General features: G+C 54.5%; 93 protein-coding genes, 1 tRNA gene, 3 rRNA genes and 1 riboswitch (2 of these 98 running past the window's edge). Of the genes, 32 read left to right on the top strand and 65 right to left on the bottom strand.

Translation table 11 applies throughout. The features are described from left to right. Both AC6I8L_RS01775 and AC6I8L_RS01770 read right to left on the bottom strand, forming a co-directional pair. A protein-coding gene (locus AC6I8L_RS01775) for an ATP-grasp fold amidoligase family protein (protein ID WP_034826903.1) crosses the window boundary here: on the bottom strand, window positions 1-783 show its 5' portion. The gene continues 168 nt to the left of window position 1, outside the view; 783 of the gene's 951 nt are visible here — the first part of the coding sequence; its start codon is at window positions 781-783; its stop codon lies beyond the left edge, outside the window. An 8-nt stretch (window positions 784-791) separates the two neighbouring features. After that, window positions 792-2,048, bottom strand: coding sequence for an oligosaccharide flippase family protein (locus AC6I8L_RS01770; protein ID WP_058960083.1), 1,257 nt, complete (start codon window positions 2,046-2,048; stop codon window positions 792-794). 527 nt (window positions 2,049-2,575) lie between these two features. On the opposite strand from AC6I8L_RS01770, the gene AC6I8L_RS01765 reads away from it, so the two are divergent. Next, window positions 2,576-2,971: a transposase gene (locus AC6I8L_RS01765; protein WP_034826907.1), complete on the top strand. Its 396-nt coding sequence runs from the start codon at window positions 2,576-2,578 to the stop codon at window positions 2,969-2,971. A gap of 903 nt (window positions 2,972-3,874) precedes the next feature. Here the strand turns inward: AC6I8L_RS01765 and AC6I8L_RS01760 are convergent. Beyond that, complete coding sequence (locus AC6I8L_RS01760) at window positions 3,875-4,828, bottom strand: DMT family transporter (RefSeq protein WP_058960082.1); 954 nt, start codon at window positions 4,826-4,828, stop codon at window positions 3,875-3,877. A gap of 72 nt (window positions 4,829-4,900) precedes the next feature. Beyond that, complete coding sequence (locus AC6I8L_RS01755) at window positions 4,901-5,731, bottom strand: AraC family transcriptional regulator (protein ID WP_058960081.1); 831 nt, start codon at window positions 5,729-5,731, stop codon at window positions 4,901-4,903. Window positions 5,732-5,855: 124 nt separating this feature from the next. Between AC6I8L_RS01755 and AC6I8L_RS01750 the strand changes: the two genes are divergently transcribed. Beyond that, the gene (locus tag AC6I8L_RS01750; protein WP_034826913.1) at window positions 5,856-6,383 is read left to right on the top strand and encodes an isochorismatase family protein; all 528 of its coding nucleotides are present in this window, start codon (window positions 5,856-5,858) and stop codon (window positions 6,381-6,383) included. A 55-nt stretch (window positions 6,384-6,438) separates the two neighbouring features. Here the strand turns inward: AC6I8L_RS01750 and AC6I8L_RS01745 are convergent, their stop codons facing one another. The 3 genes from AC6I8L_RS01745 to ssb1 form a co-directional block, all read right to left on the bottom strand. Beyond that, window positions 6,439-7,668 carry a DNA-processing protein DprA gene (locus AC6I8L_RS01745; RefSeq protein ID WP_058960080.1) on the bottom strand — a complete coding sequence of 410 codons (1,230 nt, stop codon included), beginning with the start codon at window positions 7,666-7,668 and terminating at the stop codon, window positions 6,439-6,441. After that, window positions 7,668-9,764: a RecQ family ATP-dependent DNA helicase gene (locus AC6I8L_RS01740; RefSeq protein WP_058960079.1), complete on the bottom strand. Its 2,097-nt coding sequence runs from the start codon at window positions 9,762-9,764 to the stop codon at window positions 7,668-7,670. Before AC6I8L_RS01740 ends, AC6I8L_RS01745 begins: the two co-directional genes overlap by 1 nt. Window positions 9,765-9,878: 114 nt before the next feature. Continuing rightward, a complete protein-coding gene (gene ssb1, locus AC6I8L_RS01735) occupies window positions 9,879-10,430 on the bottom strand; it encodes a single-stranded DNA-binding protein SSB1 (RefSeq protein ID WP_034826920.1) in 552 nt (183 codons plus the stop codon). Window positions 10,431-10,652: 222 nt separating this feature from the next. Here ssb1 and uvrA point away from each other — a divergent pair, with 222 nt between their 5' ends. Beyond that, window positions 10,653-13,484 carry an excinuclease ABC subunit UvrA gene (gene uvrA / locus AC6I8L_RS01730; RefSeq protein ID WP_034826922.1) on the top strand — a complete coding sequence of 944 codons (2,832 nt, stop codon included), beginning with the start codon at window positions 10,653-10,655 and terminating at the stop codon, window positions 13,482-13,484. Window positions 13,485-13,774: 290 nt separating this feature from the next. Beyond that, window positions 13,775-14,839 (top strand): NAD(P)-dependent alcohol dehydrogenase, encoded by a 1,065-nt coding sequence (locus AC6I8L_RS01725; protein WP_034826924.1) that lies wholly within the window; start codon window positions 13,775-13,777, stop codon window positions 14,837-14,839. On the opposite strand, the gene AC6I8L_RS01720 is transcribed toward AC6I8L_RS01725, so the two are convergent. The 5 genes from AC6I8L_RS01720 to dnaB form a co-directional block, all read right to left on the bottom strand. Further along, window positions 14,840-15,196: an MmcQ/YjbR family DNA-binding protein gene (locus tag AC6I8L_RS01720; RefSeq protein ID WP_058960078.1), complete on the bottom strand. Its 357-nt coding sequence runs from the start codon at window positions 15,194-15,196 to the stop codon at window positions 14,840-14,842. A 189-nt stretch (window positions 15,197-15,385) separates the two neighbouring features. Further along, complete coding sequence (locus AC6I8L_RS01715) at window positions 15,386-16,579, bottom strand: amino acid aminotransferase (protein ID WP_153012282.1); 1,194 nt, start codon at window positions 16,577-16,579, stop codon at window positions 15,386-15,388. Between the two features lie 48 nt (window positions 16,580-16,627). Then, window positions 16,628-17,242: a YitT family protein gene (locus AC6I8L_RS01710; RefSeq protein ID WP_034826930.1), complete on the bottom strand. Its 615-nt coding sequence runs from the start codon at window positions 17,240-17,242 to the stop codon at window positions 16,628-16,630. Window positions 17,243-17,472: 230 nt separating this feature from the next. Beyond that, entirely contained in the window at window positions 17,473-17,964 is a 492-nt protein-coding gene (locus tag AC6I8L_RS01705) for an Lrp/AsnC family transcriptional regulator (RefSeq protein ID WP_034826932.1), read from the bottom strand. Window positions 17,965-18,092: 128 nt separating this feature from the next. Continuing rightward, the gene (gene dnaB, locus AC6I8L_RS01700; protein ID WP_034826934.1) at window positions 18,093-19,499 is read right to left on the bottom strand and encodes a replicative DNA helicase; all 1,407 of its coding nucleotides are present in this window, start codon (window positions 19,497-19,499) and stop codon (window positions 18,093-18,095) included. Window positions 19,500-19,572: 73 nt separating this feature from the next. Between dnaB and AC6I8L_RS01695 the strand changes: the two genes are divergently transcribed. Then, complete coding sequence (locus AC6I8L_RS01695; RefSeq protein ID WP_058960076.1) at window positions 19,573-20,556, top strand: quinone oxidoreductase; 984 nt, start codon at window positions 19,573-19,575, stop codon at window positions 20,554-20,556. 185 nt (window positions 20,557-20,741) lie between these two features. Here AC6I8L_RS01695 and pspG read toward each other — a convergent pair whose 3' ends face one another. The 6 genes from pspG to AC6I8L_RS01665 all read right to left on the bottom strand — a co-directional run bounded on the left by pspG (window position 20,742) and on the right by AC6I8L_RS01665 (window position 26,592). Then, window positions 20,742-21,008, bottom strand: coding sequence for an envelope stress response protein PspG (pspG, locus tag AC6I8L_RS01690; protein WP_034826939.1), 267 nt, complete (start codon window positions 21,006-21,008; stop codon window positions 20,742-20,744). A gap of 383 nt (window positions 21,009-21,391) precedes the next feature. Beyond that, complete coding sequence (gene dusA / locus AC6I8L_RS01685) at window positions 21,392-22,387, bottom strand: tRNA dihydrouridine(20/20a) synthase DusA (protein ID WP_058960075.1); 996 nt, start codon at window positions 22,385-22,387, stop codon at window positions 21,392-21,394. A gap of 91 nt (window positions 22,388-22,478) precedes the next feature. Further along, window positions 22,479-23,804 (bottom strand): MFS transporter, encoded by a 1,326-nt coding sequence (locus AC6I8L_RS01680; RefSeq protein WP_058960074.1) that lies wholly within the window; start codon window positions 23,802-23,804, stop codon window positions 22,479-22,481. 48 nt (window positions 23,805-23,852) lie between these two features. Further along, window positions 23,853-24,710: an NAD(P)-dependent oxidoreductase gene (locus AC6I8L_RS01675; RefSeq protein WP_058960073.1), complete on the bottom strand. Its 858-nt coding sequence runs from the start codon at window positions 24,708-24,710 to the stop codon at window positions 23,853-23,855. A gap of 20 nt (window positions 24,711-24,730) precedes the next feature. Further along, window positions 24,731-25,735, bottom strand: a complete 1,005-nt coding sequence (locus AC6I8L_RS01670; RefSeq protein ID WP_058960072.1) for a transketolase family protein — start codon at window positions 25,733-25,735, stop codon at window positions 24,731-24,733. Further along, window positions 25,732-26,592: a transketolase gene (locus AC6I8L_RS01665; RefSeq protein WP_058960071.1), complete on the bottom strand. Its 861-nt coding sequence runs from the start codon at window positions 26,590-26,592 to the stop codon at window positions 25,732-25,734. Before AC6I8L_RS01665 ends, AC6I8L_RS01670 begins: the two co-directional genes overlap by 4 nt. A gap of 183 nt (window positions 26,593-26,775) precedes the next feature. Between AC6I8L_RS01665 and AC6I8L_RS01660 the strand changes: the two genes are divergently transcribed. Next, window positions 26,776-27,669: a LysR substrate-binding domain-containing protein gene (locus AC6I8L_RS01660; protein WP_058960070.1), complete on the top strand. Its 894-nt coding sequence runs from the start codon at window positions 26,776-26,778 to the stop codon at window positions 27,667-27,669. A gap of 119 nt (window positions 27,670-27,788) precedes the next feature. Here the strand turns inward: AC6I8L_RS01660 and AC6I8L_RS01655 are convergent, their stop codons facing one another. After that, window positions 27,789-29,039, bottom strand: coding sequence for a conjugal transfer protein TraF (locus tag AC6I8L_RS01655; RefSeq protein ID WP_058960069.1), 1,251 nt, complete (start codon window positions 29,037-29,039; stop codon window positions 27,789-27,791). A gap of 452 nt (window positions 29,040-29,491) precedes the next feature. Here AC6I8L_RS01655 and zur point away from each other — a divergent pair, with 452 nt between their 5' ends. Beyond that, window positions 29,492-30,013, top strand: coding sequence for a zinc uptake transcriptional repressor Zur (gene zur, locus AC6I8L_RS01650; RefSeq protein WP_034826958.1), 522 nt, complete (start codon window positions 29,492-29,494; stop codon window positions 30,011-30,013). A gap of 65 nt (window positions 30,014-30,078) precedes the next feature. Here zur and AC6I8L_RS01645 read toward each other — a convergent pair whose 3' ends face one another. The 4 genes from AC6I8L_RS01645 to AC6I8L_RS01630 form a co-directional block, all read right to left on the bottom strand. Beyond that, window positions 30,079-30,291, bottom strand: coding sequence for a CsbD family protein (locus AC6I8L_RS01645; RefSeq protein WP_034826959.1), 213 nt, complete (start codon window positions 30,289-30,291; stop codon window positions 30,079-30,081). Between the two features lie 164 nt (window positions 30,292-30,455). After that, window positions 30,456-31,778, bottom strand: a complete 1,323-nt coding sequence (gene dinF / locus AC6I8L_RS01640; RefSeq protein ID WP_058960068.1) for an MATE family efflux transporter DinF — start codon at window positions 31,776-31,778, stop codon at window positions 30,456-30,458. A 126-nt stretch (window positions 31,779-31,904) separates the two neighbouring features. Further along, on the bottom strand, window positions 31,905-32,519 hold the full coding sequence (lexA, locus tag AC6I8L_RS01635; protein WP_034826962.1) for a transcriptional repressor LexA: 615 nt from the start codon (window positions 32,517-32,519) through the stop codon (window positions 31,905-31,907). A 105-nt stretch (window positions 32,520-32,624) separates the two neighbouring features. Next, a complete protein-coding gene (locus AC6I8L_RS01630) occupies window positions 32,625-32,993 on the bottom strand; it encodes a diacylglycerol kinase (protein WP_034826963.1) in 369 nt (122 codons plus the stop codon). Window positions 32,994-33,120: 127 nt separating this feature from the next. On the opposite strand from AC6I8L_RS01630, the gene plsB reads away from it, so the two are divergent. Next, window positions 33,121-35,544, top strand: a complete 2,424-nt coding sequence (gene plsB / locus AC6I8L_RS01625; protein ID WP_058960067.1) for a glycerol-3-phosphate 1-O-acyltransferase PlsB — start codon at window positions 33,121-33,123, stop codon at window positions 35,542-35,544. 63 nt (window positions 35,545-35,607) lie between these two features. Here plsB and ubiA read toward each other — a convergent pair whose 3' ends face one another. From ubiA to AC6I8L_RS01605, 4 genes are all read right to left on the bottom strand, one after another. Beyond that, window positions 35,608-36,474 (bottom strand): 4-hydroxybenzoate octaprenyltransferase, encoded by an 867-nt coding sequence (gene ubiA, locus AC6I8L_RS01620; RefSeq protein ID WP_200538060.1) that lies wholly within the window; start codon window positions 36,472-36,474, stop codon window positions 35,608-35,610. Window positions 36,475-36,498: 24 nt separating this feature from the next. Next, window positions 36,499-37,017: a chorismate lyase gene (gene ubiC / locus AC6I8L_RS01615; RefSeq protein WP_160868411.1), complete on the bottom strand. Its 519-nt coding sequence runs from the start codon at window positions 37,015-37,017 to the stop codon at window positions 36,499-36,501. A gap of 90 nt (window positions 37,018-37,107) precedes the next feature. Then, on the bottom strand, window positions 37,108-37,518 hold the full coding sequence (psiE, locus tag AC6I8L_RS01610) for a phosphate-starvation-inducible protein PsiE (protein ID WP_058960065.1): 411 nt from the start codon (window positions 37,516-37,518) through the stop codon (window positions 37,108-37,110). A gap of 70 nt (window positions 37,519-37,588) precedes the next feature. Further along, window positions 37,589-38,287, bottom strand: a complete 699-nt coding sequence (locus AC6I8L_RS01605; RefSeq protein ID WP_058960064.1) for a UTRA domain-containing protein — start codon at window positions 38,285-38,287, stop codon at window positions 37,589-37,591. A gap of 223 nt (window positions 38,288-38,510) precedes the next feature. On the opposite strand from AC6I8L_RS01605, the gene AC6I8L_RS01600 reads away from it, so the two are divergent. The 6 genes from AC6I8L_RS01600 (at window position 38,511) to AC6I8L_RS01575 (ending at window position 44,918) form a co-directional block, all read left to right on the top strand. After that, window positions 38,511-39,572 (top strand): ABC transporter substrate-binding protein, encoded by a 1,062-nt coding sequence (locus AC6I8L_RS01600; protein ID WP_058960063.1) that lies wholly within the window; start codon window positions 38,511-38,513, stop codon window positions 39,570-39,572. Window positions 39,573-39,670: 98 nt separating this feature from the next. Beyond that, a complete protein-coding gene (locus AC6I8L_RS01595) occupies window positions 39,671-40,480 on the top strand; it encodes an alkaline phosphatase family protein (protein WP_058960062.1) in 810 nt (269 codons plus the stop codon). Continuing rightward, entirely contained in the window at window positions 40,480-41,328 is an 849-nt protein-coding gene (locus AC6I8L_RS01590; protein ID WP_058960061.1) for an ABC transporter permease, read from the top strand. The genes AC6I8L_RS01595 and AC6I8L_RS01590 overlap by 1 nt, the downstream gene beginning before the upstream one ends. A 3-nt stretch (window positions 41,329-41,331) precedes the next feature. Next, window positions 41,332-42,117, top strand: coding sequence for an ABC transporter permease (locus AC6I8L_RS01585; RefSeq protein WP_034826980.1), 786 nt, complete (start codon window positions 41,332-41,334; stop codon window positions 42,115-42,117). A gap of 2 nt (window positions 42,118-42,119) precedes the next feature. Continuing rightward, on the top strand, window positions 42,120-43,112 hold the full coding sequence (locus tag AC6I8L_RS01580) for an ABC transporter ATP-binding protein (RefSeq protein ID WP_058960059.1): 993 nt from the start codon (window positions 42,120-42,122) through the stop codon (window positions 43,110-43,112). Window positions 43,113-43,292: 180 nt separating this feature from the next. Next, on the top strand, window positions 43,293-44,918 hold the full coding sequence (locus tag AC6I8L_RS01575) for a Na/Pi cotransporter family protein (protein ID WP_058960058.1): 1,626 nt from the start codon (window positions 43,293-43,295) through the stop codon (window positions 44,916-44,918). 168 nt (window positions 44,919-45,086) lie between these two features. Here the strand turns inward: AC6I8L_RS01575 and gntU are convergent, their stop codons facing one another. From gntU to AC6I8L_RS01555, 4 genes are all read right to left on the bottom strand, one after another. Next, window positions 45,087-46,427, bottom strand: coding sequence for a gluconate transporter (gene gntU / locus AC6I8L_RS01570; protein WP_034826986.1), 1,341 nt, complete (start codon window positions 46,425-46,427; stop codon window positions 45,087-45,089). A 2-nt stretch (window positions 46,428-46,429) separates the two neighbouring features. Continuing rightward, window positions 46,430-46,966, bottom strand: coding sequence for a gluconokinase (gene gntK / locus AC6I8L_RS01565; RefSeq protein WP_034826988.1), 537 nt, complete (start codon window positions 46,964-46,966; stop codon window positions 46,430-46,432). 140 nt (window positions 46,967-47,106) lie between these two features. Continuing rightward, complete coding sequence (gene gntR, locus AC6I8L_RS01560; protein WP_479397949.1) at window positions 47,107-48,102, bottom strand: gluconate operon transcriptional repressor GntR; 996 nt, start codon at window positions 48,100-48,102, stop codon at window positions 47,107-47,109. A 181-nt stretch (window positions 48,103-48,283) separates the two neighbouring features. Further along, a complete protein-coding gene (locus AC6I8L_RS01555; RefSeq protein WP_058960056.1) occupies window positions 48,284-48,979 on the bottom strand; it encodes a pirin family protein in 696 nt (231 codons plus the stop codon). 362 nt (window positions 48,980-49,341) lie between these two features. Between AC6I8L_RS01555 and AC6I8L_RS01550 the strand changes: the two genes are divergently transcribed. After that, window positions 49,342-49,833 (top strand): GNAT family N-acetyltransferase, encoded by a 492-nt coding sequence (locus tag AC6I8L_RS01550; protein WP_058960055.1) that lies wholly within the window; start codon window positions 49,342-49,344, stop codon window positions 49,831-49,833. A gap of 67 nt (window positions 49,834-49,900) precedes the next feature. On the opposite strand, the gene ggt is transcribed toward AC6I8L_RS01550, so the two are convergent. Next, the gene (ggt, locus tag AC6I8L_RS01545) at window positions 49,901-51,652 is read right to left on the bottom strand and encodes a gamma-glutamyltransferase (RefSeq protein ID WP_058960054.1); all 1,752 of its coding nucleotides are present in this window, start codon (window positions 51,650-51,652) and stop codon (window positions 49,901-49,903) included. 202 nt (window positions 51,653-51,854) lie between these two features. Between ggt and AC6I8L_RS01540 the strand changes: the two genes are divergently transcribed. Then, window positions 51,855-52,133 carry a DUF2756 domain-containing protein gene (locus AC6I8L_RS01540; RefSeq protein WP_058960053.1) on the top strand — a complete coding sequence of 93 codons (279 nt, stop codon included), beginning with the start codon at window positions 51,855-51,857 and terminating at the stop codon, window positions 52,131-52,133. Here AC6I8L_RS01540 and ugpQ read toward each other — a convergent pair. The 10 genes from ugpQ to AC6I8L_RS01490 form a co-directional block, all read right to left on the bottom strand. After that, window positions 52,130-52,873 carry a glycerophosphodiester phosphodiesterase gene (ugpQ, locus tag AC6I8L_RS01535; protein WP_058960052.1) on the bottom strand — a complete coding sequence of 248 codons (744 nt, stop codon included), beginning with the start codon at window positions 52,871-52,873 and terminating at the stop codon, window positions 52,130-52,132. The genes AC6I8L_RS01540 and ugpQ overlap by 4 nt on opposite strands. After that, a complete protein-coding gene (locus AC6I8L_RS01530; protein WP_058960051.1) occupies window positions 52,870-53,943 on the bottom strand; it encodes a sn-glycerol-3-phosphate import ATP-binding protein UgpC in 1,074 nt (357 codons plus the stop codon). The genes ugpQ and AC6I8L_RS01530 overlap by 4 nt, the downstream gene beginning before the upstream one ends. Then, window positions 53,944-54,789 (bottom strand): sn-glycerol-3-phosphate ABC transporter permease UgpE, encoded by an 846-nt coding sequence (gene ugpE / locus AC6I8L_RS01525; protein ID WP_034827014.1) that lies wholly within the window; start codon window positions 54,787-54,789, stop codon window positions 53,944-53,946. After that, a complete protein-coding gene (gene ugpA, locus AC6I8L_RS01520) occupies window positions 54,786-55,673 on the bottom strand; it encodes a sn-glycerol-3-phosphate ABC transporter permease UgpA (RefSeq protein ID WP_058960050.1) in 888 nt (295 codons plus the stop codon). Before ugpA ends, ugpE begins: the two co-directional genes overlap by 4 nt. A gap of 61 nt (window positions 55,674-55,734) precedes the next feature. After that, on the bottom strand, window positions 55,735-57,051 hold the full coding sequence (gene ugpB, locus AC6I8L_RS01515) for a sn-glycerol-3-phosphate ABC transporter substrate-binding protein UgpB (RefSeq protein WP_058960049.1): 1,317 nt from the start codon (window positions 57,049-57,051) through the stop codon (window positions 55,735-55,737). Window positions 57,052-57,379: 328 nt separating this feature from the next. Then, window positions 57,380-58,093: a high-affinity branched-chain amino acid ABC transporter ATP-binding protein LivF gene (gene livF / locus AC6I8L_RS01510; RefSeq protein ID WP_034827030.1), complete on the bottom strand. Its 714-nt coding sequence runs from the start codon at window positions 58,091-58,093 to the stop codon at window positions 57,380-57,382. A 1-nt stretch (window position 58,094) separates the two neighbouring features. After that, complete coding sequence (gene livG / locus AC6I8L_RS01505) at window positions 58,095-58,862, bottom strand: high-affinity branched-chain amino acid ABC transporter ATP-binding protein LivG (RefSeq protein WP_034827032.1); 768 nt, start codon at window positions 58,860-58,862, stop codon at window positions 58,095-58,097. Further along, window positions 58,859-60,130, bottom strand: coding sequence for a high-affinity branched-chain amino acid ABC transporter permease LivM (locus AC6I8L_RS01500; RefSeq protein WP_058960048.1), 1,272 nt, complete (start codon window positions 60,128-60,130; stop codon window positions 58,859-58,861). Before AC6I8L_RS01500 ends, livG begins: the two co-directional genes overlap by 4 nt. Next, complete coding sequence (gene livH, locus AC6I8L_RS01495) at window positions 60,127-61,053, bottom strand: high-affinity branched-chain amino acid ABC transporter permease LivH (protein WP_034827036.1); 927 nt, start codon at window positions 61,051-61,053, stop codon at window positions 60,127-60,129. Before livH ends, AC6I8L_RS01500 begins: the two co-directional genes overlap by 4 nt. Window positions 61,054-61,210: 157 nt before the next feature. Continuing rightward, a complete protein-coding gene (locus AC6I8L_RS01490) occupies window positions 61,211-62,338 on the bottom strand; it encodes a branched-chain amino acid ABC transporter substrate-binding protein (RefSeq protein ID WP_058960047.1) in 1,128 nt (375 codons plus the stop codon). 404 nt (window positions 62,339-62,742) lie between these two features. Here AC6I8L_RS01490 and panM point away from each other — a divergent pair, with 404 nt between their 5' ends. Next, window positions 62,743-63,129, top strand: coding sequence for an aspartate 1-decarboxylase autocleavage activator PanM (panM, locus tag AC6I8L_RS01485; RefSeq protein WP_058960046.1), 387 nt, complete (start codon window positions 62,743-62,745; stop codon window positions 63,127-63,129). Between the two features lie 147 nt (window positions 63,130-63,276). On the opposite strand, the gene rpoH is transcribed toward panM, so the two are convergent. The 4 genes from rpoH to ftsY all read right to left on the bottom strand — a co-directional run bounded on the left by rpoH (window position 63,277) and on the right by ftsY (window position 67,664). Further along, window positions 63,277-64,134 (bottom strand): RNA polymerase sigma factor RpoH, encoded by an 858-nt coding sequence (gene rpoH, locus AC6I8L_RS01480; protein WP_058960045.1) that lies wholly within the window; start codon window positions 64,132-64,134, stop codon window positions 63,277-63,279. 239 nt (window positions 64,135-64,373) lie between these two features. Then, entirely contained in the window at window positions 64,374-65,360 is a 987-nt protein-coding gene (gene ftsX, locus AC6I8L_RS01475) for a permease-like cell division protein FtsX (RefSeq protein WP_058960044.1), read from the bottom strand. Next, the gene (gene ftsE, locus AC6I8L_RS01470) at window positions 65,350-66,018 is read right to left on the bottom strand and encodes a cell division ATP-binding protein FtsE (RefSeq protein WP_034827061.1); all 669 of its coding nucleotides are present in this window, start codon (window positions 66,016-66,018) and stop codon (window positions 65,350-65,352) included. The genes ftsX and ftsE overlap by 11 nt, the downstream gene beginning before the upstream one ends. A gap of 5 nt (window positions 66,019-66,023) precedes the next feature. Continuing rightward, the gene (gene ftsY, locus AC6I8L_RS01465; RefSeq protein ID WP_058960043.1) at window positions 66,024-67,664 is read right to left on the bottom strand and encodes a signal recognition particle-docking protein FtsY; all 1,641 of its coding nucleotides are present in this window, start codon (window positions 67,662-67,664) and stop codon (window positions 66,024-66,026) included. Window positions 67,665-67,894: 230 nt separating this feature from the next. On the opposite strand from ftsY, the gene rsmD reads away from it, so the two are divergent. Beyond that, a complete protein-coding gene (gene rsmD, locus AC6I8L_RS01460; protein WP_058960042.1) occupies window positions 67,895-68,494 on the top strand; it encodes a 16S rRNA (guanine(966)-N(2))-methyltransferase in 600 nt (199 codons plus the stop codon). Continuing rightward, window positions 68,484-68,753 (top strand): DUF1145 family protein, encoded by a 270-nt coding sequence (locus AC6I8L_RS01455; RefSeq protein ID WP_034827067.1) that lies wholly within the window; start codon window positions 68,484-68,486, stop codon window positions 68,751-68,753. The genes rsmD and AC6I8L_RS01455 overlap by 11 nt, the downstream gene beginning before the upstream one ends. A 27-nt stretch (window positions 68,754-68,780) precedes the next feature. On the opposite strand, the gene AC6I8L_RS01450 is transcribed toward AC6I8L_RS01455, so the two are convergent. Then, the gene (locus tag AC6I8L_RS01450) at window positions 68,781-69,137 is read right to left on the bottom strand and encodes a DUF2500 domain-containing protein (protein ID WP_058960041.1); all 357 of its coding nucleotides are present in this window, start codon (window positions 69,135-69,137) and stop codon (window positions 68,781-68,783) included. A gap of 163 nt (window positions 69,138-69,300) precedes the next feature. Between AC6I8L_RS01450 and AC6I8L_RS01445 the strand changes: the two genes are divergently transcribed. Together AC6I8L_RS01445 and AC6I8L_RS01440 are read left to right on the top strand one after the other, a co-directional pair. Beyond that, window positions 69,301-69,930 (top strand): lysoplasmalogenase, encoded by a 630-nt coding sequence (locus AC6I8L_RS01445; RefSeq protein WP_058960040.1) that lies wholly within the window; start codon window positions 69,301-69,303, stop codon window positions 69,928-69,930. A gap of 92 nt (window positions 69,931-70,022) precedes the next feature. Next, window positions 70,023-72,299: a zinc/cadmium/mercury/lead-transporting ATPase gene (locus tag AC6I8L_RS01440; RefSeq protein ID WP_058960039.1), complete on the top strand. Its 2,277-nt coding sequence runs from the start codon at window positions 70,023-70,025 to the stop codon at window positions 72,297-72,299. Here AC6I8L_RS01440 and tusA read toward each other — a convergent pair. Then, complete coding sequence (gene tusA / locus AC6I8L_RS01435; RefSeq protein ID WP_034827082.1) at window positions 72,296-72,544, bottom strand: sulfurtransferase TusA; 249 nt, start codon at window positions 72,542-72,544, stop codon at window positions 72,296-72,298. The two genes, AC6I8L_RS01440 and tusA, sit on opposite strands and share 4 nt — an antisense overlap. Window positions 72,545-72,853: 309 nt before the next feature. Between tusA and AC6I8L_RS01430 the strand changes: the two genes are divergently transcribed. After that, window positions 72,854-73,519: a 7-cyano-7-deazaguanine/7-aminomethyl-7-deazaguanine transporter gene (locus AC6I8L_RS01430; protein ID WP_034827083.1), complete on the top strand. Its 666-nt coding sequence runs from the start codon at window positions 72,854-72,856 to the stop codon at window positions 73,517-73,519. Window positions 73,520-73,644: 125 nt separating this feature from the next. Then, entirely contained in the window at window positions 73,645-74,202 is a 558-nt protein-coding gene (locus AC6I8L_RS01425) for a DcrB family lipoprotein (protein WP_034827084.1), read from the top strand. A 275-nt stretch (window positions 74,203-74,477) separates the two neighbouring features. Here AC6I8L_RS01425 and glgP read toward each other — a convergent pair whose 3' ends face one another. The 6 genes from glgP to asd form a co-directional block, all read right to left on the bottom strand. Then, window positions 74,478-76,925, bottom strand: coding sequence for a glycogen phosphorylase (gene glgP, locus AC6I8L_RS01420; protein WP_058960038.1), 2,448 nt, complete (start codon window positions 76,923-76,925; stop codon window positions 74,478-74,480). A 21-nt stretch (window positions 76,926-76,946) separates the two neighbouring features. Beyond that, the gene (gene glgA, locus AC6I8L_RS01415) at window positions 76,947-78,380 is read right to left on the bottom strand and encodes a glycogen synthase GlgA (protein ID WP_034827086.1); all 1,434 of its coding nucleotides are present in this window, start codon (window positions 78,378-78,380) and stop codon (window positions 76,947-76,949) included. Window positions 78,381-78,449: 69 nt separating this feature from the next. Then, window positions 78,450-79,733 (bottom strand): glucose-1-phosphate adenylyltransferase, encoded by a 1,284-nt coding sequence (gene glgC, locus AC6I8L_RS01410; RefSeq protein ID WP_058960037.1) that lies wholly within the window; start codon window positions 79,731-79,733, stop codon window positions 78,450-78,452. A 10-nt stretch (window positions 79,734-79,743) separates the two neighbouring features. After that, a complete protein-coding gene (gene glgX, locus AC6I8L_RS01405) occupies window positions 79,744-81,723 on the bottom strand; it encodes a glycogen debranching protein GlgX (RefSeq protein WP_058960036.1) in 1,980 nt (659 codons plus the stop codon). Next, window positions 81,723-83,909 carry a 1,4-alpha-glucan branching enzyme gene (gene glgB / locus AC6I8L_RS01400; RefSeq protein WP_058960035.1) on the bottom strand — a complete coding sequence of 729 codons (2,187 nt, stop codon included), beginning with the start codon at window positions 83,907-83,909 and terminating at the stop codon, window positions 81,723-81,725. Before glgB ends, glgX begins: the two co-directional genes overlap by 1 nt. 359 nt (window positions 83,910-84,268) lie before the next feature. Next, window positions 84,269-85,378 (bottom strand): aspartate-semialdehyde dehydrogenase, encoded by a 1,110-nt coding sequence (gene asd / locus AC6I8L_RS01395; RefSeq protein WP_058960034.1) that lies wholly within the window; start codon window positions 85,376-85,378, stop codon window positions 84,269-84,271. 322 nt (window positions 85,379-85,700) lie between these two features. Between asd and AC6I8L_RS01390 the strand changes: the two genes are divergently transcribed. Then, window positions 85,701-86,294: a YhgN family NAAT transporter gene (locus AC6I8L_RS01390; RefSeq protein ID WP_034827091.1), complete on the top strand. Its 594-nt coding sequence runs from the start codon at window positions 85,701-85,703 to the stop codon at window positions 86,292-86,294. Window positions 86,295-86,336: 42 nt separating this feature from the next. Here AC6I8L_RS01390 and panS read toward each other — a convergent pair whose 3' ends face one another. Continuing rightward, entirely contained in the window at window positions 86,337-87,260 is a 924-nt protein-coding gene (gene panS, locus AC6I8L_RS01385; RefSeq protein WP_038643713.1) for a ketopantoate/pantoate/pantothenate transporter PanS, read from the bottom strand. Window positions 87,261-87,543: 283 nt separating this feature from the next. Then, window positions 87,544-88,899, bottom strand: coding sequence for a lysine-sensitive aspartokinase 3 (gene lysC, locus AC6I8L_RS01380; protein WP_034827106.1), 1,356 nt, complete (start codon window positions 88,897-88,899; stop codon window positions 87,544-87,546). A 109-nt stretch (window positions 88,900-89,008) separates the two neighbouring features. Continuing rightward, window positions 89,009-89,203, bottom strand: a riboswitch (Lysine riboswitch). Window positions 89,204-89,597: 394 nt separating this feature from the next. On the opposite strand from lysC, the gene pgi reads away from it, so the two are divergent. From pgi to AC6I8L_RS01355, 5 genes are all read left to right on the top strand, one after another. Next, window positions 89,598-91,244 (top strand): glucose-6-phosphate isomerase, encoded by a 1,647-nt coding sequence (gene pgi / locus AC6I8L_RS01375; RefSeq protein WP_058960100.1) that lies wholly within the window; start codon window positions 89,598-89,600, stop codon window positions 91,242-91,244. A 523-nt stretch (window positions 91,245-91,767) separates the two neighbouring features. After that, entirely contained in the window at window positions 91,768-92,016 is a 249-nt protein-coding gene (gene yjbE, locus AC6I8L_RS01370; protein ID WP_034827112.1) for an exopolysaccharide production protein YjbE, read from the top strand. 77 nt (window positions 92,017-92,093) lie between these two features. After that, complete coding sequence (locus tag AC6I8L_RS01365) at window positions 92,094-92,741, top strand: YjbF family lipoprotein (protein ID WP_058960033.1); 648 nt, start codon at window positions 92,094-92,096, stop codon at window positions 92,739-92,741. Then, on the top strand, window positions 92,738-93,475 hold the full coding sequence (locus AC6I8L_RS01360) for a capsule biosynthesis GfcC family protein (protein ID WP_058960032.1): 738 nt from the start codon (window positions 92,738-92,740) through the stop codon (window positions 93,473-93,475). The genes AC6I8L_RS01365 and AC6I8L_RS01360 overlap by 4 nt, the downstream gene beginning before the upstream one ends. Continuing rightward, complete coding sequence (locus AC6I8L_RS01355; RefSeq protein ID WP_058960031.1) at window positions 93,475-95,565, top strand: YjbH domain-containing protein; 2,091 nt, start codon at window positions 93,475-93,477, stop codon at window positions 95,563-95,565. Before AC6I8L_RS01360 ends, AC6I8L_RS01355 begins: the two co-directional genes overlap by 1 nt. A 119-nt stretch (window positions 95,566-95,684) precedes the next feature. Here the strand turns inward: AC6I8L_RS01355 and metH are convergent, their stop codons facing one another. Then, the gene (metH, locus tag AC6I8L_RS01350) at window positions 95,685-99,368 is read right to left on the bottom strand and encodes a methionine synthase (RefSeq protein ID WP_058960099.1); all 3,684 of its coding nucleotides are present in this window, start codon (window positions 99,366-99,368) and stop codon (window positions 95,685-95,687) included. A 198-nt stretch (window positions 99,369-99,566) separates the two neighbouring features. On the opposite strand from metH, the gene iclR reads away from it, so the two are divergent. Continuing rightward, window positions 99,567-100,397 carry a glyoxylate bypass operon transcriptional repressor IclR gene (gene iclR, locus AC6I8L_RS01345; protein ID WP_097118907.1) on the top strand — a complete coding sequence of 277 codons (831 nt, stop codon included), beginning with the start codon at window positions 99,567-99,569 and terminating at the stop codon, window positions 100,395-100,397. Here the strand turns inward: iclR and aceK are convergent. The 8 genes from aceK to AC6I8L_RS01305 form a co-directional block, all read right to left on the bottom strand. Then, the gene (gene aceK, locus AC6I8L_RS01340; RefSeq protein ID WP_479397938.1) at window positions 100,394-102,127 is read right to left on the bottom strand and encodes a bifunctional isocitrate dehydrogenase kinase/phosphatase; all 1,734 of its coding nucleotides are present in this window, start codon (window positions 102,125-102,127) and stop codon (window positions 100,394-100,396) included. The genes iclR and aceK overlap by 4 nt on opposite strands. Window positions 102,128-102,260: 133 nt before the next feature. Further along, a complete protein-coding gene (gene aceA / locus AC6I8L_RS01335; RefSeq protein WP_058960030.1) occupies window positions 102,261-103,562 on the bottom strand; it encodes an isocitrate lyase in 1,302 nt (433 codons plus the stop codon). Window positions 103,563-103,578: 16 nt separating this feature from the next. Next, a complete protein-coding gene (gene aceB, locus AC6I8L_RS01330) occupies window positions 103,579-105,177 on the bottom strand; it encodes a malate synthase A (RefSeq protein ID WP_058960029.1) in 1,599 nt (532 codons plus the stop codon). 271 nt (window positions 105,178-105,448) lie between these two features. Further along, window positions 105,449-106,378 (bottom strand): homoserine O-acetyltransferase MetA, encoded by a 930-nt coding sequence (gene metA, locus AC6I8L_RS01325; RefSeq protein ID WP_034827128.1) that lies wholly within the window; start codon window positions 106,376-106,378, stop codon window positions 105,449-105,451. A gap of 384 nt (window positions 106,379-106,762) precedes the next feature. Then, window positions 106,763-106,878: ribosomal RNA gene (rrf, locus tag AC6I8L_RS01320) — 5S ribosomal RNA — on the bottom strand. Between the two features lie 225 nt (window positions 106,879-107,103). Beyond that, a 23S ribosomal RNA gene (locus AC6I8L_RS01315) occupies window positions 107,104-110,008 on the bottom strand. A gap of 216 nt (window positions 110,009-110,224) precedes the next feature. Then, window positions 110,225-110,299 (bottom strand) — tRNA-Glu (locus AC6I8L_RS01310). A gap of 89 nt (window positions 110,300-110,388) precedes the next feature. Beyond that, a 16S ribosomal RNA gene (locus tag AC6I8L_RS01305) occupies window positions 110,389-111,928 on the bottom strand. The 16S, 23S and 5S rRNA genes sit together here with 1 tRNA gene alongside, the layout of an rRNA operon. 629 nt (window positions 111,929-112,557) lie before the next feature. Here AC6I8L_RS01305 and purH point away from each other — a divergent pair. After that, window positions 112,558-114,147, top strand: coding sequence for a bifunctional phosphoribosylaminoimidazolecarboxamide formyltransferase/IMP cyclohydrolase (gene purH / locus AC6I8L_RS01300; protein ID WP_058962180.1), 1,590 nt, complete (start codon window positions 112,558-112,560; stop codon window positions 114,145-114,147). An 18-nt stretch (window positions 114,148-114,165) separates the two neighbouring features. After that, window positions 114,166-115,343: the 5' portion of a phosphoribosylamine--glycine ligase gene (purD, locus tag AC6I8L_RS01295; RefSeq protein WP_058962181.1), read on the top strand. It continues 103 nt past the right edge of the window; the window shows 1,178 of its 1,281 coding nt (coding positions 1-1,178); the start codon lies at window positions 114,166-114,168; its stop codon lies off the right edge, out of view.

The raw sequence follows: 115,343 nt of genomic DNA, 5'->3' as shown, positions 1-115,343 counted from the left end.
AATCCGATCACCATCGATATACCAGTCCACACGCACATAATCAAAATCGCTCGCCAGGGTTTTACTCAGCGCTAATGCGTGCTGTAACTGCGCCATTTGTGGATTCACATCCAGCCCGGTATCGCGAATTTTGTGGTACGCCTCATTGAGGTTGTTCACATAAAAATTCATCGACAGTAACGGGTTACATCGGTTGTAAATCACCTGCAGCACATATTCAAAGCTGCCGTCACGCTTATTGAACATGTGAAACTTGTAATCAATCGGCGCAGTTTTGCCATCACCAATGTACTGCTCCACCAGGATACGCGGCTTGATGTAGCGATAGTGAATCTCACGCGCTTCATTGGCAAAGTCGGTCTTCAACCAGCGATGGCAGTCACTGATAATTTTCTGCTTCTTCAGCGCATCCGGCTCTTCCAGCAGGATTTCCACCATATTGGAGCCGTGATTGGGCTTAATTACCGTGTTCTTCCAACTCGGCAGCGTATGCAGCGAGTGCGGGTCGCTGGTCTCATACACCAGTGGGATCAGGTATTCGCTGCCCACTTTCTCGGCGATGTATTCGCGCACCGAATATTTATCCGACAGGCGGCCATAGATTTGGTAATCGCCAAAAACGAATTTCCGGTACAGCACCTTCTCATTAAACACTTTCGGTTGACGCAAATTGGGCAGTTTGCGGAATTTATGAAAGTAATAGATGCGGTCCTGGTAAGCCCAGGGCATCTTCTTGATGAAGTACTGGACACTTCTTCTGAGTTCATCTTTCAACTTGAGCATATCGGACCTCATTTGTAGGTTTTGTAGTTGAGTGAGGAAACTTGAATCTTCTGAATGACGCCGTTATTGAAGAAGTAATTCATTACGGTGAGGGACAGAAGTTCAGAGATGAAGACGCTCCAGGCGGCACCCATGATGCCGTAGCCCTGGATCAGCCACCACGACAGCGGCAGACTGATCACCATCAGGCAGATGATCTTCTTCAGCAGATAGTTAAATCCGCCCTCTTTCACCATGTAGCGATACGCTACGGTCCCCATTGCCGAAAAGCAGGTTGCTAACGACAGTAACGTAATGAGACTCCCTGACTGTGTGTACTCGTGACCATACAAAGCGATGATGATTTGCTCGCCATACAGCGCAATCACCGCTAACAACAACAATGAAACACCCATGACATAGCCGTTCAGCCGCGCAGTGAGCTTGATGGCGGCTGCTCCGCGCTCCCGGAATATCTCCGAGAAGCAGGAAGTGATGATGGCAACCGGAATGAATATCCAGGACGCCGAAATGGTATTGGCGGCAGCAAACAGGCCGAGGTCGCGAGCGGAGGCAATGCCCGCCAAAAACATCTGGGCCGCCTTAACCTGCACAGAAATGAAGATGCTGGAAATCGCCAACGGTAAACCTGCGTACAGCAGATAACGCAGGTAGGTATTGCGCTTCTCCTGTGGCGGCGCCATGTCCTGGTTTTCGCGATAAAAATTAGACCGTTTGATGACGTACGGCACCAGCGTGACCATGACAATCGACAGCGTCAGCCACAAGGGATTGAGATGCAGCCAGGCAATGGCGAAACTCAGGGTAAAGCCCAACAGCAGGCCGACCGAGTTGGCCACCGTGTTGAGTCGGGAAGCCAGACGCGCATTGTTGTAAACGCTGAACGTATCCTGCGTCACAAAAACGGAGGAGATAAACGAGGCCAGGGCAAATGCGAGGAAATTTTCCTGCATGTTGTACCACACCCAAATCAACACCGGGATAGAGGTCAGCAACAACAAGACCAACCGCATGGTGCGGGCCACCGCCATCAGCCGCAGGCCTTTCGGCGCGCTTTTGCTGATGCGTTTGAACAGGATGGTTTCGGTACCGAAAATCGCTACGGTCTGTACCATCGAGAACAACGAGGTTGAAAACGCCATCTGACCGAATATGGTAGGGCCAAATGACTTCGCCACGTAGGAGGTCACAAATATGACGCCGAACACCGAGACGATCTTCTCAGACATCATCCAGGCGGCATTAGACATTACGCTCAATTTCATCGACTGATCCTTAGTATTACTTACAGCAACTGCCTTTCGGTACAACGTCCTTGAAATGAATTAACAAGCGCTCAGTGGGCCTGACTTAAATTAATAACTTCAAACCAAACTGGTCCGAAAAATGAGACTCCCGTCAGGATTCTTTGAATGAATTCAGGAAAATTCCGATTAAACCTGGTGCGAAACTCTGCGGATGTAAACGATTTCAGCCTGAATTCGAAGCAAAGGTTTACTGGCACACCCTGTGATTTTCACAAACAGGTTATGCCGTATTTCCAATGATTGTAGTATTTTTCTGCATTTGGGATGAAATGAATCTATATCAAAAACCCAAAGCCAGGAAGGCGTTCAATGGCATTCAGAATAAAATAAGATTTATCCCATGATGATATTTATTCCAAATAACTTAATTTAAACCTCGCAATTCAAATCGCGCACTTTAATACTGCATTAATACTCTTTTTGCAGTACCAGATATTAATACAGTAATTCTCATCCACTAATTGATAAGAAAGGTAAGAGCATTTATGAGAAAGTCACGATATAGCGAAGAGCAAATCACAAATGCCATTAAAGCTTCTGAAACGGGAGTGAAAGTCAGGGAGATTTGTGAAGAGCTTGGCATTTCCGAGGCCACCTTCTACAGCTGGAAGAAAAAGTTTTCTGGGCTTTCTTCAGAAGAAGGGAGAAAAATCAAAGATTTGGAGGATAAACTACAAAACCTTACCCGTGAGCTACAGTCACTGAGTTCCGACAAAGAGATGCTGCAAAGCGTGCTGAAAAACTTCTTCACCACAAATGAGAAGCGGCAAGCTGTTAACTTCCTGCAAACCACCTTCGACATTGGAACGCGTCGCAGCTGCCGCTTGCTGGATATTAGCCGCAGTGTTTACCACTATCCTTCAGGCTCCGATAATCGTTAACACCATTAAGACCGTTGTTATTTGACTTAATGCTGAGATTTGTTCTTACCAGAAGAGATGAAGATCATTTAATTCGGCGTTCGTAACATAACAATTCGCACCATTTTTTCCTGATGAATATCATCGCGGATTTGCTTCCTTTTTTGCGGTAAAATTGATTCACATCAGCAAAAGTCTCGCTATTCAAGCCTTTTAGACGCAGCCCAGTCTCATTACGGTGAGATTGGTGCTTCGTTTTATTACTTAACTGATATTAATGATCAGGACTGAATACAGATAAATCTGTTAAGCAGTCATGAACAACGGCATGTAATCGCTCACACAATGACTCTTATTTTTATTGGACCTGTCACTTTAGGTGACGATCACGAATCGTCATCTAGCTAGGGCGATGCTCTGATAACAGCACCAGGATTATTCCGGATTAAAAACGTTATCACACCTAAACAATAACAGTAAAAAATGGCGACTTTTGGAAAATATCGCCCGGTAATTCATCTCTGTGTTTAATCATTTTTTCATGCAAATTCAGCGGATGTTTCTCAACACCTGAGCGGCATCTTGAGAAAATCGTGGCTCAAAGCGGTGATTTTCAGTGCCAAATCGCAATAAAAATGCAGATAGAACACCTTTTTAACCCTGCCGGCGCCGGCTTTTTTACCCTTCCCCGCGGGTTATCACCTCGTTTCCACCCGCTGGAGTGACCGGATTGCCCCCCTGAATGCAACATGGGTTATGACAAAGTGGGGTAAAAACAGGCAAGGATAAGCGAGGGAAAGTTATATCGCGGTGGTGACTGAGGATATAAATGGCGAAGAGGAGCGCAAAACAGAGGGGGCAAATTCCTAAAAACACTGAAGAAAGGGCTGCTGAGCCCCTCTACTCAGCAGCCAGAAATTCATGTTAAAGCGCGCTGACTTTCGGCTGCGGTTTAATACGCATGGCATAGATTACGCCAACGATGAGACAGCCAATACCGATGCCAGTGAGCAGCGGCGGCCAGCTCTGTCGCCAGAGGAAGGTCCACAGCAGACCCGCCAGCGTTTCGAACACAATCAGCGGCCCCATGATGACCGTTGGCACACGCTGGCTGGCCGCATTCCAGCATAGCGTGCCTAACCATGAACATATCAGCCCAATTGCCAGCATGATGAGGAGAAAACGCGTGGGCTGTGGGCCAAATGGCAGAGCGAACTCAGGCTGCTGCCAGTAAAGCTGACCGCACACGAATAAATAGAACACCAGCGCCAGCGGTAAGGTCACCAACCCTTGTGCCGTTGCCCAGCTACCGGCTTTATGCTGTGGATGCGCGCGCAGCCAGATGCCATTGCGCAGCGGATACCAGGTCCAGCAGGCGACCGCTAAAATCGCCAGTAACAGCCCTGTCAGGTAGCGCGACCAGTCAAATTCCGGTCCCTGCATTTGCATCTCAGCGGCATTCACGCAGCCCAGGCCAGCAGCAATAATCAGTAGCGCCGGAAAGAGTTTACGCCAGGAAAGTCGCCCTTCAAGATGGCCGTAGCAAAGGTTGGCCGTCACGGTGATGACCACCGGCAAGGTGCCAATTATCATGGTCGAGATAGGCGCACCGGTGCGCTGGATAGCACTGGCGAGACAGGCGTAATAGAGCAGATTACCGACCAGCGACAATTTCAGCGCTTCCAGCCAATCTTTACGTGCCAGCTGTTTCAGACGGCGGCGATCCAGCCATGCCAGCGGTAATACCACCAACCCAAAAGCCACGTAGCGTCCGGCCGATTGTAAGGTACCCGGATAGTCAGGTATCAGCAGCGGTCCAACAAAAATGAGCCCCCACATTAATCCTGCGGCAAGTGCAAACACGATTCCTGCAAACATTCTCTTTTCCTTTATCACTTTTCCGTCGCAGTGTGGCGTAACCGGATAATAAAGGCTTGTAGCAGATTGCGGTTAACGTGAGGGGAAAACTTGCTTTTGATAACGCCCTGGCGTGATGCCATAACGGTGAGCAAACGCGCGCGTGAGGTGTGCCTGATCGGTCAATCCAACAGCCGCCGCTACCGAAGCCGCACTTTCTCCCATTCCTAAACGTTGCTTGGCTTCGAACAGGCGAAAGGCCATCAGCATCTGATGTGGCGTAACATGGAAGTGGTGTTTAAAACTGCGGAGAAAATGCCACGGCGACAAAGACGCCAGGGCGGCCAGCTCATCAAGACGAACCGGCTCCGCCAGGTTTTCACGCAGATAGGTTTTTACCGCATCAAAGCGATGGGCGCCCTCTTCGGGTCGGGATTTTCCCTGATGTGCCAGCGGGCGTAATAGCTCGAGTAGTTCCAGCAACAGACTCTCGCGTTCTAACGCGCTGGTGGCTTGCCACATCTGCGCCAGTCGCTGGGAAAACGGCTGTGCCAGACGGGCGTCTGTACGCAGCGCTTCACTAAACCACCAGTGACGGTCGCCGGTAAGCCGCTCCATCTCCTGCGGATCAATATAGATCATGCGATAACGCCAGCCCTCATCACAGGCCGATTCCCCGGTGTGCAATTCATCAGGGTTCATCATTACCAGTGAATGCTGCGGTGCCGTATAGTGCGTGCCGCGGTAGCGAAAACGCTGTGCACCCGATTCAATGGTGCCGATACCGAAGGCTTCATGGGTATGCGGCTCAAAAGCGTAACGCGAGATGTGCGCCTGATATAGCTCGATACCCGGCAGTTCAGCAAAATGCTGGAACTGTGCCTGATCGCACTTATCAGGAAAGATTTCCGGAACCACCTTCACGTCACACCTCCTAAAAACAGGTTAATTAGCATGCGCGGCGGCGAGATGAAATGCAAAACAGATTTGCTTTACCTGCATGCATAACAATCGCGATACTGTCATCCTCTATATAAAGGAGGCAGTGATGGCTAATCGGGTTGTCGTGGTAGTGGATATGCAAAACGGCGTGCTGGCTTCGCCACGTTTTGATCGTGACGGACGTTGTCAGCGCATCAATCAACTGACGGCAGCGGCCGATCAGGTGATTTTTATTCAGCACGTTGAGCCAGGCCTCGAAGTAAACAGCGAAGGTTGGCAGATCGTGCCGGAATTGGATCAGCCAGCCAACGCGATCTACGTTAACAAGACCGCCTGTGACAGTTTTTGGCAAACCGACCTGGCGGCTCAGCTTGATCAACATGGCATTGAGAGCTTTGTGATTTGCGGCTGCGCGACCGATTACTGCGTGGATACCACCATCAAAGTGGGTGCCAGCCTGGGTTATCACATCACCGTTGCCGCCGATGCGCATACCACAGCTGACCGGACTTACGTTTCCGCACAACAGCAAATCAATCAGCACAATGAAATCTGGGCGGATTTGATTCTGCCGGGCAACCCGGTGTTAGTGCGTGATACTGAGGTATTGCTGCGGGAGTGGCGACCGCATTAGCAGTCACTTTGCCGGGCAGAATTGTCCGGCTTACATTATGGGCGGCATTCAGCAGCTAGATTTTACGCTTCCATTGATAACGGTTTGATCCTGCCAGCTGTTCAATCAGCCCCTCATGCTCCGCACGCTGCAACCATTCAGTCAGCTGAATCTGATGCAGACCGGTTCGCAAGCCCAGATCTTCAATCGTGACCGGATAGGCGGCCAGTGCAGGCAATTGCGCCTGAAAAATCAGGTAAAAATCGGATGGATGCCAGATTCCTTCTGGTTCCTGAGCCACATTAGCATCCGCGATCTTGTCGGGCATCGTGTGCCATGCGCCGCTCAATAGATCATCCTGCTGATAAGGCTGATGACGGTGAGTCGTCATCCATTGCGCAACATCAATGTCATCGGGGTGAGCAGCGCACCATTGCCCACCCTGTGTGACCAGCTGGGCGTTGCTGGCCTGTACATCGTCGGTCGGCTTAACCCACAACGGTACCCATTTCTTGCGCAGATTCTCTTCCGCACCAGCCAGCGTACCGCCCTTGTGACCCGCGTGTACGACCAACGCACTCTTCGCCAGGCAATAAACATATCGATTGCGCGCCATCGCGTGACCCACAGTAAAGCCTGCTTCCGGATAGAAAGGCGAAAGCAGCAATAACTTTCCTGCCATGAGACCTTTACGCCATTTGGCGCTGGTCGCAGCGGTGAGCAGACTATCACTGAGGACACCAATGACGGCTCCGTTATGTTGCAAAGCGCCCAGCATCGCGGCTTCATCAATGCCTCTTGCACCACCCGAAATCAGATTTATATTCGCAGAGACAATTCTTACCGCAACCTGACGACTGAACGTTAAATCCCGCTCGCTGGCATTTCTTGACCCAACCACCGCAAGGCCTGGGTGATTTAACAGAGTGATATCACCACAGCCGAACAGCACCGGCGGCGCGTCAGTGCGCAGCTGTTGCTTTAGCAGCCTTGGATATTCAGCGTCAGAACGTGTTAACACCCACAACCCCGCACGCTGCCAGCGTTCAATCGCTAACGCCAGGCTATGTCCACGGCTCAGTAGCGCTTCAATACGCTCGCGCGTGATATGAGAATCAACCCAGCTGGCTAGCATGACATCAGCACCAGAGCCGAGCAGATCGGCGGGTGTTGCAGATTGTTGTTTCAGCCACAGGGCGAATCGTCCCCATTCAGCATTACCTAGCGGCTTCACCTCATCCTCACTCTGGCGCGAGAAGTCGCTGGTTAACAAAAGCGTTGCCTGTGCAACAGGAGATAAATTCATCACTCTTTCACCGTTGAGGTTGCCAGCGCCAATGGATAGACAATGCCGCTTCCCGCTTGCTGAAGCAGGGCTGCAGTCACTGCCATCGTCCAGCCTGAATCGACAATATCGTCTACCAGTAACACGGCAGTGGCTGGCAGATTAGCGCTGGTGGCAAATGCGCCATCCAGATTACGACATTGATGGAAGCGATTATTTTGCAGACGCTGCCGAGGGTTATCTTTCACTTTCTGCAGTGCATCGACAAAGGGTATGCCGAGTCGCTGTGCCAATCGGCGGGCAAAATCCGCTACCAATTGAGGCTGACGCAACGACGGTACGCAGCAAACCCACCGTGGAGCAGGTGCTGGCTGCCAGCGCTGTTCAATCATTTCCACTATGGCAGCAACCAGTTCATCACTGAAATGACCGGCTGCTTTCTCGGCCACTACGCGAGATCCCCATCCGGCATCTCCCCAGCGCGAAAGCACCCGACCTTCCTGCGCACGCAGAGCGGCAGGTAAATTGCCGCGAAAACCGTACTCTTCAAATGCCTGAGCAGCCACCTGAATTTTGGGCAAAATCACCGTTTCGGCGCGCTGTAGAAAGGTCGCTGCCTGATGAGCCAGTGTCGCATCCACCTGCGGGTCAATCAAAGGTCGACCGAGGCAGCTGGCACATTTGCCACAGGATACGGGGTCTGTGTCATCCAGTGATAATCGCAGAAATGTCATCAGGCAATCGCGCTGTGAGATATAACGCTGCACCTCCTGCCACTCTTGCTCGCGCTGTTGCGTCAGGTGCACGATACGTTCGCGATCCAGCAGATAAGCGACCGGCGTTCTCCGCCATTGGGATTTGACCTTAATCACCGGAGCAGGATTCTCAACGCTGAGCAATTTCAGCACTTTTTCAATTTGCCCCTGGCGCAGATTGGTCTGCTGTTCGATATCACGAATCGACAACCCATCACTCTCCTCCAGCACCTGCAAAATATCATATACCTGAGTTTCTGCTGGAAAAGCAGACTGCCGGAAAAACTGGTGAATATCGCGATCTTCACCGCCTGACATCAGCACGCCAACCGCATGGTCGATGCCACGTCCCGCACGCCCTACCTGTTGGTAGTAAGCAACAATGGAAGCGGGTGCCTGATAGTGCAGCACGAAGCTTAAATCAGGTTTGTCATATCCCATTCCCAGTGCGGTGGTCGCCACCAAAACTTTCAATTGGTTAGTTAGCAGCAAGGTCTCAAGGTGTTGACGATAGTCGTTGCTGCTGTCGAAACCAGCGGCCTCAACGCTGCCATGATAGGCGCGCGCATCAATGTGCTGCGTGCGTAACCAGGCCGCAACCTGCTCGGCATCCCGCACGGTGAGCGTATAGACGATACCGGTTCCCGGAAGAGAGGGAATGACCTGCGCCAGCCAGGCAAGGCGAGAGGCCTGATTCGGCAAAATGAGCGTTTGCAGCGCCAGACTTTTACGAATCAGCTCACCGCGCTGAATCACGATGTCGCCCATCTGTTGCTGTATATCTGCAACGACACGATTATTGGCGGTAGCGGTGGTGCCGAGCACTGGCGTATTCGCCGGTAGTTGCCGCAAGATGCTGACAATGCGCCGATAGTCAGGACGGAAATCGTGCCCCCAATCGGAGATACAGTGCGCCTCGTCAATCACCATGAGCGCGATACGGTTGGCAATCGGCTGCAGTACGGTTTCGATGAATTGATCATTGGCGAGACGTTCTGGAGAGATGAGTAAACAATCGACCTGATTGTCCAGCACCCGTTGTGTCACTGAAGACCAGTCACTGCTGTTCGAAGAATTGAGGGTTTCAGCAACAATACCCAGTCGACGAGCCGACTCAATTTGGTTACGCATCAGCGCCAGTAGCGGTGAAACAATGATGGTCGGACCCATACCGCGATCGCGAAAAATTTTGGCGCTGATAAAATAGACGGAGCTTTTACCCCAACCAGTGCGCTGCACCACCAATAATTTCTGTCGATGATTGACCAAAGCATCAATCGCTTCCCACTGCCCACGACGAAACTGAGCCTGCTCATCCGCCAGTGCGGTTTTTAATAACACTTCTGCCTGATGCTGTTTCATTATCACTCCTTGATGGGAAATGCGTCCCTTCTTTTGATTGAGAAACCTGAGAGCCAGATACAAAAAAGCCCCGTAAAACGAGGCCTTAGCGAGTAGTTATGCGTGAGCGTTGACTCAGAACGGGATGTCGTCGTCAAAGTCCATTGGCGGTTCGTTGTTCGCCGGTGCGCTCTGCTGCTGCGGACGCTGTTGTGCGCCGCCGCTGAACTGGTTGCCGCCCTGAGGCTGCTGCTGAGGTTGCTGTGGCTGGCCCCAACCGTTGTTATTGCCGCCGCCCTGGCCGCCCATCGGTGCGCCGCCTGCGTTCGCGCCCTGCTGACGTCCACCCAGCATCTGCATGGTGCCGCCAACGTTAACAACCACTTCGGTGGTGTATTTTTCCTGACCGCTCTGATCCTGCCATTTACGGGTACGCAGCTGGCCTTCGATGTAAACCTGAGAGCCTTTACGCAGGTATTCACCCGCCACTTCAGCCAGTTTGCCGAACAGCACAACGCGGTGCCATTCAGTGATCTCTTTGTTTTCACCGGTTTGCTTGTCGCGCCAGCTTTCCGACGTGGCCAGCGTAATGTTGGCTACCGCGCCACCATTTGGCATGTAGCGCACTTCCGGATCCTGACCCAGATTCCCGACAAGAATCACTTTGTTTACGCCACGACTGGCCATGTTGCTGTCTCCCGATGAGTTGATGCTAAAAGTCTAAGCCAAAAATTGTATCACGTCACAATGACGGTGCCCACTTCAGAGCAGGCTCGCAATTTTTATTTGGCACACAGAATAGCAAAAACACTGGATATTTATTCAGTTTATTTTTTGTGCCATACTAACGCGTTTCTGCTGGTCATGCTGGCAAGGCATGGCGAGTGTTGTTCAATCCGGGAAAGGTGAATGGATAAGATCGAAGTCCGCGGTGCTCGCACCCATAATTTGAAGAATATCAACCTGATCATCCCTCGCGATAAGCTGATTGTGGTCACCGGTCTGTCGGGTTCCGGTAAGTCTTCGCTGGCGTTTGATACGTTGTATGCCGAAGGTCAGCGTCGCTATGTTGAATCGCTCTCGGCCTATGCGCGCCAGTTTCTTTCATTAATGGAGAAACCGGACGTCGACCATATTGAAGGTCTCTCGCCCGCTATCTCTATTGAGCAGAAATCTACATCGCACAACCCGCGTTCTACAGTCGGGACCATTACCGAAATCCATGACTATCTGCGTCTGCTGTTTGCCCGTGTGGGTGAGCCGCGCTGCCCGGATCACGATGTTCCGCTGGCAGCACAGACCGTCAGCCAGATGGTGGATCAGGTGATGGCGCAGGAAGAAGGCCGTCGTCTGATGCTACTGGCACCCGTGGTGAAAGATCGCAAAGGCGAACACACCAAAACGCTGGAAAACCTCGCGGCGCAAGGCTACATCCGCGCCCGTATCGATGGCGAAGTCTGTGATCTCTCCGATCCGCCAAAGCTGGAACTGCAGAAAAAACACACCATCGAAGTCGTGGTGGACCGCTTCCGCGTGCGCGATGACCTGGCAACGCGCTTAGCCGAATCCTTTGAAACCACGTTGGCACTGAGTGGTGGCACCGCCATCGTCGCCGACATGGATGACAGCGATGCCGAAGAGCTGCTGTTCTCGGCTAACTTTGCCTGCCCTATTTGTGGCTACAGCATGAGTGAACTGGAACCGCGCCTGTTCTCGTTCAACAACCCAGCCGGCGCTTGCCCAACGTGTGATGGGCTCGGCGTGCAGCAGTATTTCGATCCCGATCGCGTGGTGCAGAACCCTGAACTGTCACTGGCTGGCGGTGCAATTCGTGGCTGGGATCGCCGCAACTTCTATTACTTCCAGATGCTGCGCTCGCTGGCAGAACATCTGGATTTCGATGTCGAAGCGCCGTTTAACAGCCTGAGCGACAAAGCGCGTGAAGTGATTCTGTACGGTTCCGGCAAAGAGAGTATCGAATTTAAATACATCAACGATCGGGGCGACACTTCGGTACGTCGTCATCCGTTTGAAGGTGTGCTGCACAACATGGAACGCCGTTATAAAGAGACGGAATCCAATGCGGTGCGTGAAGAGTTGGCGAAATTCATCAGCAACCGCTCCTGCACCAGCTGTGAAGGCACACGCCTGCGCCGTGAAGCACGCCATGTATTTGTTGAGAATACCAACCTGCCGACCATCTCTGAGATGAGTATTGGCCATGCCACCGACTTCTTCCGCAATCTGAAACTGAGCGGGCAGCGTGCGCAGATCGCCGAAAAAATCCTGAAAGAGATCGGCGATCGCCTGAGCTTCCTCGTTAATGTCGGTTTGAATTATCTGTCGATGTCGCGTTCCGCAGAAACCCTCTCTGGCGGCGAAGCGCAGCGTATTCGTCTGGCAAGTCAAATCGGTGCGGGTTTGGTGGGCGTGATGTATGTGCTGGATGAGCCCTCAATTGGTCTGCATCAGCGCGATAACGAACGTCTGCTTGGTACGCTGATTCACCTGCGCGATCTCGGCAACACCGTGATTGTGGTCGAGCACGATGAAGATGCGATTCGCGCCGCTGACCACGTGATTGATATCGGTCCTGGCGCGGGTGTGCACGGCGGTCAGGTGGTGGCTGAGGGTGACGTGAATGCCATTATGGCTAACGAAGCTTCGCTGACCGGTCAGTATCTGAGTGGCAAGCGCGAAATCGCCATTCCGCAACAGCGCGTGAAAGGCGATCCGGCAAAAGTGCTGAAACTTACCGGTGCGCGCGGCAACAACCTGAAAGACGTCACGCTGACGATCCCGGTGGGTCTGTTTACCTGTATCACCGGTGTATCCGGTTCCGGTAAATCCACGCTGATTAACGATACGTTGTTCCCCATTGCGCAGCGTCAGCTGAACGGCGCGACCACCACGGAAGTGGCGCCATATCGCGAGATCGCCGGTCTTGAGCATTTCGATAAAGTCATCGACATTGACCAGAGCCCTATTGGCCGTACGCCGCGCTCGAACCCTGCTACTTACACCGGCATTTTCACTCCGGTGCGTGAGCTGTTTGCCGGTGTGCCGGAAGCGCGTTCCCGTGGCTACAATCCAGGACGCTTCAGCTTTAACGTGCGCGGTGGACGTTGCGAAGCCTGCCAGGGCGATGGCGTGATCAAGGTCGAAATGCACTTCCTGCCGGATGTGTATGTGCCGTGCGATCAGTGCAAAGGCAAACGCTATAACCGCGAAACGCTGGAGATTAAATACAAAGGCAAAGGCATTCACGAAGTGCTGGATATGACTATCGAAGAAGCGCGTGAGTTCTTTGATGCTGTCCCTGCGCTGGCGCGTAAACTGCAAACGCTGATCGACGTGGGCTTGTCCTACATTCGCCTCGGTCAGTCTGCAACCACGCTGTCAGGCGGTGAAGCGCAGCGTGTGAAACTGGCACGTGAGCTATCGAAACGCGGTACCGGGCAGACGCTCTATATCCTTGATGAGCCAACCACGGGTCTGCACTTTGCTGATATTCAGCAGTTGCTGGAAGTGCTGCATCAGCTGCGCGATCAGGGCAATACCATTGTGGTGATTGAACACAACCTCGACGTGATCAAAACCGCTGACTGGATTGTCGATCTCGGCCCAGAAGGCGGTAGCGGCGGCGGCGAAATCCTGATTTCAGGCACGCCAGAAACCGTGGCGGAGTGTGAAAAATCCCACACCGCACGCTTCCTTAAGCCAATGCTGAAGAAGAAGTAAAATTGAAGGCCCGCAGTGCGGGCCTTCTTATTTCTTTCAATCCACAGACGCCGCACTCTCTAGTTTACTCGCTGAATATTGCAGTTAGTCGGGCCTGATACCCCGCTGTCAGATTCCGCAGCAAAATGCAGAAACAGGCAAGAATCAGACAACTTCAGGCATATACGCATCTCATCCTGCTGACTATCCTTACACAGTTCCTTTTTGGCGTAGCTCGTTACGCCTTTGTCCCTTCAGCTCGCTGAGCGGGATCCCGCAAAACACTCACGACACACCCGATTGGAGACACCATGAATATTACGCATGCCTATGCCGCACAGGACGCGAAAACTAAACTCGCCCCGTTCGACTATAAGCCGCGCGAGCTGCGCGCTCATGATGTGCAGATTGAAGTGTTGTACTGTGGCGTTTGCCACTCTGACCTGCATCAGGCGCGCAACGAATGGAAAAACACCATCTTCCCGGTGGTGCCAGGCCATGAGATCGTTGGGCGCGTTACCGCCGTTGGCGGCCACACTCACAAATACAAAGTGGGCGATCTGGTCGGTGTCGGCTGTATGGTTGACTCCTGCCGCAGCTGTCCAAGCTGCCAGGAAGGACTGGAGCAGTATTGCGAAAACGGTTTTGTTGGCACCTATAACGGTGAAGATCGCGAAACCGGCGCCATCACCTACGGCGGTTACTCCACCAGCATGGTGGTTGATGAAAGCTTTGTGCTGCGCGTGCCGGAAAACCTTGAGCTGGCAGGCGTTGCCCCGCTGCTGTGTGCCGGTATCACCACCTACTCACCGCTGCGTCACTGGAACGTCGGTCCAGGTAAGAAAGTGGGCATCGTCGGTCTGGGCGGCCTCGGCCATATGGGCGTGAAAATCGCGCATGCGATGGGCGCGCATGTGGTGCTGTTCACCACCTCACCATCGAAGATTGAAGACGGTAAGCGCCTGGGTGCTGATGAAGTGGTGATTTCGAAAGATGCTGATCAAATGGCGCAGCACAACAACAGCTTCGATTTCATCCTCAACACCGTGGCTGCTCAGCACGATCTCAACCCGTTTATTGCCCTGCTGAAACGCGATGGCAACATGACGCTGGTGGGCGCGCCAGAGCACGATCATCCGGCTCCACAGGTCTTTAATCTGATCTTCAAACGTCGCAGCATCGCCGGTTCACTGATCGGTGGTATCGCTGAGACACAGGAGATGCTGGATTTCTGCGGCAAGCACGGTATTACTTCAGATATCGAGCTGATCGCCATGAACCAGATTAACGAAGCCTACGAACGTATGCTGAAAAGCGACGTGAAATACCGCTTCGTGATTGATATCAATACCCTGCGTGAAGAGTCAGCGGCTTAATTAGCGCGCGTCTTCATCATGGCTGACGCCCGCCGCGCGCGTGGCGTCAGCCTGTTGCCAGGAAGCCTCCACCAGATAATAAATCTGCGAATCCTTTAGGGATCCATCCAGCCACAGCGTGCTCCAGTGCGACTTATTTAGATGCTCGCTCGGGAATACATCATTGTGCTCTTCGCGCAATAAATCAGCCAGCGCAGGCGAGGTTTTCAACGACAGCGCCGGACGCCCTTTCACCTCATGCACCATGGCAAACAGTACGCCTTCGCTTTTTACCTGTGTGGCATCCCATTCATTTTTATAGCTCTGCTCCGCACCCGATTTGCTCATGCAGTAGGTGAGGAGATCCGAAATGTTCATGCGGTATTCTCCTGGGTAGAGGCCGATGTGAGGCCCGATGACGTCTGCCATCGGCTGCAATACAGACGTCATGACACCGTTTAAGTGTGCAGCAAGTCAGCCAAAGGTAAAGGCGGTGGCACCAGATAACGCGCATAAAAAAACCGCCAGCCCGAAGGCATGACGGTTTTTCTCCTGCTGCGTAGTGCGTTACATCACGGCAGCAAAGGCTTCAGCCACCTGGTTAACGTTACGGCTGTTGAGGCCAGCCACGCACATACGGCCGCTGGCAATCAGATACACGCCGAACTCATCACGCAGACGGTCAACCTGCTGCGCACTTAAACCGGTGTAGCTAAACATACCGCGCTGCTTCAGCAGGTAATCAAAGTTTTTGCCCGGCAGTTTGGTGCTCAATACGTTGACCAGCGTCTGGCGCATTTCGATGATGCGCAGGCGCATGGCTTCCACCTCGGCCAGCCAGTTTTTCAACAGTGCTTCATCGTTCAGTACGCAAGAAACCACCTGCGCACCAAAGTTTGGTGGGCTGGAGTAGTTGCGACGCACGGTGGCTTTCAGCTGACCCAGCACGCGTGCAGATTCTTCTGCGCTCTCGCACACGATGGACAGGCCGCCAACGCGCTCGCCGTACAGCGAGAAGATTTTCGAGAATGAGTTGCTGACCAGTGCTGGCAAGCCCGCAGCCGCAATCGCGCGAATCGCGTAAGCATCCTGCTCCATACCGGCACCAAAGCCCTGATAAGCGATATCGAGGAACGGAATCAGTTCCTGCGCTTTCAATACTTCGGTGGTTTCATCCCACTGTGCGTTGGTCAGATCCGCACCCGTCGGGTTGTGACAGCATGGATGCAGCAGCACGATAGATTGCTTCGGCAACGTTTTCAGCTTGGCAATAAACGCATCAAACTTAACGCCATTGGTTTCTTCGTCGTACCACGGATAAGTCTGTGCGTCGAAACCGGCACCGTTGAAAATCGCGATGTGGTTTTCCCAGGTTGGATCGCTCACCCAAACATTTGAGTTCGGGAAGTAACGCTTGAGGAAATCCGCACCCACTTTCAGTGCGCCAGAGCCACCCAGTGTCTGGATAGAAGCAATGCGACCCGCTTTCAGCATCGGGTGTTCTTTGCCAAACAACAGCGGTGCAATCGCGTTACGGTATGGGCCCAGGCCTTCCATCGGCAGGTAAAGTGACGCCTGATGCGGCTGCGCCTGCAGGCGTTCCTCTGCGGCAGCCACGGCTTGCAACTGAGGAATGATGCCCGCCTCGTTGTAATAGAGACCAATGCTCAGATTCACTTTATTGTCGCGTGGGTCCTGTTTGAAGGTTTCCATCAGCGACAGAATTGGATCGCCAGCATAAGCATCAACGTTTTGAAACACGGTGCAGATCTCCATGATTGGTCATAAATAGTCGGTAAAGAGGCGTCATTAAACCATGTAGCGGCCGGGACGATGATTCATAGCGATGATGAGATTGAGGATCACCGCGCCCGCAATTGAGGCCAAAAGTATCGGCAGCGACACCACGAAAAGCGAAGCGAGTACCACGCAGGTATCTACCGCCATTTGCAGTTTGCCGGCGCGCAGACCGATGCGGTCCTGCAGCCAGAGTGCCAAAATATTGATACCGCCGAGACTGGCTTTGTGACGAAACAACACTATAAACCCAATCCCCATCACCACGTTACCGAACAATGTCGCATAAAACGGATTTAGCGCAGAAAAATGGATGAACATCGGATGCAAGTGTGTGAACAGTGAAACCAGCCCCACTGCGCAGAACGTTTTAATCGTGAATTCCCAGCCCATGCGGCGCACTGCCAGCCAGTAAAACGGCAGATTGATCAGGAAGAATGCGCTACCAAAGGAGAGGTGCGTCAGATAGCTAATCAGGAAGGCGATACCCGCGGTGCTTCCGGTGAGCGCGCCCGCTTGTTTCAGCATCATCACGCCAAAGGAAACCATTAACGTGCCGAGCACTATCGCCAGCGCATCTTCAATACGTGAATGAGGAATTTTAGTGGGTTGAACAACGTTATCCATGGAGTAATCTCAGTGCAAATGATGCGGTTCAAATGCAAAAAACGCACCACATAGGCAGCGCTAAGTCGCCACCTATGGGGTGCCAGCGATTATCCAATTGATATCAAAGGCGCTTTTATTGCAGGTTTTTGTGCATCAAACCAAAATTCAACCGTTGATTCATGCACAAATCTGTTTTCTGGTGCGCGTTATTTGCATTCAATGTGCGTTAATTGCACCAGATTAGCACATCATGCACTTTTTTGGCGCGTTTTGTGCTCGGGGATAATCATCAAGCCGTTCTCTTTTAAACGGCTCAACACCACGGAGGTTTTCACATGGGCCACACTCTGATGGCCGGCCACCAGCTGACTGATCAACGCACTCAGCGAGGCTAAATCAGCCACGGCCACTTTCAGCAGATAATCAGCATCACCGGTGGTTTTGAAGGCATCAACAATCGCATCCTCCTCTGCCACCATGCGATGAAAACTCTCTTCATAATCTGGCGTGTGATTCTTTAAACGCACTTCAATCAAGCCCACCATGCCAAGACCCACCGCGTCCGGCGAGAGCCGTGCGTGATAGCCGAGGATGAGGTTTGCCTGTTCGAGATTGATGCGGCGGCGTGAACATTGAGACGCCGAAAGACCGACTAAATCACTGAGTTCCTGATTGGTAAGGCGGCCGTTAGATTGTAATAGTGTCAATATCTTAAGGTCGTAATCGTCTACCTGAGTCATTCTGCTTCCACAGCGTTATAGGGTGCGCTTTGGTACAGATAACCTGATTAAAGCCAAGGTTGTCCAACACTATTTTCTGATGACGTGAAATGCATGCACAAATCGTGCATGCATCTCGTTGGAAAGGATTATTCGTCGTCGTAAGACGGCCCTGCGTAGTTATCAAAACGCGACCACTGGCCATTGAAGGTCAATCGTACCGTGCCGATAGGGCCGTTACGCTGCTTACCGAGGATGATCTCGGCGATCCCTTTAAGATCGCTGTTTTCGTGATACACCTCATCGCGATAGATGAACATAATCAAGTCAGCATCCTGCTCGATCGAACCCGATTCACGCAGATCCGAGTTCACCGGACGTTTATCGGCGCGCTGCTCCAGTGAGCGGTTAAGCTGCGACAACGCCACCACCGGAACATTCAGCTCTTTCGCTAAGGCCTTGAGCGAGCGCGAGATCTCTGCGATCTCCAGCGTACGGTTGTCCGATAGCGCCGGCACGCGCATCAACTGCAGGTAGTCGATCATGATCAGGCTTAAACCGCCATTCTCACGAAACACGCGGCGCGCGCGCGAACGCACTTCCGTGGGCGTCAGACCAGAAGAATCATCGATAAACATGTTCTTCTTCTCAAGCAGGATGCCCATGGTGGCAGAGATGCGCGCCCAATCTTCGTCTTCCAGCTGGCCGGTACGAATGCGCGTCTGGTCCACGCGCGACAATGACGCCAGCATACGCATCATCAGCTGTTCGCTGGGCATCTCCAGACTGAAAATCAGCACCGGTTTGTCCTGTAGCATCGCGGCGTTTTCGCACAGGTTCATGGCGAAAGTGGTTTTACCCATCGACGGACGCGCCGCCACGATGATCAAATCTGAACCCTGCAAACCGGCGGTCTTTTTGTTGAGATCCTGATAGCCGGTATCCACTCCGGTGACACCATCGTGCGGGGTCGACACCAGCGCTTCAATACGCGATACCGTGGCTTCCAGAATTTGCTCAATGTTCTGCGGGCCTTCTGCTTTATTGGCGCGCTGTTCAGCAATCTTAAAGACGTTGGATTCTGCGAAATCGAGCAAATCTTCACTGCTGCGCCCCTGCGGATCGTAACCGGCATCAGCAATTTGGTTCGCGACCGAGATCATTTGGCGCACAACGGCACGTTCACGCACGATATCCGCATAAGCGCCGATGTTCGCCGCACTTGGCGTGTTTTTCGCCAGCTCTGCCAGATAAGCAAAGCCACCGGCCATCTCCAGCTCGCCCAGTGTTTCCAGCGATTCAGAGAGCGTAATAAGGTCAATCGGCTGGCCCATTTCCAGCAGACGCTGCATCTCAGAGAAGATCATGCGGTGCGAACGGTTGAAGAAATCATCCGCCACCACGCGCTCGGAGACGTTATCCCAGCGTTCGTTATCCAGCATCAACCCACCGAGCACCGACTGCTCCGCTTCAATAGAGTGCGGCGGCATTTTCACGCCTTCCAGCTGACGATCGCGGGGTTCGTTGGATTTGTTGGTGGGTTTATTTCCTGCCATAGTGAATGCATTACCGATCGTGAAAGGGACGCGCAAGTATACCGTCCCAGGATGAACAATCACAGGAGTCAGAATGGCAAAGCGTATTCAGTTCAACCAACACGGTGGCCCGGAGGTACTGCAATGGGTCGATTTTGAGCTGGCCGATCCCGCCGAATATGAGGTTCAGGTCGAAAATAAGGCGATTGGCATCAACTATATCGACACCTATGTGCGCAGCGGGCTCTATCCGGTGACAGCTTTCCCGTCCGGGCTGGGCACTGAAGCCGCTGGCGTGGTGAAACGCGTTGGCTCAGGCGTGACGCGCTTTAAGCCCGGCGATCGCGTGGTCTATTGTCAGGCTGCGCTGGGTGCCTATAGCGAAATGCATAACGTGGCGGAAGAGCGCCTGGTGATCCTGCCGGAGAGCATTAGCTTTGAACAAGGTGCTGCCTCGTTTTTGAAAGGCTTAACCGTGCAGTATTTGCTGCGTCAGACCTACAAAGTGAAAGCCGATGAAATCTTCCTGTTCCATGCCGCAGCGGGCGGCGTGGGACTGATTGCCTGTCAGTGGGCTAAAGCGCTGGGCGCGCATCTGATTGGTACCGTGGGCTCCGCCGAAAAAGCGCAGATTGCAAAAAATGCCGGTGCCTGGGCGACCATTAACTATCGCGAGGAGAATATCGCTCAGCGCGTCAGTGAATTGACTGACGGTGAAAAGGTCGCGGTGGTGTATGACTCGGTGGGGAAAGACACCTGGGAGCCTTCTCTCGATAGCCTGCGTCGTCATGGCTTAATGGTGAGTTTTGGTAATGCCTCGGGCCCCGTCACCGGCGTTGATCTTGGGATTCTGAACAAGAAAGGTTCGCTGTTTGTCACACGCCCTTCGCTGTTTGGTTACATTACCAATCGTCAGGAACTGGATAATGCCAGCAACGAGTTGTTCTCGTTAATTGCCAGTCGTGCGATTCAGCTGAAGGTACCAGAAGAGCAGAAATTTGCCTTGAGCGATGCGGTGCGCGCGCATCAGGTTCTTGAGAGCCGCGCCACGCAAGGTTCCAGCTTGCTGATTCCCTAAAAAGTTAAGGGCTTCCCGAAGGAAGCCCTTTTTTCTTTCTTTTTATAGTTCGCGCTGGTGTAGGGTCAGCGGCGATGAATTCGTTTTGAATTACTTTACGCATCCTGACAGAAAACATAAGTAAAAAATATGTTTAATTGCAGATTCGTACTAAGCAATTACCGACTCTGTGATCGCTCCCGCATTTAGCGCCAACCACGCCGCTCTAACTTACTGATTTTTCTTTTCAGTCTGTTCAATTTCACTTCACCGCTCGGTGTCGTAAAGGCGCGATAAAGCCACACGGCGACCACCGCCAACACCAGCCACGGTAACAACTTGATAACAAGCGCGAATAAGCCGCCGAGGAACATCACAACGGTGGCAACAACCAATGCAGCGATAACGCCCAGCAGTGAAACGCCAGTCAGTAACAGCATCAGAAAAAAGCCGATAACAAATAAAATTTCCACGAAGGCTCTCCTGTGTAAGTAACACAGAATGTATTACAAGATACGTGCCAATATAGGCATACGGTTAATACATTGAAAAATAAGATGTTATATTCAGAGGAGGTATTTCAGCAGTGATGAAATTCACTAATTATTGGTGCATTTTAAACCGTATTAACGGCAGGGATGCTCCTCTGAAGGGACAGAAATGGCCCGTCAGAAAAGCAAAGCTTCCGCGCCAGAGACAAATACGCTGAGAGCGATTTCAGCCATGCGCAGCATCGGGCCGTTTCCCAAAAATGGGGCGAAGGTTCGCGCGGCAGATCGGCACAGAGGTGCTTTCCCTGGCGTTCGGACTGCCCTTTTATGGCCGGGCACACCGGCCCACCGCGACTCACCTACAATCAGGCTTCCTGTGGAATCTTATCCGCGACCAGCGCCAGTGCCGCTTCCAGCACCCGTACATCGGCACCCGGCTTATGGGCATTCTCACTTAAATGACGACGCCACTGGCGCGCACCAGGAATGCCCTGGAACAGGCCCAGCATATGGCGTGTAACGTGCCCCAGATAGGTGCCTTTGCTCAGCTCCGCTTCGATGTAAGGGTACATCGCACGCACCACCGCGACCGGATCGACAGACGGCGTATCGCGGCCAAACAGTTCACGATCCACTTGCGCCAGGATGCCGGGGTTCTGATACGCTTCACGGCCCATCATCACACCATCCATATGCTGCAAATGCGTTTTCGCCTCTTCCAGCGTCTTGATGCCGCCGTTAATCGCCATGGTCAGCGCCGGAAAATCACGCTTCAGTTGATAGACACGCGGATAATCCAGCGGCGGAATCTCACGGTTCTCTTTCGGGCTTAAACCAGAAAGCCATGCCTTACGCGCATGGATAATAAAGGTATCGCAGTTGCCCTTATCGGCCACCGTACCAATGAAATCACACAGAAATGCGTAGCTGTCCTGCTCATCAATTCCGATACGGGTTTTCACTGTCACCGGAATACTGACCACATCGCGCATCGCTTTAATGCAATCTGCAACCAGCGCGGCGTCAGCCATCAGACAGGCACCAAAGCGCCCATTCTGCACGCGATCGGATGGGCAACCGACGTTAAGGTTAATCTCGTCGTAACCGCGCGCTTCCGCCAGCTTCGCACATTGCGCCAGGGCTGCCGGATCGCTGCCGCCCAACTGCAGCGCCAGCGGATGCTCCTCTTCGCTGTAAGCCAGATAATCGCCTTTGCCGTGAATAATGGCGCCCGTGGTCACCATTTCGGTATACAGCAGCGTATCGCCGCTCAGCTTACGGTGAAAATAACGGCAGTGGCGATCGGTCCAGTCCAGCATCGGAGCGATAGAAAAACGTTGCGAAGAGAAAGTATCGGTCATGAAACGCAGTAAATCCGGAGTTAGTGAGTGACGAGAAACTGCGCAATGATACCACAGCAATAACGGGCGACACAGCCGCCCGTTATTTCACTCACACCGTCGGGGCTGTTGAGGTTGATGAGGCTGGCAGAGAGGGCTCGCCCACTTTCACCGGCGCGGTTTCCCGTGTGTTGAAGGCGACCCAGGTTGAAATGACACCCAGTAACGAGAACATCACCGCCGGTCCGATCCAGCCGACCATGCCATACACGCCTGTTGCGATGAACGGCAACAGCCCCGCGACCACGGAAGCGCCGTTGTAGCCCAATGAAATACCCGAGGAGCGGACGTTAGCCGGAAACTGTTCGGAGAACCAACTCGACTCTACGGCAAATATCGGGTCATGGCTAAAGAGCAGAGACATAGCGACAGCGACGATCACCATCATCACTGCACCGGTGTTGATCAGCATAAACATGGGGATGCCAAACAGAATGGTGAAGATGGCGCCAATCAGGAATATTGGGCGACGTCCCACCTTATCACTTAGCGCGCCATACAGCAGATGGCTGCCGAGCCCCAGCGCTGAACCAATCAACGTGCCCCATAACACATGGCGCGTATCTGTGATTTCCGCCAGCACCACATAGGACAACATAAAACTGGTCGTGATGTAGTAGCCACCCGTCTCTGCCAGGCGTAGCCCCATAATTTTGACGATGGTGCGCCAGTCGCGACGAATGACCTCCAGCGCGGGCTGTTGCACAATCTGCTTATCTGCTTTGGCTTTCTCGAATTCCGGCGATTCCGCGACCTGCATTCGGATAAAGATGCCAATGGCCACCATCACAAAAGAGATCAGGAACGGCATGCGCCACACCCAATCACCTTCAAACAGTGCCGCAGAGAGCAGGAAAGAGCCATTCGCCAGCAGCAGGCCAAGCGGTATCCCGAGTTGCGGTACTGCACCATAGAAACCGCGCTTTTTCACGGGCGCATGCTCAAATGCCATTAACACCGCGCCGCCCCACTCTGCGCCGAATCCGATCCCCTGGATCATGCGTAATAAGATCAACAAGATCGGTGCCAGCACGCCAGCCTGCTCATAGGTTGGCAACGCACCGATCAATACGGTGGCACCGCCCATGGCCAGTAATGACCAGAACAGCACGGTTTTTCGGCCATAGCGATCGCCGAAATGACCGGCGAGGTAGCCGCCAAACGGGCGCATCAGGAAGCCGACCGCTAAAGTGGCGAATGCCGCCAGAATGCCGACGATAGGCTCTTGCGTGTGGAAAAAGATCTTACCAAACCAGGCTGCAGCGGCGGTGCCGTAGATAAAGAAATCATAGCTCTCCACCGCTGAGCCAATCATTGAGGCGAAAGAGACTTTCGCCGCATTGTCGCGGGTGTTTGCAGGTACAGAAGTCGTGTTCATGTGTTACCCCGGTATTATCGTATTTTTCGGGCAGCAGTGATGGAGCGGTTAATTTGCAGGTTTGCTCCAGGTCTCGATCACTCTGCTGTCATCACGTTGCCCCAATCCGGCTTCTGCTGCCGCCAGATAACGAGCATGAGCGACCTGTAACAGCGGAACCTCAGCGTGGCAGGCGGTCGCCGCCTCTGCCACTAACCCGCTATCTTTGACAAAGATGTTGATGGCGCTGGAGACCGAGACATCTGTCCCCTCCAGCATGCGCGGACCACGATCTGACAACATCCACGATCCCGCCGCGCCGCGCTCGACCAGTTTCAATACCTGAGCGGGTGCTAACCCCAGCGACTTTGCCATACTTAGCGCCTCCGCGGCTGCCACAATATGCACCGAGCAAAGGTGCTGATTGATCACCTTGATCCCCTGCCCCTCGCCAACCTCGTCACCCACGATCGACACCGATCCCATGGTTTTGAGTATCGGCTCAACAAAGGCAATGGCGGCAGGTGCGCCGGAGGCAAAGATCACTAACTCACCGGTGCTGGCGCGGGCGGTTCCGCCCGTGACCGGTGCATCCACGACCTGCGCACCGGCAGCAATCAGTGAAGAAGCCGCCTCACGTACCGCCTGCGGCCCGACAGTGGACATGATGACCCAGTGCTGACCAGCCACCTGCGGCAGCGCTTCCGCCACCAGCGCCTGCAGCTGTTGTGGCGTGGCGACCATCACCACCACTACATCCGCTTCAGGTGCTTCTGCAATGCGACTAACCGCTTCAATCCCCTGCGCCTGAGCACGCTGGCGCGACGCTTCAAACACATCCACTCCGATTACCGCATGCCCTGCACGCTGAATCTGGCAAGCCATAGGAACACCAATTGCCCCGGTGCCGACAAATATCACCTTCATGCTGTTCTCCTTTCGCGCCGTTATGCCAGCCAGACGCGAATCGCGCTGACCATCGCTTCTGTGGAAATGCCGTAGCGGTCGTGCAAAGTGGGCAGCGCACCCGCATCCAGGAACTGATCGGGCAAGCCGATTTGACGAAACACGGGCATGACCTGCGCATGCATTAACGTGGTCGCCACCGCCTCACCCAAACCGCCGACCAGGCTATGGTTCTCAACCACCACCACTAAACGCCCGGCACGGCGGCACTGGGTGATAATGGTTTCAGTGTCCAGAGGCTTGATGGTCGGTACGTGCAATACCGCAACATCGACGTTATCGGCTGCCAGCGCTTTTGCTGTCTCCAGTGCTCGCATTGTCATAATCCCACTGGAAATCAGCAGCACATCACGGCCATCGCGCAGCAATTTGGCTTTGCCCAGTTCGAATTGATAATCGTATTCGTTCAGCACCAGCGGCACCTTACCGCGCAACAGACGCATATAAACCGGCCCCTGATGGTCAGCGATAGCGGCAACGGCTTGCTCCGTGTCCAGCGCATCACAAGGATCAACAATGGTCATGCCCGGAATACCCCGCATCAGCGCGATATCTTCAGTGGCCTGATGGCTTGGGCCGTAGCCGGTGGTTAACCCCGGCAGCGCAGCGCAGATTTTCACATTCAGCTGCTCTTCCGCGATCACCTGATGGATAAAGTCGTAGGCACGACGCGTGGCAAACACCGCATAGGTGGTCGCAAATGGCGTCATGCCCTCCTTCGCCATGCCACCGGCTGCGCCCATCAATAGCTGCTCTGCCATGCCCATCTGGAAATGACGTTCTGGATAGGCCTGGGCGAAGATATGCAAATCGGTGTATTTGGACAGGTCGGCAGTCAACCCAACGATCGACGGCCGGGTCGCAGCGGCTTTGACCAGCGCATGACCAAAGGGCGCAGCAACCGTGGCTTGTCCTTCTGCGGCAATTGAGGCAATCATCGCCGACGTTGTCAGGCGTGGCTTTTTCTCTGTGGTGATGCTGCTCATTGCGTGGCCTCCTGAGCCTGATCGAGGATGGTGATGGCCTGTTGCCACTCGTCAGCATCCACACGAATAAAATGATTCTTTTCACGCGCTTCCAGGAATGGCACGCCTTTACCCATTAGCGTGTCCAGCAGAATGACGCGCGGCTTGGGTTCGCTTAACGCGCGTGCCCGATCAAATGCCTGCTTCACAGCAGCAATGTCATTGCCATCCACACGCTGTACATGCCAGCCAAACGCCTGCCACTTATCTGCCAGCGGTTCAAATCCCATGACTTTGCCAGAGGGGCCATCTGCCTGCTGCTGGTTGATATCCACCATGACGATCAAATTACTCAGTTGATGATGTGCCGCCCCCATCGCAGCTTCCCAGGTTGCCCCTTCATCCAGTTCGCCATCCGACATCGAGTTGTAAACAAAAGCCGGATTTCCTTTATGACGCAATGCCAATGCCATACCGACACCAATCGTCAGCCCCTGTCCGAGCGATCCGCCTGAAATTTCCATGCCTGGCGTGTAGGTCGCCATGCCAGACATTGGTAAGCGACTATCATCAGATCCATACGTTTCCAGCTCCTCCACAGGAATCACGCCCGCTTCAATCAACGCCGCATAAAGTGCAATCGCATAGTGGCCGTGGGAAAGCAGAAAACGATCGCGGCCTTCCCATTCGGGTTCTTCCGCGCGGTAATTCATCGCATGGCACCATGCCACGGCCAGCATATCAGCCAGTCCCAGAGCCTGGCCGATATAGCCTTGCCCCTGTACTTCGCCCATTTGCAACGCGTAGCGACGAATACGATAAGCGTGCTGTGACAGCCGCTGTGTAAGGCTCAATTCCGGTTCTGCAAGAGTCGTCATATCTGTTCCTGAAAGAAGAGAAAATCAGCAGAGTTGGCAAGCAGAAGAGCGATCTGTCATGGTGAAAGCTGCAGCGGATTCACGTGCCATTTTCACCTGCTTGCCGTTTAGCAGCAGATTACTCAGCCTTGGCGCCTGCCGACAAAAGCAAAAAATGCATCAACTGTTGAATGGGATTCACAAATGACATTATTAAAAAAAGCCCCACTGTCACTGTTGCGCGCGTTTGAAGCCGCAGGCCGCACAGGGGCATTTACCGCCGCAGCGCAAGAGTTGGATTTGTCGCCTAGCGCCATTAGTCATGCGATTCGTAAGCTGGAGGAGACGCTCGACACGCGCCTGTTTCAGCGCAGTACGCGCGAAATCATGCTAACCAAAGAAGGGGCAATCTTGCTGGAACATATCCAGCGGGGATTTGATGAGATGCAGCGTGGGCTTTCGCTCGTCACTGCTGATGAATCGCGGCCACTGCGTCTGCACACCGCGCCAAGCTTTGCCCATCAGTGGCTATTACCCCGCCTGGGAAGCTTTATTGCCGCACACCCACATATTGATCTGCGTCTTTCAGCCAGCACCGAATATGCGCGCTTTGAGCAGGATGACTATGATTTAGATATTGTTTATGGCGAGCCGCGTCCTTCGCCTTACGAGAAAATCCCGCTGGCCGTGGAGGAATTAACACCGCTTTGCTCACCAGAGATTGCCGCACGCATCCGCTGCCCGGAGGACCTCTATCACCAATCGTTGATTCAGTGCGATGTGCAACTCTACCAATGGAAGGGCTGGTTTGAAGCCAATTACCTGACGCCTCCGCGCCATTATGGTTTGCGCTTTGACCGCAGTTTTATGGCGATTGCCGCTGCCGTTGATGGTCTGGGAGTGGTGCTGGAATCCAAATTATTAGCAGAACGAGAGCTTGCCAGTGGGCGCTTAGTTTGTCCGCTGATTGAGACCACCCAGGAGATTCACTATATCGGCCATTACCTGGTGTTCCCACGGCATCAGCATCGCCACTTTGCGTTAGATAGCTTTAAAGATTGGCTACTTTCCCAGTTGAATCTGGCACAGTTTCGCTGATTGATAACGATCACAAATTCTGCGCCCAGGAATGAAACAGGCCGCCAATGGCGACCTGTTTTTGTGAGCATGTTCACGCCATTTAAGGGTGAATGTTAGCGTGATGTGAAATGACGCAATCAGAAGTTAAATCCGAGCTGCAGCATGCCGCCCCAGGTATTATCGTCACCCACTGAACCAGCAAGATCCAGATGCACCGTGTTGTTAAACGGTGAAACGCCCAGACCTGCGGTAACCACATTGGCATCATTTGATTTCATATCCGCACGATAACCCGCGCGCAGTGCTAACCAATCCAGCACGCGATACTCGGCCCCCACTCCCGCATATTGGCTGCTTTCTTCCGATTTGAAACGCTTGGTTTGCGTCAAATCAACATCGCCTGCCAGGGTGAACGCGCCGTAGTTCCAGGCCAGACCTGACGTGACCAGCGGACGGATTTGATAGGTATCGCGGTAGCCTTCCACTGTTTTGGTGTCGATGTCGCGTGAGATCAGGTTCTGCCCTGTCACACCCAACGTCCAATGCTCACCAAAGTCGGTCGCGATGCCTGCATCAATATTGAAGCCGGTATCGGAACTGCGGTATTGGCTGTTGTTGATATTACTTTTATCAAAGTTATAAATACTGGCGGTGTAGTTATACAGCCAGGTTTTTTGCAGCTTTGGTGTCACGCCCACAGAAACCGGATGGCCAGCGACATCAAATTCATGTGCCAGTGCCACACCATAGTCCGTGACTAGTGCTGCCAGACCATGACCGCTCGAACTCAGTTTATCCTGATCACCTGGCACGGGGATCACCGTGCCGTTAGCCACACCGCGCAGATAGGTAATATCGCTGCCCACAACGTTAGCCTGCACACTGGCCGTGCCGTAGGCTTTGGTAATAAAGGCAAAAGGCAGTGTTTCATTCGGTACAGTAACAGCAAAAGCGACACCCGCAGTACCGTGTGCTTTATCACCCTTTAAGTCATCCAGCTGATTAGCCATATCACCAGCCGCAGCCTTTAACTCCGGATAACCTCTTAAATAGTCGGCAAACGTCAGGTTGTCGATCACGTTTTTGTAGCGATCAACACTGTCCGTGATGTCATCAACTTTGTTAATTAATTTGTCTTTGTCGGTAACCTGCACACCGGCTGAAGGGAATATGACGCTGACATTATCTTCAGGTTTGGCTTTGGTCATCAATGCCGGGTTAGCCAGCACCGCTGAACTCCAGGTTGACGAAGCGACGCCGGTGCCACCCATGGCATCGTTACGCGCGTCATACCATGTACCTGCTGCCAGAGCTGAAGAAGAAAGAAATACTGCATTCAAACCAACAAGATAAGCTACTTTTTTGTGCCTGAATAATGTCTTCACCATGAGCCTGCCATCACCTTTGAAATGTCGCTGAATAACTCAGAAACGAAACAGTTTAGTTAGCCGCTATTCTGAACCCTGGCTAACGCATCATTGCTGTGAATTAAAAGGAAATAGCACTGCTGTTCGCAGAATTGGATACAACCACACCATTCTGCTGTTTAGTTATGCAGAAAAATGAACAAAACCTAAATTGATGCCAGATATTACTTAAGACCTTTTGAACCTTAGACGCTAACCCGGTGAGTTGCAAAGCAAAAATAGCGTGATAATTACGCTATATGACTGATCTCATAGAGGGTCTGAAATGAGCAGTTTTATCAGCACAACAGGAAGGTTAAGTTAATTTATTGATTAACGGGATTTTTCCAGGTCTTTAACCGGGTAAAAAGCAATCACAGCAGGGTAAAAGTTTGTGTGATAAAATAACATCGCCTGCAACCTGGAGAACACTTATGTCAAACCTCACGCCCGCACAACTGCTTACTCAGGCAGAATCCCTTTGCCTTGACCGCGGCGTGCGCCTGACCACTCAACGCGCTGAAGTGTTGCGTTTAATGGCTGAGCAGAATGGTTCGATCAGTGCTTACGATCTGCTGGATCAACTTCGCATCAGCGAGCCGCAGGCTAAACCTCCGACCATTTACCGCGCGTTGGATTTTCTGCTGGAGCAGGGTTTTATTCATCGTGTCGAATCAAACAACAGTTATGTGGTTTGCCACCATTTCGACGAGCCTGCGCATACTTCGGTGATGCTGGTGTGTGATGGTTGTGCGGCAGTCAGTGAAAAACACGCACACGGCGTAGAAAAGATTATTTCGGGATTGGCCGATCAGGCCGGTTTCTCATTGCGCCACACGGTTATTGAAGCCCATGGTTTGTGCGAGAACTGCGCAGAAGTCGCAGCATGCAATCATCACGATAGCTGCGATCACGATCATGAGATTGATACGAAAAAGAGAGTGAGAAAAGGGTGAGTGGCACTTCCTTGTGCCTTGCCGACGGGTGATCGGCGGGGTAGGAGCATCTTCCTTAATTCCGGTTACCAGCGGTAATCTTTATTGTGACTTTCCCAGTCTTTCACTTCGCTTTCGGCCTGGTCTTTCGCGTAGCCGTAGCGTTCCTGAATTTTACCGACAAGCTGATCGCGCTTACCTTCGATGACCGTCATATCGTCATCCGTCAGCTTGCCCCACTTCTCTTTCATTTTCCCTTTAAACTGCTTCCAGTTACCGCTCGCTTCGTCTTTGTTCATCATAATCCTCCACATCATCCTGAGTGAGATGCGATGATCTCCTGATAAATCAGGTAATCACCCACACAACGCGCTACTCAATTGCGCCGTTTGAGATAATTATAGTAGCCAGATAGGATTACGCAAAAAAATACAGAATAATCTGTAGGTTACGCTTCGCTTATTCAAACAGTGAACCAGCTGTCGTGTCGCCAGTGGCGTCGCCACATCCACCAGAGCGTCAAGCCACGCAAGGCAAGAAACACCGTCACCGCCAGCCATAAGCCGTGATTACCGAGCCACGGGAGTGTCAGTAAGGCAAGCCCATAACCCACTGCCGCCATCATCATGCTGTTGCGCATTTCGCGCCCGCGCGTGGCGCCGATAAACATACCGTCCAGCAGATAACACCAGACACCGATCAGCGGCAGAATCACCTGCCAGCCAAGATAGCGATCGGCCATCTCTCGCAGTGGCTCAAGCGAGGTGAGCAACGCCACAATTTGGGGGCCGGTTATCGCATAGATGGCTGCGAACGCCAGGGCAACGATACCAGCCTGACGGCAGGCAGCATGCCAAATCAGTAATAAGCGACTGCGATCTCGCGCCCCCACCGCTTCACCGGAGCAGGCCTCCACGGCATAGGCAAAACCATCCAGCGCATAGGCCGTAAACGTCAGGAACATCAGCAGTACGGCATTCACCGCAACAACATCTGGCCCTAAACGCGCGCCCAGCAAGGTGAGTGACGCGAAACAGATTTGCACCATCAGCGAACGCAGCATGATGTCGCGGTTGAGCCGGAACAGGCGTGCCGCATCACCACGCCAGCTCTGTTTTAGCTGGTTGAAAGAAATGCCGCGCAACTTAAGCACACGTACCACCATCCATAACCCCACACCCAGCGTGACGTACTCTGCCACCGCCGTTGCCGCCGCCGCACCTGCAACGCCCCAGTGAAGCTTCAGCACAAACAGGAGATCGAGCAGGATATTCACCAGGTTACCGACAATGAGCAGCACCATCGGCGCTCGCGCATATTGCACGCCAAGCAACCAGCCCAAAATCACCAGATTGGCTAAGGTCGCCGGTGCGCTAAGCCAGCGAATGTTGATAAAAATTTGTGCCTGGTGCTGCACTTCCGGGCTGCCGCCCATTAATGAGGCTGCGATCAAACTAAAGGGCGCGCGCAGTAATAAAAACAGCACGCCCGCCACCAGGGCGATCAGCAGAGGTTGCGTCAACGCCCGCGCTAAGGCGGTTTTATCGTTCGCGCCAAACGCCTGCGCAGTCAAACCCGTGGTGCTCATGCGCAGGAACAACAGCAACATAAAGATGAAACTGGTCGCCGTTGCACCTACCGCCACGCCACCGAGGTAAATGGGGCTATCGAGATGGCCAATCACTGCCGTATCGACGACACCGAGCAGCGGAACGGTAATATTGGAGAGAATCATCGGCAGCGCCAGCCGCCACAATGCTTTATCTGAGGAGGAAAACAGCCGCATTCGCCCGTTCCATTGTTGCGCTGGTCAATAGGACCATTAACCGACAATCAGCCTGAGGAGGAAAATCAATGTATCAGACTGCGGTCAGCACAGCGACCAACCGCAGCGGGGGAATTCAATGAGAGATTAAAGCCATTCGCCGTTACGTACGATGCCCACAGCCAAACCTTCAACGGTCAGAGCCTGCTCACGGGTATCGACCACAATCGGCTGGAATTCGGTGTTTTCTGGCAGCAAATGCACAATGGCACCCTGCTTTTTCCAGCGTTTGACGGTCACTTCATCATCAATGCGCGCCACCACAACCTGACCATTACGGACTTCCTGGGTTTTATGCACTGCAAGCAAGTCGCCGTCCATAATCCCGATGTCTTTCATCGACATACCACTCACCCGCAGCAGAAAATCGGCGGTAGGTTTAAACAGATTGGCATCAACCTGATAGTGCGCTTCGATGTGCTCTTGCGCCAGCAGCGGCTCACCGGCGGCCACGCGACCGATCAGCGGCAACCCTTCGGAGACTTCTTCTTCCATTAGCAGGCGGATGCCGCGAGATGCACCGGATACAATCTCGATGACGCCTTTACGCGCCAGTGCTTTCAGGTGTTCTTCCGCAGCATTGGGCGAGCGAAAACCCAGTTGCGCAGCAATTTCCGCACGCGTTGGCGGCATGCCGGTCTGGTTAATGTGGTCGCGAATCAGATCATAGACCTGTTGCTGCCTGGTGGTTAACGCTTTCATCCCGCCCCCTGGTTGTTTATACAGTCGCTGTGAGTATATACAGGTATTGGCGAAATGAAAACCAAAACAGAGGGAAAAATCAGCGGTTTGAAGATTCTGGAATACTTATCGCAAATGCGACCAGAGCAGTGCGATCCAGACAAACAGAGCCAGTAAGATAGCCAGCAACACCGCCGCTGAGCCCATATCTTTTGCTCGTCCGGCTAAAGGATGACGCTCTTGCCCAATGCGGTCCACCACCGCTTCAATGGCGCTATTCAGGATTTCAACGATGATCACCAGCACCACGGAGCCAATCATCAGCACACGGGAAATCGCATCAACATCCAGCCAGCAAGCCACCACAATCGCCACCAGTGCAGCAATGGCTTCCTGACGAAATGCGGCTTCATGTTTCCAGGCGGCGCGCAAGCCCTGCCAGGAATAACCGGCTGCATTCACTATTCTTTGAATACCGGTGACGTTATTTGCCATGCTTTGGAACCCTTGATGTGATTTGGCGTCAATATGTGGGCTATCTGAGGTCGTGTAAGCCACAGATCTTCGTTGCACTTTCTGGTATGCTTGCCGCGCTTTGCTAACAAGAGGCTTTAAGTTGTCTATGTCAGGTTGGCGTAAACTTTATTACAAACTATTGAATTTACCACTCTCTTTTTTGGTAAAGAGTAAGGTCATTCCGACCGATCCTGTCTCAGAACACGGGATCGATCCGACTCGTCCAGTGATGTATGTTTTGCCTTATGATTCAAAGGCTGACCTGCTCACTCTTCGGGCACAGTGCCTGAAACATGATCTGCCCGATCCGCTGGCTCCGCTGGAGATCGACGGCACGCTACTGCCGCGTCACGTGTTTATTCATGATGGCCCACGCGTATTCCCCTATTTCGTTGCCAATCCTGAGTCGGTGAAGCTATTCCACGACTATCTCGATTTGCACCGCAGTAACCCTGATCTCGACGTACAGATGTTACCAGTTGCGGTGATGTTTGGTCGTGCGCCGGGACGCGAAATCCAGGGAGAAGATACGCCACATCTGCGCATCCTTAATGGTGTAGAGAAATTCTTCGCCATTTTGTGGCACGGACGTGACAGCTTTGTGCGCTTCTCGCCGACCGTTTCCCTGCGCCAGATGGCGACGGAGCACGGTACGGATAAGTCGATTGCCCAGAAGCTGGCACGCGTGGCTCGCATTCACTTCGCGCGTCAGCGCCTGGCTGCTGTAGGCCCACGTCTGCCTGCGCGTCAGGATCTGTTCAACAAGCTGCTGCAATCCAAAGCGATTGAAAAAGCGGTTGAAGACGAAGCGCGCAGCAAAAAAATCTCGCACGAGAAAGCCCAGCAGAATGCTGTTGAGATGATGGAAGAGGTCGCAGCGAACTTCTCGTATGAGGCCATTCGCGTCACAGACCGCGTGATGGGCTGGCTGTGGAGCCGCCTTTATCAGGGCATCAACGTCAACGGTGGCGAGCGCGTGCGTCAGCTGGCGCAAGATGGCCATGAGATTGTGTATGTGCCCTGCCATCGCAGCCACATGGACTATCTACTGCTCTCTTACGTGCTCTACCATCAGGGGCTGGTGCCGCCACACATCGCGGCCGGCATCAACCTGAACTTCTGGCCAGCAGGTCCGATTTTCCGTCGTCTGGGTGCTTTCTTTATCCGCCGTACCTTCAAGGGCAACAAACTCTATTCCACGGTGTTCCGTGAATATCTCGGCGAGCTGTTCAGCCGCGGTTATTCGGTAGAGTACTTTGTTGAGGGTGGACGCTCGCGTACGGGCCGACTGCTGGATCCTAAAACCGGCACCCTGTCCATGACGTTGCAAGCGATGCTGCGTGGCGGTAGCCGTCCGATTACGTTTGTTCCGATCTACATAGGCTATGAACACGTCATGGAAGTGGGTACTTACGCCAAAGAGTTACGTGGCGCGGCCAAAGAGAAAGAGAGTTTCCTGCAGATGGTGCGCGGGTTACGTAAACTGCGCAATCTTGGCCAGGGCTACGTTAACTTCGGCGAACCCCTGCCGTTGATGAACTATCTGAACAAAAACGTGCCGGAATGGCGTGATGCGATCGATCCGATTGAACCACAACGCCCGGCATGGATGACGCCGACCGTAAATGATATTGCGGCACGTCTGATGGTGCGTATTAACGAAGCCGGTGCCGCCAACGCCATGAACCTGTGCGTCACCGCGCTGCTGGCTTCTCGTCAGCGTTCCCTGACGCGTGAGCAGTTGATTGAGCAACTGGAATGCTACACCCAGCTGCTGCGTAACGTGCCTTATTCACCGGAAGCGACTGTGCCGGAGATGAGTGCTGAAGCGCTGCTTGATCACGCCATGGGCATGAACAAGTTCGAGACGGAACAAGACAGCATTGGCGATATCATCATTCTGCCGCGCGAGCAGGCCGTCCTGATGACCTACTACCGTAACAACATCCACCACATGCTGGTCATGCCATCGCTGATTGCCGCTATTGTGCAGCAGCATCGTGAGATCAGTGAGGCGGAGCTGCTGCGTCAGGTGAGTCTGGTTTACCCGATGCTGAAGAGTGAGCTGTTCCTGCGCTGGGATAACGCAGAGCTGCCAGGCGTGCTGAATGCCCTCTGTGCTGAGATGGCGCGACAAGGCCTGATTACCGAGCATGATGGGCAGTTACGCATGAATCCGGCCCGCCATCGTTCATTGCAACTGCTGGCTGCCGGTATCCGTGAAACGCTGCAGCGTTTTGCCATCACCTTCGCCATTCTGAGTGCCAAGCCGACGATTAACCGCGGCACGCTGGAGAAAGAGAGCCGCACGCTGGCGCAGCGTTTGTCGGTGTTGCATGGCATTAACGCGCCAGAGTTCTTCGACAAAGCAGTGTTTACCGCGCTGGTGCTGTCACTGCGTGATGAAGGCTACATCAGTGATTCAGGCGATGCCGATGCGGAACGCACCCACATTATGTGGCAGATGCTGGCAGAGCTGGTGACCAGTGATGTCCGTCTGACCATTGAAAGTGCTGTAGCCCACGAATAACGTCGGGCATAAAAAACAGAAAGGCGACCTTCAACGGGTCGCCTTTTTTATGGCAGCAACCCCTTAAAACAGGTCAATAAATGGCTGAGTATTGAGAAGTACGCCGATAAACAGCACCAGACCAACGTAGTTATTATTTAGAAAGGCCTGGAAGCAAGGATCGCGTTCACGTTGAGCAATCAGCTTTTGTTGATACACAAAGAAGCCGCCCGCCACCAGCAGTGACCAGTAAAACGCCCCGTTCAGATGCAACATCAATCCGACTAGCGCCATTAGCCCCAACGTGGCCAACTGCAATAAGCCGATGATCAATTTATCGAAACGTCCGAACAGAATCGCTGTGGATTTCACGCCAATCTTTAGGTCGTCATCACGATCAACCATCGCATATTGCGTGTCGTAAGCCACCGTCCAGCAGATATTCGCGAAGAACACCAGCCAACAAACAAGAGGTAAGGACTCACTAACCGCCGCCCAACCCATTGGAATCGCCCAGCCGAATGCCGCTCCCAATACCACCTGGGGTAAATGGGTGTAGCGCTTCATAAACGGATAGACCCACGCCAGTGCCAGGCCACCAAATGACAGCAAAATCGTCATACGGTTCATGGTCAGCACTAGCGCAAATGCCAGCAACCCGAGCACGACAAACAGGATTTTGGCCTCTTTCTCCGTCACCGCGCCGCTCGCCAGCGGACGCGATGCGGTCCGTTTGACATGACCATCCACCTTACGGTCCGCATAATCATTGATCACGCAGCCCGCGGCACGCATCACAATGACGCCGAGCACGAATACCACCAGCACAGACAAAGGCGGCACCGCCATGCCTGATAACCACAGTGCCCACATGGTGGGCCACAGCAGCAACAGCGTGCCAATCGGTTTATCGATGCGCATCAGGCGCCGATAAGCCTGCCATTTGGTCATGGTTAAGGTTTTTTCCACAATCCTTTATCCTTGATTCAGCGCGCGGTACAACGGCGACGCTGGTAAAAACAGTTCAGTTAGCAGCAGCGGTTTGCCTGATAAACGCAGGCGCGAGCGACGTCCCCACAGATCGTCCACCTGACCGGGATCGATAAAATCGCGGCTCAGCGTCGAGGAGGCGAAAAGATAGCGCCCCAGCGGACGGGTGCCAAGATTTTGCAGCATCTGCTCCGGGCCGTTCAACGTGCTTTCTGGCACCACGGTTCGCCCAATCAACCAGGGTTCACCATCGCCGCACAGCACGATTTCACGTAACCAAAAGCGATCATCGGCGGGCAGGAATTCCGCTTCTGGCGCCATCTCGTCAGCGGTAATAAAGCTTTCGCGGATCAGTTCCACCGTCACCTGCTGGCAATGCTGCTCGAAGCGACGCGTCATGGAGTCTTCCTCCAACAACCAGTCAAGCAGAGGGGGGGAAAGCAAGGGGGAAGTGGCTGGCAGCCAATGCAGTGCGAGTAACTGGCGCAGCGCGTGATGCGACATCAGGACATCTCCGGAGAAAAAGTTGCCCTAGTTTAACGCAGAGAATCGGGCGTGGCACTGCTGGTTGTGCCACGCCAGACAGAAGGGGGATTATTCGCGCTTTAAGCGATTGCTATTGGCTAACCACAGCGTGACCACCAGAATTAAAATCGCCGCTGAATAATAAAGCGTGTCGAACGGGTTTTTATGGTCAACGATAATCAGACGAATGATTGCGGTGATGCCGATATAGATGAAATAACGCAGCGGGAAGTGATAGCCGGACTGGAAGTACTTCACTATCAGCGCGATAAATTCGAAATAGAGAAAATAGATCACGATGCCTTCGATCAGCAGGTAAGAAGACGCCTGCTCACCGGTGCTGAACAGCACATTGGCTAAATGGATTGTCTCTTTGCCAAGAAACACCACCAGGATGATGGCCAACGTCACCAGGCCAATATTCAGAACCCACTGTAATACCGAAGCAATAAGCTGCCCCGGTGCTGATTTTGTTGTCATTTTTGTGCGCCTCAAAGTACGGAAACTCTCTGAGGCTATCATGCTGTAGTGTGATCGAAATCACAATATGCTACACATCAACATCCACACAGAGCGCGTCATAGCGCCAGTACTCGCAGTCACAGTCGATGACCCGTTTGTGTTGATCGCGGTTAATGCGTGTAATGAGTAATCCGGGAGTTCCGCTGGCGACATTGAGTGCAGGTGCCGCGCGCGCAGGAAGCGGGCCGGGCAGAATGGTAAAGCGAGCGCCGCCGTAACGAATGCCATAGCGCTGATCGTAGAGATCGGTAAGTGAGCGGGTGAGGTCTTCCTCTAGCAGGCCGGGAAAAAAGGCCGGATTGAGGTAATGCTCCACGTACAACACCGCGCGCCCATCAATACGTCGCAGGCGTCGAATGCGAAACACGCTATCCCCTTCCAGTAACTGCAAATGTCGTGCAATCACCAGCTGTGCCGGGACTTCCCGTGCCTCAATCACTTCAGTGAGAGCGATGCGCCCTTGCTCGGCGGCCATGGCATGAAAGTGGCTGTGATGGGCCGGGTTATACACCAGCCTGGGTGGGGCGAGAAACCAACCTCGACGCAGTTCACGGTAAATGACGCCCTGCGCTTCCAGTAAGCCCAGCGCCTCACGCAGGGTAATACGCGTGGTGGAATAATGTTCACTTAAACTGCGCTCTGCCGGCAAACGTCCGCTGGTAAATTCACCGTTTTCAATGCGTTCGCTCAGCGCCGCAGCAATCACATCCACCGTTTTCGACGACATTTTTTAGCCTCATTTTGGGGCAATTCTGCACTATGACAGTTCGATGACTACAATATGACAGGCATATCCCACGCTTTTGCGCGCTGTATCCGCATGTGGAGCTACGCGTCACACCACATTTCACCACCATGGTCATAAAACCTTCATCTGATCGGGCTACATTGGCTCGGTTCTTGCTGGACTAGACCAAGACGTCCCACAACTTACACCCGGAGCAACCGAGATGAAAGCGTTTATCTCCTCTGTAGTAGCCAGTGCCGTACTGCTTGCGCTGCCCGCCGCGCACGCCGCCGATAACGACCTTGCCGCGCTGGAAAAAGCCGCGCGTGCTGAGGGCCAGGTCAACAGCGTCGGTATGCCAGACAGCTGGGCGAACTGGAAAGACACATGGAATGACATCAACAGCAAATATGGCCTGAAGCACAGCGATACCGATATGTCATCGGCGCAGGAGCTGGCTAAATTTGATGCAGAGAAAGAGAACGCCAGCGCCGATATCGGTGATGTGGGTGCCGCGTTCGGTCCGGTTGCTGTGACCAAAGGTCTGGCACAACCGTACAAACCAACGCATTGGGATCAGATTCCGAGCTGGGCAAAAGACAGCGATGGAAACTGGATGCTGGCTTACACCGGCACCATCGCCTTCCTGATCGACAAGCAGCAGGTGAAAGATGCACCGCACAGCTGGGCCGATCTGAAGAAAGGTAAGTATGTGGTCACTATCGGTGACGTCGGCGTGGCTGCTCAGGCGGCTAACGGCGTACTGGCGGCCAACTACGCGATGGGCGGTGATGAGAAGAACCTGAAGCCAGCCCTGAAATTCTTTGGCGAGCTGGCTAAAGAAGGCCGTCTGGGCGTGACCGATCCGGTGATTGCCAACATTGAGAAAGGTGAAATTCAGGTTGCCGTGGTATGGGACTTCAACGGTCTGAATTATCGCGATCAGATCGACAAAAACCGCTATGAAGTGGTGATCCCGTCTGATGGCTCCGTGATTTCCGGTTACAGCACCATCATCAACAAATACGCCAAACACCCGAACGCCGCCAAACTGGCGCGTGAATACATCTTCTCTGATGCCGGTCAGATCAACCTGGCGAAAGGTTATGCACGTCCAATCCGCGCTGAGCATTTAACTCTGCCAGCCGATGTGCAAGCCAAACTGCTGCCGCAGTCTGAGTACAAAAATGCCCGCCCGATCAAAGATCAGGCTGCATGGGATAAGAGCTCGAAAATGCTGCCGCGTCTGTGGCAAGAGAACGTGATTATCAATATGAAGCAGTAATTTGCACACACCCTGGCGGCGCGATGTCGCGCATCGATACGCAATACGTTGCGCCGCTAAGCGCAGTGCCCGCAATTTGAATGATGTAAGGAACGGGAATGAAGACAATCCTGGTGGTACTGGATGGCCTGAGCAATCAGGTGGCACAGCATGCGATGGGCTATCTGTTTGCTGAATGCAAACAGGGCAACGGCCAATACTACACGCTGACCTGCGAACTGCCTTCGCTGTCACGTCCGCTGTATGAATGCATTCTGACTGGGATTCCGCCAGTGCAGAGCGGCATTATTCATAACGGCGTCAATCGATTGAGCAATCAGCGCAGCATCTTCCATTACGCCCGCGCCGCCGGTTTAACCACGGCCGCTGCCGCCTATCACTGGGTGAGTGAGCTGTATAACCAATCCCCGTTCAACAATGCGCGTGATCGCCACACCGTCGCCCCCGATTTGCCGATTCAATACGGCCACTTTTACTGGGACGACAGTTATCCGGATTCCCACTTGTTTGAAGATGCCGAGAGCCTGCGTCTGAACCACGATCCGGACTTTTTACTGATTCACCCCATGAATATCGACGATGCCGGGCACAAGCATAGCCTGTCATCGCCACAATATCGCAACCGCGCACGTATGGCCGATGGCTATCTGTCGCAGTGGATGCCCGGCTGGCTCGCTGCGGGCTATCAGGTGATCGTCACCGCCGACCACGGCATGAACGATGACCGCTCGCACGGCGGCATTTTGCCGGAAGAGACGCAGGTGCCGCTGTTTGTGTTTGGTGCGGGCTTCTCCCGTCAGCCCGATCTCGAACCGCAGCAAACTGAACTGTGTGGCATCGTTTGCACGCTGCTGGGCATTGAGCACGATAAACCGGTGTGCCACGGTTTGCTGGCGGAGCCGCGTTAATGAAGGGCAAAACCCTCGCCACGCTATTGCTGCTGCCGTTCGCCTTCTTTTGGGTTGCCTTCCAGCTCGCGCCGCTGCTGTGGATCGCCATCAACAGCTTCTGGAGCGACATGAACGAGCGTTGGGGTATCGATAACTACATCGATATCCTCACTTCACCGTTTTACCTGCAGGCGTTTCGCCTGTCGCTGGATATCTCCATCTGGTCGAGCATTTACGGCCTGCTGATCTCGTTGATTGCCGGCTATTCGCTGCATCAGCCAGGCAGCGGCCGCTTTCAGCGCTTCCTGATGTCGTTTACCAACATGACCAGTAACTTTGCGGGTGTGCCGCTGGCGTTCGCCTTTGTGATTCTGCTGGGCATGAACGGCTGTCTGACGCTGCTGCTGCGCCACTTCGGCATGCTGGAAGGGTTCAAGCTGTTCTCGCGTGACGGCATGGTGCTGGTTTACACCTGGTTCCAGATCCCGCTCGGTATTCTGCTGCTCTATCCGGCGTTTGATGGCTTACGCAAAGATTGGGAAGAGTCAGCCGCACTGCTCGGTGCCAGCCGCTGGCGTTACTGGTGGCATATTGGCTTACCCATCCTGTTCCCGGCGCTGTTAGGGACTTTTGTCATCCTGCTGGCCAATGCGCTGGGTGCTTACGCCACCATTTATGCGCTGACCACCGGTAACTTTAACGTGGTGCCAGTGCGTATTGCGGCGCTGGTGTCGGGTGATATCTCGCTCGATCCGAATACCGGCGGTGCGCTGGCCATGTTGCTGGTGTTCATTATGGCGCTGATTACCGTGGTGCAGCAGTATCTGGTGCGCCGCAGTTATCTCAACGCGAAATCACAGGAGTAGAACGTGTCTCGCGCGGAAAAAATTTATCATCGCCTGATTATCTGGCTGCTGCTGATCATCCTCGCCGCCCCGCTGCTGGCGACGTTGCTGTATGGCATCTCGACTGACTGGAGCGACACCATTCTGCCGCAGGGCTTTACCCTGAAGTGGTTGATTGAGCTGTGGAGCGATCCGCGTTTCCTGACCGCATTGGGCCACTCCTTGCTGATTTGCTTTGGCGCGCTGCTGTTCTCATTAGTGCTGGTGCTGCCTGCGATGTTTGTAATCGCTTACTATTATCCGAAGCTGGATGCGGTGATGAACGTGCTGATTCTGATGCCGTTTGCCGTGCCGCCGGTGGTGTCATCCGTTGGCCTGCTGCAGCTTTATTCCTCGTCGCCGCTGATGATCACCGGCACGCCGTGGATTCTGGTCGGCTGTTACTTCACCATCGCGCTGCCGTTTATTTACCGTGCCATTGCCAACAATATGCAGGCGATCAACCTGAAAGAGCTGATCGATGCGTCTCATCTGCTGGGTGCCAGCACCTGGCAGGCAGCACTGTTTGTGGTGTTGCCGAATCTGCGCAAAGGCGTGTTTATCGCGGTGCTGCTCTCTTTCTCTTTCCTGATAGGTGAGTTTGTGTTCGCTAACCTGTTAGTCGGTACCCGCTATGAAACCTTGCAGGTGTACCTCTACAATATGCGTAACGGCAGCGGCCACTTCACCAGTGCGCTGGTGATCTCTTATTTTGCTGTCGTCCTGCTGGTCACCTGGCTGGCGAATGCCCTCAATCCTGAACGAGGCTGACCATGAGTTATCTGAACGTCACCCAGCTGAACAAAAGCTACGGCCCCACCAGCATCTTTGAAAATATCGATTTCAGCGCCGATGAAGGTGAGTTTGTTACCCTGCTCGGCCCGAGCGGCTGCGGCAAATCAACGCTGCTGCGCTGCATCGCCGGTTTGACCGATGTCGACAGCGGCAAAATTCTGCTGCAGGGCCAGGATATCGTGCCGCTGCCGCCGCAGAAACGCACCATTGGCATGGTGTTCCAGAGCTACGCGCTGTTCCCCAACATGACGGTGGAGAAGAATGTGGCGTTTGGCCTGAAAATGCAGAAACTGCCAGGCGGCGATATTCAGAAACGGGTAATGGAAGCGCTGGCACTGGTCGAGCTGACCGATTTCGCCCGCCGTTATCCGCACCAGCTTTCTGGCGGACAATGCCAGCGTGTTGCCTTAGCGCGCTCGCTGGTGACGCGCCCTCGTTTGCTGTTGCTGGATGAGCCGCTCTCCGCACTGGACGCGCGCATCCGGCGCCATCTGCGTGAACAGATCCGCAACATTCAGCAGGAGCTAAAGCTCACTACCATTTTCGTTACCCACGATCAGGAAGAGGCGCTGACGCTGTCGGATCGCATCGTACTGATGAACCGTGGCAAGATCGTGCAAAACGGCAACGCTGAAGCCCTCTACACGCAGCCAGCCGACCTGTTTGCCGCCGGGTTTATCGGCAACTACAACCTGCTGAGTGCGGAACAGGCAACGCAGCTCACCGGCCAGACATTTACGGGTCAGGTAGCGATTCGACCTGAGTCAATCCGCTTGAGTGCACCGCAGGATGGCATTCCGGCCACTATCCTCAGTCACAGCCTGCTGGGTAACGTGATTCGTTATCGTGTACTGGCGCATGGGGTTGAATTGTCAGTGGATGTGCTGAATCGCAGCGTGGCGGATTTGCACCCTGCTGGCATGCAAATTGGTCTACAGTTAGAGATGTCGACGTTGCGCCAGGTTGCTTAAATTTAAAGAGAAATTGGCAACGCAACGCGGCAGTATTCAGCGTTAATGCAGCCTGTTAATCGTTGTCGCGGCGGCCTTTAGGCTGCCCATGGCCGCACTTCGGTGCGCCCGACACCTCGGTACTCACCCACAGGCTTGCAGTTGGTGCAATGTAAGTCTGAGGATAAGGAACCGCCCGACGTGTTGACCCTGCTCAATCTCTTGTCCGCCGTGGCCCTGCTGGTATGGGGCACGCACATTGTGCGCACCGGCATCATGCGCGTGTACGGCGCCGATTTGCGCCGGGTGCTCAGCCGCAGCGTGGAAAAGAAGCCAATGGCGTTTCTCGCCGGGATTGGCGTCACCGCGCTGGTGCAGAGCAGCAATGCCACCACCCTGCTCGTCACCTCGTTTGTCGCACAGAATCTGGTGAGTCTGACGCCTGCGCTGGTGGTGGTGCTCGGTGCCGATGTCGGTACCGCCATCATGGCGCGTATCCTGACCTTCGATCTCTCCTGGCTATCGCCGCTCTTCATCTTCTTTGGTGTGGTGTTCTTCCTCAGCCGTAAGCAGACGCGGGCCGGACAAATGGGTCGAGCTGCCATTGGCCTTGGCTTAATTCTGTTAGCGCTACAGTTGATCGTGGCCGCTGCTAAACCCATTACCCAGGCGGCGGGCTTGCAGGTGCTGTTCTCCACGCTAACCGGCGATGTCATGCTGGATGCACTGATTGGCGCGGTATTCGCCATCATCAGTTATTCCAGCCTCGCGGCGGTGCTGATCACCGCTACACTGACGGCAGCGGATGTGATTTCCTTCAAAGTGGCGCTCTGTCTGGTGATTGGTGCCAACCTCGGCAGTGGTTTACTAGCGATGATTAACGCCAGTGGCTCAAATGCTGCGGGAAAACGCGTGGCGCTGGGCAGCCTGCTGTTCAAGCTCATCGGCAGTCTGGCGATTTTGCCGTTGGTGAATTACATCGCCGATATCCTTGATAAAATGCCAGTGGATGATGAGGAGTTGGTGATCTTCTTCCACGTGTTCTACAACCTGGTTCGCTGCCTGATTATGGTGCCATTCGCCGAACCGATGGCGCGCTTGTGCCGTCGTATGATCTCCGACGAGCCGGAAACCGATGCGCATCTCCGCCCTAAACATCTCGACCGCAGCGCGCTGGATACCCCTGCGCTGGCATTGGCCAATGCGGCGCGGGAAACCCTGCGTATCGGCGATGTTGTTGAACATATGATGGAGTCCTTCAATAAAGTGGTGCATGGCGAACTGCGTGAAGAGCGCGCGGTGCGGCGTCTGGATGATGATGTCGATGTGCTGTATACCGCCATCAAACTCTATCTGGCGCGCATGCCGAAAGAGGATTTGGCCGAGGAGGATTCGCGCCGCTGGGCCGAGGTCATCGAGATGGCACTCAACCTTGAGCAGGCGGGCGATATCATTGAACGCATGTGTGCGGACGTGGCGGTGAAATCGCTGAACGCCCGTCGGGCATTTTCCCCCGAAGGGCTGGAAGAGCTGAACACATTGCAGGAGCAGGTACTCAACAATCTGCGCCTCAGTTTGTCGGTGTTTCTGTCGAAAGATATCCCCAGCGCGCGCCGACTACGCCGCTCCAAACACCGTTTTCGCATCCTGATTCGCCGTTTCTCACACGCTCACGTCGAGCGCCTGCATCAGAAGAATGTGCAGAGCATCGAAACCAGCTCCCTGCATCTAGGGTTGCTGGGAGATATGAAGCGTCTGAACTCGCTGTTCTGTGCGGTGGCGTATACGGTGCTGGATCAGCCGGATGATGAGCGGGATGAGGATTAACGAACAGCCTGGAATGACTGCGATGATCAACGGCTGCGGGATGCAGCCACATCGTCATACATGCGCGACCAATCGGCTGTGCTATTCGGTCAGGTCGCCATCAATGGCAACCTGCCGTGCGGATAGGTGAATTTTATAGGGTGCGCATTGCGGCGCACCTAAAAATTCTTACGACAGCAGAGTGAACGCGATCATCCCGACAATGGCACCGGTGGTACCCAGAATGGTTTCCATCAGCGTCCAGGTTTTCAGCGTTTCACCTTCCGTTGCACCGGTGAAGCGGCCAAACAGCCAGAAACCGGCATCGTTGACGTGACTAATAATGATGGAGCCACCCCCGATGCAGATCGACAGCGCCGCCAACTGCGCGCCGCTGTAGTGCAGCGGTTCAATCACTGGCATCACCAGGCCCACGGTCGTCAGACAGGCCACGGTCGCCGATCCCTGAATCACACGGATCGCACCGGAAAGGATGAAGCACGCCAGCGCAATCGGCATCCCGGCGCCAGTGAGCGCGTGACCCAATACCGGGCCGACGCCAGAATCCACCAGCACCTGCTTGAACACACCGCCCGCACCGATCACCAGCAGAATAATGCCTGCCGGTTGCAGCGCACTGCCACATACCTGCATCACCTTCTCTTTGTCCATTCCCTGGCGATAGGCCAGACCGTAAATCGCTACCAGACACGCCAGCAGGATCGCCGTAAACGGATGGCCGATAAACTCCAGCCACTCGTAGAGACGTGAATCCGGTGTGGTGAAGCGCGCCCCGATGGTTTTCAGGCCCACCAGCAGCAGCGGGAACAGGATCAGTGCCAGGCTGAAGCCAAACGACGGCAGCTTACCCTCTTCCACTTCTGGCTGATGATCTTCCGGCGGCGCACTGAAACTGACATGGCGGGCAATAAAATTGCCAAACAGCGGACCCGCAATGAGCATACCGGGAATCGCTGCACACAGGCCCAGCAGGATCATCCAGCCAAAGTCCGCGTGCATCTGGGAAGCCAGCAGCATCGGGGCCGGCCCCGGCAGCAGAAACGCCGCAGAGGCCGCCACACCAGCAAACAGTGGAATGACCAACTTCACTAAGTTGCCATGGGTACGACGCGCCACGGCAAAGGCGATGCTGATCAGCAAGACCACCGCTACTTCAAAGAACAGCGGCAGCGCGCAGATCAGCCCGGCAATCCCCATCGCGTAGTGCGCCCGGTTTTCACCAAAGGCTTTCAGCATGCGGATAGCGATTTGATCGACTGCGCCGGTTTCATGCAGGATTTTGCCGAACATCGCGCCTAATGCCACCACGATGGCGAGAAATCCGAGCGTTCCGCCCATGCCTTTTTGCATGGTGTCAGCAATTTTATCCAGTGGCATGCCAGAGAACAGACCGGCACCAATTGAGACTAACATCAGGGCGACAAAGGCGTGCATACGCGCTTTCATCACCAAAAACAGCAGCAGCAGGACGGAGCCTGCTGCGGTTAACACCAGCGTTGCGGTACTCATTACTAACCCTTGTTGGTTGCTTCCTCAATGGTCGCAACCGTGGCCGCAACGACTTCATCCAGTGAATGATTGATATCAACCACCAGTACATCGGGCTCGTCAGCCCCAGGCTCTTGCAAGGTCTCAAACTGCGTCACCAGCATCTGCGGCTTAAAGAAGTGACCTTTACGTGCTTTCAGACGCGATTCGATGGTTTCGAAATCGCCCTTCAGATAGATGAATTTCAGGTTTTGGTTGCCCTGTCGCAGGATGTCGCGGTAGGACTTTTTCAGCGCAGAGCAGACGATAATCGAAATAGCCTGGGTGCGCTGCATGGCGAAGGCGGCATCATTCAGCGCCTGCAGCCACGGCTGGCGATCGTTATCATCCAGCGGATGACCGTCGGCCATTTTCATGATGTTGCTACGCGGATGCAGGAAATCGCCATCCAGAAATGCCGTGCTCAACTGATGAGAAACCTGATTAGCGACGGCAGACTTTCCGCTGCCGGAAACGCCCATCAGGATAAAGACGTGGTGCGATGGAGATGGCGTGGTCATGGTTTTGCGCTCCGGCAGGTTGACTGCCAATGTTACCGATAACAAATTTGATTATCATTGTCGGAGCCCACTGCGGGACTGGCAACCCTTGTTAGGTGGAAAAGCACGAAAGTGTGAACTGACTCAAATAATCGCCAAAATCAGATGCTGCCACCTTCTGCAATTTCAAACCCGACATCCAGCGGCTCGGTCACGCTGCGGTCGCCGCCGATGCGCGCCAGCAGCATCGCAGCCGATTCGCGTCCCATGCGCTCACGCGGGGTCAGCACCGTGGCCAGGCGCGGCGTCACCACCTGCGTAATATCGTGGCCGTGGAATCCGGCAATCGCCATTTGCTCAGGTACGTTTAACCCCTGACGCTGGCACTCAAACATCGCGCCGACCGCCAGGTCATCGTTGGTACAAAACAGGCTGTCGGTTTCGGGATAGCGTTTCTGCGCCTCACGCAGCAGCTGCGCGCCGGCACTAAAGGAGGAAGCATCTTCCATCATCACACTGTGCGGGGTGAGCCCGGCTTCACGCATCGCCTTTTCGTAGCCCTGCTGTTTTTGCAGAGTACGTTCATCCAGACGCGCGCCAAGGTAAACGGTGTGGCGGTGGCCTTTTTTCAGAATAGCATGCGTCATCTGGCGCGCCGCTTCGACGTTATCGAAGCCCACCGCCATATCGAGGCACGGCGTCACCGAATCCATCATCTCAATCACCGGAATGCCGGCCACTTCCAGCATGCGCAGCGTGCCGGGCGTGTGGGTGCGTTCGGTCAGGATAACGCCATCGATGTTCCAGCCCAGTAACGAACGCAGCTGTAGCTCCTCTTTATCAGCGTTATAGCCAAAGTGCGCCACCAGCGTTTGATAACCGGCCTCATCCGTCACGGTTTCAATACCGCGTAACACATCGGCGAACACCTGGTTGGTGAGCGAGGGCAACAGTACGCCGATAGCGCGACTGGTCGCATTAGAGAGCATATCGGGGGCACGATTGGGGATATAACCGAGTTCATCCAGTGCGACGGCGATCTTATCGCGCAGCGCCGCAGAGACCTGATCGGGGTTTCGCAGGTAGCGACTGACGGTCATTTTTGTGATGCCGACGCGATCGGCAACGTCCTGTAGTACCGGCCTTTTTTTCTTCATCGTATGCGCCTGAGGTCAGAGATACGATGAGTCTATCATTTTTTTGTCAATTTCAGGCTTTGCGGAAAACCGAGGATTCACCCGCTGACTTAACCCGCTTCAATGCGCAGCCTGCGGACAACGCGACAAAAAAAGTAAGGTCGCCATTAATGGCGACCCAATAGGTTTCATCGGCATGCCGTTACACCGGCGGCAGATCAAACAGCAGAATCTCTGCATCGCTGTCAGCGGTGATGCTCAGCGCGCTTTCATCCCAGATCGCCAGCGCATCACTGGTGCCGACCTGTTCGCCGTTTACGCTCACCAGGCCTTTCACCACCTGAATCCACACACGACGTCCCGCTTCAACCGCCACCGCGTCAGTTTCGCCTTCGGCAAACACCCAGCGCGACAGGGTCATGTCCTGGAACACTTTCAGCGATCCTTCACGCTCATCCGGTGACAGGACAAACTGGCGACCTTTCACATCCTCGAAGCGGCGCTGCGCATAGCGTGGCTCAATGCCTTTGCGCTCTGGAATGATCCAGATCTGATACAGATGCAGCGGATCTTTGTCACTGGCGTTGTACTCTGAATGGCGCACGCCAGTACCGGCGCTCATGATCTGGAACTCACCTGCCGGGATCTGCTCTTTGTTGCCCATGCTGTCTTGATGTTCCACGGTGCCAGACAACACATAGGTCAGGATTTCCATGTCTTTATGCGGATGGGTACCAAAACCCTGGCCGCCATCAATCACGTCTTCATTGATAACGCGTAAGGCCGAGAAGCCCATAAAGTTGGCATCGTAATAATCGGCGAAAGAAAACGTGTGCCAGCTATCGAGCCAACCGTGATTGGCGTGACCGCGTTGCTCTGCTTTGCGTACGTAGATCATGTTCAATTCTCCTCAATGTTTTTTACAGTGTGTTCCTGAGAGAGATTGATTGATAGCTGAAAAACTTCACGCCTCTGTTCAAAAATGCTGAACGTTTTGACGGTGATCGGACAAGGGAGATGAAAGAGGCAAATAGCAGGCAAAAAAAAGCCAGCACCCGAGCTGGCTAAGAAACACTGGAAGCAATGTGAGCAATGTCGTGCTTACCCGGTAGTCAGGAGACGTTCCCGGTCCGCATGACAATAATAATCATTATCATTCGCGTCTGTAAACCCCTTTTGAGAATTATTTTCGATTGACGCATCGTGAGAATTCCTTGATGTTAAAGGGGATTTTATTCACTTTGCACAAGGAGTCGCTTTATGAGTCAGATCGTCATTCGCCACGTAATCCCAGAAGATGCTGCTGCACTAACACGTCTCTACAGCCAACCGGAGACGCAGGCGAATACATTGCAACTGCCACACCAGTCACCCACGCTATGGCAGGAACGCCTTAGCAATCCACGTCCGGGTGTGCATATGCTAGTGGCAATGATTGACGATCAACTGGCTGGGCAAATCACGCTAGAAGTGCAATCTGTCGCACGACGTCGCCATGCCGCTACCTTTGGCATGGGCGTTGATCCCGCCTTTCACCGTCGCGGCGTAGGCTCGGCGCTGATGGCCGCAATGATTGACCTGTGTGACAACTGGCTACAAGTGACACGAATCGAGTTAACCGTGTTCGCTGATAACCATAAAGCGATGGGTCTTTATCAGAAGTTTGGCTTTGAGATCGAAGGGACGGCGAAGCGTTTTGCCATGCGCGACGGCGAGATGATTGATACGCATTACATGGCGCGATTGAAATAACTTGCGCGATGAATCGCGCCGCTACAACTCGTACTGAGGCGGTAGCGGCGCACTTTATTACGCTAAATTAATACCCGGCACTCAAATCATCCACCGAGCGCGGATCCGAAGCACCGTAACGCATGCCGTCCGGCCCAATCATAATGCTCTGCGTGCTGCCCATCGCGGGCATCACTTTGACATGCTGACCTTTAGCTTCCAGCAAACGCAGCGTATCCGGGCTAAAGCCTTTCTCCACGCGCAACTGATCCGGCAACCACTGATGGTGGAAACGCGGCGCATTGGTGGCTTCCGCCACGTTCATACCAAAATCGATGCTGTTCACCACCATTTGCAGTACGGTGGTGATGATACGGCTGCCACCAGGGCTGCCCGTCACCAGCCAGGTTTTGCCGTCTTTGGCAATGATAGTCGGTGACATCGATGACAATGGACGTTTAGCCGGTTGCACCGCATTCGCCTCGCCGCCCACTAAACCATACACGTTTGGTGTGCCCGGCTTAGCGGAGAAGTCATCCATTTCGTTGTTCATCAGGATACCGCTCTGCCCGGCGACAATGCCGCTACCGAAATAGGTATTCAGCGTGTAGGTCACGGCGACCGCATTACCGTCTTTATCCACCACCGAGAAGTGGGTGGTTTGATTACTTTCGTACGGCTCAAGCTTACCCGGTTTGATTTCGCTGGAAGGACGCGCTTTGTTGACGTCAATCTGCTGCGCCAGGGTTTTGGCGTAGGCTTTGCTGGTCAACGCCTGCTGCGGCACTTTGACGAAATCAGGATCGCCAAGGTATTCCGAGCGGTCGGCATAAGCGTATTTTTCCGCTTCCGCCATCACCTGCATAGCGTCCGCACTGCCAAAGCCCCACTTCGCCAGATCAAAGTTTTCGAGGATATTCAGGATCTGCACGATGTGAATCCCACCTGAAGACGGTGGCGGCATTGAGAACACTTCATAGCCGCGATAGGTGCCGCTGACCGGTTTACGCTCTACCGCACGATAGGCGGCCAGGTCCGGTTTGCCAATCAATCCGCCATGCTGTGCCATTTCTCCAGCGATCTCATCGGCAATTTTGCCTTTGTAGAACGCATCCGGCCCTTGTTGAGCAATCAGTTGCAGGCTGTGCGCGAGGTTTTTCTGCACCAGACGCTCACCTTTTTGATACGGCTTGCCGTCTGCCTTGTAGAAAATCGCCCGGCTGTTGTCGTGATTGATCAACGTCTCTTTGCCGTAGGTCGCCAAATCGTCCGCCAGCGCATCGTTAACGATGATGCCCTCACGCGCCAGTTTAATCGCCGGTGCCAGCAGTTTACTCAGCGGCAGCGTACCGTATTTTTGTGCCGCCAGCGCAAAACCAGCAACAGTGCCCGGTGTGCCCGAGGCTAAATGGGACGTGAGCGACAGTTTAGGGTCAGCATTACCCTGCTTATCGAGGAACATATCGCGTGAGGCACGCGCTGGCGCCATTTCACGAAAATCGATCGCCGTGGTGCGTCCCGAGGCGGTACGCAGCATCATAAAGCCACCACCGCCGAGATTACCTGCTTGTGGATGAGTGACGGCTAATGCGAAGCCCACTGCAACGGCCGCATCCACGGCATTACCGCCCTGCTTCAGAATATCGACGCCCACCTGGGTGGCTATCGCATCCACCGACGCCACCATACCGTGCTGCGCCTTCACCGGATGGAAGGTGTCACTGTCCACGCCGTATGACACCGGTGGCGCGCTGGCGGGCGCAGCAAACGCCCCCTGTACCACGGTAAAACTCATCAATAATGCCCAGCCAACCTGACGCACGCTGCCCTTTAGTCTCATTTGCGATCTTCCTTTGCGATTATTTACATTTGTTATTTTTTGATGCAAGTGTTTGCAAACACGATAAAAAGCGTAGCAGTAAGCCAAATTCGGCGCACTCCTGGTTCAGGACTTTGTGACATCGCATAAACTTATGACAGCAGCCTTGGTTGCCAGATCATCGGTAACCACACACAGCAGGCTGCATTAATGGAGGAAGACCATGAAGAAATGGCTAATTGTGATTGCCGCATTGCTGCCACTGAGCGGCATGGCGAACATGCTCAACAATACGAATGAGCCTTTTAAACCCGGCTATAACCCGAGCCAGCAGCGGATGCAAACGCAGATGCAGGTTCAGCAACAGCAGCAGCAGCAAAAACTGCGTCAGGATCAGCAGCAGCAGAATCAGGAATTACAGCGGAAAATGCAGGAGCGAAGGGATAGCGCCCAGCAGCGCATGATTCAGCAACAGCCGGGCCAGCAGCAAAACCAGAATTAACGGAAGTCGGGACCGATAATGTCGATGCGGTCAGTACAGATGGCATCGACGCCCCAGTTCAGCAGCTCGCGCGCTCGCGCGGGCTGATTCACCGTGTACACCAAAATATGCAATCCGGCGGCTTTCAGCTGCGCGGTGCGTTCGGCATCCAGCAGTTTGTGATTGAGATGGATAGAGACGCAATCCAGCGCGCTCGTCAGCGCCAACCAATCTTCGCGCCACTCATCCAATAGCAATCCGCGTGGCAACTCAGGCACCGCCTGCATTGCCGCTTCCAGTGCTTCATAAGAGAAGGAAGACAACAGTGGCGCGGTCTGCCCCTGCCACAGTTCTCGCGCGGCCAACGCCACATCGCGTCCGGTTTCCACCTCTTTGCCGGTGGTCGGCTTGATCTCAACGTTCGCCATCATCTGATGCTGGCGGCAGCGATCGGCCACGTCACGCAGCAGCGCCAGCGGCTCGCCTTCATACTCACGGCTGTACCAACTGCCCGCATCCAGCTGCGATAGCTTACTCCATGAGAGATCGCCCGCCACACCCCAGCCGTTGCTGGTGCGATCCAGCGTATCGTCATGCAGCAGGAACACCTGTTTATCATCCGACAGCTTGGCATCAAACTCGATCATGGTATGACCGTACTGCGCACCGACATCTATCGCCGCCAGCGTATTTTCCGGTGCCAGTTTACCGCCGCCGCGATGGGCGACGATCTGTGGGTATGGCCAATTTTCTACACTCATTCCAGACGCTTTCCATGGGTTGAATCGAAGAAGTGTAACGCATCTGGCGGCAGTTGCAGCCATAAGGTGCTGCCCGATTGCGGACGTTCACTGTGCGGCAAACGCACCACCAGACGGGTATTACCGATGCGGCCGTGCGCGAGATTATCCGCACCCAGCATCTCCAGCGTATCGACCACTAATGGAATGCCGCCCGCTGCTTGCGAGCTGAGCACCAGATGCTCAGGACGGATGCCCAACGTAAGGGGACGATTCGCCCACTTCGCTTTGCTCTCGCCCAATGGCAAGCTATTAAGCGCATCGAGCGTAAAGCGCGTGCCGTCGCTGTTGATCTGGCCTGGCAGCAGGTTCATTGCCGGTGCACCGATAAACGACGCTACAAACTGGCTCGCCGGACGCTCATACACTTCCACCGGCGTGCCGACCTGCTCGACTACACCTTTGTTCATCACCATCACGCGCTGGGCCAACGTCATGGCTTCTACCTGATCGTGCGTCACATACAGACTGGTGGTTTTCAGGCGACGGTGCAGTTGTTGCAGCTCAAGACGCATCTGCACACGCAGGCGCGCATCCAGGTTCGACAATGGCTCATCGAACAGGAACACCGCTGGTTCACGCACGATGGCGCGGCCCATTGCCACACGCTGGCGCTGTCCACCGGAAAGCTCACGCGGACGACGTGACAGCAGGTGATCCAGTTCCAGACTGCGCGCGGCTTCCATTACGCGTTGATCGATCTGCTCTTTACCCATGCCGCGAATTTTCAGGCCGTAAGCCATGTTTTCGCCCACGGTCATATGCGGGTAAAGCGCGTAGTTCTGGAATACCATGGCGATGCCACGATCTTTCGGTTCCATATTGGTGACGCGCTTGTCGTCGATATAGATATCGCCGGAAGTCACACGTTCCAGCCCCGCTACCATGCGCAGCAACGTCGATTTGCCGCAGCCGGAAGGGCCCACCATCACCATAAACTCGCCATCATTGATGGTGATATTCAGTGGCTGAATGATCTGATTTTTGCCGTCATACGATTTGGTGACGGTCTGAAGGGTTACGCCTGCCATTTATTTATCACTCTCCACCAGGCCACGCACAAAGGCACGTTGCATCACGAGTACCACCACCACCGGTGGGATCAGGGTTAATAACATTGCCGCCATCACTTCGTTCCACTGCGTCGGCCCACCGCTGGTGTTGATCATACTTTTCACCCCGGCGACCGCCGTGCTGAGACTGGGATCGTTGATGATCAACAGCGGCCACAGATACTGGTTCCAGCCGTAGATAAAGGTGATCACGAACAGCGCCGCGAGGTTGGTCTTTGACAGCGGTAAAACGATATCCCAGAAGAAGCGCATCGGGCTGGCACCATCAATACGCGCCGCCTCAATCAACTCATCCGGCAGCGACATAAAGAACTGGCGGAACAAGAAGGTCGCGGTGGCCGAGGCCATCAGCGGCAAGGTTAAACCGCTGTAGCTATCCAGCATGTGCAGGTTGGAAATCACCTCCACCGTGGGGAAGATACGCACTTCTACCGGCAGCATCAGGGTGATGAAGATCAGCCAGAAGAACAGCGAGCGCAACGGGAAACGGAACCACACCAGTGCAAACGCGGAGAGCATCGATACCGCGATTTTACCCACCGTAATGCCGAGCGCCATGATCAGGCTGTTGAGCATCATCATGCCAAAGGCCGGACCGCTGCCGTTGACGCCCTGGGTCCAGATGCGTGAAATGTTGTCCCACAGATGTGTGCCGGGCACTAAGGTCATCGGCACCTGATACACCGCTTCGTTATCCAGCGTGGCGGCGACTATCGCCACGTACAGCGGGAACAGAATGGTCAGGACACCGAGCACCAGCAGGGTATGGCTGAAGATGTCCAGCCCGCGTCGATTCTCAATCATTGGTATTGCACCTTACGCTCGACAAAGCGGAATTGCAGGATCGTCAGGCCAATCACCAGCAGCATCAGCACCACGGATTGCGCGGCAGAGGACGAGAGATCCAGACCGGTAAAGCCTTCGCGATAAATTTTGTAGATCAGCGTGGTAGTGGCCTGCACCGGACCGCCGCCGGTCGCGGCATCGATCACCGGGAAGGTGTCGAAGAAGGCATACACCAGGTTGACGACCAGCAGGAAGAAACTCACCGGGGTGATCAGCGGCAGTGACAGATTGAAGAAACGGCGCACCGGTCCAGCACCGTCAATCGCCGCCGCTTCCACCAGCGATTTGGGGATCGACTGCAGTGCGGCAAAGAAGAACAGGAAGTTGTAGCTCATCTGCTGCCAGATGGATGCCAGCACGATCAGGAACATCGCCTGACCGCTGTTTTGCGCGTAGTTCCAGTTATAGCCAATCTGGTTCAGCAGATGGCTGAACAGGCCGAGGCCAGGGTTGAACAGGAACATCCACAGCACGGCAGCGACCACCGGTGCAACGGCGTAAGGCAGCAGCAATAGCGTTTGGTACAGTTTTTTCAGACGCACCACGTAGTCGACCAGCGCCGCCAGCAGCAGCGAGAAGGTCATGCCGCACACCGTAACCAGTGCGCTGAATTCGATGGTGGTCCAGAAAGAATCCAGGTAATAGCTGTCGCTGAACAGGCGTTTGAAGTTATCCAGCCCGACGAAGGTGTTGGAAATACCAAAGGGATCGATACTTTGCAGCGAATACCACAGCGCTTCACCGGCCGGCCACAGGAAGAAAATAGCAGTAATGACCAGCTGTGGTGCCACCAGCAAATAGGGCAAAAAACGGGAGCGAAAAACGGGGCGTGATGAGGACATAGCAGACTCGCCAAAAGAGAAATCGGGGCTGACGCCATGCGCCAGCCCCGAGACAACGGAATTACTTCACTTGCTGTTCAAAACGACGCAGCAGTTCGTTTCCGCGCTTCACAGCGTTATCCAGTGCAGCCTGTGGAGCCTGTTTGCCCGTCCACACGCCTTCCAGCTCTTCGTCCACAATGGTACGAATTTGTGGCATGTTGCCCAGACGCATGCCTTTGGTGAACGGCAGTGGATCTTTGTTCAGCATCTGACGCGTGGCGATGTCTGCGCCTGGGTTCTTGTCATAGAAGCCCTGTTGCTTGGTCAGCTCATATGCAGCAGTGGTGATTGGCAGGTAACCGGTCTTCTGGTGCCATTCTGCGGCGATTTCTGGCTGAGCCAGGAACTTCATGAACTCTGCTACGCCCTTGTAGGTGTCGGCATCTTTGCCTTTCATCACCCACAGGCTCGCGCCGCCGATGATGGCGTTCTGCGGTGCGTTAGGCACAGTTGAGTCATAAGGCATCATGCCGACGCCGAAGTTGAACTTAGCGTAATGCTTGATATCCGCCAGAGAGCCGGAAGAAGCCGTGGTGATGCCGCAATCGCCGTTGTAGAACTTCGCGGTGGATTCATCTTTACGACCGAAGTAGGTGAAATCACCCTTCTTGTTCATGTCTTCCAGCATCTGGATATGGCGAACCTGCACCGGCTTGTTGAACTCCAGTACCGCGTCAGTGCCATCGAAGCCGTTGTTTTTGGTAGCCACTGGCAGTGCATGCCAGGCGCTGAAGTTTTCGATTTGAATCCAACCCTGCCAGCCGCTGGCGTAACCACAGGTCATGCCCGCTTTACGCAGTGCGTCGGCGTCTTTTGCCAGTTCCTGCCAGGTTTTAGGCGGCTGGACTGGGTTCAGACCGGCTTTCTTGAAGGCATCTTTGTTGTAGTACAGCACTGGGGTTGAGCTGTTGAACGGCTGAGAGATCAGCTGGCCATTGCTGTCGCTGTAATAACCTGCAACCGCTGGCACGAACTGTTTTGGATCCATCTGCACGCCCGCGTCTTTGAACACGTCATGCACAGGCACGATAGCTTTTGAAGCCATCATGGTCGCCGTACCCACTTCGTAAACCTGCAGAATCGCCGGTGCTTTACCGGTACGCACAGCAGCGATACCCGCTGCCAGGCTCTGCTCGTAGTTACCTTTGTAAGTCGGTACGATTTTGTATTCTGGGTGAGCCTGGTTAAAACGTTGTGCCAGAGAATCGACTTCTTTGCCTAACTCGCCTTCCATTGAGTGCCAGAAAGGAATGTCAGTGGCAGCCAGCGCGTTACCACTGAGCGCCAGACCAAGCAAAACACTCATCAGGCGGGGACGAAGCGTAAAAGCGGACATAAGTTTTTTCCTGTGCTGTTAGGTACGCGCGATATCACGCATTTTTTTGTTCGCGAAGTAACATGACACGGGGAAATGACGGATTAATAACAGGTTTATGACGGGAATGTGACGGAGATTGCGCGTATTAGAAAGTTTAAAGTGGCACAAGTTATCTCAAACTAGAGCCACTGTTTAGACCGCCAGCGTTGCAGTCAGACCGCACCTTTTATCAGACCGTCGGCGGCGCAGCCAGATTGCGGGCGGACAGCGCGCAGCCACCGGAACGTACTCTTAGTACGTGAGGATGGCGAGCACTGCCCAACCGCAAGCTGGCAAGTAAGCCAGGTCAGGCGCCGAGGTAAGCGCTGCGTACCGCTTCGTTGGACAACAGCGCTTCACCACTGTCTTCCAGCACCACATGACCGTTCTCCAGCACGTAGCCGCGATCGGCGAGCTTCAGCGCCTGGTTAGCGTTTTGCTCCACCAGGAAAATGGTCATGCCCTCTTTACGCAACTGTTCAATCGTATCGAAAATCTGCTGAATAATAATCGGCGCTAAACCTAAAGAAGGTTCGTCGAGTAACAGCAAACGCGGCTGACTCATTAGCGCACGACCGATCGCCAGCATCTGCTGTTCACCACCGGACATGGTGCCCGCGCGCTGCACTTTACGTTCAGCCAGACGCGGGAACAGCTGATAAACCCGCTCAATGCGCTCCTGATACTGCTGGCGCGTGGCAAAGAAACCGCCCATCGCCAGGTTCTCTTCCACCGTCATCCGGGAAAACACGCGGCGGCCTTCCGGCACAATCGCAATCGCTTCACGCATGATTTTGGCGGTTTGCCAGTCGGTGATCTCTTTGCCGTCAAAGATAATAGTGCCACTGGTGGCACGCGGTTCACCACACAGGGTGCCAAGCAACGTGGTTTTACCTGCGCCGTTAGCCCCAATCAGGGTGACAATTTCACCCTGACTGATGTGCAGGTTGATGTTGTGCAGTGCCTGAATCGGGCCGTAATGGGCACTCACCCCTTGCAACGTTAAAATTGGGTTTGCCATATTACGCCTCACCTAAATAAGCACGGATCACATCCGGATTGTTACGCACTTCTTCCGGCGTACCGTTAGCCAGCGGCGTCCCCTGGTTCACCACATAAATGCGGTCAGAAATCCCCATCACCAGCTTCATATCATGTTCGATTAACAGCACCGAGACCTTATGCTCACCGCGCAGTTCGGCAATCAGTTCGTCCAGTTCGTGGGTTTCGCGTGGGTTAAGTCCTGCGGCAGGCTCATCCAGCATCAGGATTTCCGGACGTGTCACCATGCAGCGCGCAATCTCCAGACGACGCTGCTGGCCGTAAGCGAGGTTGCCCGCCTGCCGATTGGCCAGCTCCAGCAGGCCGATGCGATCCAGCCAGGTGGCAGCACGATCCAGCGCTTCACTCTCCCCGCGACGGAACGCCGGGGTTTTGAACAGGCCGGAGAACACGCCACTTTTCAGGTGCTGATGCTGCGCGACCAGCAGGTTTTCAATCACCGTCATCTCACGGAACAGTCGCACGTGCTGGAAAGTACGCACGATGCCCATACGCGCAATCTTCTGGCCTGGCTGGCCCTGCAACTCCTGATCGCGCAGTTTGATGGTACCGCCGGTCGGCTTGTAAAAACCGGTCAGGCAGTTGAACACCGTGGTTTTACCGGCACCGTTCGGCCCGATCAGTGACACGATTTCCTGGGGATGCAGTTCCAGCGCCACATTGTTGACGGCCAACAGCCCGCCAAAGCGCATCATCAAGCCTTCAACGGCTAACAAAGGCTGACTCATGCCTGCTCTCCTTGTTTACTGCTTTTCAACTTCAGGTGTGGACGCTTCATCGGCAACAATCCTTGCGGACGCCAAATCATCATCAGCACCATCAAACCACCCAACACCAGCATGCTGTACTCGTTCAGATCACGCATCAATTCGCGCGACACCACCAGCAGCACGGCCGCGAGGATCACCGCAAACTGCGAACCCATCCCGCCCAGTACCACAATCGCCAGTACAAAGGCTGATTCGACAAAGGTGAAGGATTCCGGGCTAACAAAGCCCTGACGTGCAGCAAACAGCGTGCCGGCAAAACCGGCGAACACGGCGCTGATGGTGAAAGCGGTCAGCTTGATGCGCGTTGGGCTAAGTCCCAATGAACGACAGGCGATCTCATCTTCACGCAGCGCTTCCCACGCACGGCCTAATGGCATACGCAGCAATCGGTTAATCACGAACAAGGTCAGCACCACCAGCAGCAGCGCCACCAGATAGAGGAAGATTACGCGATGATTAGGATCGTACTGCAGGCCCGTTAGCTCATGGAAAGTGGTCCAGCCGCCTTCACTGACGCGACGCCCAAACTCAATGCCAAACAGGCTTGGTTTCGGAATCTGCGCGATACCGTTTGGACCGCCGGTGATCGAGGTGCTGTTGAGCAGCAGAATACGCACGATCTCACCGAAGCCGAGCGTCACAATCGCCAGATAGTCACCGCGCAGGCGCAGTACCGGGAAGCCGAGCATCAGGCCAAACGCACCGGCGACAATCCCCGCCAGCGGCAGGCTTTCCCAGAAACCAAAACCGTAATAGTGATTGAGCAGCGCAAAGGTGTAAGCGCCGATGGCATAGAAACCACCGTAGCCCAGCACCAGCAAACCAGACAGGCCGACCACCACGTTGAGGCCGAGACCGAGCATCACGTAGATCAGCGTTAATGTGGCGATATCGACACTGCCGCGCGACACCAGAAACGGCCACAGCACCGCAGCAACAATCAACAGCGCCATCACCAGCTTTTGCTTTGGCGTCGAACCATCGAAGCCCGGCAGCACAAAGCCTTTACCGCTGCGTTTGAACTTTCCATGGAACAGCGGGCGCAGCAGCTGGAAGACAAAAACCACCGCACAGCCGATGAAAATCCAGTTCCAGCGCGCCGCGCCAGCGTTAGCCACCACCAGTTTGGTGCCATCAAGATCAAGACGGACGCCCATAAAGAAAGTGGCGAGAATCAGTAACATCACCGTTGAAATCACGGCATTGACCAGACCGAGGCGTTTCATACTTTCTCTACCTCCGGACGGCCCAGAATGCCGGTCGGCATCACCAGCAGCACCACAATCAGCAGCGCGAATGACACCACATCTTTGTATTCGGTCGACAGATACGCCGAGGTCAGCGCTTCAGCGATACCGAGCACCAGACCACCAATCATCGCGCCAGGAATACTGCCGATGCCGCCCAGCACCGCAGCGGTAAACGCCTTCATCCCGGCCATAAAGCCGATGAACGGGTTAATAGAGCCGTAGAACTGGCCGAGCAGCACGCCCGCCACCGCCGCCATCGCCGCACCAATAATGAAGGTCAGTGAAATCACGCGGTCAGTGTTAATCCCCAGCAGACTGGCCATTTTCAGGTCTTCCGCACAGGCGCGGCAGGCGCGGCCCATACGTGAATAACGAATAAACAGCGTCAGGGCCAGCATCGAGAGGAAGGTCACGACCCAAATCACCAGTTGCATGGTGGAGAGCGTGGCAGCAAAGCCGTTGCTCTCGCCCAGCGTCCACTGGCCGGTAATCAGGCTTGGCAACGCCAGATCGCGCGAACCTTGCGTCAGACTGACGTAGTTCTGCAAGAAGATCGACATCCCGATAGCGGAGATCAGCGCGATCAAACGCTTCGAGGATCGCACGGGTTTATACGCCACGCGCTCAATGCTCCAGCCGTAGGCGCTGGAGATGATCACCGCCATCACGAACCCGGCGGCAATCATCAGCCACGTGGTATCGATACCCATCATCATCAGGGCGGCAATCACAATAAAGGAGACATAACTGCCGATCATATACACCTCGCCATGGGCGAAGTTGATCATGCCGATGATGCCGTAAACCATGGTGTAACCAATGGCGATCAGCGCGTAAGTGCTCCCGAGGGTGACCCCGTTGAACATCTGCTGAATGAAATAGAGAAACTGCTCGGACATAGTGAGGACCTGCATGTGGACTAAAAATCCCCTCTCCCTTTTGGCAGAGGGTTAGGGTGAGGGAACAGGCGCGCGGGATCTCATCAAGACGGTACGCGCTGTCCCTCCCCCAGCCCTCTCCGGCAAAAGAGAGGGCCAATCTATTTAAGGTTGGGAATTACTTAACAGCGGTAGAGGAACCGTCTTTGTGCCATTTGAAGACACCAAATTCGAAGCCCTTCAGGTCGCCTTTCTGATCCCAGTTCAGGTTGCCCATCACCGTTGGAACCGCTGCGCCTTCTTTCAGATTCTTAGCAATCGCATCAGGCTCATCGCTCTTACTGCGCTCGATACCGGCCACCAGTGACTGAATCGCGGCATAAGTCGTCCAGACGAACGGACCGGTTGGATCTTTACGGTTAGACGCGGTATTGGCTTTGATGGCTTCAACAATCGCCTTGTTCTCTGGCAACTGGTCATAACGTTTCGGCAAGGTGACGTACAGGCCTTCAGATGCATCACCGGCGATGTTAGACAGTGAGGCGTTGCCTACACCTTCTGGTCCCATGAAGCCAGCAGTCAGACCGGCTGCTTTTGCCTGACGCAGAATCTGGCCCAGCTCTGGGTAGTAGCCACCGTAGTAAACGAAATCGACGTTTTCTTTCTTCAGACGCGCAATCAGCGTAGAGAAATCTTTATCGCCCGCGGTGATACCTTCGAACAGCACCACATTGCCGCCTTTGGCTTTCAGGGTTTTCTGCACCGATTCGGCCAGTCCTTGACCATACTGCTGCTTATCATGCACCACAGCGATACGTTTTGGTTTGATCTCATTGAGAATGTAAGTTGCAGCGGTTGGACCCTGATCGGAATCCAGACCGGTAGTACGCAGCACATCCGCATAGCCACGCGCGGTCAGCTCTGGTGCGGTTGCCGCTGGGGTGATCATCAGAATGCCTTCATCGTTATAGATGTCGGAAGCAGGCTGAGTAGAAGAGGAGCACAGGTGGCCGATCACATACTTGATGCCGTCGTTAACCACTTTGTTGGCCACTGCAACCGCTTGTTTCGGGTCACAGGCGTCGTCATATTCCACGCCAACCAGTTTGTCACCGTTCACGCCACCTTTGGCGTTGATGTCCTTAATGGCTTGCGCTGCACCGGTGAACTGCATATCACCGTATTGTGCAACCGGACCAGTTGCTGCGCCAACGATGGCAATCTTGATATCTTTCGCCAGTGCCGCGTGGCTCAGCGCCAGCGCAACGCAACCCGCCAGTAATGCGCGTCCTTTACTCATTTTCATGCGAACTTCCCCATCTGTTGTGTCGTGTGTCGTTGTGTTTGGTTTATTTTCTGCCAGTCAAAGAGGAAAACTGATTCAAGAATAATGAGTTAGCGCTCTTTTCTGGCATTTATTGGTAATAAGGCTTTATTTTTCAGGTTATTAAACAGGAACTTTCTTCTGTAAATCAACTGACATATTCAGTATTAGTCGCGTGGAACAGCAGAATCATCTGGTTTATCTGGCCGTAATTTAGTCAGGTTACCAGGGCTTTATGCTGGCTTTTTCAGCAATCATTGATGCCTTCCTCCACAATCCTGGCAAAGTGGCTGGCATTTGACCTATTTTCATCGCAAAAAAGTGACAGCACGCTGACTGTCTAAATTCGCTACACTATGGCATTTCTGGCAGTACAGGTAAGGGTAATGAAGCTCACTATTCAGCGAATCACCGCACTCACGCCGCAGGACCGGTTGGATTTAGCTAAAGTCTGGTCGCAGATCGATATTTCGCAACTTGAGGCTGCATTAAGCGAGACGCAGCGGTTGTATGCGGCAAGGTTTAACGATCGTCTGTTGGGCGGGTTGCAGCTGGAGATTTGTGGCACGCAGGGGAAGATTTCACACCTCACCGTGCGCGAAGTGACGCGCCGCCGTGGAGTCGGGCAATATTTGCTGGAAGAGACTATCGCGCAGAATCGCGCGCTGGCAGATTGGTGGGTAGCCGATGACGGCGACGACGATCAGAGTGTTCGCGCGGCCTTTATGCAGGCCTGTGGTTTTCGCGCGCAGGCCGATGGCTGGGTGCGCTAATTATTGCGGACACGTAACGGCGCGATTTATCGCGCTGGTCTTAAGAATCTGGGTTGGTAACAGATGCGCAATACTTTGCGCGGCTATGGACTTCGGGCAAATAAAAAGGGCGACTATAAAGTCGCCCCGTTTTTCACCTGATGGTTATCAGGCTTCAATCGCCATACGCAGTTTCTTCATGGCGTTCTTTTCCAGCTGACGCACACGCTCTGCAGAGACGCCATATTTGTCGGCCAACTCCTGCAGCGTGGTTTTGTTCTCATCATCCAGCCAACGGGCGCGGATGATGTGCTGGCTGCGCTCATCAAGGCTCAGCATGGCATCGCTCAGCTTATCAGCAGCGTGCGCATCCCAGTTATCCTCTTCAATGCCATCGGCAAAGTCTGAGGTTTTATCCTGCAGATAGAGTACCGGTGCCATCGGCTTACCTTCGCCAGCTTCGTCATCCGAAGACATGTCGAAAGTCATATCCTGCGCGGCCATACGAGATTCCATCTCGAGGACATCTTTGCTGCTCACGCCCAACTCGCGCGCAACCATCTCCACTTCATCCTGATTGAACCAACCAAGACGCTGTTTGCTTTTACGCAGATTAAAGAACAGCTTGCGCTGGGCTTTCGTGGTCGCGACTTTCACGATACGCCAGTTACGCAGCACGTATTCGTGAATCTCTGCTTTGATCCAGTGCACGGCAAATGACACAAGACGCACGCCAACTTCAGGGTTGAAGCGACGCACCGCCTTCATCAGGCCGATGTTACCTTCCTGAATCAGGTCCGCCTGTGGCAGGCCGTAACCGGAGTAGTTACGAGCAATATGAACAACAAAGCGCAGGTGAGACAGGATCAGCGTCTTCGCTGCATTCAGATCGCCCTGGTAATGCAGTTTCTCCGCTAATGCCTTCTCCTCTTCTGCCGTTAATACCGGCCAGTTGTTGGCAGCCCGGACGTAAGATTCCAGGTTACCCAGAGGCGCAATCGCTAAAGTTTGCATTTCTTTGGTCATTCAAACCCTCACAAATTCAATGGACTTGCTGCGCGGTGTTTTGCGCAGACGTTACATTATGTCAACGTCGCGAAAAAACCAAAAGCAATCTGTGCTACTTGGACGACAAAGTTATCCACAAGTTCAATATTAGCAGTGAATATTTTACACACAGATGACGGCGGGGAAAATAGGAAGATTCCTCTGCTCCCAGATCGTCGGCAGCAGAGGAAGAGTATATCAAAAAACGTTGCTGTTGGTTACTGCGGCGTAAATCGGCGTAAATGTTGTACAGTGGCTAACCATGCGGCAACCCAGCCAATAATGGCGGCGATGAGCAGCAGTAGCAGCCCTTCGTCCCAGGAAAAACCTTCAAGAACAAAGGTGGTGCCAAACACCGTCGCCACCTGCGCTACGACTGATTGCAGACGCAGTACCAGCACTTCGGACAGCAGCAGTGAAAGCACTGCACCACTGAAACCTAACAGCGCGCCGCCATACAGGAACGGACGCAAGATAAAGCCGTCGGTGGCACCAATCAGCTTTTGCACGTTAATGGTATCGCGACGGGCAAAGATGCTCAGGCGCACGCTGTTACCGATCACCAGGAACACCGCCACCACCATTAGCAGACCAATCATCGAAGCGATTTGCCCTACCAGCCCGGTCAACGCCGCTAAACGGGCAAACCAGCTGTCATCCATGCGCACTTCATCCACACCCTGCACTTTTGACACGCGGTCGCGCAGGTTAGCCATAGTGTCTGAATTCTGGAAATTCAGTTTCGGCGTGATGATGGCCACGGCAGGCAGCGGGTTTTGCTCCAGCATGTCCATTGAACCGCCGAAACCAGACCAGTTGCGGAACTCATTCAGCGCTTCTTCACGGGTCAGATAGTTAACGTTATCCACACCATCTAACTTTTTCAGCTCAGCAGCGACATTCTCAGCCGCCGTATCATCCAGCGCTTTATCCAGATACACCGTCAACTGCGGTGCCGGATACCACTGCGTCGCCGCCTGGCTGACGTTTTTCCACACCATATAGCAGACGCTCGGCAGCGTCAGCGAGATGGCAATCACCATCACGGTCAGCAGCGTGGCCAGCGGCTGACGCCACATATCCGAGAGCGTACCGCGCAGCGCATAGCGCCACTGCTCCTGCCAGCCGCCTTTCAGCGCCTTACTTTTTGAAGGCGCCTTCGCCGCCTTCGGCGCCGCTGGGCGCTTATTGCGTTTATTGACCATCATGGCCTCCGTGCAGGCGTCCCTGATTCAGCGTCATCAAGCGGTAATTGCGGCGGGCAATCAGCCCGGTGTCGTGCGTCGCCATTAAGACGGTCACACCAACACGATTGAACTCTTCAAACAGGCGCAGAATGTCTTCTGACAGGGCATCATCCAGATTACCGGTGGGTTCGTCCGCCAGCAGCACCGCAGGTTTGTTCACCACCGCGCGGGCAATACCCACACGTTGCTGTTCACCACCAGAAAGCTGGATCGGATAACTCTTCGCTTTGTCGAGCAAGCCGACTTTATCCAGCGCTGCCGATACACGGCGACGAATATCTTCACCACTGGCGCCGGAAATGATCAGTGGAATCGCCACGTTGTCATAGACCGAACGATCCATCAGCAAGTGGTGATCCTGGAAAATCATCCCGATCTGACGTCGCAGGAAAGGCACTTCGCTGCGACGCAGACGTGAAATATCGTGGCCGCTAAACCAGATTTGCCCGGCGCTCGGGCGCTCAATGCCACAAATCAGCTTCAGCAAGGTACTTTTCCCTGCGCCGGAGTGGCCGGTCAAAAATGCCATTTCGCCGGGGCGAAGATGGAAATCCACTCCCTGCAGCGCCTGACGTCCTCCCAGGTATGCTTTACTGACCTCTTCAAAGCGAATCATCCCAATCATTCCTCTCGGGCAAACAGTGCCTCAATAAAGTCTGCGGCCTTAAACGGCCGTAAATCCTCGATGCCTTCCCCGACACCGATATAACGAATCGGAATGCCAAACTGATCGGCAACCGAGAAGATCACACCACCTTTGGCGGTGCCGTCGAGCTTGGTCAGCGTGATGCCTGTCAGTCCCACCGCTTCATGGAACAGTTTGGCCTGGCTAACGGCGTTTTGCCCGGTGCTGGCATCGAGGGTTAACATCACTTCATGTGGTGCATCCTCATCCAGCTTTTTCATCACGCGGGTGATTTTTTTCAGCTCTTCCATCAGATGGGCTTTGTTCTGCAGGCGACCAGCGGTATCTGCAATGAGTACATCGACGTTGCGTGACTTCGCGGCCTGAATGGCGTCGAAGATAACGGAAGCCGAGTCAGCACCCGTATGCTGAGCCACCACAGGAATGTTGTTACGCTGACCCCAGACCTGAAGCTGTTCCACTGCTGCTGCACGGAAGGTATCACCCGCCGCCAACATCACTGATTTGCCCTGAGCCTGATATTGACGCGCCAGCTTACCGATAGTGGTGGTTTTACCCACACCGTTGACGCCTACCATCAGGATAACAAACGGCGTTTTGCCGCCCACATCCAGTGGCTGATCAACCTTTTCCAGAATGCCGGCCATTTCACTTTTCAGCAGGCCGTAAAGTGCTTCAGCATCACGCAGCTGTTTGCGGTTAGCCTGCTGCGTCAGATTGGTGATGATGCGGCGCGTGGTCTCTACACCCACATCAGCAATCAGCAGCTGCTCTTCCAGCTCTTCAAACAGGTCATCATCGATTTTTTTGCCGCGGAACAGGCTAACAAAGCCAGAACCGAGGTTTTCTCGGGTTTTGACCAGGCTGCGCTTGAGGCGAGCAAAGAAGCCCTCTTTGGTCGGACGATCCTGCTCCTGCGTGACCAGCGGCGCTGCGGCCAGCGGTAAATCGCTGACGGTATCCTGCGCTTCGGCTTCAGCGTCTTCCGCATAGGTTTCGGCTAACGCCAAGGCTTCAAGTTCTTCGTCGCTTAACGCGTCGTCTTCCGATTCAACGGCTGCTGCTTCGATTTCCGGCTCATGCTGCGCAACGAGTGGCTCAACAGCCGCTTCCTCGATCTCTGGCTCATGCTGCGCAACCACTGGCTCAACGACCGCTTCTTCGATCTCTGGCTCGTGCTGCGCAATCACTGGCTCAACGACTGCTTCTTCGATTTTCGGCTCGTACTGCGCAACTACTGGCGCAACGGACGCTTCTTCGATCTCCGGCTCGTGCTGCGCAGCAGGCGCTTCAACAATCAGTTCTTCTGCCTGAGGCTCTTCTTCGACAGGTGCTACGTCCGGATGGATTTCCTCCTCCGGTAGCACTTCCTCTTCAATTGCCGTGATCGGCCCGGACACCACCGCTTCCGGCTGTGCCCGTTGTTCTTCGGCTACGTGCTCAGTGACGGCAACCGTCTCTTCCGCCTGCGCTTCGGCGCTTGCTAACGCGCTCTCTTCAGCGATCGGCTGTTGCGCCGCTTCGGCCGGTTGCTGCTCTTCCGCAGGCTGCTGCTTCTCTTCTTCTTTGCCAAAGCCTAGCCAGGAAAAAAAGCCACGTTTTTTCTCTTTTGCCATTGTGTAACCACACTCCTCGATGGCTTATTCCCGGTAGCACGCTGTTCCCAGGGGATAAAAAATTCAATTTTTTGTTCGTGAGCGGCGTAAAAATCAGGCAATTACGCGCGCCATATCAACTCAGTAGTCTAACACTTTCCAGCCAGCGCACCACAGCACCCTTTTTTACGTTTCTTCTGCCTGCCACGCCCGTTAAACTACGCAACAAATTATGACGAGTTGTGAGCGAAATGAGTAAATCCCCCCGCAGCAGCGGCGCCGCTGGCCAGATTCGTATCATTGGCGGACAGTGGCGAGGCCGCAAATTACCGGTGCCGGACAGCGCAGGCCTGCGTCCTACCACCGATCGCGTACGTGAAACCCTGTTTAACTGGTTAGCGCCGGATATTCAGGAAGCGCGTTGTCTCGATTGCTTCGCCGGTAGCGGCGCGCTCGGGCTGGAAGCACTGTCACGCTATGCGGCGTCTGCTACGCTGCTTGAGATGGAACGTTCTGTCGCCCAACAGCTGTCGCAGAATCTGCAAACCCTGCGTGCGACGCAAGGCAACGTCGTGCAGACCAATACACTGCAGTGGTTAAGCCAGCCGGGTGAGCCGTTCGATGTGGTGTTTGTTGATCCACCATTTCGTAAAGGATTACTGCTGGAGACGCTGACGCTGCTGGAAAACAACGGCTGGCTGGCGGAGAACGCACTGATTTACGTCGAAAGCGAAGTGGAGCACGGCACGCCTGTGGCGCCCGCTAACTGGGACTTGTACCGCGAAAAAATTGCCGGTCAGGTGGCATATCGCCTTTATCAACGCCAACAGGAGACGCACGATGTGGCTTAATCTGGGACGATTACTGATGATTTGCGTCTGGGCATTTCTGCTGCTCAATCTGGTGCATCCTTTCCCGACACCGCTGCGCTACTTTGTGCATGTGGCACTGTTCTTCATGGTGATCATGCACGGCTTGCAGCTGGTTCTGCTGCGCGCGACCCAACCGAAAGAGGCGCCAAAACTCAGTGGTGTCACACAAGCGAAGATTTTCTTTTTTGGTGTGTTTGAACTGCTGGCGTGGCAGAAAAAGCATTACCCGAAGATGTAACGATACGGGCCGCTGCAGCGGCCCGTTTTATTGCGCAGGCGTGAAACTGACAAAGCGACTGCCCTGCATTTTCAACTCTCCCTTCGCGCCCTTATCGATATGATGATAGTCATCGGCGCTCACCACCACCTTGATATCACTCGCCCCATTGAGTGGATGAAACCAGGCTTCGTACTTCATATCTTCCGCCACAATCTCTTCACGCTGGCGCGAACGTCGATTGGGGGAAGGGAACTCACGTTTGGTTTTCACTTCTACGCTCAGTGAGCGAACCGGTGAAGCATCATTTACCGCAGTTTCACGGCGTTGCTTAATAAACTGACGGGTCGCCAAAACGGCAATAATCGCCAGAACGATGAAAAAGATTAGCGGTGGTTTGCTCATGATTTCTCTCGCGCTTTGCGTTAGTGTCGGAACAGTAAAAAGACGACAAAGCATACAACCAGAGTTGACCGATTGTCACATTCGTCGCCGGTAACTTACACTGAGATCGCGATTTTGGGAAAATTCATGACTCTGGACGTCGCGTTCAGAAAAGGGAGAAAACATGCTTTGGTCTTTCCTTGCCGTACTTTTTTCCGGTTGGCTTTACGTTGATGCTTCATACCGTGGCCCGCAGTGGCAACGCTGGCTGTTCAAACCTGTGACCTTGCTGTTGCTGGTCGCCTGGGCCTGGCAAGCGCCCACGCTCAATACCACCGATTACCTGATTCTGGCCGGTCTGATTGCTACCCTGGTTGGCGATGCACTGACGTTACTGCCTCGCCAGCAAATGCTCTATGCGCTGGGCGCATTCTTCCTGTCACATCTGCTCTACACCATCAGCTTTGCTGCCCACATGACCATGAGTTTCTTCTGGCCGATTCCGGTGACGCTGCTGGTGATAGGCGCGGTGGTCATTGGCGTGATTTGGTCGAAGCTAGAGGATTTGCGCTGGCCAATCTGTACCCTGATTGGTATGACGTTGGTGATGAACTGGATGGCGGCAGAGAATTACTTCTTCCGTCCGACCGATTACAGCTTCTCACTGCTGGTCGGCGCAGGATTGCTGCTGTTAGGCAACATTGTCTGGTTTATCACCCATTATCGCCGCCGTTTCAGTGCCGATAGCGCCATTGTTGCCGCTTGCTACTTCGCCGGCCACTTTATGATTGTGCGTTCGCTGTGGCTGTATTGAAGAAAAGATGACCTTTTGCTTGACTCTGGAGTTGACTCCAGAGTGTAGCATTCGGGATGCGGGCAGTGGCCCGCATTGATCCCGGAGGCTCTATGCACGCCCATTCTCATTCCTGCCGTTGTGGAAAATCCCACAGCAAAATCCAGCCGCTGTGCGCCATTCGCAGTGTTTCACCTACGACGCTGAAAATCTCAGCCGCCCTCCCCGCCACACCAGAAAGTGGTTGCGGTTGCTGTGACAACGACAGCGGCAGTCCCGGCGGCGAAAGCGACGCCGAGAGCGACAGGCCCTCATCCACATCTCATCAATTCCGCTGGCAGATTGCCGGAATGGATTGCCCCAGCTGCGCGCGAAAAATTGAAAGTGCTGTACAACAGCTGGCGCAGGTGCGCACCGCTCGCGTGATTTTTGCCAGTGAAAAACTGGTGGTGGATGCCAACCAGGATATTCGCCCGGCCATCGAACAGGCCGTCAAAAATGTCGGTTTTACCTTGACCTCAAACGATCCGCAATCTCAGCCCGAACCGCAACGCCGCTGGCAGGAAAATGCCGGTTTGCTGTTACTGGCGCTGCTGATGCTTGCCAGTTGGCTGCTGAGCCAGGTTTCTCCGGTATGGGGCGATCGCCTGTTTGTGATGACCACGCTGATCGGCCTGGCGCCGATTGCATTCAGCGCTTGGAAACTGCTGCGAGGCGGTTCACCCTTCAGTATCGAAACCCTGATGACCCTTGCCGCCACCGGTGCGTTGGTGATTGGCGCACATGCCGAAGCCGCGATGGTGCTGTTGCTGTTCCAACTGGGTGAACGGCTGGAGTCATTTGCAGCTTCTCGCGCACGACGCGGTGTGACGGCGTTAATGGCACTGCGCCCCGATACTGCTACGCGTTTGAAAGGCACGCAGCGCGAGCAGGTGGCGCTGGCTGACTTGCATCCTGGCGATACGATTGAAGTCGCGGCTGGCGGCCGTTTGCCGGCCGATGGCGAGCTGCTAAACCAGAGCGCCAGTTTTGATGAAAGTGCGCTGACGGGCGAGTCCGTGCCGGTTGCCCGTCAGCCGGGCGAAACGGTGATGGCGGGCGCCACCAGCGTGGATCGCCTGGTCACGCTGAAAGTCATCTCCGAACCTGGCCAGAGCGCGATTGATCGCATCCTACAGCTCATCGAAGAAGCTGAAAGCCACCGTGCACCGGTTGAGCGCTTTATCGATCGCTTCAGCCGCATTTATACGCCTGCCATTATGCTGCTGGCGCTGTTAGTGATGGTGCTGCCGCCACTGTTAGCGGGGGCAGCGTGGTTGCCGTGGATTTATAAAGGCCTGACGCTGCTGTTAATTGGTTGCCCTTGTGCGCTGGTGATTTCTACCCCCGCTGCAATCACCTCTGGCTTAGCGGCGGCCGCGCGACAGGGCGCTCTGATCAAAGGTGGCGCCGCGCTGGAACGTCTCAGCCGCATCCAGACCATCGCATTCGATAAAACCGGCACCCTCACACTGGGTAAACCGCAGGTGACCGAGGTCGAATCTTTCAGTGCGATGGAAGCAAATGCACTGTTGAGCATTGCGGCGGCAGTGGAGCAAGGTTCCAGCCATCCATTGGCGATCGCCATCGTGCGCGAGGCCGAAAAGCGCCAGCTCAGGCTACCGCGCGCCCGGCAGCAGCAAACGCTGGCTGGCAGCGGCATCCGGGCGCAGATTGATGGCGTGACCTATCAGCTGCTGGCACCACGCGATGCCACCACGCTCACGACCGATCAGCAGCAGGCGATCGCGCAACGGGAAGCTCAAGGTAAAACCGTGGTGGTGCTGTTACAGGATGAGACCGTCATCGGCACCCTGGCGTTGCAGGATCAGCTACGCGAGGAAGCCGTCACGGCGCTGGCACAGTTGCAAGCGCTGGGCATTAATAGCCTGATGTTGACCGGTGATAACCCGCGTGCGGCGGCGTCGATGGCGACGCAACTCAACATCGATTATCGCGCCGGCTTGTTGCCTGCCGATAAAGTGGAGATGGTGCGCAAACTGGAGGAGCAGCAGCCGCTGGCCATGGTAGGCGATGGTATTAACGACGCTCCGGCGATGAAAGCGGCCACGATTGGCATTGCCATGGGCAGCGGCACCGATGTCGCGCTGGAAGCCGCCGACGCCGCGCTGACACAAAACCGTCTGGCAATTCTGCCACGCACTATCGCACTGGCCCGTCGCACGCGCGCCATCATCCGTCAAAACATCGCGATAGCGCTGGGGCTGAAAGGCATTTTCCTGATCACCACACTGCTCGGTTTCACCGGTTTGTGGCTGGCGGTGCTGGCAGATTCAGGTGCGACAGCGCTGGTCACAGCCAACGCTTTGCGATTGCTGCGACAGCGTTAAGCCGTGCCCTTCTGAATCAGATACTGGTACGGCAGCGTTTCCGTCTGCTGTGCCAGCAACTGATGTTCCATAAAGCGGCAAAAACCGGGAATATCACGCGTGGTGGCCGGATCATCGGCAATGATCAATAAGGTTTCGCCCGCCTGCATGGTGCGCACGGTTTTGCGCACCATCATTACCGGCTCAGGGCAGCGCAGGCCAAGGGCATCAAGCTTGTGGTCCGGCGCAGAAAAAGGATCGCTCATGATTCTCTGTCTTCATTCAGGATGGGCGCTCATTCTAGCGCGCAAAATACACAGCGCAAGGCGATAACGATTGCGTTAAAATTAACCATTGCATTAATTGCGCAACGCGCTAAGATCGCCGCCGTTTTTTCAACAGATACTACGCTATCCCCTAAATAATTCGCGTTTTAGCAAGGCGGCAAGGGCGTGTATCCCCAGGAGCTTACTCAAGTAAGTGACTGGGGTACGCGAACGCAGCCAACGCAGCTACAACGCGAAGTATGACGGGGATAGTTGGGTTCCCTCACCCCATTACTAAAAAGGTCAGACATGATTGATTTCTCTGCACGTCAGCGCATGCATGCGCTGTTTTGGCTTTCCCTATTCCATCTGCTGGTGATCACTTCCAGTAACTATCTGGTCCAGCTGCCGGTTTCCATCTTCGGCTTCCACACCACCTGGGGTGCCTTTAGCTTTCCATTTATCTTCCTCGCTACCGATCTCACCGTGCGCATCTTTGGCGCGCCGTTAGCCCGTCGTATTATTTTGGCGGTGATGATCCCGGCGCTGTTTATCTCTTACGTGGTGTCCTGTGTGTTTTACCAGGGCGAATGGCAAGGATGGGCATCGCTGGAACAGGTGAATCTGTTTGTCGCACGTATCGCCAGTGCCAGCTTTATGGCCTATGCGCTCGGTCAGATTCTGGATGTCCACGTTTTTAACCGTTTGCGTCGTTTACCGCAGTGGTGGATCGCCCCTGCTGCAGCCATGTTCCTCGGCAATATCAGCGATACGCTGGCCTTCTTTTTCATCGCCTTCTACAAGAGCCCGGACCCGTTCATGGCCGCGCATTGGGTGGAGATCGCACTGGTGGATTACAGCTTCAAAGTGCTGATCTGCATGATTTTCTTCCTGCCCGCTTACGGTGTGTTGCTGAACAGTCTGCTAAAACGTCTGGCAGAGCGCTCGACACAGCGTCAGATCAATTTCGGCTAATTGCACATAGACGAAACGCCGCAGCGCGCTAAGATTTCCTGACAAACCGGCGGTTGCTTTTGACCGCCGATTCCGTTTTTATACCGGGTAGAAAGCACCTGACTGGAATCATCAAAGGGAAAAGAATGCGTAACTTAGTGAAATATGCGGGTATTGGTTTGTTGGTGTTAGGTCTTGCGGCCTGTGATCAGAAGAAAGAAGATGCGGCGGCAGGCAGCAACGGTGCCAGCGCCAGCCAGTCAGCCCAGACGGTGAACCTGATGGACGGCAAGCTGAGCTTCAGTCTGCCGGCGGGCATGTCTGATAAAAGCGGTAAACTCGGTTCTGAATCTACCAATATGCATGTGTACGCCGATGAAACCGGCCAGCGAGCGATTATTGTGATTGCAGGCGATCCGACCAACGAAGCGCTGGATGCCTTGTCACAGCGTCTGGAACAGCAGCAGCGCGGTCGCGATCCGCAGTTGCAGGTCGTTTCTAACAAAGCGGTGACGCTGAAAGATCAGCCCGCTCAGCAGTTGGATACCGTGATTTCGGCCAACAACCAAACCTCATGGTCTTCCGTGATTCTGGCAAAAGTGGATGGCAAACTGCTGACCCTGCAGATCACTCTTCCAGCCGACAATCAGCAGCAGGCACAGAGCGATGCTGATGCGATCGTGAAAAGCATCACATTAAAATAACCGCCAGACATAGCCCTTTTTAACAACACGCAGGGAAGCCAAAGAGCAGGCTGGGGTCGCTTTGGGGCAGGCAATCCGCAGCGCTGAACAGAATGAGTCTGCCAGGATAGCCCGCAGGACGCGGGCGAAAGGCGGGGCGGCACATGGATGTGCCATCCCCCGCCGTTCCGTCAGGCTGACGAATGAAGTGAAGGAACCGCGTCAGCGGCGCGAGGACGCCAGCCTCAAAGCGACCCCTGACTGCGTTCAACCCCCACCCTTTCAAACGGCCTGCCTTACAATCTCACCGGCGAAATATGCCAAATCTCGTCCGCGTACTCCTGAATCGTCCTGTCTGCTGAGAAGTAGCCCATATTGGCGATATTCAATGCCGCACGGCGCTGCCACTCATCCGGCTGAAGATAAAGCTTGTCCACCTTATCCTGCGCATCCACATAGCTGCGATAATCGGCCAGCAGCTGATAGTGATCGCCGAAATTCACTAACGCATCAAACAGATTGCGATAGCGACCTGGCTCTCCCGGGCTGAATGCACCGCTGGCAATTTGCGTCAGTGCCTGGTGCAGCTCGGCATCTTCCTCATAGTATTTACGCGGGTTGTAGCCATCCTTACGCAGTTGTTCGACCTGCGGCGTGGTGTTGCCGAAGATAAAGATATTCTCCGCACCCACATGCTCGCGCATCTCGACGTTCGCACCATCCAGCGTACCGATGGTCAACGCGCCATTGAGGGCAAACTTCATGTTACTGGTGCCCGATGCCTCGGTTCCCGCTGTCGAAATTTGCTCAGAGAGATCCGCCGCCGGAATAATGATCTGCGCCAGGCTCACGCTGTAGTTGGGAATAAACACCACCTTCAGCTTGTTCTTCACCTGCGGATCGTTGTTGATCACGTTGGCAACGTCATTGATCAAATGAATGATGTGCTTCGCCACGTAATAGGCCGACGCCGCTTTACCGGCGAAGATATTGACGCGCGGCACCCAATCCGCGGTGGGATCGGCTTTGATGCGGTTATAACGGGTGATGACGTGCAGCACGTTAAGCAGCTGACGCTTATATTCATGGATACGTTTGATCTGCACATCGAACAGCGCATGTGGATCCAGCACGATGTCCATGTTCTTCGCCACCCAATCCGCCAGACGTTTTTTATTAGCGAATTTGGCGTCGGAAATTTGCTCGATAAAGGCCGGATAATCAATGTGTGGCGTCAGATCGCTCAGCTGACTGAGGTCGGTTCGCCAGGTGCGACCAATCGTCTCATCCAGCACATCAGAAAGCGCCGGGTTAGCCAGCGCCAGCCAGCGACGCGGCGTCACGCCGTTGGTTTTATTACAGAAACGCCCCGGGAACAGGCGCGCAAAATCAGCAAACAGCGACTGCACCATCAGGTTGGAGTGCAGCTCTGAAACGCCATTCACCTTATGGCTCACTACCACCGCCAGCCACGCCATGCGCACCTTGCGGCCGTTATTTTCGTCGATGATCGAGATGCGCGACATCAAATCCCAATCGTCCGGATAGTATTCCTGGATGGTTTTCAGGAAGTAATCGTTGATTTCGAACACAATGCTGAGGTGGCGCGGCAGAATCTTGCCGAACATATCCACCGGCCAGGTTTCCAGCGCTTCACTCATCAATGTGTGGTTGGTGTACGAGAACACCTGGCAAGTGACCTCAAAAGCGTCATCCCAGCTGAACTTGTGATCGTCGATCAACAAGCGCATCAATTCAGGGATGGCTAAAACCGGGTGGGTGTCATTGAGATGGATAGCAATTTTATCCGCCAGGTTGTCCCAGGTTTCATGCATTTGCCAGTGGCGACTCAAAATATCCTGCACCGTGGCGGAGACGAGGAAATACTCCTGACGCAAACGCAGTTCACGGCCTGAATCGGTGGAGTCATCCGGATAAAGCACGCGCGACACGTTCTCTGAGTGGTTTTTATCTTCCACCGCCGCAAAGTAATCACCCTGGTTAAACTTGCCGAGGTTAATCTCATTGCTGGCCTGTGCACTCCACAAGCGCAACGTGTTGGTGGCATCGGTGTCAAAACCGGGAATGATCTGATCGTAAGCCGCCGCAATAATCTCTTCGGTTTCCAGCCAGCGTACGCGCGCACCTTCATGTTGCAAGCGGCCGCCGAAGCGAACTTTGTAGCGGGTATTGAAGCGCTGGAACTCCCACGGATTACCGTATTCCAGCCAGTAATCCGGCGATTCTCGCTGCTGACCGTCGACAATATTCTGCTTGAACATGCCGTAATCGTAGCGAATGCCGTAACCGCGTCCCGGCAAGCCGAGGGTGGCGAGCGAGTCGAGGAAACAGGCCGCTAAACGACCCAGTCCACCATTGCCGAGCCCCGGATCGTTCTCTTCGTCCATCAGTTCACTGAGGTCGAGCCCCATCTCATCCAGCGCCTGATTGAGATCGTCATAGATACCCATCGCCAGCAATGCATTGCCCAGCGTGCGTCCCATCAGGAACTCCATCGACAGGTAGTAAACCTGACGCACATCCTGCGACAGCTGCGCACGGCTGGAGCGCAGCCAGCGTTCCACCATGCGATCGCGCACTGCCAGCAAGGCGGCGTTAAGCCACTCATGCTGATTGGCGATCGACGGGTCTTTACCAATAGTAAACATCAGTTTATAGGCGATTGAGTGCTTCAGTGCGTCAACCGTTAACGTGGGTGAGGCATACGTGAAAGGTGCATTCATATCCAGTATCCCAATCTCTGATTACAGCAAACGTTGATAAAGATCGCGGTAGGCTTGTGCGGCCACCTGCCAACTAAAATCCATCCCCATCGCCTGCCGCTGAACGTAACGCCAGAGAGAAGGACGGGACCAAAGGACAAAAGCACGTCGAATCGCCCGCAGCAGCGACCAGGCGTTACTGTCTTCGAAACTAAAACCGCTTGCGACCCCGTCAGCGAGGTTCTCCAGCGAGCTGTCCTGCACGGTATCCGCCAACCCGCCGGTGCGGCGCACCAACGGAAGCGTACCGTATTTCAAACCGTACAACTGGGTTAAGCCGCACGGTTCAAAACGGCTCGGCACCATGATGACATCTGCTCCACCCACAATACGGTGCGAGAAGGCTTCGTGATAACCGATCTGTACGCCGACGCTGCCAGGATGTTCAGCAGCCGCAGCGAGAAAACCTTGTTGTAACTCTGCATCGCCCTGGCCCAACAACACCAGCTGGCCACCTTGCGCCAGTAAGCCCGGTAACGCTTCGAGCACCAGATCCAGCCCTTTCTGTTTGGTCAAACGGCTGATGACACAAAATACCGGCACTTTGTCATCCACCTTCAGGCCCATGGCGATCTGCAGTTGTCGCTTGTTCTCCGCCTTGCTCTCCAGCGTTTCCCGGTCGTAACGCGCCGTCAGCAGCAGGTCGTGCGCCGGGTCCCAAATGCCGGGATCAACGCCATTCAGGATGCCACTCAGCCGGCCCTCTTTGAGCCGCTGCTCCAATAGCGATTCCATGCCATAACCGAATTCAGGTCGGGTGATTTCCAGAGCATAAGTCGGGCTGACTGCGGTTATATGATCGGCATAAAATAATCCCGCCTTGAGGTACGAAATTTGTCCGTAGAACTCCAGGCCATGCATGGTGAAGAAACTGCGCGGGATCTGAATCTCATCCAGATGGCGCGCATTGAACAACCCCTGATAAGCCAGATTGTGCACGGTAAACACCGTTTTTGCCGGGTGACCCCGGGCCGCGATATAGGCACAGGTTAGCCCTGCGTGCCAGTCGTGCGCGTGCACCACATCGGGTTGCCAGTAGGTATCCAGTCCGCTGGCCAGCTCTGCGCCCATCCAACCCAGCAGCGCAAAACGCAGATAGTTATCCACGTAGGCAAACTGCGATGTGTCGTGATAAGGGCTGCCGGGACGCTCATACAATCCCGGCGCATCAATTAAATAAATGCCAACTCCGTTGAATTGTCCAAATAATAAACGGACCGGGCCAGCAAAAGTATGTAATTCCGCAACGATCTCGGTGTCAGGAATCCCTTTACGCAGATCCGGATACGCGGGAAGCAATACCCGCGCATCCGTACCACCCGCAATCTGAGCCTGAGGCAATGCGCCGACGACATCAGCCAACCCGCCGGTTTTGAGCAGCGGGAAAAGTTCTGAACAGACATGTAAAACCTGCATCCTGGACCCCTATTGTGTTATCGCGCGCGTTCCCCGCGGCGATTATGTGCTTGCTCGTTGCGTTCGTGGTCAGCCAGCCAATTTGGCCAGCATGGCGCGCGTCACCAAAACGATGCCTTCTTCTGAACGGTAAAAACGGCGGCTGTCTTCATCAGGGTTTTCACCAATCACCATGCCTTCCGGAATCACGCAGGCGCGATCGATCACGCAACGACGCAGACGACAGGAACGATTGATCACCACATCCGGTAACAGCACCGAAGAGTCGATATTGCAAAATGAGTTGATACGCACGCGCGGGAACAACACCGAATTCACCACCACCGAGCCGGAGATGATGCAGCCGCCGGAGACCAGCGAATTCATCGTCATACCGTGGCTGCCCGAGCGATCCTGCACAAATTTGGCGGGCGGCAACGGTTCCATATGGGTGCGAATTGGCCAATCATGGTCGTACATATCCAGCTCAGGTGTGACGGAGGCCAGATCAAGATTAGCGCGCCAGTAGGCTTCCAGCGTCCCGACGTCGCGCCAGTAAGGCTCAGCGTTTTCATCGTTCTGCACGCACGACAAGGTAAAGGAGTGCGCATAAGCTTCACCGCTTGCGACAATTTTTGGCAGCAAATCTTTGCCGAAATCGTGGCTCGATTCAGGGATCAGCAAATCCTCTTCCAATAACTGGTAGAGGTAATCTGCGTTGAACACGTAGATCCCCATACTGGCTAACGCTTTGGTGTCATCACCCGGCATTGACGGTGGCTTCGGCGGTTTTTCCACAAAATCCACCACGTTGTTGTCCGCATCCACGGCCATCACACCAAATGCGGTGGCTTCCGCCAGCGGCACCGGCAAACAGGCGATGGTGCACTTTGCGCCACGATCGACGTGATCGAGCAGCATGCGCGAGTAATCCATTTTGTAGATGTGATCGCCAGCGAGGATCACGATATACATCGCGTTATAACGGCGAATAATGTCGAGGTTCTGTGAAACCGCATCAGCCGTACCGCGATACCAGTGTTCAGTGGCGGCACGCTGCTGCGCTGGCAGCAAATCGACAAATTCGTTCATCTCTTCATTGAACAACGACCAGCCACGCTGGATATGCTGCGTCAACGTATGTGATTGATATTGCGTAATCACGCCGATACGCCGGATACCCGAGTTGATGCAGTTGGACAATGCAAAGTCGATGATGCGGAACTTACCGCCGAAGTGCACAGCGGGTTTGGCGCGTTTCGCGGTGAGATCTTTCAGGCGCGTTCCGCGCCCGCCAGCAAGGATCAAGGCCACCGTTTGTGTAGGGAGCTGGCGCGCCAGCATCAGATGATCTGTTCTATCTAATTTCACCATGTCTGACTCCTTATGATTGCTTTAGGAACGCACACACGCCGTGTGCGGGCCCGTGCCAGACAGTTGTAAGGATGGGGTTATCTTCCCCGGCGAAAGGAGGAATGGCACGCCACTCTCCGTCTGGTAAGGCAAGGTCACTCACCGATTCCGTGGCGTTGATTGTTATTAACCAGCGGCCGGAGAGCAGGATCTGCATTCTGTGCGCCCCCTGTTCCCACTCCTCATTTCCCAGTGGTTTGCCGCTGGCATTGAACCACTGCACGTTGCCATCGCCCTCCTGCCACCAGCGATCCGCTGTCAGTGCAGGAATGCGCTGACGCAGCCGGATTAACGCGGCAGTGAAGTCGACCAGTCCAAAATCATCCTGATGCCAGTGCAACCAGGTGAGCGGGTTGTCCTGACAGTACGCGTTATTGTTGCCGTGCTGGCTGTGACCGCGTTCGTCTCCGGCCAGCAACATCGGTGTGCCCTGCGCCAGCAGCAGCGTCGTGAGTAAGGCGTGTACGCTGCGCCGCCGCCGTTCGACGATATCGAAATTGACCTGCAGCCCCTCTTTGCCATGGTTATGGCTGAAGTTACTGCTGCTGCCGTCTCGATTGTCCTCGCCGTTGGCCTGATTGTGTTTATTGTTGAAGCTCACCACATCGCGCAGCGTAAAGCCGTCATGCGCGGTGATCAGATTGATGCTGGCGTGCGGCAAACGCTCCTCGCGCTGGAACACATCGCTGGACGCGGCAAAGCGCCGGGCAAATTCACCGTTGTTGAGCTGGCCGTGCAGCCAGTAACGGCGCGCGGCATCGCGGAAATGGTCATTCCATTCGGCGAACCCCACGGGAAAATTGCCCACCTGATAGCCGCCGGGACCGATATCCCAGGGCTCAGCAATCAATTTGACCTGTGACAGCACTGGACAGGCTTTGATGGCAGCGAACAGCGGCGCATCCTGGCGATAATCAGGCATGCGACCCAGCACGCTGGCGAGGTCAAAACGGAAGCCATCGATATGGCAGTCCCGCACCCAATAGCGCAGCGCTTCTAAGGCCCAATCCATCACCTGTGGATTGCTGAGATTGAGCGTGTTACCGCAGCCGGTCCAGTTTTGATATTCACCCTGCGCGTCGAGCCAGTAATAGCTGGCGTTATCCACGCCACGCAGTGAAATGTTGGGGCCAATCTCTTCCAGTTCCGCGGTGTGGTTGAACACCACATCGAGGATCACTTCGATACCCGCCGCATGCAGCGCTTTGACCGCCTGTTGGAACTCCTGCAACGGGGTTAAGCCGTGCTCGCCGGAGGCATAGCGCGGATCCACCGCCCACAGCGCAAAGGGGTTGTAGCCCCAGTAATTGCTTAGCCCGAGGCGCTGCAGCCGTGGCTCCGTCGCAAAATGTGCAATCGGCAGCAGTTCCAGCGCGGTGATGCCGAGATGGCGTAAGTACTTCACCATAGCAGGATGGCCCAGTGCCGCATAAGTCCCGCGCAGCCTTTCCGGAATTTCCGGATGTTGCCGGGTTAAGCCACGCACGTGCGCCTCATAAATCACCGTATTACCCCAGGGGGTGCGCAGCGGCTGATCCGTTTCCCAGTCAAAATCCTCGGCGATCACCAGTGATTTTGGCGCAATGGCAGCGTTGTCCTGCTCATCCGGCTGCTGCTCACCTCCGCTAAAACGCGGATCGTCGGGAATATCCCCCACCACCGCTTTCGCGCAGGGATCGACCAGTAATTTGGCCGGGTTAAATCGATGTCCTTGTTGCGGTGCCCATGGGCCGTGCACGCGATAGCCGTAACGCTGGCCGGGTTTTAACGCTGGAAAATAGCCGTGCCAGATATCGCCACTGCGCGCGTGTAGCGTAAAGCGACGCTCAACGCCGTGCGCGTCAAACAGGCACAGCTCCACCTGCTCGGCATGGCGGGAAAACAGCGTGAAGTTAACGCCGCGCCCATCGTAATGGGCGCCCAACGGCGTTGGCTGCCCGGGCTCCAGCATCAGTCGCCCTCCCGCACCAGCCAAATCGTGGCCAGCGGCGGCAAGACCAAGCTAAGCGATTGCGCCCGACCGTGGCTCTCAATTGAATCGGTATGCACCACCCCATGGTTGCGCACATCACTGCCATGGTAGTCCTGTTGGTCGGTGTTCAGCACCTCACGCCAGCCGCCTTGTTGATTGACGCCAAAGCGGTAGTCGTGGCGCGCCACCGGCGTGAAGTTACTGGCAACAATGATTTCATTGCCGTCACGATCGCGACGTGCAAACACAAATACCGAGTTTTCATGATCGTCGACCACCAGCCATTCAAAGCCCTGCGCATCGAAATCAAGTTGATGTAATGGCGTGAAGTGTTTGTAGCTGTGGTTGAGATCGCGCACCAGACGCTGTACGCCGTTGTGCCAGTTGTCTTCGCCCTCCAGCAGATGCCAGTCGAGGCTCGAATCGTGGTTCCACTCGCGGCCCTGAGCAAACTCGTTGCCCATAAACTGCAGCTTTTTACCAGGGAAGCCCCACATCCAGCCGTAATAGGCACGCAGGTTGGCAAATTTTTGCCAGGCATCACCGGGCATGCGATCGAGGATCGAGCGCTTGCCATGCACCACTTCGTCATGCGACAGCGGCAACACAAAGTTTTCGGTGTAGTTGTACAGCATGCCGAAGGTCATCAGGTTGTGATGATAACGACGGTGCACTGGATCGAGCTTCATGTAGTCGAGCGTGTCGTGCATCCAGCCGAGGTTCCATTTGAACCAGAAGCCGAGGCCGCCATCTTCAGAAGGGCGTGTCACACCCGGATAGTCGGTGGACTCTTCTGCCACGCTGATGGTGCCCGGTGCCGCACGGCCCAGTGTGCGGTTGGTGTGGCGCAGGAAGGAAATCGCTTCAAGATTTTCACGCCCGCCAAAGTGGTTAGGGATCCATTCGCCCTCTTTGCGGCTGTAATCGCGGTAGATCATCGATGCCACGGCATCCACACGCAGGCCATCAATGCCAAAGCGCTCCATCCAATACAGCGCGTTGCCGGAGAGATAGTTACTGACTTCGCGGCGACCAAAGTTGTAGATCAGTGTGTTCCAGTCCTGATGGTAGCCTTCACGGGGATCGCTGTGCTCATACAGTTCGGTGCCATCAAATTTCGCCAATCCGAAATCGTCACTGGGAAAATGGCCCGGCACCCAATCGAGTAACACGTTGAGACCGGCATCATGCGCTGCGGCGATAAAGTGGCGAAACTCATCGCGGGTACCAAAGCGGCGCGTGGGTGCATACATGCCGAGAGGCTGATAGCCCCAGCTGCCATCAAACGGATGTTCGTTGATCGGCAGCAATTCAATGTGGGTGAAGCCCATCTCTTTGACGTAAGGCACCAGCTGTTCGGCCAGCTCTTTGTAGCTCAGCCAGAAGTTGTTGTCGGTGTGGCGGCGCCACGACCCCAGATGCACTTCGTAAATCGAGATCGGCTGATCAAAAGCATTGGCGGCTTTGCGCTGCGGCTGCATCTCCACTTTCGGCGGCAGGCCGCAGATCATCGAGGCGGTTTGCGGGCGCATCTGTGCTTCAAAGGCAAACGGGTCGGCTTTGATGCGCATCTGCCCTGACGCATCAATAATTTCATATTTGTACAGCTGGCCATTCACCGCGCCCGGCACAAACAGCTCCCAGATACCCAGCTCACGGCGGAAGCGCATCGGATGGCGACGACCGTCCCAGAAATTGAATTCGCCCACCACGGAGACGCGACGTGCGTTCGGTGCCCACACCGAGAAGCGGGTGCCGCTGACGCCATCAATGGTCGCGTTATGTGCACCTAGCGTTTCATACGGGCGCAGATGCGTGCCTTCGCCGAGCAGCCAGGCATCCATTTCGGCCAGTAACGGGCCGAAGCGATAGGCATCGTCGATCAGGTTTTGCTGGCCGTGCCAGGTGACCGCCAGCTGATAACGAAACAGGTTTTTACGGCGTGGGATCACACCGCAGAAGAAGCCGCGTGAATCGAGACATTTAAGCTGCGCGCATTTGCGTCCGGTGTTGGTTTCAATCACCCAGACTTCGGAGGCATCGGGCAGCAACGCGCGGACTTCGAGGCCTTCGACAGTTTGGTGCATCCCCAAAAAGGAGAAGGGATCGGCATAATTCCCGGCAAAAAGGGCATTGATCGCCTGGCGATCGGGAAGCTCTGACATGACTTTCTTCCTATGATTTTGCGCAGGCGACCGGAGTGGACAACAATGCCGCCTCTGGTGCGCTGCTTTTCATTGAGCCATACGTACATCAGCAAGAGAGGACACCGTCCATGGGAGAAGATCTTTGCCGTGTACAACAACCATTCAGTTCGGAAAGCAAAAACAGTAAACAACCGGCACATCACTGTTAAATCATAGCTTGGGGCTGGCAGAAGCCAGGGGGGAAAGCAAAAAAATCTTGTCGGGCAAGCAAAAAGGGGAAGCGGATCACTTGTCAGGCGCAATTTGGGTTAAGTTTTGCAACCTGGTTGGCATAAAAAAGGCCGGGAAATCCCGGCCTGTCTGGTTTGTCGCTGCGCTTAGTCGATCAACAAACGCAACATGCGGCGCAGCGGTTCAGCCGCGCCCCACAACAACTGGTCACCCACGGTGAAGGCGGAAAGGTATTCCGGTCCCATGTTCAGCTTGCGCAGACGACCAACCGGCGTGGTCAACGTGCCGGTGACGGCCGCAGGGGTCAGTTCACGCATGGTGATTTCGCGGTCATTTGGCACCACTTTCACCCACTCGTTATGAGAAGCCAGCAGCTGTTCGATTTCGTTCAGCGGGATATCTTTTTTCAGCTTCAGGGTGAATGCCTGACTGTGGCAGCGCAGTGCACCGACGCGCACACACAGACCATCCACTGGGATCACGCTGCTGGTGCGCAGAATCTTGTTGGTTTCTGCCTGGCCTTTCCACTCTTCGCGGCTCTGGCCATTATCCAGCTGCTTGTCGATCCATGGAATCAGGCTGCCCGCCAGCGGTACGCCGAAGTTGTCGGTTGGCAAGGTGCCAGAACGGGTGAAATCGGTGACGCTACGTTCGATATCCAGAATCGCTGAAGCCGGATCCTGCAGGGATCTCGCCACGTGGTCGTGCAGCATGCCCATTTGTGTCAGCAGCTCACGCATGTGACGTGCGCCGCCGCCGGAGGCCGCCTGATAGGTAGCGACAGAGACCCACTCCACCAGATCGTTAGCGAACAGGCCGCCGAGTGACATCAGCATCAGGCTGACGGTACAGTTACCGCCGACGAAGGTTTTGATACCGTTGTCGAGGCCCTGACGAATCACATTGTGGTTAACCGGATCGAGAATGATGATGGCGTCATCTTTCATGCGCAGCGTCGAGGCCGCATCAATCCAGTAACCCTGCCAGCCGCTTTCACGCAGCTTAGGGTAAACTTCACTGGTGTAGTCACCGCCCTGGCAGGTGATAATAATATCCAGCGCCTTCAGCGCCTCGATATCAAAAGCATCCTGCAGCGCACCGGTCGACTTGCCGCCGAATGTCGGTGCTGCCTGACCAAGCTGAGACGTGGAGAAGAAGACCGGATTGATCACATCAAAATCGCGTTCTTCACTCATGCGTGACATCAGCACAGAGCCGACCATGCCACGCCAACCAATAAAGCCTACATTCTTCATTTTCTGTCCGTCCGGGGCGTTTTCACTGTGCCCTTCGTGGTGCGAGGAAAAGACCAAGCGGAATATCCAGTTGATCTGCGTAATAATCAGGTTTACCTGCGACCTCCAACTCTACAAAATGCAGGCTTTCTGGCAAGTGAATTAATTCGATTGCGCCAACTTTTTCAGCAGTACAACTAATACTCCCCTCAATGAATCGAGGTACGGGCAGGCGGAAATTCGGCGTAACTCGATCGGCTATGCGAGTCAGCGTTTCGGAACCCCGTCGTCGCCAACGCACCTCAGTTTAAAAAATGACGGGAACAAGGGATGGCTTTTACCTATGACTGAAATGATATCTGCGACCATATTGCTGCTGTTGATTATGGACCCGCTAGGCAACCTGCCGATTTTTATGTCGGTGCTCAAGCATCTCGAACCCAAGCGCCGGCGTGCGGTGCTGATACGTGAAATGCTGATCGCGCTGATCATCATGCTGCTGTTCCTGTTTACCGGCGAACGTATTCTGGCGTTCCTGAATTTGCGTACTGAAACCGTCTCGATCTCCGGCGGCATCATCCTGTTCCTCATCGCCATTCGCATGATTTTTCCCTCTGGCGAAACCAGCACCAGCGGATTACCTGCAGGTGAAGAACCGTTTCTGGTGCCGCTGGCGATTCCGCTGGTTGCAGGCCCTTCGCTGTTAGCCACGCTGATGCTGCTGTCACATCAATATCCCAATCAGATGTCACATTTGGTTGGCGCATTGCTGATTGCCTGGGGCGTTACCGTGGTCATTTTGCTGATGTCAGGGCTGTTTTTACGCCTGTTGGGCGACAAAGGCGTTAACGCGCTGGAGCGGTTGATGGGCTTGATTTTGATTATGCTGGCAACGCAGATGTTCCTGGATGGGATCCGCGCTTATCTGAAACTGTAGCAAATAGACAGCGGGCGGCACTTTGGCCGCCCGCTCGCAGGATTACTTCTGCTTCTTCTCAATCGGTTTGCCCGACCAGTAACCGGCCAGCAGTGAACCTGACAGGTTGTGCCACACCGAGAACAGCGCACCTGGCAAGGCGGCCAGCGGCGAGAAGTAGAGTTTGCCCAGCGTTGCCGCCAGACCGGAGTTCTGCATACCCACTTCCAGTGCCAGCGTGCGGCAGGTGGATTCGTCAAAGCCAAACAGCTTGCCACCCCAGTAACCGCCGAGCAGGCCGATGGCGTTATGCAGGATCACCGCCGCAATCACCACCAGGCCGACAGAACCGATAAAGCCCTGAGAACCCGCTACCACTGCGCTGATAATCAGCAGAATACAGACCATGGAAAATGCCGGCAGATAGGGCTCAACACGGCGCACCACGCTGTTCATTGAGTGGTGGATGATCAGACCCAGACCAATCGGGATCACCACGATTTTAACGATGCTGAGCAGCATGCCGATCACATCGACCTGAATGTGAGTATCGACATAGAAGCGCGTCAGTAGCGGCGTGGCGAAAACACCCACCAGCGCAGACACTGAAGAGATGGTCACGGACAGGGCCACATCGCCCTTCGCCAGATAGATCATCACGTTGGACGCGGTGCCACTGGCCACACTGCCTACCAAAATCATCCCAGCCGAGAGATCCGGCGGCATATGGAACAGTTTTGCCAGGCCCCAGGCGGCGAGTGGCATCACCAGATAGTGCAAAAAGGTGCCGGCGATAACTGGTGCCGGACGCGTCAGCACACGTTTGAAATCATCAATATTCAGAGTGACGCCCATGCCGAACATGATCAGCATCAGCAGATAAGTCACCCACGGCCCAATACCGAGAAACGTCGAGGGTGAGTAATACGCCGCGACCGAGAGCAGCACGGCCCAGAGCGGGAACAGGCGGGTTAATTTGGCGAGCATGGGGAGACTTCCTTAGATATTTTTTAATTTATTTCATATGCCACAGATGAAGTGCCGCGCGAGGAACGACCACAGCGACGGACGCGGGATCATAACATTTCATTATCGTAACGTAAGGCGGGAAGTCGCTGGCAGGATAAAATGCGGATCGTCTGCGGCAAAGCTGGGAAAACGGCAAAGATATCCGCTGCCTTTAGGCCGGTGGACGAGATATCGCACGCCTGTAGCCTGCCACAGAAATAAAAAAGCCGGACAATGTCCGGCTCGTTTTCAGCATTCTGGATTAACTGCCAAACAAGTTCTTATGCAGTGCGCGCACCACTTCTTCTGCGTCTGGCGTTGGTACCAGGAAGCACAGGTTATAGCTGCTGGCTCCGTAACAGATCATGCGCAGATTAAACGGCTCAAGGGCACCAAACACCTCTTTACCGACACCGCAGGCTTTCGACAGGTTGTTGCCGATAATCGCCACCAGCGCCAGGTTCTCTTCCACCTCCACGCGGCACAGTGAAGAGAGTTCGGTCAGCAGTGCTTGCGTCAACAGGCTCTCACCGGTGGTCGAAGAACCGGTGGTATCCAGCGTCAGCGCCACGCTCACTTCTGACGTGGTGACCAGATCGACGGAGATGTTATGGCGAGCCAGAATCGCGAACACTTCAGCCAGGAAGCCGTGCGCGTGCAGCATGTTCAGGCTGTGCAGCGTCATCAGGGTTTGCTTACGACGCAGTGCCAGCGCACGGAACAGCGGTGGATTCTGGGTTTCATTGCACACGCGCGTGCCACCGGCAGCCGGATCTTTGCTCGAACCCACGAACACCGGAATGTCACTGCGCACAGCTGGCAGCAAGGTCGCCGGATGCAGCACTTTCGCGCCGAAGATTGCCATTTCCGCCGCTTCTTCGAAGGTAATTTCTTCGATGCGTTTCGCGGTGGGCACCACACGCGGGTCGGTGGTGTAGATGCCGGCCACGTCGGTCCAGATATCCACACGCGACGCCTGCAGAGCTTCTCCCAACAGTGCTGCGGTATAGTCGCTGCCGCCACGTCCCAGCGTGGTGGTGCGCCCTTTGCCTTCGCTACCAATAAAGCCCTGAGTAACGACCAGTGCTTCTGCAACACGTGGAGCCAGTTGCGCGGTGGACAGCTCTTTCAGCGTGGCAACATCAGGCTCAGCACGACCAAAACGGTCGCTGGTGCGCATCACTTTACGCACATCAAACCATTCGGCATTGACCTGACGCTCACGCAGCACTTCCACGAACAGCAAGGTCGACATCAGCTCACCATGGCTTACCAACTCATCGGTCAGCGCATGTGAGGTCGCCAGCGCAGTTGCTTCCGCCAGCATCAGGATGTTTTCCAGCATGCGATCAATCTCCTGGCGAATCACTTCAGGGGATTGCAGGCGATCAATGATGGCGTATTGAATGTTGCGAATTTCGTCCAGCAGGTGTGCGCGCTGCTCCAGTTCCCGGCCTTCAGCCAGAGAAACCAGCAGATTAGTCACGCCAGCAGACGCAGAGAGCACCACTAAACGGGTATTGGCATCAGAGAGCACAACATCCGCACTGCGGTTCATGGCATCAAAATCGGCAACGCTGGTGCCGCCAAATTTTGCCACGATCAGGTTTTGAGACATGTTACGAACCTCGTGTCAGATTAGCTTTCTCCCGTGGTTAAACGGAAGCGGTGATTTCAGCCTTGGCACAAGAGAAGAGCAGAATTGGACAGACAAGATCAGGAGATGAGTCACCAAAAGCACTTCACCTTGCGAAACGTCCGACTGCGGACGCTTCTGGTGACAACCCAGAGGATTCAGCCCCTGCAGCCGACAGGACAACACTCCGCGTGTTGTTCCATCTCGGCGTCGCACCCCATGATGTGTTGTCGTTGGATACGGATCCTCAAACACACTGCCTGGGCGACGCGCCTCTTCTGGCTTGCACCCAAAGGTGCAAGTCGCGGGCACAAAATACTGATTAATTCTTCCGCTGTCCAGCCTTGCAACACGTTGAAAATTCTTTTTTAGAATTACGCCAGCGCATCGCAGAACAAACGCTGGCAGCCACACCCGCCTAAAGTAGTCAACGGCGCGCAAAAACGCGGCTTTTTGCTGATGCGGCACAGGGAATTTTTTTGCCAGAACATCGACAATCGCCGCCGGATTAACCTGAAACCTTGCGGCCACGGTCACAAATTTTTTCCCTTCGTTTGCAACTGTGGTCATACTGAAACCCGTTCGCGGTAGCGTATCAGCCACAAGAAATGCTTAGCACGCTGGGCCAGCAGGACGCGCCCGGCTGGAATGACGGTTCTTATTTCAACAAGAGTGTTGCCATGAAAAATATCAATCCGAAACAAACCGCAGCCTGGAAAGCGCTGCAGCAGCATTTTGACCAGATGAAATCGGTGCAGATCGCCGACCTGTTTGAAGATGATGCCGACCGTTTTGCGAAATTCTCTGCCACTTTCGACGATCAGATGCTGGTGGATTTCTCAAAAAACCGCATCACCCAGGAAACCCTCGATAAGTTACAGGCGCTGGCGAAAGAGACCGATCTGGCGGGCGCCATCAAATCCATGTTCTCTGGTGAGAAGATCAACCGCACCGAAGAGCGTGCCGTGCTGCACGTTGCTTTGCGTAATCGCAGCAACACGCCAATCATCGTGGATGGCAAAGATGTGATGCCAGAAGTGAATGCGGTGCTGGCGAAGATGAAAGGCTTCTCTGAGCGCATCATCAGCGGTGAGTGGAAAGGTTATACCGGCAAAGCGATCACCGACGTGGTGAACATCGGTATCGGCGGTTCGGATCTCGGTCCATTCATGGTGACTGAGGCGCTGCGCCCGTATAAAAATCACCTGAACATGCACTTTGTTTCTAACGTTGATGGCACACACATTGCCGAAACGCTGAAAGATCTCAGCCCGGAAACCACCCTGTTCCTCGTGGCGTCTAAAACCTTCACCACCCAGGAAACCATGACCAACGCCCACAGCGCGCGCGACTGGTTCCTGAAAACCGCGGGCGACCAGCAGCATGTCGCCAAACACTTTGCTGCGCTGTCGACCAACGGTAAAGCGGTGGGCGAGTTCGGTATCGATACCGACAATATGTTTGAGTTCTGGGACTGGGTCGGCGGTCGCTATTCACTGTGGTCAGCGATTGGCTTGTCGATCATCCTGTCAGTGGGCTTCGAGAACTTCGAACAGCTGCTGAGCGGCGCACATGCGATGGACAACCACTTCGCCAACACGCCAGCCGAGCAGAACCTGCCGGTGCTGCTGTCACTGATCGGTATCTGGTACAACAACTTCTTTGGAGCCGAAACCGAAGCCATCCTGCCTTACGACCAGTACATGCACCGTTTCGCAGCGTACTTCCAGCAGGGCAACATGGAGTCCAACGGTAAATACGTGGATCGCGAAGGTAACCCGGTGGATTACCAGACCGGCCCAATTATTTGGGGCGAGCCAGGCACCAACGGCCAGCATGCGTTTTATCAGCTGATTCATCAGGGCACTAAACTGATCCCTTGCGACTTTATCGCGCCGGCGCAGACCCACAACGCACTGACCGATCACCATCCGAAGCTGCTGTCGAACTTCTTCGCGCAGACCGAAGCGCTGGCGTTTGGTAAATCACGTGAGGTGGTCGAGAAAGAGTTTACCGATGCCGGTAAATCCGTTGAGTCTGTTGCCCACATCGTGCCGTTCAAGGTGTTCGAGGGTAACCGCCCAACCAACTCCATCCTGCTACGTGAAATCACCCCGTTCAGCCTGGGTGCACTGATTGCGCTGTACGAACACAAGATCTTCACTCAGGGCGCGATTCTCAACATCTTCACCTTTGACCAATGGGGTGTTGAATTGGGTAAACAGCTGGCAAACCGTATTCTGCCAGAGCTGGAAAATGAATCGCAGATCAGCAGTCACGACAGTTCCACTAATGGCTTAATTAACCGCTATAAATCCTGGCGTTAATTTTCCTGCCGATACGAATAAGGCGGCTTAATTGCCGCCTTATTTTTGTCAAACATGCAATAAACCTCGCAATTTTGTTATTTAGCGATCCCGTTACGGTTAGATAATTCTTAAAATGCGCTAAGGAAAATCGGAGTTTGTTTAAAATGAATAGCATGGCACTCATCAAAAAATGGATCTAATTCGCCCACCCAAAATAAGCATCTATTTGATTAATCTATCATTAAAATTAAAGCACACTCAGGAAAATCCGATTAATCCTATTCCGTACCATTTTTTAATGCAAAAGTGAAAAATGCTGCCGTGTCAGCCACAACCAATCAAATATCCCGCCACCTGAAAAATCTTCATTTAAAAAAAGCAGCTATCACCAATTCGCCGTATTTATCACCAGAATAACCCCTGTTTTTCACCCTCTTTTACTGGCGATGAACTCTGGTAATTTGTTGCCCTATACTGAACGCGCCCGAAATTAGGGTACATCCTTCATTCATTTGTTTCTAAAAATGCAGGAAACGTTGTTATGAAAAAACTGATGGTTGCCGGTGCAGCCTTACTTTACGTTGCCGTTTCTTCCGCTGCGATTGCCGCACCGGAAGAAGCTGGTGCAGCAGCAGGTGCGCAGGCGGGAGCAATCTCGACCGGTGCCACTACCGCTGTGGGTATCGGCGCACTGGGCGCGTTAGTCGGTCTCGGCATCGCTGCTGCTGGCGGTGGTGACGGCGCAAATACCGGCACAACAACGACCACCACAACGAGCACCACGCGTTGATGTAGCACCTTTAAACATAACCACACAGCCGTGTGGTTATTTTTTGCCTGGTTTTATTTTTGACAGGGATATACACAGTGCACCGACTCTCCTTGCTACTTTTCTGCCTGCTGCTGCAGGCCTGCACACAAACACAAAAAGGCCTGGAACAAACCGTGATGCTGGCCGTGAAAGGTCCGGATGATGTCACCGTCACCGATGAGCAGGTTGCCAGTCTCCCTTACGCCAGCCTGTATGCGCGCATCAATGAAGGACCGCGTATCTTTGTGGTGCTTGGGTATGACGAAAACGGCCAACAAAAATGGATCACTCAGGATAAGGCGATGCTGGTGATGCAGCATGGCAGGCTCGTCAAAACACTGGGGCTGGCCAGCAACCTTGATGAGGTCAGCAATCTGGCGCAGGATCCGCTCGCCGATGCGCTGCATCTGCAAAACAATGTCAGCTGGACCCGCGTGGTGCAGTGGCGCGAGAAAGAGAAAGTACGCGCTGCCACCGCCACTTCCACCTTTCAGCGCGGCGATGACACCGTGCTGAACATCGCCGGTGAGCGCGTGCCCTGCCGTATCTGGATCGAGACCGTGCGAATGGATGATGTCGGCGCAGAATGGCAAAACACCTTCTGGATCGATAACCGTGATGGCAGCGTTTTGCAGGCAAATCAAATGCTCGCCGCAGATGCCTTCGCAGTTGAAACCACGATTCTGAAGCCGGCGAAATCATGAAAATAATCTCCCCTCTGTTAACGGCCATCGCGCTGCTGACGGCCGGTTATGCGCTGGCAGATAGTCAGGTAACGGTGCATAACCTGCACAACCAAAACAGCCTGCAGATCGATCATGCGCAGAATCTGGCGCAGCTGGTCACCAACCCGGCACTGCACACCTGGTGGCCCGGTACAGTGATCGCTGAACGTGGCGCAACGGCGGTGGCACAGCAACAACAGCAACAGTTGCTGGCTGATTTACGCACCTGGCAGGCCGAAAGCGGCGATGCGCTGGCAGCGACCATTGGCGCAGTGATCCACCAGCTCAGCACGATACAGGTCACCGGACGCCAGTTCACTTCACTCGATCCTGATTGGGTACGCCTGCGTCCAGAAGCCAATCGCACGCTACAGGGCAGCTACGACCTCTACACGCTGCCACAGCCCACGCAAGTGCTGATTCTCGGCGCGCTGGACCATCCCGGCAAAGCAAGCTGGCAACCCGGTCGCACGGTGCGGGACTACCTTGAGGCGCACGACCGCCTGTCGGGTGCCGAGCGCAGCTTCGCCACCCTCATCGCCCCGTCTGGCCAGACGCAGCAGGTGCCGGTTGCCTACTGGAATCAACGTCATGTGGAAGTGGCACCCGGCAGCATCATCTGGCTGGGCTTTACCTCGTGGAGCCTGCCCTGGGGCAAAGCTGATTTGAATGCGCGCATGCTCTCTGTTCTGACACACCGGATTCCAGACTGATGAAAAAACAATTACTTCTCAGCCTGTTGGCTGCTTCTGTCTCTGCGGCATGCCAGGTGCACGCGGAAACCTGGCCGGAACCCATCGGGCCATCACAATCGGATTTCGGCGGCGTGGGTTTGATGCAGACCCCCACGGCACGCATGGCGAAAGAGGGCGAATTCAGCCTGAACTTCCGCGATAACGATCAATATCGCTACTACTCTGCTTCGCTGCAGCTGTTCCCATGGCTGGAAACCACCGTGCGTTACACTGACGTGCGTACGCGCCGCTATAGCGCAGTTGAAGGCTTCAGTGGCGACCAAAGTTATAAAGACAAAGCCTTCGATGTGAAGCTGCGTCTGTGGCAGGAGAGCTACTGGCTGCCTGAAGTGGCAGTCGGATCGCGTGATTTGGGCGGTACCGGCCTGTTTGACAGTGAATATCTGGTGGCAACCAAAGCCTGGGGACCGTTTGATTTCACCATGGGCATCGGCTGGGGCTACCTCGGTAACAGCGGCAGTATCAAAAACCCGTTCTGCTCCTACAGCGATAGCTTCTGTAGCCGTACCGGCGGTGGCTCGGCGGGTTCTATCAATGGTTCCCAGATGTTCCACGGCCCGGCAGCACTGTTTGGCGGCGTGGAGTATCAAACCCCCTGGCAGCCGCTACGTCTGAAGCTGGAATATGAAGGCAATGACTATCAGGATGACTTTGCCGGACGTCTGGAACAGCGCAGCAAGGTCAACGTGGGAGCGATTTATCGCCTGACCGATTGGGCCGATATCAACGCCAGCTATGAGCGTGGCAACACCTTTATGTTTGGCGTGACCGTGCGCACTAACTTCAACGATTTGCGCCAGTCGCACATTGATAGTGCCAAACCGGCTTATAACCCGCAGCCGCAGGGCGATCTGTTGCAACCGACGGTGGTAGCCAACCAGCTGACCGATCTGAAGTACAACGCCGGATTAAGCGGTCCGCGCATCCAGACCAAAGGCAGTACGCTGTATGTCTCTGGCGAACAGACGAAATACCGCGATACGCGCGAAGGCGTCGATCGTGCCAATCGCATCATCATGAACAACCTGCCGGCCGGCATTGATACCATAGATGTCACCGAGTCGCGTCTCAATATGCCGCAGGTGACCACCCGCACTGATGTCGCCAGTCTGCACAATGCGCTGAGCGGTTACCCGCTGGGTCATGAGCAGCCGCTGCAGCAGACGCGTGAGAATCCGGTCGATCCTGGCGAGACTGAACAAGGCTTCTTTATCCGCAAAGATCGCCTTCACTACAATCTGGCACCGGTGCTCAATCAGTCGGTTGGTGGGCCTGAGAGCTTCTACATGTACCAACTGGGCGTGATGGGCAGCGTTGATTACGCACTGACCGATCACCTGCTGGTTAGCGGCAGCCTGTTTGGTAACCTCGCCAATAACTACGACAAATTTAACTACAACGGCGCACCGGCTGACTCCACCCTGCCGCGCGTGCGTACCCATATTCGCGACTACGTCGAGAACAATGTCTACGTTAATGACCTGCAAGCCAACTACATGGGGTATCTCGGCAATGGCTTCTATGGCCAGGTGTACGGCGGTTATCTCGAAACCATGTACGGCGGCGTGGGTGGTGAAGTGTTGTATCGTCCGATAGACAGCAACTGGGCTTTTGGTGTTGATGCCAACTACGTGAAACAACGTGACTGGGACAACATGATGCAGTTCACCGACTACAAAGCGCCAACCGGACACTTCACCGCGTACTGGCGCCCATGGTTCATGCAGGACGTGCTGGTGAAAGCCAGCGTCGGTGAATATCTGGCGAAAGATAAAGGTGTGACAGTCGATGTGTCGAAGCGCTTCGACAGCGGTGTGATGGTCGGCTTCTACGCCACCAAAACCAACGTGTCCGCCGAAGCCTATGGCGAAGGCGACTTCACCAAAGGCTTCTATATCTCGATTCCAATGGATCTGTTTACCGTGACGCCAACCCGTGGCCGTGCGCAGGTGAATTGGGTGCCGCTAACGCGTGATGGCGGACAGATGCTGGGGCGTAAATATCAGCTGTATGACATGACCTCAGATCGTGATGCGCGGTTTAATTAACGACAAGTGTGGAAGGTTGAAACGGCGTTGACCTCCAGGCGCATACCTGGAGGTTTCGGGGCCTTGCCTGGTTGGGCCCCGACTGAATGCTCTGCGTATCCCTTTACGCCATCAGCCCATCAATCCGCGTCATAACCCAGATTCGGTGCCAGCCAGCGCTCAACCTCGCTGACACTCATTCCTTTACGCGCCGCGTAATCTTCCACCTGATCGCGCTGAATCTGCGCCACAGCGAAGTATTTGCTGTCCGGATGGCTGAAATACCAGCCGGATACTGCCGCACCCGGCCACATAGCAAAGGACTCCGTGAGCTTCATGCCAGTGTGCGTCTCCACATCCAGCAACTGCCAGATTTGCGCTTTCTCCGTGTGTTCCGGACAGGCCGGATAGCCCGGAGCAGGACGAATGCCCTGATAATTTTCGCGAATCAACTCTTCGTTACTCAGGTTCTCATGAGCGGCAAAGCCCCAAATCACCTTACGTACCCGCTCATGCAGATATTCGGCAAAAGCTTCTGCCAGACGATCTGCCAGCGCCTTGACCATGATCTTGTTGTAATCATCATGTTGCTGCTCATACGCTTCGGCCAGCGCATCCTCTTCCAGTCCACCGGTGACAGCAAACGCGCCGAGATAATCGGCTTTACCGCTGGATTTCGGTGCGACAAAGTCAGCTAAGCAGTAGTTAGCGAAGTCGGTTTTCTCGGTCTGCTGACGTAAGTGATGGCTCACACCTATCACCTGATCGCGGTTTTCATCACGGTAGACTTCAATATCGTCTCCGACGCGGTTTGCCGGGAAAATCCCAACTACGCCACGCGGATTGAGGGTGCCGGTTTCACTGAGCCTGTCCAACATGGCGTTGGCATCGGCAAACAGGCGTTTAGCCTCTTCACCCACCACTTCATCTTCGAGAATGCGCGGGTATTTCCCCGCCAGCGACCAGGTCATAAAGAACGGCGTCCAGTCGATGTAATTACGGAGGGTGTCGATACTGGCTTCAACCGCGCTGACCCCAAGGCGATGCGCGACCGGCGGCGTATAGCTTTCCCAGTCGATGGCGTAATCGTTGTCGCGTGCGGTTTGCAGGCTGACCGGCGGCGTGCGTGGCTTCTTACGTGCGTGCTGAATGCGCACCGTGTCGTACTCTTTGCGCGTGCGGGCCACAAACTCCTCTTTGAGGCTTTCTGAGAGCAGTGAAGAGACAACACCCACGGTGCGTGAGGCGTTTTGCACATACACCGTTGGACCACTGTAGTTCTGCTCGATCTTCACTGCCGTATGCGCTTTCGACGTGGTCGCACCGCCAATCAGTAACGGGATGGTGAAGCCCTGGCGCTCCATCTCTTTCGCCACGTTGACCATCTCATCCAGCGAAGGCGTAATCAGCCCGGAAAGCCCAATGATATCGGCATTTTCAGCAATGGCGGTTTTCAGGATTTTGTCACTTGGCACCATCACGCCAAGATCGATAATTTCGTAGTTATTACACTGCAGCACCACGCCGACAATGTTTTTACCGATGTCATGCACATCGCCCTTCACCGTCGCCAGCACGATTTTACCGTTACTGCGCCCGGCTTCTTTGCTGGCTTCAATATAAGGTTCGAGATAGGCCACCGCTTGCTTCATCACGCGCGCCGATTTCACTACCTGCGGCAGGAACATTTTACCCTCGCCGAACAAATCGCCGACCACGTTCATGCCGGACATCAGCGGCCCTTCAATCACTTCAATGGGCCGTACGGCAGCCTGACGCGCCTCCTCGGTGTCCAGCTCAATAAATTCAGTGATGCCTTTTACCAGCGAGTATTCCAGACGTTTAACCACATCCCAGCTACGCCATTCGGCCTGCTGCTTCTCCTGCTCACCGTCGCTCTTGCTACCGCGATATTTCTCCGCCAGCTCCAGTAACCGCTCGGTGCCATCGTCACGACGGTTCAGCACCACATCTTCCACCGCATCGCGCAGTTCTGCGGGCAAGTCGTCATAGATCGCCAGCTGACCGGCGTTGACGATGCCCATATCCATCCCATTGCGAATCGCGTAATAGAGGAACACCGCGTGAATCGCCTCGCGCACTGGATCGTTACCACGGAACGAGAACGACACGTTAGACACGCCGCCGGAGATCATCGCATGCGGCAGCTCGCGCTTGATGTCTTCACAGGCGCCGATAAAGTCCATCGCATAGTTGTTATGCTCTTCAATACCGGTGGCGACTGCGAAGATATTTGGGTCGAAAATGATGTCTTCTGGCGGGAAACCGACCTCTTCCGTCAGGATCTTGTAGGCGCGACGACAGATTTCGATTTTACGTGCGCGGGTATCCGCCTGGCCGACTTCATCAAACGCCATCACCACCATGGCGGCACCGTAGCGTCGCACTTTACGCGCGTGTTCGATAAACGGCTCAACGCCCTCTTTCATCGAAATTGAGTTAACGATGCCTTTGCCCTGAATGCACTGCAACCCTTTCTCGATCACCTCCCACTTCGAGGAGTCGATCATAATCGGAACGCGCGCGATATCGGGTTCACCAGCAATCAGGTTGAGGAAGCGCACCATCGCAGCTTCCGCATCCAGCATGCCTTCGTCCATGTTGATATCGATGATTTGCGCGCCGCTTTCCACCTGCTGACGGGCCACATCCAACGCTTCGTTGTACTTCTCTTCTTTAATCAGACGCTTAAATTTGGCCGAACCCGTGACGTTGGTGCGTTCACCGACGTTCACAAACAGCGAATCAGCGTGAATATTCAGGGGTTCCAGACCGGACAGACGGCAGGCAACAGGGATTTCAGGCAGCTGGCGGGGGGCAACGCCCTCAACCGCCGCCGCCATCGCCGCGATATGTTCCGGCGTGGTACCGCAGCAGCCGCCGATGATATTCAGGAAACCGGCTCGCGCCCATTCGCCGATCTGTTCAGCCATGGTTGCCGCATCTAAATCGTATTCACCAAACGCATTCGGCAAACCGGCGTTAGGGTGAGCAGTGACATAGCCATCCGCAATGCGGGATAGCTCCTGCACGTACTGGCGTAGCTCGTCTGGACCGAGCGCACAGTTCAGGCCAAACGACAGCGGCTCGGCGTGGCGCAGTGAGTTGTAGAAACCTTCTGTGGTCTGGCCGGAGAGTGTGCGACCCGAGGCATCGGTAATGGTACCGGAGATCATCACCGGCAGCTTCACGCCCATCGCTTCCATCTCGACCTGCACGGCGTAAATCGCCGCCTTGGCATTCAGGGTATCGAACACCGTCTCAATCATGATCAGGTCTGAACCACCCTCAATCAGCGCATGCGTTGATTCGCGGTAGGCTTCCACCAGCTGATTGAAGGTGACGTTTCGGAAGGCAGGATCATTCACATCCGGCGAGATGGAGCAGGTGCGGTTGGTGGGGCCGAGCACGCCCGCAACATAGCGCGGTCGGTCAGGTGTTTTTACCGTCCATGCATCCGCACTGGCGCGCGCCAGTTTTGCCGCTTCAAAGTTAATCTCCGCTGACAAATCTTCCATCGCGTAATCTGCCATCGCAATGGTGGTGGAGTTGAAGGTGTTGGTTTCCAGAATATCTGCGCCAGCGGCAAGATAAGCATCATGAATTTCGCGAATAACGTCCGGTTTGGTGAGCACTAACAGGTCGTTATTGCCTTTCAAATCGGAGGGCCAGTCGGCAAAACGGCTGCCACGAAAATCGGCTTCGCTGAGTTTATAACTCTGAATCATGGTGCCCATGCCACCGTCCAAAATCATAATCCGCTGTGCCAGTTGCTGATGCAGCATTTCTGTTTTATTGCTCACTCTCGCCCCGTCCACGTCATTGCGTTGGCTAATATGCCAGCCAAACATACTGGCATAACTTTCCGGTGAGCAAAAGTCACGACAGATGAGACATTTTCAGCCTGAAAGCATTACAGATCCGACCAGTAATGCAGCGTTTGCATTCATACGCCCAAAAACGAAAATGGTTTCCAGCATTGATGCGATTGTGGAGACGTTATGGCAACCCCAGTACCGGCGAAACGTGGAAAAAAACCGCGTGCCGCAACAGCCACCAGCGCCCCGGCAGGTGGGCAAGTTCAATCTCTGACGCGCGGTTTGCGTTTACTCGAACTGATCGCCGAATCTCACGGCAGCGTCGCGCTGACCGAGCTGGCTCAACAGGCCGGTTTACCGAATTCCACCACGCATCGCTTGCTGACCACCATGCAGCAGCAGGGATTTGTGCATCAGGTTGGTGATCTGGGCTTCTGGACCATCGGCTCACATGCCTTTGTGGTCGGCAGCAGTTTTCTTCAGAGCCGCAATCTGCTGGCGATTGTGCATCCCATCCTGCGTAAACTGATGGAAGATGCCGGAGAGACAGTGAATCTGGCGGTGCTGGATCTCAGCGACTATCAGGCAGTGATTATCGACCAGGTGCAGTGTACGCAGCTGATGCGTATGTCGGCACCGATTGGCGGTAAGCTACCGATGCACGCGTCTGGCGCAGGCAAAGCATTTCTCGCCCATCTCAGCGATGAGCAGGTGACCGCGCTGTTGCATCAGAAAGGATTGCACCACTACACGCCGAAAACTTTGATGTCTCCGCACAGCCTGAAAGAGAATCTGGCGCTGATCCGTAAGATGGGCTTTTCGCACGATGATGAAGAGCACGCGCTGGGCCTGCGCTGCGTGGCGGCACCCATCTATGATGAGCACGGCGAGCCTTTTGCCGCCATCTCGATTTCCGGCCCGATAGCACGCATGACCGACGACCGCGTCACCGAACTGGGCGCGCTGGTGATCCGTGCCGCCAGGCTGGTCACGCAGACCTATTCTGGCCGCTAAGCGGCCACTGATGCATAGCGCGCGCTGAAACGCTGTCCGGCGCGCCAGGCGATCACTTCTTCGATATGCCCTTCCCGGATGCGCGTTTGCAGCGCGCGCCACCAGCCCGGATCAAACAGCTGCGGGTGCAGCGCGAGCAATAACTTACCGGTGCCCGGCTCGCTGCACAGCGCATAGCGGAAGGTTTCGGGGAACACATCATCCGGCCCCACGCTGTACCACGGCTCGGCTTGCAGCTCATCCTCTTCGTAACGTGCTGGCGGCACATCGCGGAACTTCAGTTCGGTCATAGGCCGAATTTCATCGTAGTCGTAAAACACCACGCGACCGTGACGCGTCATGCCGAAGTTTTTGAATAGCATGTCGCCGGGGAAAATGTTCGCTGCCGCCAACTGGCGAATCGCATCGCCATATTCGCCAATCGCGTGCTGACGCTGTTCTGGTGTGGCCTGCGCCAGCCACAAATTGAGTGGCTCCATACGGCGCTCCAGCCACAGATGTCGAATGATCAGCACGTCGTCACGCAGTTCCATTTTCTCCGGAATGTCGCGTTGAAATTCCTCCATCAGCGCTGCCGGAATACGTGCGCGCGGTATCGCGAAGTACTCAAACTCTTGTGTATCGGCCATGCGTCCTACGCGGTCGTGCTCTTTGACCATGCGATAGCAATCCCGCACCTGCGCATCGGTGACCTCTTTCTGCGGCGCGAAGCGATCTTTAATCACCTTAAATACGCGATCAAATCCAGGCAGTGTAAACACCAGCATCACCATGCCGCGGATGCCGGGCGCGATAGTGAACTCTTCATCACTGTGTGCCAGATAATGCAGGTATTCGCGGTAGCATTCGGTTTTGCCGTGTTTCTGGCAGCCGATGGCCATGTAGCGTTCGGCAAGGGTTTTTCCCGGCAGAATCGGTTGCAGCCAGGCAACCAACGCCGCAGGCACGGGTGCATATACCATAAAGTAGGCACGGGCGAAGCCAAACACGATGCTGGCGTCGTCGCTGTCGGTTAAGCAGGTGTCGATCCACAAGCGTCCCGCCTCATCACGCTGGATGGGCAGCAAGCAAGGCACCATGCCATCACTCAACTGCAATCGCGCCACGATCCATGCGGTTTTATTGCGGTAGAACAGTTCACCGGCGACATCCAGCGTGGCGGTGGCCAGTTGAGCGGGGCTGAACTGTTCATGCAAGTGGCGGACGATCCAGCCGATATCGCGGGTGATATCCTGCCAGGGCAAGCGCAAAGGAATATCGTTCAGAACCTGCCTTAATACTTCATGCCAGCTGCTTTGTAGACGGTACAGCCGCGACAATGGACGTTGTGCCATCGGCGCGGCGACATAGGGCTGCGACGGGAAGATAAACAGCCGATTGGGATCGAGATGGCTGTGCCCCTGCAAGCGACAATAGACGGAATTAAAGAAGCTTTCGGCAATTTCATGGCGCGGATAACCGGGTAGCAGCGTCTCATAGTGGCTTTTCACCCGCAGCCATAACGCTTCATCCCAGTTTGACACATCATTCAGGATGCGCAGTTGGTTGGCCACCAATCCAACATGGTGATCGTAAAGATGGATACGCGCTTTCATTGCCTGCTGCACGGCATGCCAGTCGGCCTGCTCGAAGCGCTGCTGGGCGCCTGCGGTGATATCCAGAAAGCGGCCATACTGCGCGTCGAAACCTTGCAGAATGGTGTGGGCGATCAGAGATTCTCTCGGTGTCATCGGCAACGCTCCGGCAAAGGGAGCCCATCCATGGGCCAGGCGTGATGAAAGTCCGCGATGCGGTTTTAGTCGGCATCAATGGCGACCCTACGAATGGGTCGTGCAATTTTCGTAGGGTACGCATGCAGACTGATCAGAACTGCGCGGCTTCTGTCGAACCGGTCAGTGCGGTCACGGAAGATTGGCCGCCCTGAATCACGTTGGTGATGCGGTCAAAATAGCCGGTGCCCACTTCCTGCTGATGGGAGGAGAAGGTATAGCCTTTTTCGCGCGCGGCAAATTCCGGCTGCTGCACTTTCTCAACGTAATGACGCATCCCTTCACCCTGTGCGTAAGCGTGTGCCAGATCGAACATGTTGAACCACATGCTGTGAATGCCGGCCAGCGTAATGAACTGGAAGCGATAGCCCATGTCGCTTAACGCCTGCTGGAAACGGGCGATGGTGCGATCGTCGAGATTCTTCTTCCAGTTGAATGACGGCGAGCAGTTGTAGGCCAGCAACTTGCCCGGATACTGCGCGTGAATCGCGTCGGCAAAACGTTGCGCCAGTTCGAGATCCGGCGTCGAGGTTTCGCACCACAATACATCTGCGTACGGCGCATACGACAAGCCACGGCTGATCGCCTGCTCAATACCGGCGCGAGTACGGAAGAACCCTTCCGCGGTACGTTGCCCGGTGATAAACGGCGCATCGCGCTCGTCACAGTCGGAGGTAATCAAATCAGCGGCATCCGCATCGGTGCGTGCCAGCAATATCGTCGGCACGCCCATGACATCGGCTGCCAGCCGCGCAGCCACCAGTTTCTGAATCGCTTCCTGAGTGGGCACTAACACTTTGCCACCCATATGGCCACACTTCTTCACCGAGGCCAGCTGATCTTCAAAGTGCACCGCACCGGCACCTGCCTGAATCATCGATTTCATCAGCTCGAAGGCATTGAGCACGCCACCAAACCCCGCTTCTGCATCCGCCACAATCGGCAGGAAGTAGTCAATAAAGCCTTCATCTTCTGGCGACAGACCATTCGCCCACTGAATCTGGTCGGCGCGCTGGAAGCTCTGATTGATACGCTCGACCACATTCGGCACCGAGTTCGCCGGATAGAGCGACTGATCGGGATACATCTGCCCGGCCATATTCGCATCCGCAGCAACCTGCCAGCCGGAGAGATAGATCGCCTCTATTCCGGCTTTGGCTTGCTGTATTGCCTGCCCGCCGGTTAAGGCGCCGAGGCTGTTGATATACCCTTTGGTGGACTCACCGTTGAGCAGCGACCACAGTTTATTCGCCCCGCGCTCTGCCAGCGTGCAGGCCGGATTCACTGAGCCACGCAGGTTGATAACATCTTCCGCGCTGTAGGGGCGGGTAATGCCCTGCCAGCGCGCGTCGTTCCAGCTCGATTCCAGTTGTTTGATCTGTTGGTGACGATTCATAGCGTTATCTCCAGGTTCATGGCAGCAGGCGGTAGCCCGGCAGAGTAAGGAAAGAAACCAGTTCGTTATCCGTGGTGATTTGCGCCATCAGCGCGGCGGCATCGGCAAAGCGTCCGTTACGGAAGCGCTCCTCGCCCAGCGTTTGTTGCAGGGCCAGCATCTCTTCATCGAGTAGCCGCTCAAACAGTTCGGCGGTCACCAGTTGGCCATCGCTGAGGATCTGCTTGTGATGAATCCACTGCCAGATGGAGGTGCGGGCAATTTCTGCCGTGGCGGCATCCTCCATCAACCCATCAATCGGCACGCAGCCGTTACCCCCAATCCACGCCTCAAGGTACTGCAACGCCACGCGAATGTTGGCGCGCATACCCGCTTCAGTGCGCAGACCCCGACATGGCCGCAGCAGACGTTCGGCGGTGATGGGTGCATCCTGATCGCGGCTGACCTGCAGCTGATTAGGCTGATTGCCGAGCTGACGGTCGAATTCAGCCATGGCGATATCGGCCAGCCCCGGATGCGCGACCCAGGTGCCGTCATGGCCGTTACCGGCTTCACGCGCTTTGTCTTCTTGTACTTTCTGCATCACCCACGCATTACGCTCGGCATCTTTGCTCGGAATCAGCGCGGACATGCCGCCCATCGCCAGTGCGCCGCGGCGGTGGCAGGTTTTGATCAGCAACCGTGAATAGGCATCGAGGAAGGGCTGATCCATACTGATTTGCTGGCGGTCCGGCAGAATGCGATCGCCGTGCTGTGCCAGGGTTTTGATGTAGCTGAAGATGTAATCCCAGCGACCACAGTTCAGGCCCACCACATGATCGCGCAGCTCCCATAAGATCTCGTCCATCTGGAATACTGCCGGCAGCGTTTCGATCAATACCGTGGCTTTGATGGTGCCGCGAGGCAGATCAAAGCGATCCTCGCTAAAGCGGAAGATCTCACGCCACCACGCCACTTCAGATGCATGCTCGGTTTTTGGCAGATAAAACCAGGGACCATGACCCTTCTCAAGCAGCGCATCAACGTTGTGGAACAGGTAAAGCGCAAAATCAAACAGCCCGCCGGGAATGGCCCGATCGCGCCACTCAACGTGTTTTTCATTCAGATGCAGCCCACGTACACGACACATCAGCAGAGCAGGATCGGATTTCAGCTGGTAGATCTTGCCCGCTTCACTGGTGAAGTTCAGCGTGCCGTTGACCGCATCCCGCAGAGTCAGCTGGCCATCCATCAATTTCTGCCAGGTGGGTGCCAGCGAATCCTCGAAATCGGCCATGAAGACGTTGACGTTCGCATTCAGCGCGTTGATCACCATTTTGCGATCCGGCGGGCCGGTGATCTCGACGCGACGATCGCGCAGCAATTGGGGAATCGGGCGAACCTGCCAGTCACGTTCGCGAATGGAAGTGGTTTCCGAATCAAAGTCAGGTAAGGCACCCTGATCGTAACGCTGCTGGCGCTGTTGACGTGCTTTTAACAGGCGCTCACGTTCCGGTGCAAAACGCGCGACCAGTGTGTGCAGGAAGTCGATGGCTTGCGGGGTGAGCAGCTGCTTTTCCGCGTAGGTAAAGGGCTGAGTGAAGGTCAGCGTATTGTGGATAACCGAATCTGTCATGCGGGCTGCTCCTGTTATGATCCGTCCCCACTTACGGGGATCCGGGTGTAGGGTGATTTTTAACCGGCAAGATCAGAGCATAATGATTTTTATCTTGTTTTCAAAAACTATTTCCATTTTTACTTTTAAATTCACTTATTGTACTGATAAATATGTAATTTAAACTCTCAAATTAAAGGCAATGGATTCCACAAATTTGCGCAAGGCAAAAAAAATGCCGCGACAGCACGAGGCTGTCACGGCGCATTTAACGAGAAAAGCGAGCTTTGCTTTAGTCGAGTGTGGGGTTCATATGACGCAGATCGAACGGTGTAATCTGGTAAACGTAATAGTTTAGCCAGTTTGAGAACAACAGATTACCGTGGCTGCGCCAGGTAGCACGCGGTGGCAGTTCAGGATTGTCTTGTGGGAAGTAGTTAAATGGTACTTCCGGATGCAGCCCGGCATCATAATCACGATGGTATTCACCGGATAACGTCAGCGCATCGTATTCAGGATGGCCAGTTACAAACGCCAGGCGCTTGTCTTTGCTCGCCATCAGGTAAGCCCCGGTGGCGTCAGATTCGGCAAACAACTCGAGATCGGTATAGTCGCGAATTAACTGGCTCGGGAAATCAGCATAACGCGAATGCGGCGCGAGGAAATTGTCGTCAAATCCACGGGTTAACAAAGCATGCGGATGCAGGATTTGATGTTCATACACGCCTGAAAGTTTGTTCTGACGCGTTTGCTTTGGAATGCCGTACAGAATGTTCAGCGCGGCTTGTACCGCCCAACAGACAAACAGCGTGGATGTGACGTGTTCTTTCGCCCAGTGCAGCACACGCTGAATCTGCGGCCAGTATGCCACGTCATTGAAATCCACCAATCCCAGCGGGGCACCCGTAACGATCAGACCATCGAAATTATCGTGCTCAATATCTTCGAAGTTGCAGTAGAAGTTATTGAGATGCTCGCTCGGCGTATTGCGTGACTCACGGCTGTCGATGCGCAGTAGCTGTATGTCGATCTGCAGTGGTGAGTTGGAGAGTAAGCGTAAGAACTGATTTTCCGTTTCGATCTTTTTTGGCATCAGGTTGAGGATCAGTACTTTTAGCGGGCGAATCTCCTGAACACTGGCGCGCGATGAGGCCATGACAAACACGTTCTCATTACGCAAAAAATTCACTGCCGGTAATTCGTCGGGGATTCTGATTGGCATAGCTAACTGACCTCTTACTGATAACCGTATAAACGTTTAGACATCCAGATGCCCGAGGTTAGCCTGGCATCCGCTGAATGTCGAGTCTTCATGCGGATTATGAAAATGTTTCAGTTTAAAGCGGGATTTGGAGGTCTGATCCGTCTATTTATGCTACATCTTTGCGCGACCAACACGGTGTTCTATGCGTTTTTTGCATATAGATGAGGTGTAATGACAGTGTTTGAGAGGAAAAATGGGGGATTTTACGGAGCACTTCAATCTTTTTTTGCAGTGCATTTAGCGGTATTTTGGCGATCTTCGTGGCTGTTAGCATTGATTTCGCCGATCTGCGCACGTAAAAAAACCCTGAACTTTCGTTCAGGGTTTCTTCACTTATTTAATGCCTGGCAGTTCCCTACTCTCGCATGGGGAGGCCCCACACTACCATCGGCGCTACGGCGTTTCACTTCTGAGTTCGGCATGGGGTCAGGTGGGACCACCGCGCTAAAGCCGCCAGGCAAATTCCTGTGCTCTGTCCTGTGTCTTTTGTGCTGATGCTGCGTTGCTCTTCCTCGCGTAACTCAGTCACATACATCAGTATGCTCCTTCGTTCCGTCTCGGTCGGCGCCTTGCCTCAGCGCAAAATCCTTCGGACTTAACTCCGCAGGACATCGCTAAATCTTTTATCCGGATGAACAAAGCTGAAAATCTACTGCGTCTCTCAAAAACGCCTCTGGCGTTGTAAGGTTAAGCCTCACGGGTCATTAGTACCGGTTAGCTCAATGCATCGCTGCACTTACACATCCGGCCTATCAACGTCGTCGTCTTCAACGTCCCTTCAGGACTCTCAGAGAGTCAGGGAGAACTCATCTCGGGGCAAGTTTCGTGCTTAGATGCTTTCAGCACTTATCTTTTCCGCACTTAGCTACCGGGCAATGCCATTGGCATGACAACCCGAACACCAGTGGTGCGTTCACTCCGGTCCTCTCGTACTAGGAGCAACCCCCCTCAATTCTCCAGCGCCCACGGCAGATAGGGACCGAACTGTCTCACGACGTTCTAAACCCAGCTCGCGTACCACTTTAAACGGCGAACAGCCGTACCCTTGGGACCTACTTCAGCCCCAGGATGTGATGAGCCGACATCGAGGTGCCAAACACCGCCGTCGATATGAACTCTTGGGCGGTATCAGCCTGTTATCCCCGGAGTACCTTTTATCCGTTGAGCGATGGCCCTTCCATTCAGAACCACCGGATCACTATGACCTGCTTTCGCACCTGCTCGAGCCGTCACTCTCGCAGTCAAGCTGGCTTATGCCATTGCACTAACCTCCTGATGTCCGACCAGGATTAGCCAACCTTCGTGCTCCTCCGTTACTCTTTGGGAGGAGACCGCCCCAGTCAAACTACCCACCAGACACTGTCCGCAGCCCGGATTACGGGCCTACGTTAGAACATCAAACATTAAAGGGTGGTATTTCAAGGTTGGCTCCACGCAGACTGGCGTCCACGCTTCAAAGCCTCCCACCTATCCTACACATCAAGGCTCAATGTTCAGTGTCAAGCTATAGTAAAGGTTCACGGGGTCTTTCCGTCTTGCCGCGGGTACACTGCATCTTCACAGCGATTTCAATTTCACTGAGTCTCGGGTGGAGACAGCCTGGCCATCATTACGCCATTCGTGCAGGTCGGAACTTACCCGACAAGGAATTTCGCTACCTTAGGACCGTTATAGTTACGGCCGCCGTTTACCGGGGCTTCGATCAAGAGCTTCTCCTTGCGGATAACCCCATCAATTAACCTTCCGGCACCGGGCAGGCGTCACACCGTATACGTCCACTTTCGTGTTTGCACAGTGCTGTGTTTTTAATAAACAGTTGCAGCCAGCTGGTATCTTCGACTGCCTTCAGCTCCGTCCGCGAGGGACTTCACCTGATGACAGCGTGCCTTCTCCCGAAGTTACGGCACCATTTTGCCTAGTTCCTTCACCCGAGTTCTCTCAAGCGCCTTGGTATTCTCTACCTGACCACCTGTGTCGGTTTGGGGTACGATTTCGTGTTACCTGGAGCTTAGAGGCTTTTCCTGGAAGCAGGGCATCAGTTACTTCACCACCGTAGTGGCTCGTCATCACACCTCAGCGTTAAAAAGAGTCCGGATTTACCTAAACTCTCCGCCTACATGCTTAAACCGGGACAACCGTCGCCCGGATAACCTAGCCTTCTCCGTCCCCCCTTCGCAGTAACACCAAGTGCAGGAATATTAACCTGCTTCCCATCGACTACGCTTTTCAGCCTCGCCTTAGGGGTCGACTCACCCTGCTCCGATTAACGTTGAACAGGAACCCTTGGTCTTCCGGCGAGCGGGCTTTTCACCCGCTTTATCGTTACTTATGTCAGCATTCGCACTTCTGATACCTCCAGCAAACCTCACAGTTCACCTTCAACGGCTTACAGAACGCTCCCCTACCCAACAACACATAGTGTCGCTGCCGCAGCTTCGGTGCATGGTTTAGCCCCGTTACATCTTCCGCGCAGGCCGACTCGACCAGTGAGCTATTACGCTTTCTTTAAATGATGGCTGCTTCTAAGCCAACATCCTGGCTGTCTGTGCCTTCCCACATCGTTTCCCACTTAACCATGACTTTGGGACCTTAGCTGGCGGTCTGGGTTGTTTCCCTCTTCACGACGGACGTTAGCACCCGCCGTGTGTCTCCCGTGATAACATTCTTCGGTATTCGCAGTTTGCATCGGGTTGGTAAGCCGGGATGGCCCCCTAGCCGAAACAGTGCTCTACCCCCGAAGATGAGTTCACGAGGCGCTACCTAAATAGCTTTCGGGGAGAACCAGCTATCTCCCGGTTTGATTGGCCTTTCACCCCCAGCCACAAGTCATCCGCTAATTTTTCAACATTAGTCGGTTCGGTCCTCCAGTTAGTGTTACCCAACCTTCAACCTGCCCATGGCTAGATCACCGGGTTTCGGGTCTATACCCTGCAACTTAACGCCCAGTTAAGACTCGGTTTCCCTGCGGCTCCCCTATACGGTTAACCTTGCTACAGAATATAAGTCGCTGACCCATTATACAAAAGGTACGCAGTCACCAAACAAGTTGGCTCCCACTGCTTGTACGTACACGGTTTCAGGTTCTGTTTCACTCCCCTCGCCGGGGTTCTTTTCGCCTTTCCCTCACGGTACTGGTTCACTATCGGTCAGTCAGGAGTATTTAGCCTTGGAGGATGGTCCCCCCATATTCAGACAGGATACCACGTGTCCCGCCCTACTCTTCGAACTCACAGTAAATGCACTTTTGTGTACGGGAGTATCACCCTGTACCCTGCGACTTTCCAGACGCTTCCACTAATGCACAAACTGATTCAGGTTCTGGGCTGCTCCCCGTTCGCTCGCCGCTACTGGGGGAATCTCGGTTGATTTCTTTTCCTCTGGGTACTTAGATGTTTCAGTTCCCCAGGTTCGCCTCGCAACACTATGTATTCATGTTGCGATGATGCACAGAGTGCACCGGGTTTCCCCATTCGGACATCGTCGGCTGTAGCGGTTCATATCACCTTACCGACGCTTTACGCAGATTAGCACGTCCTTCATCGCCTCTGACTGCCAGGGCATCCACCGTGTACGCTTAGTCGCTTAACCTCACAACCCACAGGCGTTTTACAACGCATGCAGACTGCAAGCATTTGAGAGACTCGAACACATCGATAGCTTCATTCTTATTACGGAGAATGAATACGACGTGTCGTTTCAATTTTCAGCTTGTTCCGGATTGTTAAAGAGCAATATCTCAAACTCGACGTTACCGTCAGTTTTGAGATATTTCGTGGAGACACCTTTCACCTGTCACCAAGCAAGTGGCGTCCCCTAGGGGATTCGAACCCCTGTTGCCGCCGTGAAAGGGCGGAGTCCTAACCGCTAGACGAAGGGGACACATACATGTCACGACTTCGCAGCCGTCTTGCTCATTACTTTTCTATCAGACAATCTGTGTGAGCACTTCGAAGGAAGGTATCTTCAGGTAAGGAGGTGATCCAACCGCAGGTTCCCCTACGGTTACCTTGTTACGACTTCACCCCAGTCATGAATCACAAAGTGGTAAGCGCCCTCCCGAAGGTTAAGCTACCTACTTCTTTTGCAACCCACTCCCATGGTGTGACGGGCGGTGTGTACAAGGCCCGGGAACGTATTCACCGTAGCATTCTGATCTACGATTACTAGCGATTCCGACTTCATGGAGTCGAGTTGCAGACTCCAATCCGGACTACGACGCACTTTATGAGGTCCGCTTGCTCTCGCGAGGTCGCTTCTCTTTGTATGCGCCATTGTAGCACGTGTGTAGCCCTACTCGTAAGGGCCATGATGACTTGACGTCATCCCCACCTTCCTCCAGTTTATCACTGGCAGTCTCCTTTGAGTTCCCGGCCGGACCGCTGGCAACAAAGGATAAGGGTTGCGCTCGTTGCGGGACTTAACCCAACATTTCACAACACGAGCTGACGACAGCCATGCAGCACCTGTCTCAGAGTTCCCGAAGGCACCAAAGCATCTCTGCTAAGTTCTCTGGATGTCAAGAGTAGGTAAGGTTCTTCGCGTTGCATCGAATTAAACCACATGCTCCACCGCTTGTGCGGGCCCCCGTCAATTCATTTGAGTTTTAACCTTGCGGCCGTACTCCCCAGGCGGTCGACTTAACGCGTTAGCTCCGGAAGCCACGCCTCAAGGGCACAACCTCCAAGTCGACATCGTTTACGGCGTGGACTACCAGGGTATCTAATCCTGTTTGCTCCCCACGCTTTCGCACCTGAGCGTCAGTCTTTGTCCAGGGGGCCGCCTTCGCCACCGGTATTCCTCCAGATCTCTACGCATTTCACCGCTACACCTGGAATTCTACCCCCCTCTACAAGACTCTAGCCTGCCAGTTTCGAATGCAGTTCCCAGGTTAAGCCCGGGGATTTCACATCCGACTTGACAGACCGCCTGCGTGCGCTTTACGCCCAGTAATTCCGATTAACGCTTGCACCCTCCGTATTACCGCGGCTGCTGGCACGGAGTTAGCCGGTGCTTCTTCTGCGGGTAACGTCAATCGATGCGGTTATTAACCACATCGCCTTCCTCCCCGCTGAAAGTACTTTACAACCCGAAGGCCTTCTTCATACACGCGGCATGGCTGCATCAGGCTTGCGCCCATTGTGCAATATTCCCCACTGCTGCCTCCCGTAGGAGTCTGGACCGTGTCTCAGTTCCAGTGTGGCTGGTCATCCTCTCAGACCAGCTAGGGATCGTCGCCTAGGTGAGCCATTACCCCACCTACTAGCTAATCCCATCTGGGCACATCCGATGGTGTGAGGCCCGAAGGTCCCCCACTTTGGTCCGAAGACGTTATGCGGTATTAGCTACCGTTTCCAGTAGTTATCCCCCTCCATCGGGCAGTTTCCCAGACATTACTCACCCGTCCGCCACTCGTCACCCGAGAGCAAGCTCTCTGTGCTACCGTTCGACTTGCATGTGTTAGGCCTGCCGCCAGCGTTCAATCTGAGCCATGATCAAACTCTTCAATTTAAAGTTTGATTTGCTGAAACAAGTTCAGCGATGCTCATCTGTAAAACGTCATAATGAATTTCATTATGTGTTCACTCGTGAGACTTGATATTTTTTACGTCCGGAGACGCTGATATCAATCCTGCGAGTGCCCACACAGATTGTCTGATAAATTGTTAAAGAGCGGTGCAATCAGCGCCTTAAGCTGCTGTTGCGAGGTGGCGTATATTACGCTTTCCTCCTTCAGAGTCAAACACTTTTTTCAGCATTTTTTCTCTGGCGGAAGTTCTTAGCGAAGCTTCCTGTCAACACCGCACTTCGTAAACCGTTGTGCCGTCTCGATGGATGCGCATTATAGGGAGTTGTTCACAGCGCGCAACCGCTAAATTCAACAAAAACAACCGTTCGCTGCATTCCACAGCAAAACCCCGCCTTATACCCACTTACACACAGTGTTATCCACATTCACCTGCACAAATGAATTTAGGCGAGCATCGCGCAAACGTTTTCGCTACAATGCCCGGCGACGTCAAGGATGCCCCTTTTGGGGCGTTACATGAAGCAAGTACTCTCTTCTATATATAAGAGAAGCGCTAAGCTTGATGTAACGCTCTTATTTATGCGAAACAAAGCCAAGGGATAAAACCACCATGCAACAACGTCGTCCAGTACGCCGCGCTCTTCTCAGTGTTTCTGATAAAGCCGGTATCCTCGAATTTGCTCAGGCACTCTCCAGCCGTGGTGTTGAGCTGCTCTCCACAGGTGGTACTGCTCGCCTGCTGGCAGATGCGGGCCTGCCCGTCACCGAAGTCTCTGACTACACCGGTTTCCCGGAAATGATGGATGGACGCGTCAAAACGCTGCACCCGAAAGTGCATGGCGGTATTCTGGGCCGTCGCGGCACCGATGATGCGATCATGGCCGAGCACGCGATCAACCCTATCGATATGGTGGTGGTAAACCTTTATCCCTTCGCTCAAACCGTTGCCAAACCCGATTGCTCACTGGCAGACGCGGTAGAGAATATCGATATCGGTGGCCCAACCATGGTGCGCTCCGCTGCGAAGAACCACAAAGATGTGGCAATCGTGGTGAAGAGCAGCGACTACGAGGCCATCATCGCCGAGCTGGACGCCAACGAAAACTCCCTGACGCTGGACACCCGTTTCGATCTGGCGATCAAAGCCTTCGAACACACCGCAGCCTACGACAGCATGATTGCCAACTACTTTGGCAGCCTGGTACCGGCTTATCATAGCGACAGCAAAGAGCCTGCCGGCCGCTTCCCACGAACGCTGAACCTCAACTTCATCAAGAAGCAGGATATGCGTTACGGCGAGAACAGCCATCAGGACGCTGCCTTCTATATAGAAGAGAATGTGGCAGAAGCTTCTGTTGCGACTGCACATCAGGTACAGGGCAAAGCGCTCTCTTACAACAACATCGCGGATACCGATGCCGCGCTTGAGTGTGTGAAAGAGTTTGATGAAGCTGCTTGCGTGATCGTTAAGCATGCTAACCCGTGTGGTGTGGCAGTGGGCGGTTCGATTCTTGACGCCTATGAGCGCGCTTACAAAACTGATCCAACTTCTGCTTTTGGCGGCATCATCGCTTTCAACCGCGAATTGGATGAAGCCACTGCCCAGGCGATCGTCAGCCGTCAGTTTGTCGAAGTGATCATTGCCCCTTCAGCCAGCGAAGCGGCACTTAAAGTTACCGCAGCAAAACAGAACGTTCGCGTGCTGGTTTGTGGCCAGTGGCAGGGCCGTGTTGCTGCACTGGACTTCAAGCGTGTTAATGGCGGCCTGCTGGTTCAGGATCGCGATCTCGGTATGGTTGATGCCAGTCAGCTGCGAGTCGTGACTAAGCGCCAGCCAAGCGAGCAGGAACTGCGTGATGCGCTGTTCTGCTGGAAAGTAGCCAAGTTCGTGAAATCCAACGCCATTGTCTACGCACGTGACAATATGACTATCGGCATAGGCGCCGGACAGATGAGCCGCGTTTATTCTGCCAAAATTGCCGGTATCAAAGCAGGCGACGAAGGTTTAGAAGTTAAAGGTTCAGCCATGGCGTCTGATGCTTTCTTCCCGTTCCGCGATGGTATCGACGCAGCGGCGGCTGTAGGTATCAGCTGTGTGATTCAACCAGGTGGTTCTATCCGTGATGATGAAGTGATTGCCGCCGCTGATGAGCACGGTATTGCGATGATCTTCACCGACATGCGTCACTTCCGCCATTAATAGCCTGGAGCTGTATAGATGAAAATTTTAGTGATTGGTAATGGTGGACGTGAACACGCGTTGGCATGGAAAGCAGCACAGTCACCGCTGGCCGAAACGGTCTTTGTTGCACCGGGCAACGCGGGTACCGCACTGGAACCTGCACTGCAGAACGTGGCGATCAGCGCCACTGACGTTCCTGCACTATTAGCCTTTGCTCAGAAAGAGAAGATCGATCTGACCATCGTAGGCCCAGAAGCGCCGCTGGTGATTGGCGTGGTCGATGCGTTCCGTGCAGCAGGTCAGAAAATCTTTGGCCCAACGCAGGCGGCTGCACAGCTGGAAGGATCAAAAGCCTTCACCAAAGATTTCCTGGCACGCCAGCAGATCCCTACCGCTGAATACCAGAACTTTACGGAAGTTGAGCCAGCGCTGGCTTACCTGCGTGAGAAAGGCGCACCGATCGTGATTAAAGCGGATGGTCTGGCAGCCGGTAAAGGGGTTATCGTCGCGATGGAACTGGCTGAAGCGGAAGCTGCAGTGCAGGACATGCTGGCAGGTAACGCTTTCGGCGATGCAGGCCATCGTATCGTCATTGAAGAGTTCCTCGACGGCGAAGAAGCCAGCTTTATCGTGATGGTGGATGGCGACAACGTGTTACCCATGGCCACCAGCCAGGATCATAAACGTGTAGGCGATGGTGATACCGGCCCGAATACCGGAGGCATGGGCGCTTACTCGCCTGCCCCGGTTGTCACCGATGAGATCCACCAGCGTGTGATGGACCAGATTATCTGGCCAACCGTTAACGGCATGAAAGCGGAAGGCAACACCTATACCGGCTTCCTATATGCCGGCCTGATGATCGATAAAGCCGGTCAGCCGAAAGTGATCGAGTTCAACTGCCGCTTTGGCGATCCAGAAACCCAGCCGATCATGCTGCGTCTGCAGTCAGATCTGGTTGAGCTGTGCCTGGCCGCAGTGGATGGCAAACTCGATAAGCAGACCTCGCAGTGGGATCCACGTCCATCGCTGGGTGTCGTGCTGGCGGCTGGCGGCTATCCCGCGGATTACAACACCGGTGATCAAATCCACGGTCTGCCGCTGGAAGAAGTGCCGGACGGTAAAGTGTTCCACGCGGGCACCACGATGAAAGATGATGTGGTGGTCACCAACGGTGGACGCGTGCTGTGCGTCACTGCCCTGGGCGAAGATGT

The organism is Type-E symbiont of Plautia stali (assembly GCF_059731115.1).
This window is presented reverse-complemented; position numbering and strand designations above follow the sequence as displayed.

Coding starts and splice junctions, on each gene's coding strand:
- AC6I8L_RS01770 (WP_058960083.1), bottom strand. CDS start 2,048: ATGAAATTGAGCGTAATGTCTAATGCCGCCTGGATGATGTCTGAGAAG.
- AC6I8L_RS01765 (WP_034826907.1), top strand. CDS start 2,576: ATGAGAAAGTCACGATATAGCGAAGAGCAAATCACAAATGCCATTAAA.
- AC6I8L_RS01760 (WP_058960082.1), bottom strand. CDS start 4,828: ATGTTTGCAGGAATCGTGTTTGCACTTGCCGCAGGATTAATGTGGGGG.
- AC6I8L_RS01750 (WP_034826913.1), top strand. CDS start 5,856: ATGGCTAATCGGGTTGTCGTGGTAGTGGATATGCAAAACGGCGTGCTG.
- AC6I8L_RS01745 (WP_058960080.1), bottom strand. CDS start 7,668: ATGAATTTATCTCCTGTTGCACAGGCAACGCTTTTGTTAACCAGCGAC.
- AC6I8L_RS01740 (WP_058960079.1), bottom strand. CDS start 9,764: ATGAAACAGCATCAGGCAGAAGTGTTATTAAAAACCGCACTGGCGGAT.
- ssb1 (WP_034826920.1), bottom strand. CDS start 10,430: ATGGCCAGTCGTGGCGTAAACAAAGTGATTCTTGTCGGGAATCTGGGT.
- uvrA (WP_034826922.1), top strand. CDS start 10,653: ATGGATAAGATCGAAGTCCGCGGTGCTCGCACCCATAATTTGAAGAAT.
- AC6I8L_RS01725 (WP_034826924.1), top strand. CDS start 13,775: ATGAATATTACGCATGCCTATGCCGCACAGGACGCGAAAACTAAACTC.
- AC6I8L_RS01720 (WP_058960078.1), bottom strand. CDS start 15,196: ATGAACATTTCGGATCTCCTCACCTACTGCATGAGCAAATCGGGTGCG.
- AC6I8L_RS01710 (WP_034826930.1), bottom strand. CDS start 17,242: ATGGATAACGTTGTTCAACCCACTAAAATTCCTCATTCACGTATTGAA.
- AC6I8L_RS01705 (WP_034826932.1), bottom strand. CDS start 17,964: ATGACTCAGGTAGACGATTACGACCTTAAGATATTGACACTATTACAA.
- dnaB (WP_034826934.1), bottom strand. CDS start 19,499: ATGGCAGGAAATAAACCCACCAACAAATCCAACGAACCCCGCGATCGT.
- AC6I8L_RS01695 (WP_058960076.1), top strand. CDS start 19,573: ATGGCAAAGCGTATTCAGTTCAACCAACACGGTGGCCCGGAGGTACTG.
- dusA (WP_058960075.1), bottom strand. CDS start 22,387: ATGACCGATACTTTCTCTTCGCAACGTTTTTCTATCGCTCCGATGCTG.
- AC6I8L_RS01680 (WP_058960074.1), bottom strand. CDS start 23,804: ATGAACACGACTTCTGTACCTGCAAACACCCGCGACAATGCGGCGAAA.
- AC6I8L_RS01675 (WP_058960073.1), bottom strand. CDS start 24,710: ATGAAGGTGATATTTGTCGGCACCGGGGCAATTGGTGTTCCTATGGCT.
- AC6I8L_RS01670 (WP_058960072.1), bottom strand. CDS start 25,735: ATGAGCAGCATCACCACAGAGAAAAAGCCACGCCTGACAACGTCGGCG.
- AC6I8L_RS01665 (WP_058960071.1), bottom strand. CDS start 26,592: ATGACGACTCTTGCAGAACCGGAATTGAGCCTTACACAGCGGCTGTCA.
- AC6I8L_RS01660 (WP_058960070.1), top strand. CDS start 26,776: ATGACATTATTAAAAAAAGCCCCACTGTCACTGTTGCGCGCGTTTGAA.
- AC6I8L_RS01655 (WP_058960069.1), bottom strand. CDS start 29,039: ATGGTGAAGACATTATTCAGGCACAAAAAAGTAGCTTATCTTGTTGGT.
- zur (WP_034826958.1), top strand. CDS start 29,492: ATGTCAAACCTCACGCCCGCACAACTGCTTACTCAGGCAGAATCCCTT.
- AC6I8L_RS01645 (WP_034826959.1), bottom strand. CDS start 30,291: ATGAACAAAGACGAAGCGAGCGGTAACTGGAAGCAGTTTAAAGGGAAA.
- dinF (WP_058960068.1), bottom strand. CDS start 31,778: ATGCGGCTGTTTTCCTCCTCAGATAAAGCATTGTGGCGGCTGGCGCTG.
- lexA (WP_034826962.1), bottom strand. CDS start 32,519: ATGAAAGCGTTAACCACCAGGCAGCAACAGGTCTATGATCTGATTCGC.
- AC6I8L_RS01630 (WP_034826963.1), bottom strand. CDS start 32,993: ATGGCAAATAACGTCACCGGTATTCAAAGAATAGTGAATGCAGCCGGT.
- plsB (WP_058960067.1), top strand. CDS start 33,121: ATGTCAGGTTGGCGTAAACTTTATTACAAACTATTGAATTTACCACTC.
- ubiA (WP_200538060.1), bottom strand. CDS start 36,474: ATGACCAAATGGCAGGCTTATCGGCGCCTGATGCGCATCGATAAACCG.
- ubiC (WP_160868411.1), bottom strand. CDS start 37,017: ATGTCGCATCACGCGCTGCGCCAGTTACTCGCACTGCATTGGCTGCCA.
- psiE (WP_058960065.1), bottom strand. CDS start 37,518: ATGACAACAAAATCAGCACCGGGGCAGCTTATTGCTTCGGTATTACAG.
- AC6I8L_RS01605 (WP_058960064.1), bottom strand. CDS start 38,287: ATGTCGTCGAAAACGGTGGATGTGATTGCTGCGGCGCTGAGCGAACGC.
- AC6I8L_RS01600 (WP_058960063.1), top strand. CDS start 38,511: ATGAAAGCGTTTATCTCCTCTGTAGTAGCCAGTGCCGTACTGCTTGCG.
- AC6I8L_RS01595 (WP_058960062.1), top strand. CDS start 39,671: ATGAAGACAATCCTGGTGGTACTGGATGGCCTGAGCAATCAGGTGGCA.
- AC6I8L_RS01590 (WP_058960061.1), top strand. CDS start 40,480: ATGAAGGGCAAAACCCTCGCCACGCTATTGCTGCTGCCGTTCGCCTTC.
- AC6I8L_RS01580 (WP_058960059.1), top strand. CDS start 42,120: ATGAGTTATCTGAACGTCACCCAGCTGAACAAAAGCTACGGCCCCACC.
- gntU (WP_034826986.1), bottom strand. CDS start 46,427: ATGAGTACCGCAACGCTGGTGTTAACCGCAGCAGGCTCCGTCCTGCTG.
- gntK (WP_034826988.1), bottom strand. CDS start 46,966: ATGACCACGCCATCTCCATCGCACCACGTCTTTATCCTGATGGGCGTT.
- gntR (WP_479397949.1), bottom strand. CDS start 48,102: ATGAAGAAAAAAAGGCCGGTACTACAGGACGTTGCCGATCGCGTCGGC.
- AC6I8L_RS01555 (WP_058960056.1), bottom strand. CDS start 48,979: ATGATCTACGTACGCAAAGCAGAGCAACGCGGTCACGCCAATCACGGT.
- AC6I8L_RS01550 (WP_058960055.1), top strand. CDS start 49,342: ATGAGTCAGATCGTCATTCGCCACGTAATCCCAGAAGATGCTGCTGCA.
- ggt (WP_058960054.1), bottom strand. CDS start 51,652: ATGAGACTAAAGGGCAGCGTGCGTCAGGTTGGCTGGGCATTATTGATG.
- AC6I8L_RS01540 (WP_058960053.1), top strand. CDS start 51,855: ATGAAGAAATGGCTAATTGTGATTGCCGCATTGCTGCCACTGAGCGGC.
- ugpQ (WP_058960052.1), bottom strand. CDS start 52,873: ATGAGTGTAGAAAATTGGCCATACCCACAGATCGTCGCCCATCGCGGC.
- AC6I8L_RS01530 (WP_058960051.1), bottom strand. CDS start 53,943: ATGGCAGGCGTAACCCTTCAGACCGTCACCAAATCGTATGACGGCAAA.
- ugpE (WP_034827014.1), bottom strand. CDS start 54,789: ATGATTGAGAATCGACGCGGGCTGGACATCTTCAGCCATACCCTGCTG.
- ugpA (WP_058960050.1), bottom strand. CDS start 55,673: ATGTCCTCATCACGCCCCGTTTTTCGCTCCCGTTTTTTGCCCTATTTG.
- ugpB (WP_058960049.1), bottom strand. CDS start 57,051: ATGTCCGCTTTTACGCTTCGTCCCCGCCTGATGAGTGTTTTGCTTGGT.
- livF (WP_034827030.1), bottom strand. CDS start 58,093: ATGGCAAACCCAATTTTAACGTTGCAAGGGGTGAGTGCCCATTACGGC.
- livG (WP_034827032.1), bottom strand. CDS start 58,862: ATGAGTCAGCCTTTGTTAGCCGTTGAAGGCTTGATGATGCGCTTTGGC.
- AC6I8L_RS01500 (WP_058960048.1), bottom strand. CDS start 60,130: ATGAAACGCCTCGGTCTGGTCAATGCCGTGATTTCAACGGTGATGTTA.
- livH (WP_034827036.1), bottom strand. CDS start 61,053: ATGTCCGAGCAGTTTCTCTATTTCATTCAGCAGATGTTCAACGGGGTC.
- AC6I8L_RS01490 (WP_058960047.1), bottom strand. CDS start 62,338: ATGAAAATGAGTAAAGGACGCGCATTACTGGCGGGTTGCGTTGCGCTG.
- panM (WP_058960046.1), top strand. CDS start 62,743: ATGAAGCTCACTATTCAGCGAATCACCGCACTCACGCCGCAGGACCGG.
- rpoH (WP_058960045.1), bottom strand. CDS start 64,134: ATGACCAAAGAAATGCAAACTTTAGCGATTGCGCCTCTGGGTAACCTG.
- ftsX (WP_058960044.1), bottom strand. CDS start 65,360: ATGGTCAATAAACGCAATAAGCGCCCAGCGGCGCCGAAGGCGGCGAAG.
- ftsE (WP_034827061.1), bottom strand. CDS start 66,018: ATGATTCGCTTTGAAGAGGTCAGTAAAGCATACCTGGGAGGACGTCAG.
- ftsY (WP_058960043.1), bottom strand. CDS start 67,664: ATGGCAAAAGAGAAAAAACGTGGCTTTTTTTCCTGGCTAGGCTTTGGC.
- rsmD (WP_058960042.1), top strand. CDS start 67,895: ATGAGTAAATCCCCCCGCAGCAGCGGCGCCGCTGGCCAGATTCGTATC.
- AC6I8L_RS01455 (WP_034827067.1), top strand. CDS start 68,484: ATGTGGCTTAATCTGGGACGATTACTGATGATTTGCGTCTGGGCATTT.
- AC6I8L_RS01450 (WP_058960041.1), bottom strand. CDS start 69,137: ATGAGCAAACCACCGCTAATCTTTTTCATCGTTCTGGCGATTATTGCC.
- AC6I8L_RS01445 (WP_058960040.1), top strand. CDS start 69,301: ATGCTTTGGTCTTTCCTTGCCGTACTTTTTTCCGGTTGGCTTTACGTT.
- AC6I8L_RS01440 (WP_058960039.1), top strand. CDS start 70,023: ATGCACGCCCATTCTCATTCCTGCCGTTGTGGAAAATCCCACAGCAAA.
- tusA (WP_034827082.1), bottom strand. CDS start 72,544: ATGAGCGATCCTTTTTCTGCGCCGGACCACAAGCTTGATGCCCTTGGC.
- AC6I8L_RS01430 (WP_034827083.1), top strand. CDS start 72,854: ATGATTGATTTCTCTGCACGTCAGCGCATGCATGCGCTGTTTTGGCTT.
- AC6I8L_RS01425 (WP_034827084.1), top strand. CDS start 73,645: ATGCGTAACTTAGTGAAATATGCGGGTATTGGTTTGTTGGTGTTAGGT.
- glgP (WP_058960038.1), bottom strand. CDS start 76,925: ATGAATGCACCTTTCACGTATGCCTCACCCACGTTAACGGTTGACGCA.
- glgA (WP_034827086.1), bottom strand. CDS start 78,380: ATGCAGGTTTTACATGTCTGTTCAGAACTTTTCCCGCTGCTCAAAACC.
- glgC (WP_058960037.1), bottom strand. CDS start 79,733: ATGGTGAAATTAGATAGAACAGATCATCTGATGCTGGCGCGCCAGCTC.
- glgX (WP_058960036.1), bottom strand. CDS start 81,723: ATGCTGGAGCCCGGGCAGCCAACGCCGTTGGGCGCCCATTACGATGGG.
- glgB (WP_058960035.1), bottom strand. CDS start 83,909: ATGTCAGAGCTTCCCGATCGCCAGGCGATCAATGCCCTTTTTGCCGGG.
- asd (WP_058960034.1), bottom strand. CDS start 85,378: ATGAAGAATGTAGGCTTTATTGGTTGGCGTGGCATGGTCGGCTCTGTG.
- AC6I8L_RS01390 (WP_034827091.1), top strand. CDS start 85,701: ATGACTGAAATGATATCTGCGACCATATTGCTGCTGTTGATTATGGAC.
- panS (WP_038643713.1), bottom strand. CDS start 87,260: ATGCTCGCCAAATTAACCCGCCTGTTCCCGCTCTGGGCCGTGCTGCTC.
- lysC (WP_034827106.1), bottom strand. CDS start 88,899: ATGTCTCAAAACCTGATCGTGGCAAAATTTGGCGGCACCAGCGTTGCC.
- pgi (WP_058960100.1), top strand. CDS start 89,598: ATGAAAAATATCAATCCGAAACAAACCGCAGCCTGGAAAGCGCTGCAG.
- yjbE (WP_034827112.1), top strand. CDS start 91,768: ATGAAAAAACTGATGGTTGCCGGTGCAGCCTTACTTTACGTTGCCGTT.
- AC6I8L_RS01360 (WP_058960032.1), top strand. CDS start 92,738: ATGAAAATAATCTCCCCTCTGTTAACGGCCATCGCGCTGCTGACGGCC.
- AC6I8L_RS01355 (WP_058960031.1), top strand. CDS start 93,475: ATGAAAAAACAATTACTTCTCAGCCTGTTGGCTGCTTCTGTCTCTGCG.
- iclR (WP_097118907.1), top strand. CDS start 99,567: ATGGCAACCCCAGTACCGGCGAAACGTGGAAAAAAACCGCGTGCCGCA.
- aceK (WP_479397938.1), bottom strand. CDS start 102,127: ATGACACCGAGAGAATCTCTGATCGCCCACACCATTCTGCAAGGTTTC.
- aceA (WP_058960030.1), bottom strand. CDS start 103,562: ATGAATCGTCACCAACAGATCAAACAACTGGAATCGAGCTGGAACGAC.
- aceB (WP_058960029.1), bottom strand. CDS start 105,177: ATGACAGATTCGGTTATCCACAATACGCTGACCTTCACTCAGCCCTTT.
- metA (WP_034827128.1), bottom strand. CDS start 106,378: ATGCCAATCAGAATCCCCGACGAATTACCGGCAGTGAATTTTTTGCGT.
- purH (WP_058962180.1), top strand. CDS start 112,558: ATGCAACAACGTCGTCCAGTACGCCGCGCTCTTCTCAGTGTTTCTGAT.